A 115343-nucleotide genomic window follows, 5' to 3' on the forward strand; every position below is an offset into this window, starting at 1 on the left:
TGGCGTGACGGATTTTGAGGCTATCGACATGACTGGCAGCACAGACCTGAGCGCATCGGCTCCGGCAGCCGACAGCGAGCCTCCGACGGCGAGGGAATTGCGCCACGCGTTCGCGGGCTTCGCCACCGGCATCACGGTGGTCGCCGCGCTCGTCGACGGACGCCCGACCGGTATGCCAGCGAACTCGTTCAACTCGATTTCCCTGGACCCGCCACTGGCCGCACTCAGTTTCGCGCGTACCTCGACGACCTGGCCACTCCTACGCCACGCACCACAATGGGGCATCAGCGTGCTCGGCGAACACCACAAAGCCGACCTCGCACGACTCTCGCGTCCCGCAGCCGAAAGGTTCGACGGAGTCTCCTGGGTCGCCAACCATGGAGCAGTGTTCCTGGAACACGCCACAACAACTTTCCGGGTCGGCGTCGCGGCTGAAGTCGACGCCGGGGACCACGTGCTCACACTGCTGCGCATCCACGCTCTCCGCCGCTCGACCGACGACGGGCCATTGATCTTCTACGACAACCGCCTGCACGGTCTAAGACCCCGACAGTCATGATCACTGCCGTTACCGCGGTTTACATCGCCGATGGCCATCGGCACCGCGCTCACCGCACTCGCGGACCATCTCAGCGCGCACGACCTGGTCCTGGAGATACTCCCCGGCCCGCTGCCCGGCCTCTACGACCCGGCCGGCTCCGGCTGGATGTTATTCGCGTTCTTCGCCGCGATGGGCGAGACCGGGCGCGAGAACATCCGCGAGGGCACCCTCGAAGGCCTTCGACGCCGCAGCCCGCAAGGGCAACACGGCTTCCCGGCCTCGCTGGTCAGGCCGGTGTGCTCGGCGTACGCGATGAGCAGCCCGAAAGAGGGTACGGATGCGACCGGTCGACCGACGGCGGGGTCCGCACGTGGCACCATCGCGGGGAAGCCGCGAACGGCGGCACCTGATCCATCGAGAACCGCCCGTGTGTACATGTCGGATGAGCGGCGCCCATCACGAGTACAGGACCGGCCGCCGCCGTCGGCACCGCAATCCCACCTTCCAGCGCACGATGAAGGACTCATGATGACCGCCACTGCGCACGAAGTCGCCGAAAAACTCAACCGCGCCTTCGACGAACCGTCCATGACGATGGCGATCCTGCTGGCTGACGTCATTCCCGCGCTCGCGGAGTTCGATCAAGAGGCCACCACCGCTGCGGACCCGGACAGCTATCTTGACCGGATCGTTCTGTTCGACGGCAGCATCATTCTTTACGACAGCCGCACCGAACGCTGGGCCGTCAGCAGCACCGAAGAGGTTGCCGCGTCCGACCAGCGGCGCCTGACCTCACTCTGAACTCCGACCGGGCGGGTAACCGCCTGGGCGCCGGAACTGGCCCGCACCATCACACGCACCTGCGGGTCGCAGCTGTGCAAACCCTTTGCGGAGGGCAGCCCGGCGAGGTGTCGCGACGGGTTCGACGCTAAACCGGAACAGGGACACAGGCGCCAAGAAATCTATGGTGAACCCACTAGACTTTCTTGGCGGAACGGGTTAATGTTTCTCTCGTTGACAGCAGAGATCGTTGAAGACGCAGACGTAGCAGGCCGAGCGTCAAGCAGGGCCCGGATCGTTCGTGGCTCGCTCGGCACCGCACTGGAGTGCGCTACCGCACCCCAGAAACAATGCAGTGGCACGACAAGACCTTGACGTAGTTCCAGGTCAGGGCATGTTCAGGCAGGGCCGATGCAGTTTTCGGGGTTCTGCCTGATGCAAGAGATCTGGCGAACGTGTGCGGGGCCATGAAGTTGGCGTGGGGCTCCGACACCGGCAGATGGCACGACAGCAGTTCAGGTAATGGAAGCAGAGGAAAGGGAGGGTTCAGCACCGTTGGATCGCCCGCCAGTCAGGACGCAATTCCCGGTTCTGGGGGTGGACACCGCAGTCTCCATCGAACGTGAGGTGGTCTCCGGTCACGCTTATGCGATCCTCGCACCGCCAGCCGCTGAAGTCCGCGGCCGGTGTGGATACGACAAGCCGATGAACCTATCGGTAGATGGTGTAGTAAACCCGTAACCCTGGGCCCCGGCGCTTCCGCGCCGGGGCCCTCGTCATGGAGGTACCTGTATGGCCCAACCGGATGACATGCTCGATGACGAGGATTACCCCGCCTACACGATGGGTCGGGCCGCGGAGATCACCGGCGCCTCGCCGGACTTCCTGCGCCGACTCGACGAGGCGAAACTGATCACCCCGTTCCGGTCCGCCGGCGGGCACCGTCGCTACTCCCGCTACCAGTTACGTCTGGCCGCACGAGCTCGGGAGATGGTCGACCACGGCACCGCCCTGGAAGCCGCCTGCCGGATCATCATCCTCGAAGACCAGCTCGACGACGCGTTCCGGCACCATCAGAGCCACCAGCGCCGACGGCACGTGGACGCTGCCTGACCCATCGCCCTGCGGTCCTTCTCCAACATGAGAGAGACCGTCTTGTCGCGCCTGCTCTCGCAGGACTGCACCGTGCGCCAAACGGACCACTACCGCGCGTCTGCTTCGCAACGGACGCCTCGGGCACCTGGCCGTATGGGCGAAACGATCACCGCCGCGGTCCGTTCGGTCGAGCTACGCTGGCACCGCTGGATTGCTTCTCGTCGTTGAGGTGCTGTCCAGAGGATCTGAAGTCGTTGACCGGATCATCAAAAAGGCTGAATACGCCGCAGCCCGGATACCGCGCTACTGGATCGTCGAACGCGACAACAGCACCGCGGTGCGCCAATACGCGTTGAACACCGATACGGGCGGCTATCAGCTCAGTCCGGCCGAAAAGCGATCGCTTGATCACCTCCTGACCGGCGTTCCGGACATCTCCCGACCCGGCGAACGCCTGGATGGACAGAGACACACGCGAGCGGTCGTGGGTAGATCGATGGGCGATCGAATGTCACGCCGTGGCGTCTTTTGGCGATTGATCGAATGCCGCACCCGATCATGGTCCGTACCGTCGAATGCCTGGCTAACCGGGCCCCTGCCGGCCTGCATCGGCGCGGGAGCCGCCGAGTTCGACGTAGAGTGACGTGATCACGTGGTGATCCGGTGGTGATCGGATGTCGGCGACCATTTCAGCACGGGCGCGACTAAATCAGTACGGTCGATTGGACGACGCCGGTCCGAGCGGCCCATGAACCACGCACTCGGCCAGTACCTGCGGAAACTTAAGCCTATTCTGACCTGTCACAACGCCTTTGGTGAGGCCTCGCGGGACGGTGGTCACGGAGTGTACTCGCGACCACTAGTCGTCTGACTATGAGTCAGAAGGTTTGGGGTTCGAGTCCCTTCGGGCGCACAAAATATTAAGGCCGTGACCTGCGGAAACAAAGGTCACGGCTTTTTTTGTGAGCTGGGCTTTCTTGAGCGCGAGCCGGCCGTAACCTTCGCCAAGTCCGACTACGGTGAGTTACCGCGGTTGCTGGTGAAAGGCTCGCGCTCGGCGGGTCTTCAAGCGTCGTCGAGCACCTGCTCAGACGGTGATCACCCAGGAGGCGGGTGGCGGCCCAGTCGGCGACCGCGGGCAATTCGGAGCCACGGGGATGTCGGCCACCACCATGCCGGTGGTCAGCAGCGGCACTTGGGCCACGATGTCGCCCTGCGGTGAGATGACGCTGGTCGGGCCGTAGGCGATGCGATCTTCGCGGGTGCCGGTGACGTCGGAGGACACCAGCCACATGCCGGTTTCGCGGGCCCGTTCGGCGCGCATGCTGTGGTGCAGGTTCTTGAACCTGGTCGCGGCCGGACGGCGCATCATGTTCTGCGCCGCGACCAGCAGCAGCGTTGCTCCCTGCGCTGCGACCCGGGCGGCCGGCTCGGGGAACTGGGTATCCGAGCAGATGTTGATGCCGTATCGCACGCTGTGCAGCACGAAGGTTGGGTAGTCCTCGCCTGGGGTGAACACCGTCTCGCCGGGCATGAGCCGGGTTTTGCGGTAGCAGTCGACGAGCCGGCCGTGGTCGATGACGACAGCGGTGTTGAAGTAGCGGCCGTTGTGGGCTTCGATGACGCCGAAAATCAGGATCGGCTCGATCGGTGCAAGGCAGCGCAACACCGCAGCGAACTCTGGCGAATCCAGCCCGATTGCGTACCGGCGGACGTGCTCTTCGTCGGCGAGGTAGCCCTGAAAGAAGCATTCCGGGAACAGCAGCAGATCCGCGCTGCGTCCGCACCCTTGGGCTGCGAAGTGCTTGATGCAGTCGAGCGCGCCCCGGGATCGCCCAGAATCTCCGGCGTCTGGCAGGCGCCCACGCGGACCGCGTCTGCAGGTCTATCGCTTAGTTCCATCATGGCTCAAGCGCGGCTTCGTCCTGGCCGTCGAGGACGATCCTGCCGTCCACGCTCGCCGTCAAACGTCCAGCGTTGATCTCCGTGACCCGCCGAACCGCCAACAGCGTGTTCGGCCGGGAGCGGAGCATCAACTTCTGCAGATTCCGGATCCGCTTGTGGTCCTGCACCTGCGCCGCCGTGAAGATCTTTTGACGCAGACGCCGTACGTGATCCTCACAGCCGCGCCAGTCGATCGCGTGTGAGTCGAGGACGTCCTCCGGTCCGTTCACCACCACGGCCGAAGCCACACTGGTGTCCAACTTGTCCTCCGGTTCCAGCCTCGCCGTCATCGTCTCTTTCACGGTCTCACCTGACCGCGTCAGCCTGCGAGCACGCGCCCGGGACTACACCACCGACATCACGCCGGTCCTCCTAACTGCGAGTCCACTCGCAAAGTGCAACTTCGTGTCGCAACGGCAGATAGGTAAAGCCGCCGGTTCCGGCCGCTGTACCCCCGACGAGTCGCCGTGCCGAGCTCATTCGTTGATCTCCCGTGGACCTTGAAAGGGCGGCACGGTGCGAGTTATCAGAAGGATCATCGTAGCGGCGGTAGTAGTGACGGCCCTCGTCATCGCTTTCCTCGTGCGGGCCGACAATGAGACCGGCGCGGTCGTCACCGCCGTCGCAGGTCTGGTGCTTGCAGCCGCCTCCACGCTAATCGACCTGGTCGCATATCTGCGGTCGGCCGGGACTCCAGTAGGCTTGCCCGAGCAAGCGGACGCCCTGGCCGCAGCCGCGGAAAGGCAGTGGGCGCAGGAGGCCGACGCCCGCGGGCTCAGCGACGGCGACGTGCTGCCACTGTCCTGGAGGCGGCGCGACGACGACCTGCCGGCATCTCCGGGAGCCGTGGCCCGGCGCGACGCCGGCGGGCGGCTGGTCGGCGACTTCGACTCGGTCATCAGGGAACTGGCGACCGGTTTCCACACGATTCCCGGCCGCCGAATGGTTTTGCTGGGCGAGCCGGGCGCCGGTAAAACGGTGGTCGGTCTCATGCTCACCCTGGGACTTCTTAAAGTGCGCGCGGCTGGCGGACCTGTCCCGTTCTTCCTTAGCATCTCCAGCTGGGATCCGGTCGTGCAGTCGATGGACGATTGGCTCATCCGGTCGATCGCTGAGTCCTACTATGGCGGGAATCAGGAGACCGCGCGCCGGCTCTTGCAAAGCGGGATGATCGTGCCGATCCTCGACGGCCTTGACGAGATTCCGGACTCCTCCCGACGGCACGCGATCGGCGAGATCAACCGTGCGGTACGCCATTCCCGTCCGGTCGTCGTCACGTGCCGCCTCAATGAGTACCGCGAGCTGATCGTCGACGGTTCGCCGACCTTGAGCCAGGCTCCGGTCCTCGCGGTGCAGCCGATTACCCTCGACGATCTGATCAGGTATTACGCACAGCTGCGATGGCCGCCCGGCGTCTCCTGGTCGCGAGTGTTCCAGCGGATGGGGGACGAGCCGGACGGCGCGCTGGCGACTGCCTTTTCGACACCGCTGATCATCTCGCTAGCTCGCTTGATCATGACGCAAGGCGGGGAAACGCCGGATGATCTCCTTGACGATCCGTCGCTGGAGAGCAGGCACTCGCTCGAGAACTGGCTGACTTCAAAAACGGTGCAGGCGGCGTACACATCCCGCGAGCAGCCGACCCCCCGCGAGCGCCGCCGGCGGTCACGCGCGGAACGGCACCTGGGCTACCTGGCCCAACACATGCACGCCCAACGGGAACGCGAGCTGACCTGGTGGCTGCTAAGCGACCGGGTGCTCCCGCCGTGGTTCTCGCCGATTCTGGGCCTAGCCGGCGGGCTCGTCTCGATGGTGACCGTCGTCGCGGCGTACGCGCTCCTCGTCCGTGGATCGGCCACCCCGGCCGGGGTGCTCGTCTTCGCCGCGGCGGTCGGCCTGGTCTTCGCGATTTTGCTGACCACCGCCTGGTCGATGACCGGCAAAAGACCACCCCGGCAACTGTTGTTGCGATCGCACGACGCCGGTCGGCGGTGGCGGGCAGGCTTCCGGTCCGGCGCCGTGGCCGTGCTGCTGCCGGCCGGCGCGCTCCTCGTCACGTTCGTGCTCTTCATCAGCATCGGTGACACATGGTCGTTCGAGAACCTGCTGAACCTGACGCGCGCCTTGGTGACGTTGACCGCCGTCGGGGTGACGAGCGGCGTCGTCACCGGGGTGTTGCGGAGCATTGAAGGAGCGCACGACGAGGCCTGGACAGCTGATCCGCCCGAACTCCTCCGGCGAGACCGCCGGTCGTCGCTGGTCTGCTCAGTCCTGGGCGGGCTGCTCTTCGGCGGCCTGATGGCCCCGTTCGCGGTCTTGGGGCTCTGGGTGGGTGGCGTGGGGCTGGGCCTGCTCTCACGATGGCCGGGCTGGCCGGGTGGGCCCGACGTGCACGCCGTCTTTGACGCCACCTACTTCGAGGTGGCCACCCGGTACTTCCGGACTCCCCAGCTCGCCGTCGCCGCCTTATTCGTGCTGCCGGGCGTTGGGTTCGCCATCCTGATCCTGATCACCCGCTGCTGGCCGCGGTTCGTCGTCACCTGCGCGGTGCTCGCGGCGGCCGGCCGGTTGCCCCTCAACTTGTCCGCGTTCCTTGATGACGCGTACCGACGCGGTGTGCTCCGCCGGTCCGGCGGCTTGTATCAGTTCCGGCATGGCCGCCTGCAGGAACATCTGGCCCTAGGCCGGGCCGCGAATCGGCGTCCGCTCGAAGGGGACGGAGTCCAGGTCAAGAGCGCGAGAAGGACCAGGGCCGCCTACGCCCTCACGGCCGTTCTCGTGCTACTCGCCAGCCTGTCGGCGGTCATGCTGCCGCGCAGCAATTCACTGCTTACCCTCCGGGGCCAGTACGCGAAGGGGCCGTACGACGTCACGTTCAGTCCCAGCGGTGCGCTGGTCGCGCTGCGCAGCGAGCGGGACCCGCTGGTCCATGTTTTCGACATCACCAACGGCGAGTCGAAAGGCACGTTTCCTGGCCACTTGAGTCAGGGCGAGGACGCCAGCATTGCCTTCTCCCCGACCGACGGAGCCATCGCTGTCACCCACCGGACCGACAGTACGAATCGGGGGGTCACCATTTGGGACCTGGCGTCCGGGACTCGCAAAGTCGAACTACCGCTCAGGGACGGTCGTTACATCGACACGCGAGCGAAGTTCAGCGCAGACGGCACCACGGTCGCGATCTTTGGTCCTCGGGCGCGAGGCCAAGCCCAACCGACCATGACGCTGTGGGATCTTCCGGCCGGCAGGCCGGCGCTGGAGGTGCCCTACGATCATCTCAGCCCACTGAGGATGAGTCCGGATCGCTCGACTTTCATGAGCTTCCGGGCCGGGCTCTACGTCTTGCGACGGATGTCCGATGGTCGCGGAATCGCCGCGCTGGGCAGGGTCGACCCAGATTCCCCGAGCCATTTCAGCTCGGATGGAAAACGACTGTTCGTCAACTCGTCGGGTCAGGTCGTGCTCTGGAACACCCAAACGGGGGTCGCTATTTTCCGGAGCCGGACGGCGTATTTCGCCCAACTCAACGGAACAGCCTTCTTCAGCGCGGACTCCCGGACCGCCGTCGTCGTAGACGGCCTCGACGCCAAAATCCTCGACGCCACGGACGGCCACACGCTCCAGCGACTCCGGCTTGCGGACATTGAAAATGTGGCTATCAGCACTGACGGATTTTTGACCGCCCTGGTCGCCGAGGACGGTCGACTCCTGACGCTGGAGCGCACGGGTCGAACACGCCGCTATGCCGGCCTCCCTCGGGCCGACCCTGAAAAGATCGCGAGACTGCCCTTGGGCGGGAGGTTCTTGGTGGCCACCGCGAGCGGCGGCAGCGACGCCAGAGCCTTCGTGGTCAAAGTCTTCGACACCCGCGACGGCCGGCTGCTGTGGTCGGAGACCGGTGTCGGAGTCGAGTCGTTCAACGGAGCTGACGACGACTATGCCGGCACGTCCTACCCGCCGGAGCCGGCCGACGACACCTCCGCGACCATTGCCCTGCGGACCGGCCGCAAGACGATCGAGTTCCGGCGTCTGGCGGACGGCGGCCGGACGTTTGAAATTCTGAACCCCGACCTTGTCGCCACTTCCGAGGTTGAGCTGCCGTGCTGCACGTTCATGACCGACCGGCTTGTCGTGCGGCGAGACCTCGCACCCGCCGAGCACACTCTCACCGTCTACGACACGACGTCCGGTCGCACTGTCGCGAGGATCACCGACGTCACGGGCGAACCCCTCATCGTTGCCGGCAAGATCGTATCGGCCGGGAGCGACCATGTCATCCGGGTCCGCAACCTGCTCAACGGCAAGGTCCTGGCGACTTTGCGCGGTCACACCGACGGCATCGAGTCGCTGGAAATGACGCCGGACGGCAAGCACCTGGCCAGCAGTTCGCGCGATGGCAGCGTACGCATCTGGGCCATTCCGTGAATGAGGTTATTCAAGGCCACCTTGACCGGCGCATAGCCGGAGGTCAGCTAGTGCCAGCGTCAGTCCGCGCTCACATCACCGAAAGCAGCCGAGAAAGCCAAGAGAGGCCATGATCCTGTTTACTGATCTGGCCGATGAGAGTGTGTGATGAGTCCGAAGTCTCCGTCGCGGGAAAGCCCGCAGGCATCTGCCTAATGCGCCTTCCGCACCTGCGGGACCTGCCTGGTCGGGTCGCCTATCCCTCGCCGCTCCGGTCGCTGCGCTCCTCAGCCCAGGCGACGGCGGCCCGGGACTGCGAGGTAGGTCAGGACGGCGAGCACGCGGCGGTGCCCGCCGTCGGTCATGGCCAGGCCCAGCTTGCCGAAAATGGCGTTGATGTGCTTGTGCACGGCGTTCGCGGTGATGAACAGACGGCCGGCAATCTCGGTGTTGTCGCGGCCCTCGGCCATCAGCGCGAGCACCTCGCGCTCCCGGGGGGTCAGCGTGGAGACGGGGTCGTCGCTTGCCCGGGTCAGTAGCTGGGCGATGACCTCGGGGTCGAAGGCGGTGCCGCCGCCGGCTACCCGGCGTAGCGCTTCGATGAACTCGTCGATGCGGCTGACCCGGTCCTTGAGCAGGTAGCCGATGCCGCGCGGGGCGCCGGCGAGCAGCTGGGTGGCGTACTCCCGCTCGACGTACTGGGAGAACACCATCACCGGGAGGTCCGGGTGGCGGCGCCGGGCCTCGATGGAGGCCCGGATGCCCTCGTCGCGGAATGTCGGTGGTAGCCGGACGTCGACGACGGTCACGTCGGGGCGGTGCTCGTCGACCGCGTCGAGGAACGAGTCGGCGTCGGTGACGGTCGCGACCACTGTGAAGCCGTTGGTGCTGAGCATCAGCTCCAATCCACCGGACAGGAACTCATTGTCCTCGGCGATCACCGCTCGGAGCACGGCACCTCCAGCGTGATCTCGGTCGGCCCGCCCATCGGGCTGCGCACGGTGAGCGTGCCGTCGAGCGCGCCGGCCCGTCGGCGGATGCCGGCGAGGCCGGTTCCGCGCGCTTCGTCCGCCCCGCCGGCGCCGTCGTCGGTCACCGTCACCGTCAACAGATCGCCGTGACGAGACGCGCGGACGCCCAGCCGAGTTGCGCGACTGTGCCGGGTAGCGTTGCTCAGCGCCTCGGTGACCGCGAAGTATGCCACCGTCTCCACCGCCGCGGGAACCCGGCCGAGGTTACTGACGTCGACGGTGGCCGGTAGGCCGCTGCTAGCCGCGACAGCGACGAGCGCGCCGGCCAGGCCTCGGTCGGCCAGGATCGGCGGGTAGGTGGTGCGGATCACCGTGCGCAGCTCGACCATCGCCTCTTCGGTGCCCTGGTGTGCCTCGGCGACCAGCCGGTTCACCAGGTCGGGGTCGCCGGCAGCCTGCCGTGCCACCGCGAGGCGCATCGCCACCGCGACGAGCCGGGCCTGCGCGCCATCGTGCAGGTCCCGTTCGATGCGGCGTAATTCGGCGCCATGCGCGTCGAGCACGTCAGCCCGGGTGCGGGTGAGATCGGCGACCCGGCCGGCCAGCCGCTCCGCCTCCGACGGCGTCAGCGCCCAGCGGGTGACCCGGGCATGGGCGCCGGCCAGCGCGGGGAACGCCCCGTAGGTCACCGCCGCGAGCACCGCGAACTGCACGGCGCCCAGCCCGATCGCGGTCGCCCACCCGGCGACCGGCACCTCGACGAACAGCGTGACCGGCTCATCGACCGGGAACGCCCACCAGAGCGTCATGGCGACTACGGCGGTTGCCAGGTTGCCGACGACCAGCAGGGCGAGAAGTCCCAGAGGCAGGCCGGTGGTGAGGTGGACGGTCAGCCACAGCAGGTGCCGGCGGAGCCGCACCGGGTGCCACCGCCGGCCGCCGGCCAGCCGCAGGTGCCACCGGGCCCACCGCTCGCGCACGCCGGGCAGACACAGCAGCGGCAAGCCGGGCAGCGACACCACCGCCGTGCCGAGGATTGTCAGCAGGTAGGCCGTGGCCCGCCGACGCGTCATGACCACATCTGTACCTGAACCGATCATCGGCCCGCACTACAGCCAGCTGTAGCCCTCGGTACGGTAGCCAGCGGTATGGGGCGCGGCGCCGCATGTTCCTAGGTTTCCAGGCATGAAACTCGTACGAATCGCAGTGACAACGGTCGCGCTGGTCGCCGGAGTCGGCGTCACCGTTGACGCGCACGCCGGCTCGGGTCGGCAGACCGACCTCAACCGTCTCCGTCGTGACACCGCAGCCGTGCACGCCCTGGGCCTGCCGGGAGTGCAGGCACGTCTTGTTCTCCCGGGCGGGCGCGCGGTCGTCGCGACCGCCGGCGTCGCCGACCTGGGCACCGGTCGCCGGGTGCCACCGAACGGGCGGGCCCGCATCGCCAGCACCGGCAAGGCCTTCATCGCGACGGTGGTGTTGCAGCTGGTGGCTGAGGGACGGATGGGCCTCGACGACCCGGTGGAGAAGTGGCTGCCGAGCGTGATCCGCGGCAACGGCAACGACGGCCGCGCCATTACGGTCCGGCACCTGCTTCAGCACACCAGTGGTCTGCACGACGACGTGCCTGACTTCGCCACCGCCGTCGACTACTACAAGCACCGGTACGACGTGTACACGCCAGCCCAACTGCTCGCGCGGACCTTGCGACACACGCCCGACTTCGCCTCGGGCACTGCGTGGCGGTACTCAAACGTGGGCTACATCGTGGCCGAGATGGTGATCGACAAGGTCACCGGACGCCCGTGGCACGAGGAAGTGCGACGGCGCGTCGTCGACCGGGCCGGTATGCGAGACACGACGTGGCCCGGCAACCTGCCGACACTGCCTGATCCACATGCACGCGGCTATCACGAGTTCGGTGCCGGCGAGCTGACCGACGTCACCGAGCAGGTCATCGTCGACGGTGGTGCCGCGTTCATCTCGACCACCGCAGACGTCAACCGCTTCTTCCGAGCGCTGCTCGGTGGCCGGCTGCTGCGCCCGGCGCAGCTCGCCGAGATGACCCGCACGATGCCACTCGGGCCAGAGTTCGAGGAGCTGCTGCCGGGGGCCAGATACGGGCTGGGCCTGTTCGAGCGGCCACTGCCGTGCGGTGGCACCTACTGGAGTCACCCGGGCGGCGGCAGCGGCTACACCAGCGACAACGGCGTCACCCGCGACGGCCGTCGCAGCGTGGCGGTGTCGGTGTCGGGTACCCGGCCGAACCTCGCCCTGCAGCACCAGCGAGCCACTGATGCGGTCGTCGAGAACGCGCTGTGCGGGCCGCGCGGCATCTGAGTACCGCTCCCGGTTGGCGTGCGGGGCGGTCAGTTGGCCAGGCGGGCGAGCACGACACGCTACTGGCCGACCTCGAGGGGATCGAGGGCGGCGACGGCAGCGACCGGCTGACTGGCCAAGTCGGGTACGACTCGCTGATCGGCGGCCCCGGCAACGACACCCTGCGCGGCCTGGGCGGCAATGACTACCTCGACGGCGCGTACGGCCAGGACCGGTTTGAAGGCGGCGACGGCAACGACACGCTGTTCGGTGAGGCGGGCGACGACTGGCTGGACACCGGCGGCAGCCTCAGCACGGAGACGGACCACCTGGACGGCGGCGACAACGCCACCGTGACGGGGGACAACTGCTACGCGAGCGCGGCCGACGTCACGGCGAACTGCGAGTACGCCGAGCAGTACTGGCCCGGCCCGGTGCCGGGCGGGATCCGCTGACGGGAAGAAAAAGGGCCGCAGGCTGACCCAGTACTCGGCTGCCGGTTGGGGTGTCAGGGAGCGGGCGTCGCCTACACCAATTGGTGTAGGCGGTACTCGATTGGCGTCGATCAAGGTGACATCCGCGGGACGACGCCGCACAGGCCGGGTTTCCATAGCGTCGGAGCATCCCCGATTGAGGAGGCTCCATGTTCAGCACTGACCCGGCCGATACCTCGTCGCCATCTCGTGGATCGCAGTCGATCCAGCCGGCTACGACGCCGCGTACCGGCCGCCGGATCGCCGTCGACGGCGTCTTAGGCGGGTTGGTCCTGCCGCTTATCGGCTTCGCCGTGGCCGACTTGATCAACCCGGGTTGGAGTCCGGCCGAGTCGATGATCAGCCACTATGTCCACGCTCCGCACGGTGGGTGGTTGGTTCCGCTCGGCACGCTGAGCATCGCCGTCGCCTCCGGGACGCTGACATGGCTGGCTGCCGCGTACACCCGGGGTGGCCGCGCCGGTCTGGCGCTGCTCGGTGTCTGGACCGCCGGCCTGTTGGTCGCCGGCGTGTTTCCCACCGACCCGCCCGGCCAGTGGGACCAACCGCCGACCATGGCCGGCACGTTGCACGGGGTCGCCGCGTTGCTCGCTTTCACGGCATTGCCCGCGGCCGCGGTCGTGCTCAGCCGGGTGTGGCGCAGGGATCCCGGGTGGCGTCCGGTCGCCGGTGGACTGGCTGTTGCGGCGGCACTGTCGGTAGCCGCTTTCGTACCATTTATTGTCACGTTTTTCGATGTAATGGGCGGCCCGTCCTTGGCGGTCGGAGCGTGGCCGACCGTCACCGGTCTCGCCGAGCGAGTCATGGTGTGGGCCCACGTCGCCTGGCTCGTCGTCGCGGCGGTCGGGCTACGGCCTCGGCAAGCACCGCGAGCGGCTCCGGCCGTCTCGCGTCCCTCCAATGTGTAATGACGATCACGCGTGCCGTACTAATTTCCCATGCGGCAGCTATCCGCCCCATTGCTGCCAGGGCGGCGACGCGGTATTCCCATTCCTCGTCGATTGTCACCCCACCAGACACATGCCCCTAATCCCCAAGTAAACGGCACTCCCGCCGGACCGAGCCACCGCGAAAGCGGTGCCGCAACAAGGGGTGACGGCGGCAAATCCGACCTGTTCGCAGGTGATCTAGTGTCGATTCCATCGACGTCGGCGCGTCGCGGCTCGCCGCGGCCCTTGCGCCGATTAACGGCAGGGAGAAGCATTGACGCCGGACAACATCAATTCGCCAGATCCCGACAGCGGCGAGGCCGCTCGGCGATCGAGATCTGCGCTGCCCGTAGGCAATCAGTTCGCCACGTCGGTGCCCGTTATCTACTGATGTGAAATACCGTATCCGCTTCCGGACAACAATGGGGAATTCATCGCGGTGTTGGCATTTGCTCGTCACCCGCCGATTCCTCCGCAGCCTCCAGACCGCAGCGCCGACGTCGTCGCGGGTCCGCATCGCGCGGGCCGGAAGGAGACCTTCATGTCCAACGCTCAGGCCGAGGGGACCGGCCTCGCCCAGACGAACCGCCCGTTGAGCCGCCGTGGGTTGCTGCGCTCCAGCGCTCTGGTGGCCGCGGCCGCCGGAGCCGCGGGTACCGTGGCCACGCCTGCCCAGGCCGCTCCCGCCGCCGGATCCGCATCCGGCGGCCGCCGCCGGGTTCCGGCCGACCGGATCAGCATCCAGCTGTACACCGTGCGTGACATCCTTACTGCCGACCCCGCCGGCACCGTCGCCACGCTCGCGCGCATCGGTTACACCCGGGTCGAGACCGCCGGCACCGCCGGGCTCACACCGGCCGCCTTCCGTGCGCTGCTCGACGCCAACGGGATCCGCGCAACCTCGGGGCACTTCGGCATCCCGCAGCCGTTCGACGCGACCGCGTGGCGAGCGACGCTCGCCGACGCACGCACGCTCGGCTGCCATTACGTCGTGCACCCGTTCTTCGGCGTCGACGCGAACGGCCCGATCCGCGACGTCACGGTCTGGCGCCAGTTCGCGCAGGACCTGAACAAGGCGGGCCGGATCGCCCGCGACGCGGGATTCGACTTCGGCTACCACAACCACCACTTCGAGTTCCTGCCGTTGTCCGATGGCTCCGGGCGGCGCCCGTTCGACGTTCTGACCGCGGTCGCCGATCCGCGCCTGGTGCATCTGGAGCTCGACCTGTACTGGTCGTGGCGTGGAACCGCCGACCCGGTCGACGTGATTCGCGCTCACCCGGGTCGGGTCCGGCAGTTCCACTGCAAGGACATGAACATCGACAGCGGCTTCGCCGACCTCGGGACGGGTCTGATCGACTTCCGCCGGATCTTCGCGCAGTCCGACGTGGCCGGGGTCAAGGAGTACATCGTCGAACGCGACGACGCCGGCACCGGCGACCGCGTACCCGCACAGGCGCTGGACACGGCGGCCGTCGGCTACCAGTTCCTGCGGGACATCCGGTTCTGAGAGGCGTTGATCATGGCCAACCGGAGAACCGTGCGTAAGTGCACCACCGCGGCCGTCCTGCTCGCGTCGTTCAGCGGGCTGGCCGGCCTGACGTCGCTGCCGGCCGCCGCGCAGCCGGGTCACGACCCTGTACCCGTACCCGCCGACCAGTCGGCGTTCCAGAAGGTGACGCTGAACGACCGGCCGGGCGAGCCGATGAGCCTCGCCGTGCTGCCCGACCTGCGGGTCCTGCACACCGCCCGCACCGGGCAGGTGCGGATCAACGTCCCGCGCACCGGGCTGAACCCGCTCGCTATGGACGTACCCATCTACCAGCACGACGAGGAAGGCCTGCAGGGCGTCGCGATCGACCCGGACTTCGCCCGCAACCACTGGGTCTACCTCTACTACTCGCCGCCCGGCAACACGCCCGTCGACGACCCGGCCACCCCGGATGTGAACGAGGGTGACGCGCCCACCACCGGCACCCAGGCAGACTGGGACCGGTTCAAGGGCGCGCTGCGGCTGTCCCGTTTCAAGCTGCGCGGCAACACCCTCGACCTCAGCAGCGAGCAGCAGATCATCGACGTGCCGGTTGACCGGGGCATCTGCTGCCACGTCGGCGGCCAGATCGATTTCGACAGCAAGGGAAATCTGTACCTGTCGACCGGTGACGACACCAACCCGTTCGAGTCCGACGGCTATGCACCGCTGGACGACCGGGCGGGCCGCAACCCCGCGTTCGACGCGCGCCGCAGCGCCGGCAACACCAACGACCTGCGCGGCAAGCTGCTGCGGATCAAGGTGAAGCCGGGCGGTGGGTACACCGTCCCGCGCGGCAACCTGTTCGCTCCCGGCACACCCCGGACCCGGCCCGAGATCTACGCGATGGGCCTGCGCAACCCGTTCCGGTTCGACGTCGACACCAAGACCGACCGGGTCTACATGGCCGACTACTCACCGGACGCCAACATGCCGAACCCGGAACGCGGCCCGGCCGGACACGGCCGGTGGATGGTCATCGACAAGCCGGGCAACTTCGGCTGGCCGTACTGCGTCACCCCGAGCATCGCCTACCGCGACTACGACTTCGCCACCGAGACTGCGGGACCGGCCTTCAACTGTGCCGCGCCGGTGAACGACTCGCGGTACAACACCGGCCGGCGGGTACTGCCGCCGGTGCGGCAGCCGCAGGTCTACTACTCCTACGAGCTGTCCCCGCTCTTCCCCGAGCTGGAAACCGGCGGCATCGGTCCGATGGCCGGGCCGGCGTACGACTACTCCCCGCGGAGCCGGTCACGGTTCAAGTGGCCGCAGGCGTTCGAGGGCAAACCGCTGTTCTACGAGTGGACCCGCGACTACATCAAGGCGTTCACGCTGACCCGCGGTCAGGTCACCACGATCGCGGACGTCGCGCCGGGCGTCGTGTTCGACAACCCGATGGACATGGAGTTCGGGCCGGACGGGGCGCTCTACGTGCTGGAGTACGGCACCGGCTACTTCGCCGAACTGCCGGCGGCCCAGCTCGCCCGGGTCGACTGGACCCGCGGCAACCGCACCCCGGTCCCGGTCGTAACGTCCAACATCGACAACGGGCTGGCACCCCTGACCGTGCAATTCAGCAGCGCGGGTACGGCAGACCCTGACGGCGACGCCCTGAGCTACGCCTGGGACCTCGACGCCGACGGCCGGGTGGACTCGCGGGCGCTGAACCCGTCGTTCACCTACACCGCGAACGGCGTCTACGAGGCGACGCTCAACGTCACCGACTCCACCGGCCGCCGGGCCGCCGCGTCGGTGCGCATCGTCATCGGCAACACGGTCCCGGTGGTGACACTCACCGCCGAGCCAGCGGGCGGCACGTTCCAGTTCGGCGACGTGGTCACCTTCACGGTCACCATCACCGACGACGCGCCGATCGACTGCTCACGAGTCTCGGTCGCCTACATCCTCGGACATGACGAGCACGGGCATCCGCTCAGCTCCACGGCCGGCTGCTCGGGCACGATCCAGACGTTCGTCGACACCGGGCACGCCGGTGCCAGCAACCTGCGTGGGGTCTTCGTCGCCAGCTACACCGACGCGCCGGAGGGCGGGCTGCCGCCGCTCAGCGGGTCGGACGAGGTCGTACTGACACCCACCGCGTGACGCACGGGTGACAGCGAGGCGCCGCCCGGCATCGGGCGGCGCCTCCGGAAGGCATCCGAGAGGAGATGCTCCGATGGCACGCCTTCCTCGATCCGGGATCATCGGCGCCGGGTTCATCGGTGAGGTGCACGCGCGGGCCGTGCGGGCGGCCGGCGGTGTGGTCGCCGCCGTCGCGGAACGCGATGGCAAGCAGGCCACCCCAGCGGCCGCCCGGTTGCTGGCGCAGCGGGCGGCGGCGTCCGCGCAGGACCTGATCGAGGCCGACGATGTCGATGTCGTGCACATCTGTACGCCCAACCACCTGCACGTTCCGCTCGCCGAACGCGCGATCGCCGCCGGCAAGCACGTGATCTGCGAGAAGCCGCTGGCCACCGATGTGGCATCCGGCCGCGCGCTTGCCCGCCTCGCTGCCTCGGCTCCGCTGGTCACAGCGGTGCCGTTCGTGTACCGGTTCTACCCCACCGTCCGAGACGCCCGCGGGCGGGTGCGCCGCGGTGACGCCGGACCCCTGCGCCTGCTGCACGGCTCCTACCTGCAGGACTGGCTGTCGCGTCCGGAGGACCACAACTGGCGGCTCGACGCGGCGCTCGGTGGCGGCTCGCGCGCCTTCGGTGACATCGGCGTGCACTGGTGTGATGTCGTCGAGTTCGCCAGCGGTCACCGCATCACCCGCCTGGTGGCGTGCCTGACGACCGTCCCGCGCACCACCGGCCGGCCTGCCTCGGACACCGAGGACGCCGCGACGGTGCTGTTCGAGACCGATCAGGGTGCGATCGGATCGGTCGTGGTCAGCCAGGTGTCGCCGGGACGCAAGAACCGGCTGTGGTTCTCCCTCGACGGCACGCAGTCCTCGCTGCAGTTCGATCAGGAACTGCCCGATTCACTGTGGGTGGGCGGCCGCGAGCAGAACACGGTCGTGCCTCGCGGCGCCGAGTCCTCGACCGGCGACGCCGCCCCCTTCAACATCATCCCGGTCGGCCACCCGCAGGGTTACCTCGATTGCTTCACCGCCTTCGTCGCCGACGTCTACGCCGCGACCGCGGGCGACGAGCCGGACGGGCTGCCCACCTTCGACGACGGCCTGCGTGCCGCCGTCGTGACCGACGCCGTCCTGACCTCTGCCGCGCACGGCGGCTGGGTGGAGGTACCCGCAGAATCTCAGCCGCCGACACCAGCCGAGTAGCGCGCACTGAGGACGCCACTCCATCTGAGGAAGGCACCAGCGCATGACGGCCTCACCAACTCAGCCCATCGGCCCGATCGGTACGGCGACACGGCTGAAGCTCTCCTTGATGATGTTCCTGCAGTTCTTCGTCTGGGGTGCCTGGTTCGTGACCATGGGCACGTACCTCGACACCAGCCTGACGGCGTCCGGCAGCCAGATCAGCCTCGCCTACCTGACCCAATCGCTCGGAGCGATCGCCGCACCGTTCATCATCGGGCTCATCGCCGACCAGTTCTTCTCCGCCCAGAAGGTGCTCGCCATCCTGCACCTCGCCGGCGCCGCGATGCTGTTCTGGGCGTCCACGACGTCGACCTTCGCGACGTTCTTCCCGGTGATCCTCGGCTACATGATCCTTTACATGCCGACGCTGGCCCTGGTGAACTCCGTGTCGTTCCGCCAGATGACCAATCCGGAGAAGCAGTTCCCGGCGGTGCGGGTGCTCGGCACCATCGGATGGATCGTCGCCGGTGTGATCATCGGCTGGTTGGCCTGGGAGCGCGACGGGCACCTCAGCCAGACCTTCCGGATGGCCGCCGCCGCGTCGCTGATCCTCGGCGTCTTCAGCTTCCTGCTTCCCGCGACCCCACCGATCCGGCGAGGCGGAAAGACGACGGTCCGCGACATTCTCGGGCTCGATGCGCTCGCGCTGCTGAAGAACCGTTCCTACCTGGTGTTCTTCCTGTCCTCCATCGCGATCTGCATCCCGCTCGCGTTCTACTACAACTTCACCAACCTGTTCCTCAACGAGCAGGACGTGCGGTCCGCGGCGGCGGTGCAGTCGCTCGGACAGGCCTCCGAAGTGCTGTTCCTGCTGCTCATGCCGTTCCTGTTGATGCGCCTCGGCGTGAAGTACACGCTGGCCATCGGCATGGGTGCATGGGCGTTGCGCTATGTCTTCTTCGCCTACGGCGACGCCGACGGGCGGTACTGGATGCTCATCCTGGGCATCCTGTTGCACGGGATCTGCTACGACTTCTTCTTCGTCGCCGGGCAGATCTACACCGACAAATTCGCCGGCGAGCGGATCCGCAGCGCGGCCCAGGGAATGATCACCCTGGCGACGTACGGCGTCGGCATCCTGATCGGCTCGCTCGTGGCCGGCCCTATCGTCGATCGGTTCGCCACCGCCGACGCGCACGACTGGACCCAGATCTGGATCATTCCGGCGGTCATCGCTGCCATCGTGATGGTGCTGTTCCTGATCCTGTTCAAGGATCAGCGCGTCGAACGCACGACGATGCTGGACGCCTCACGCACGACGCTCGAGGCCCCTGGAACGGCGATCCCACGGGAGGACGACCGCTAGCCGGTGCACCCGGCAGGACCGGGACGAGCTCCGGGAATCGGTGTTGGCGTTGCTCACGGTGTGACACGAAAACGGGAGATGAACCGGTCTCATGTCCTCATAGGATCTCCATATCAGCAGCTAGGGACGGGGATCCAATGTTCAGCATGAGCCGTAAGAAGCTGGCCGCGATCGGTATCGCAGCCGCCGCCACGACTGCGTTCTTCGCCTCGCCGGCGCAGGCCGCCTCGGCTGCCAAGGCCGAAATCGTGGGGAAGAGCAGTACTGCCGTCCGGTTCACCGCGGCTGCCGGTCAGGCCAACTCGCTGACCATCACGATCTCCGGCCGGACGATCACTTTGAACGACAAGGTCGCCATCAAGGCCGGCAAGGGCTGCAAAGCGGTCAAGGGCGACAAGACCAAGGTCAAGTGCACCACTGCGAAGAAGCCGACCAGACTCAACGTCGCACTCGGTGACAAGAACGACTTCCTCCAGAGCTACGCGTCGGTCCCCCTGACCGCCAACGGCGGTTCCGGCAACGACACCGTCTTCGGCGGAAGCGGCAAAGACATCCTCAACGGCGGCGACGGCATGGACGACGTGCAGGGCGGTTCCGGCAACGACACCCTCCGCGGCGGCCGTGGCGACGACCATGTCGAAGGCGGTTCGGGCAAGGACAAGCTGTACGGCGAGGCCGGTCACGACGACCTGATCGGCGGCGACCTCGACGGCGAGATGTCCGACAGTGGCGACACCATCTACGGTGGCGCGGGTAACGACTTCCTGCTCGGCGGCTACGGCAACGACACCCTCTACGGCAACGCCGGCGACGACAATCTGCTCGGCGGCGCGGGCAAGGACAAGCTGATCGGCGGCCCCGGCAACGACACCAGCACCCAGTAGTACCGCCGGTCCAGAAACACGATCCGCGCTCTGTCCAAGAACTGCGGGGTCTTAGGCAGTGACGCGGGCAGTGTTTACGCACTCGGCGACGTCCAGTACCAGCAGCAGCCGGCCTTCGGTCTTGTAGGCGCCGGTGACCAGCGTCCGTGACGGGCCGGTCAGTGTTGCCGGCGGCTCCTCGAACAACTGCGCGTCCAGGTTGGCGACCTGCCCGATCCGGTCGACCAACAGGCTGACCGGCTCACCGGCGTACTGCACGATCACGTTCATCACCAGGCCGGACATGTCCCGGCGCGGTAGCCCGAACTGCACACGCAGGTCCACCGCGGCGATCACCTGCCCGCGCAGGTTGAACAGTCCACCGACCGCGGTGGGCGCCATCGGCACCGGCGTGTACTCGCTGTACGACAGCACCTCCTGCACAGCGCCCACGTCCACGCCGAAGAACTGGCCGGCGACCTCGAAGGTGACGAACTGGCGACTGGACATGCACAACTCCCGGGGTCAGGACCGCCGGAGGAACATGCCACGGCGGATCACCAGGGTTATCGGGAATCGAGTTTCCGAACCAAGGACTCCGACGTGATCAATCTGCGGGAGGGTCATCTTGGTGTCGGCAGGGTCTGCCAGGGCTGACATCCGCTCCTCGCCGGCGATCACAGCGCTTCCTTGAAGAAGTTCGGTGAGTGCGTCCTGCTCACGGTGGGACCGGAAGTCGTGCGATCAGCCGAGCCGGACAGCCCATTCGGCCCGGTCTCACGACCCTTGGGGCCAGAGTGGCATCGGTGATGTCGAGCTCCTGGTGGAGGCCCCTATTCTCGCGAGTCGAGAGTTTCACATAGGGGGCGCGGAGCCGCATGGCCGACGAGATCAAGTACGAGTACACGACCGCGCGGGCAGTTCGCGGCACCGACAGCATGGTGATCTCGAAGATGCAGAAGGACGGCTGGGAGTTCGTAGACCAGACCCCGGGCATGCTTCGGTCCACTCTTAACTTCCGTCGGCCGAAGAAGCCGGTGCCGTGGCGCTTGATCGGCGCCGGGGCCGCCGTCCTAGCGGTCCTGGCCATCGCCGGCGGCGTCGCCTCTGCGTTCAGCGATGGAAGTGCGAGCGGCGAGGGTGAGGCCAAGGTCGATTTAGCGACGACAACGGCCGCCGCGAGCGAGGAGCCTTCCACCAGGCCCACGCCATCGGCACGCGAGTCGCCTGCCAGCAAGGTGATCACGGCTCGGAACAATCCGGAGTTCGCGGCGCTGCTGAAGGCGGACTCCTGCGACGACGTGAACGGGGAATTCGCGACCAAGTACGCGGGCCGGACCGTCACGTTCAACGGCTCGATCGTGAACATGGCGTCGTACGGTGACGACGACACCCGCTACGACCTGCTCGTGGGCCCGGGCGACAAGGGACCGAGAACGACGGTCGGCCCGAACTTCACGTTCGAGAACGTCAATGTATTCGACCTGAATCTCACGGGTGAGAAGATCCCCGACACCGTCGGCGAAGGCGACAAGTTCCGCTTTGTTGCTGAGGTTCTCGAGTTCAAGACGAACCAATGCCTCCTCTACCTCGACCCGGTGTCAACGGAAGTCCGGTAGTAGAGAGAGCAACCGGCGCCCGGCCTCGATCAGTGCGTTGGCGAAGGCGTGGTCCTTTTCGCGGCCGGCTACCAGTGTGGAGACCACGCAGCCGACTATGAGCCGGGGGCGCTACCGCGATTCCCGCATTCGTGCCACGAGCGGAATTCGGTGAGTTGCTGCCTGGTCTTCATTCGTATAGGTCGTCACAGTGGGTGAAGCGACCGTGACACAATGGGAGCGAGCGCACGTGGACGAGGCCGTGTCGATCCGCCATCAGGCGGAGCCGTATTCATCGCTGCCGTCAGTTTCCACTTCGACGGCGGCCCTGCGCGGGTAGCGAGCGTAGAGTGGTCGGTGGACCGATTCGTCCATTCGAGGGCCCAACCATTGCGGGTCATGATCTCGAAGGCTGGCGGGCGACGAAGTTCGGCGAGGCGATGACCGGCAGCGCTGTGAGCCGGGCCATCGTGTCCGCGGTCAACACGCACAGCAACCGTCACCCCCCTCGCAGCCTTGCGAAGTGTCGGCCCGGCCTTGGAGAATTACGTGACCTTTGCATTGTCAACGCAGCCGACGCCCACCCCGGCACCGTTGCGCCAGCACCCCAAGACCCTCCGGGAAAAGGGAGCGGCAAGTTTCCACGCCGCTCTCGCCGTAGCCCTGACCGCGGGGCTGGAGGACGCGCTCCAAGCCGGAGACCACCCGCGGGCGATCAGCTTCATCAACCGCGGCTTTGCGGAGGGGAGCCCGCAACTGGGCTGCGACCTGCTCTGCCGGGCTATCGAGAGCGTCGGGACCGCCCGGACGTGGACCGTGCAACTCGCGCCCCTCACCCACGTACGGCAGAGGTCGGCGCTGTAAGAACAGGCGTATTGCTACTGGCCCGTTGAGGGCCCGGACGGCTCATCTTGCCGGGTCCGGCTCGCCCCCGCTGATGCGTGCTCGTTGACCGGCGTGGAGATGACCGGCGTGGGGATGGCCGGGATTCGCGTGGCCGCCCGCTCCAGGGCGCCGGTTTGTGGTGCGAACCAGCGCTCGTGGAGGCGGTGCAGGGGTGCCGGTGCCCACCAGTTCCACTCGCCGAGCAGGCTCATCAGGGCCGGTAGAAGCAGGCCGCGGACGACCGTGACGTCGAGGAGCAGGGCTACCGCCATCGCGAAGCCGATCTCCTTGACCGCGATCAGGTCGCCGAGCAGGAAGCCGAGGAACACCACGCCGATGCACAGGGCGGCGGCGGTGACCACCGGGCCGGACTTCTCGATGCCGATGCGGACGGCTCGGTTGCCGGCCGAGGTGGAGGGGTGGGTGGGGTCGCGCCGGTCCCACTCCTCCTTGATCCGGGCCAGCAGGAACACCTCGTAGTCCATCGAGAGCCCGAAGATGAACACGAACAGCAGGACGGGCGTTGTGACGTCGATCGCGCCCCACGAGTCGAAGCCGAGCAGCGTGTCGCCGATGCCCCACTGGAACACGACGACCAGCAAGCCGAGTGTGGCCAGCAGGGTGAGGGCGTTCATCAGCAGCGCCTTGACCGGTATCACCAGCGAGCCGGTCAGCACGAAGAGCAGCACCGCGGTGGACAGCATGACGACCAGCAGGGCGATCGGGAACCGGCCGGCCACCGAGTCGCGGTAGTCGACCAGTTCCGCGGCGGCGCCGCCGACGAGTACCGGGAACGGCGGGTCGAGCGCCCGGATGGCGCGTACGACGTCGCGGGAGGTCTGGCCGGCGGTCTCACCCTCCGGTGTCACGTCGATGACGGCCGCCGGCGCGGCGATGTCGGGGCGCGGTTGCACCCGCAGCACACCGTCCAGGGTGTTGAGCGCGTTCATGAAGTCGCGGGCGGAGGGGGCCGCGTCGACGACTACGACGATCGGGTCTGCCTGGCCGCCGTTGAAGTCGCGCTGCACCGCCTCCTGGAGCTTGCGGGCCTCGGCCGAGGCGGGCAGGGCGTGGGCGCCGGAGTTCTCGAGGTTGACCGCGAGCAGGAACGGCAGCGACAGCACGAGCAGAGCGGCCGTGACGGCGAGCGCGACCGGCCCCGGACGGCCCTGCGCGAATACGGCGAGGCGCGCGAGCAGGCCCGGACCGGGTTCGGCGCGGCGGGGCAGCGCGTCCGCGACCGCGCGGCGGGACGCGAGGATCCGGGTGGAGTCGCGGCGGGGCAGCGCGTCCGCGACCGCACGGCGGAACGAGAGGATCCGGGTGGAGTCGCGGGGACCCGGGATGCGGCGGTGCGCGACGGCGATCAGGGCGGGCACGGCGGTCAGGCCGGCCACGGTGGCCAGCAGCACCGCTACCGCTCCACCGAGTGCCATCGCGCCGAGCAGCGGTTCGGCGAACGCGGACAGGCCGAACATCGAAGCGGCCACGGCGAGCCCGGAGATCAGTACGGTGCGGCCGGCGGTCGCGGTGGTACGGGCGACCAGGTCCGCGATCGGAGTGCCGGGATCGGCGTCGCGCTCCTCGCGGAACCGGGCCAGCACCAGCAGCGCGTAGTCGACGGCGAGCCCGATGCCGAGCAGGGTGACCACGTTGACGGTGAACTGGCTGACCCCGGTGAGCGCGGTCAGTCCGAGCAGTCCGAGCAGCGTGACCGACACGGTGGCCAGCGCGGCGGCGAGCGGGATCATGCCGGCCACGAAACCGCCGAGGATCAGCACCAGCACGACCAGCAGGACGACGACCGCGACCGATTCGCCGATAGCCGCGTCCGCCATCGCCTCGTCGGCGAACGCGCGTTCCGCCAACTTCTCGCCGCCGACCAGCACCTCGGGTGCGTCGATACCGTGCAGCGCGTCGGCGACCGCGTCCTCGACCTGCTCGCGGCGGTCGTCCGGCAAGCCTTGATCCAGCTCGACCCGGATCAACGAACGCCGGTTGTCGGCGCCGATCCGCCCGCCCGGCGCGCCGTACAGGTCCTCGACCTCCGTGACGCCGTCCATGTCGCGGATCTCGCCGGTGACCGCTGCGACGTCGGCGACAAGCGCCTGGTCGAACACGTCGCGCCCACCGACGACGGCGACCACCACCGGGCCCTCGGGCTGCAACTGGCCGACCCGCCGGTCCGCGAGCTGCGACTCGGCGTCCGGCCGCAGGCTGCCGGTGGTGGTGAGCCGGTCGAAGACCTGGCCGCCCAGGACCAGCCCGGCGACGACCAGGACGAGCCAGGCGCCGAGAATCGGCCACCGCCGGCGGGCACACGAACGGCCGAGCGCACTGAGCATCACCGGGGCATGCAAGCACCCTCGCGTGTGGAACGCCAGTCACCTATCGACGTGCATCCCCCGGACGTACGGCCAGTTCTGACCGGTCGGCGGGCGGTCGAGTCGGACAGCCGACGGCCGGGGAAGCAGCCGTCTACTTAGGATTTGCGGATCCGGGGTGGCTCGGGATTCCGCGACGGGGGAGGGAATGCCCGTGCTTCGGCGTACTTTCAGTGTGTTTGTTGCCATGGTGACCGTGTTCGTGATGTCGTCGTTCGTCGGCTCGCCACCGGCGACCGCGGTGGCGCTGCCGAGCGGTTTCCAGGAGCAGATCGTCTTCAGCGGCCTCAGCTCGCCGGTCGATCTGGAGTTCGCGCCGGACGGGCGCATCTTCGTCGCCGAGAAGGGCGGCCGGATCAAGGTCTTCGACGACCTGGCCGACACGACCCCGACAGTGTTCGCCGATCTGTCGGCCAACGTGCACAACCAGTGGGACCGGGGCCTGCTCGGCATGGTGCTGGCGCCGAACTTCCCCGCCAACCCGTACGTCTACGTGCTGTACACCTACGACGCGCCGCCCGGCCGGACCGCCCCGGTCTGGAACGACGTGTGTGCCAACGCGAACGACGGGCGCTGCGTGGTCACCGGCCGGCTCTCCCGGCTGCAGGCCGCCGGCAACACGATGACCGGCAGCGAGCAGGTGCTGCTGCACGACTGGTGCCAGCAGTTCCCGAGCCACTCCATCGGTGACATCACCTTCGGTGCCGACGGGATGCTCTACGTCGCCGCCGGTGACGGCGCGAGCTTCAGCGCTGTCGACTACGGCCAGTTCCCCTCCGGGGCGCCGACCAACCCGTGCGCCGACCCGGCCAGTGAGGGCGGGGCGCTGCGAGCGCAGGACATCCGTACCCCGGCCGACGAGACCCAGTTGGACGGCACGCTGCTGCGGCTCGACCCGGTTACCGGGGCGGCGGCGGCCGGCAACCCGAACATCGGTTCCACCGACCCGAACACCCGCCGGATCGTCGCCAACGGCCTGCGCAACCCGTACCGGATCACCATGCGGCCGGGCACCAACGAGACCTGGATCTCCGACACCGGGTGGACCACCTGGGAAGAGGTCAACCGGGTGGTCGATCCCACCGCTGGCGTGACCAACTTCGGCTGGCCGTGCTGGGAGGGCAACGCCAGGCAGCCGGGGTACGACAGCGCCAACCTGCCGATCTGCGAAAGCCTCTACACCGAGCCGGCGGGTACGCACACCGCGCCGTTCGTCGCGTGGAACCACGCCGGCAAGCTCGTCCCCGGTGAGGCCTGCCCGAGCGGCAGCTCGTCGTCGACAGGCGTGGCGTTCTACCCGACAGCCGGTGGTCCCTACCCGGCCGCGTACAACGGCGCGGTCTTCTTCGCCGACTACTCGCGCCGGTGCATCTGGGCGTCGTTGCCGTCCACGCCCGGTGGCCTGCCCAACGCGGCCAACCTGCAGACGTTCGTCTCCGACGCCGCCAGCCCGGTCGACCTCGAGGTCGGCCCCGGTGGCGAGCTCTACTACGCCGACCTGGGCGGCACCATCCGCCGGGTGCGCTACTTCCCGGGCAACCAGCCGCCGAGCGCGGTCATCGACGCGTCGCCGACGCAGGGCCCGGCGCCGCTGACCGTGACGTTCAACGGCACCGGCTCCACCGATCCCGATCCGGCCGACGAGGGTCGCCTGCGCTACGCCTGGGACTTCACCAGCGACGGGGTGACCGACTCCACCTCGCCGACGGCGTCGTTCACCTACAACACGGCCGGCTCGTACACGGCGCGGCTCACGGTGACCGACACGCTGAACGCGACACACACCAGCACGATCAGCATCACGCCGGGCAACGAGGCGCCGACCGCGGTGATCGACACCCCGGGCGTGGGAACGACCTGGAAGGTCGGCGACACGATCGGCTTCACCGGCCACGCCACCGACCCGCAGCAGGGCACCCTTCCCGCGTCCCGCCTCAACTGGGACCTGGTCATGCACCACTGCTCCGCGCCGGAGAACTGCCACGAGCACGCGATCCGCAGCTGGACCGGCGTGGCCTCCGGGTCGTTCGAGGCGCCCGACCACGAGTTCCCGTCCTATCTGGAGCTCAAGTTGGTGGCCACCGACCAGGAGGGCCTGACGCACGTCGTGACGCGCCGGCTGGACCCGAAGACGGCAGACCTGACCTTCAACTCGGTGCCGTCCGGACTCCAGCTCACCGTCGGCTCATCGTCGGGAACAACGCCGTTCACGCGTACGGTGATCCAGGGCTCGACCAACTCGGTGTCCGCGCCGTCGCAGGGGTCCTCGACGTTCGCGTCGTGGTCCGACGGTGGGGCGCAGACCCACGTCATCACCGCGCCCACGGCGGCGACCACCTACACCGCGACCTACACGACCGCACCGGCGCCGCAGCGGATCGGCTACACCCAGGCCGGGACGTCGCTGGACGCCGGCGCCGCGAACCACATGAACGGCTCGCGGTTCGTCACCGGGTCCGCCCCGGCGACGGTCACCTCCATGTCGGTGTACATGAAGGCCGTGCTTGCGGCGCCGAACAACCAATACCAGCTCGCCGTCTACGCCGACGCGAACGGTTCGCCCGGCGCCCGGGTGGCCACCAGCTCGTCGGGCACGCTGACCGCCAACTCGTGGAACACCCTGCCGATCACCGCGGCGCTGGACGCCGGCACTGCGTATTGGCTGATGTACAACAGCAACGGCGACAACAACATGAGCTACGACACCGGTACGGCCGACCAGGGCGCATGGAGCGGCTCCACGCCGTTCGGCACCTGGCCGGCGACGTTCGGCACGTCCAGCCGGTGGAACGCGAAGTTCTCCATCTACGCGACCACGGGCGCGGACACCGGCGCGCCGACGGTGGCCTCGACCACCCCGGCCGGAGGCGCCGGCGGAGTGGCACTGAACGCACCGATCACCGTCCGGTTCAGCGAGGGCATGGCGGCGGGCACGATCACGCCGGCGAACCTGGAACTCCGCGGCCCGGGCGGCACGCTGGTCAACCGGACCGTCGCCTACGACGCGGCCACCCAAACGGCGACGATCACCCCAGCCGCGGCGCTGGCCGCCTCGACCCAGTACACGGTGACCGTCCGGACGGGCGTGACCGACGCGGCGGGCAACGCGCTCGCGGCCAACCACCAATTCTCCTTCAGTACGACCGACCCGAGCGCCCCGCGGTTCGGATACGACCAGGTGGGCGGCTCGCTGGACTCCGGCGCCATGAACTTCATGAACGGCTCGCGGTTCGTCAACGGCGCCACCGCGCTCACGGTCAGCCAGATCTCCGTACACCTCAAGACGGTGCAGACCGCGCCGGCCAACCAGTACCAGGTGGCGATATTCACCGACGTCGACGGCTCGCCGGGCACGCTCGTGGCGTCGAGCACCTCCGGCACCCTGACCGCCAACTCGTGGAACAGCCGGCCGGTCAGCGCCTCGCTGGCGCCGAACACGGCGTACTGGCTCATGTACAACACCAACGGCGACAACAACATGAGCTTCGACAGCGGCAGCGCCAACCAGGGCGCCTGGAGCCAGGCGCGGGCATTCGGCACGTGGCCGTCCTCGTTCGGCACGTCCACCCGCTGGAGCGCGAAGTACTCGATCTACGCCTCGTAGGTCGAAGCCGGTGGTGCTGCCGAGAAAATCTATGCCGTAGAGACTAGACATTCTTGGCGAGGCTGATAGTGTTTCTCTCGTTGACAACAGAAGTCGTTGAAGACGCAGACGAACCAAGCCGAATCAGGCAAGCCGAGCGTCAAGCAGGGCCCGGATCTCTCGTGGCTCGCTCGGCACCGCGGTGAGACAGCATCACCGCACGTAGTTGAGCAAGGTATGTGCACGACAAGACCTTGACGTAATTCCAGGTCAGGGCAGACGCAGGCAGGGCTGATGCAAGTTCGGGGCCCGGCTTGATGCAAAAGTTTGCCGTACGTGTGCGGGGCCGTGAAGTTTGCGTGGGGCTCCGACACCGGCAGGTAGTAGGACAGCAGTACAGAAATTAGGAAGCAGAGGAAAGGGAGGGCCGAGCACCGTTGGATCGCCCGCCACCAGGACGGAAACTCGAGTTCTGAGGGGTGGACACCGCAGTCTCCATCGAACGTGAGGTGGTCTCCGGTCACGCTTATGCGATCCTCGCACCGCAAGCCGCGAATGGTGGCAGGTGCGGAAAAGGCAAGCCGACGAACCTGTCGGTAGATGGTGTTGTAAACCCGTAACCCTGGGCCCCGGCGCTTCCGTGCCGGGGCCCTCGTCATGGAGAGGTGTATGGATGGCCCAACCCGACGACATGCTCGACGACGAGAACTATCCCGCCTACACGATGGGCCGCGCCGCGGAGATCACCGGCGCCTCGCAGGACTTCCTGCGCCGGCTCGACGAGGCGAAACTGATCTTCCCGTTCCGCTCCGCCGGCGGGCATCGGCGTTACTCCCGGTACCAGTTGCGCCTCGCCGCGCGGGCTCGGGAGATGGTCGGCCAGGGCATCGCTCTCGAAGCCGCCTGCCGGATCATCATCCTTGAGGATCAACTCGAACAGGCCCTCCAACACCAACACCAGCACCAGCACCAACGGCACACGGACGCTGCCTGACCTCGGTCCTTCTCCACCGTGAGAGGGACCGTTTCTCGTACCCGGGTCCCTCCTCGGCCGGGTGACTTCGGGGGCTCTGAGGCTTCCGGGGGGTATTGGCGAGGCCATGGGCATGATGACTGGCTGCTGGTGGCGTCGCGGTGCCGCCGCCCTTGTGCTGACCCTGCCGTTGTCGGCGGTGGCCGGATGTGATCAGCGGTCCTCGATCGCGGCCGAGCCCGCCGGGGGTTTCGCGGCCGGGCCGGACCCGAGCGGTCGTCAGGCCTGCGCGGAGTTCGAGTCGGGCTGGCGGCGGGCCACCGACACGCCGGCGCGGTTGCAGCTGGCCGACCGGGTGGAGCGGTGGGCGCGGCGCAGCGACAGCGCGGCGATATCGGCGAGTGCCACGGCGATGGGACGCAGCGCCGACGGCGGCGACCAGGCGTGGCGCACCGCGACGGCGGACCTGCTGCAAACCTGCCGCCAGTCGGGAACCAGCACCCGCGAGCCGGGAAGCAGCACCCACCGGCCGGGAGACGGCACCGCGCGCCCCAGACTTCCGGTCACCGGTTGAGGCCCACCCCCGCGGCCTGTTCGAGCAATGGTCGAGTCCGACCTGGGTAGGGCTGTGCGGAAGCGAAGCGCGTCAGGCGTTGAGGTAGGTCAGGACCGCACGGACCCGCCGGTGTGCGTCGTCCGCGGGTGGGAGGTCGAGTTTGGCGAAGATGTTGGTGATGTGCTTCTCGACAGAGACCGGGGCCAGGACCAGCGCCGCGCAGATGGCCGAGTTGGACAGACCCTGCGCCATCAGTCCGAGCACCTCCCGCTCGCGTGGCGTGAGGCCGCCGATCCCGTGATTGCGACTGTTACGGGTGAACAACTGCCGCACCACCTCGGGGTCCATGACGGTGCCGCCGGCGGCAACCCGTTCGACGGCGTCGAGGAAGTCGTCGAGGGCTGTCACGCGGTCCTTGAGCAGGTAGCCGACGCTGCCCCCGCCGTCGGCGAGCAACTCCGCGGCATAGGCGCGTTCGACGTACTGCGAGACGATGAGCACCCTGGTGGACGGGTCGGCGGCACGCAGGTGCAGCGCGGCCCGCAGGCCCTCGTCGCGGAAACCCGGCGGCAGCCGTACGTCGACGATCGACAGGTCGGGCCGGTGCTCGGTGACCGCGGCGATCAACGCGTCCGCGGAGTCGACGGCGGCGACGACGGTGTGACCGGTATCGGTCAGCAGCCGCACCATGCCTTCACGCAGCAGGAGCAGGTCTTCGGCGATCACGATGCGCATGGCAGCTCCGTATGCAGGACGGTCGGCCCGCCGGCCGGACTGGTGAGGGTGAGCCGGCCGTCGAGGGCCTCGACCCGGCGGCGTAAACCGTCGATGCCCGAGCCGGCCGGGTCGGCGCCGCCCCGGCCGTCGTCGGTGAGTGTGACTCGGACGCTGCCACCCGCGCGGACGATGTCGACGACACACGTGGTGGCGTCGGCATGCTTGCCGGCGTTGGCGAGGCCCTCAGCCACGACGAAGTACGCCGCCGACTCGACCGCGGCGGGGTAGCGCGCGTCCGGGTCACCGTTGAGCTCGACGGTGAGCGCGCTGTCCCCGGCCAGGGCGGCGAGCGCGGCGTACAGTCCGCGGTCGGTGAGGATCGGCGGGTGGATTCCCCGAACCAGGCGGCGCAGTTCGGCGAGCGCGTCGTCGAGTTGCCGGCGGGCCGACTCGACGTCGTCGCGGGCGTTGCTGCCGTCGCCGGTGCGTAGCTTGCGCGCGGCCAGGGCGAGCGTCATGCCGGCGGCGACGATCCGGGCCTGCGCCCCGTCGTGCAGGTCGCGCTCGATGCGGCGAAGTTCGGCGGCCTGCGCGTCGACTACCCGCTCCCTGGTCCTGGACAGCCGTACCGTCTGCTCGACCAGCCGGCTGTGTTCGCCCGGTGCGAGCAGGGCTCCGGCCAGCCGGGTCTGGCCAGTGGCGAGCCGGCGTAACACCCAGGCGACCACCGGCGCGAGCGCGAGCCCGATCGCTATCAGGCCGAACCGGCCCGGCACGGTCGTCATCAGCGGCCGGACCGGGAACGGCGCGTGCGGGTTGGGTACCGCCCACGCCCATGCGGGGGCGGTGATCGCGCCGAGGTCGACGACGGTGACGACGATCGCTGTGATGCCACCGGCCAGGCCGAGCGGGAACATGAGCACCAGCCATGCCAGGTCCCGCCAGGTGGCCGGCTGTGCGGCGATCGCGGTGACCCGGCGACCCGGTGCATCGGCCGGTACGGGCACGTACGGCGACGGGATCGGCGTTCCGGTCACCCAGCCGGCACGCCGGCGTTCGGCACCGGCGAACGTCCGGGTCACCCAGGCGGCCCCCAGAAAGGCGGGGCCGCCGAGATGGGTGAGCGCGAGCAGGGTGACGGAGACGGTGGCGGCGAGGCTCCACAGCAGCCCGGCGAGACCGACGACCGGACCGGTGACGAGATAGGCCAGTGCCCGCAGCGTCACCATGATCCGCTTCATCGTGGGGAATGCTAGCCGCGCCGGTCGCAGGCTCGGCGTCAACCGGTCCGTCACTGGTCAGATTTCCACGGCGAGGCCACGACGGCGTACCAGCAGCCGGGCCGGCAGCGTGCCGGCGACCAGACCGAGCGCCGCCACGCTGCCGGCCATCGCCACATATGTGCCCGGGTCCACGACGAGCCGCAGGATCCCGTCCTGTGCCGTGCTGAACGCGCCCACGACGACACCCGTGACCGCGGCGCCGAGCAGCAACCCGGTCCCGACCGTGATCACTGCCTCCCGGGCGGCGAGCCGGTGCAGTTGCCCACTTGTCGCGCCGGCCAGCCGCAGGTCGGCGTACTCGCGGCGGCGGCCGGAGGTGGCGATGGCGAACGTGTTCACCACGGCGATCGCGGTGAAGCCGAGCGAGATGGCCACCATCAGCTCCCAGGCTCCCTGCTGGTTCGACGCGTCACCGGCGGCGGCAGCGGCCGTGGCCGGCGCGACCCGAAGCGCCGGCCAGTCCGCGTGGATGCGGTCCGCGACGTCACCGGTGTACCGCAGCGCCACCGTGCCGACGAGGCCTCTCGGGTCGTGCGCGGCGACAAGAGCAGCGGGGAGCACGAGGTCGCCGAAGCCGCGAGCCCGCTCGTACACCGCTGTGAACCGGAGCTTCGCCTGATGCCCGTCGGCCAGCCACAGCGGGACCTCGTCGCCCAGCCGCCAGCCGTACTGCTCGGCCACGTAGGCGCCGGCAGCGAACGTGCCCGTGCTGCCGAGCACTCCGTCGGACACGGCCAGGTCGAGCGCGGGATCGGTGCCGCTGGTGAGCAGGCCCTGCGCCGCATAATCCTCCGGCTTGCCGCCCTGCACGACGATCACCCGGGTCGGCAGCGTCGCGGCGGCACCCGTCACGCCCGGCAGTGCGGCGATCCGCTGTGCGGTGGCCAGCGGCATCCCGCCGTCCGCGGTCACCTGCGCTGTCGCCGGTGCCGTACGGGCCACCTGCTCATCACCGGTCAGCTCGGTCAGCAGGGAGCTGTTGAGCAGCATCGTGGCGTTGACGGCGAACATCAGCACCAGCGGCACGGCGACCGCTGCCACCCGCCGGCTCTCCGTCCGGGTGATCAGCCCGGCCAGCCCGAACGGCCGGGAGATCAGCGTGGTCAGCAGCCGGGTCAGCGCCGGGCCGACCGCCGCGATCGCGCACAGCAGCAGCGCGGAGGACACGAAGCTCATGCCCATACCGAGAGGCCCGTCCAACGGTACGAAGATGAGTAGCCCGGCCGCGCCCGCCGCCGTCACCAGCGCGATGACCGTACGGACCGCGATGCCCCCGCCAGGCGCCGCGGCGGTCTCAGCGAGCGCCTGGGCCGGCGCGATCCGGACCGCCCTGCGTCCGGCGATCCGCGCCGCGACGAACGTGACCAGCAACCCGGCCAGCCCGGCCAGCAGCAGTACCGGCACGTTGAGCGCCACGGTGAACTGGGCCGGCACCGCGCCGAGGGTCTGGAACCGGGCGGCCACCAGCTCGGCGAAGACCACGCCCAGCGGGGCGGCCGGCACCGCGGCGACGGCGGCGAGCACAACGCTCTCCAGGCCGAGCAGGCGACGCAGCCGGCCCGGGGTCGCACCGATCGTCCGGAGCAGCGCCAGCTCACGCAACCGCTGCCGCACGCTGAGCGTGACCGTGCCGGTCAGCACGAACACCGCGGCGAACGAGGTGATGCCGATGACGAATCCGAAGATCGAGATCGGCCCGATGTAGTCCGGCAGCGCACCGGGCAGGTCGGCCCGCACCCGGTCGGCGCCGGCGTGCACGGCCGCGCCACCAGAACGCTCGCGGACCGCCGTGACCAGCGCCGTGATATCGGCACCGGGTGCTGTCACGAGGCCCACGGCGGTCGGACCGCCGAGACCCGAGACGGCAGGCACCTCGTCGTCGCCCAGGAACAACGCACCCTGGGCCGGCAGCCCGGAACGGCCGGGTGGGGCCGCGACGCCGCTCACCCGTACCTGATGTGTGCCTGTCCGAGTCGTGAGGACCAGCGCCTCACCGACGTCGAGCCCAGCACGAGTGGCCAGGTCCGCGTCCACCACGACCTCGCCGCGGCCCGGCTCACGACCATCGTCCAGGGAGTACGGCGTGAGCGCCGCCGACGACCAGCCGTGCCCGATCACCGGCGCGTCGTCCGCGGCGCGCACGGGCCGTCCCGTGGCGTCGGTGACCTGAACGGCGAACGCCGCGTCCGCGATCACCAGGGTGACACCGGGAAGCGTGCGCAGGCGGCCGGCGAGGTCGGCCGGCAGCGTTCCCGCGCCGCTGAGCCGCTCCGTCTTGACCTTCCGTTTGACCTTGTCCTTGCCGTCCTTCTTGTCCTTGACGGTGACCGTCTCCACGGTCACCTCGCGCTCGCCGGAGACGACGACGGCGGCTGCGGCGAACCGGTCCGCCGGCGGTTTCGCGGTGAGCACCGAGTACAGCAGCAGACCTCCGCCGCCCAGCAGCGCGATCGCGAGCAGCGAGGCGAGGAAAGTGCCGGCGTACGCACCGCGGTGCCGGCGCAGCGTGCCCAGGGCCAGGCGCATCATCGGGCGCTCACCGCCATCATCTGCGCCGCGACCTTCTCCGCCGACGGCGACGACAGCTCGCTGACGACCCGGCCGTCGGCCAGGAACACGACCCGGTCGGCCCACGCGGCTGCCGCGGGGTCGTGGGTCACCATGACGATGGTGGTACCGAGGTCGTCGACGGCCTCCCGCAGCAGTCCGAGCACCTCGCGGCCGGTGGAGAGGTCGAGGGCACCGGTCGGTTCGTCCGCGAAGATGACCTCCGGGCGGGCGGCCAGCGCTCGGGCGAGAGCGACCCGCTGCCGCTGACCGCCGGAGAGCCGGCCGGGGTGATCGTTCTCCCGCGCGGTCAGCCCGACCCGGCGCATCACCTCCCGCGCCCAGGCCTTGTCCGGCCGGACCCCGGCGAGCCGCTGCGGCAGGAGCACGTTGTGCCAGACCGACAGCGATTCGAGCAGGTTGTACGACTGGAACACGAACCCGACCCGTCGGCGCCGCGCCTCGGTCAGCCGCGGCTCACGCAGCCCGGTGATCTCCTGACCGGCAAGCATCACCCGTCCGCTGTCCGGCCGGTCCAGCCCCGCCGCGCACTGGAGCAGTGTCGATTTTCCCGAGCCGGAGGGGCCCATCACCGCGTTGAAGGAGCCCGCCCCGAACGCCACCGACACCGAGTCGAGCGCTCGCACGCCGGCGCCCGGATATGTCTTCACCAGGTCGATCACGTCGACCACCGCTGCATTTCCCATGAGGACCAGCGTTGTGGATCACGCCTCGCCGGAACACACGGTGAGCCATGGTCTCCAGGGGTAGGGCAGGCCCTACCCCTGGGCGAGGCGGCCGGTGCCGGATCACGCCGGAGCCCTCGTCATGGGAGGGATGTCTATGCCCCGAGCCGACATGTTCGGTGACGATGACTACCCCGCCTACACGACGGGCCGCGCCGCGGAGATCACCGGCGCATCGCGCGGGAACCCGGATCAGCTCAGGAGATGGGCGGCTTTCTCGATGATCGCTGACGCGGTGAACGGCTTTTCGATGAGGTGTACGTCGCGGTCGAGAGTGCCTTTTGCCGCGAGGACGGGGCGGGCGTAACCGGAGATGTACAGGACTCTGAGCTCAGGCCTGATGCGGCGCACCGCGTCAGCGACCTCGTTGCCGCGCATTTTCGGCATCACGACATCGGTGACGAGCAGATGTATGTCGCCGTCGTGGTCCGCGGCAAGGGCAAGCGCTTCCGCGCCGTCAGCAGCGGTGACCACGTGATAGCCGTGGCGCGTGAAGATTCGTTCCAGGACCTCGCGGAGTGCCGGCTCGTCCTCCACGACAAGAACGGTCTGCCCGGTGCTGATGTGATCGAACCGGGGGGCCTGCGCAACGGGTTCAGCGATCTCGTCGGTGACCGGCAGCATGATCGTGAACGTCGTACCGAAACCCGGCTGTGAATCGATGGTGATCACGCCGCCGGCCTTGGTCACGATGCCGTGCACGGTGGCCAGCCCGAGGCCGGTTCCGGCGCCGTCACGCTTGGTCGTGTAGAACGGTTCGAAGACGCGTTCGATGACGTCGGCCGTCATTCCGGTGCCGGTGTCGCCGACCCTCAAGCGAACATAACGGCCCTGTTGCAGGAGCGATCCGTCCGGAATGGGTTCGGCATCGATACGGACGTTCGCGGTGTCGATGCTCAGCGTCCCGCCGCCCTTCATGGCGTCGCGTGCGTTGACTGCCAGGTTGACCAGAACCTGTTCGATCTGGCCGGCGTCGGCGAGCACCGACCACAGGCCGGCTTCCAGGTCGGTGTGCAGAACGACATCCTCGCTGATGGTCCGGTCGAGCAGATGCGTGATGTCGGTGACCACGTCATTCAGATCGAGCACTCGTGGTTTGATCACCTCGCGCCGGGCGAAGGCCAGCAGCTGGTGGGTCAGAGTGGCGGCGCGTTCGGCCGCACGCTGAATCTGCCCGACGTCGCGTCCCGCCTCCGCGAGCGATGTGGGTGGCGGGACGGTGGCAAGCTCCTCGGCGACGAAGCTGGCGTAGTTCAGAATCACCGCGAGAAGGTTGTTGAAATCGTGAGCCACTCCGCCGGCGAGTTGTCCCAGCACCTCCAAGCGCTGACTCTGGTGGAGCCTGGCCTCCAGATCATGCTTCACGCGCCGGGTCGAGTCCTGCTCGCCGTCCACCCGCGCCTGGAAACGGTTCGCGGCGTCCTCGGCTTGCCGGCGTTCCCTGTCCACCAGCCCCTCGAACCGTTCCTGGGCGCGCCGGGCCTGGTCAAGTGACTCGTGGACGTAGGTCTCGAAGCGTTCCTCCGCGTTGTGTGCATCAGTCCGCTGCTCGTCGACCCTCGCCTCGAAACTGTCATGCGCCTGCTGCAGTTCCGCGTCCACCCGGTATGACGAGGGCGGGGCACCCGGCGTGCGAACCCGGGCTCGCACGCGGTCAGCGGCATCCTGATTCGTCGCCCTCTCGCGGTCGACGCCGGCCTCGAAACGTTCGCGCGCCTGATCGGCCTGCTCCCGTGTCTCGTCCACGTGAACGTCGAATTGGTCCGAGGCGTAAGCGGCTTCGTCCCGCAGGCACTCCATGCGAATCTCGAAGCGGTCGCGGGCTTCGTCCAACTCGCTGAACCAGCGGGTCGCGTTGATCGCGCCGATCACCGTTCCATCCTGGTCGACGAAGGGTGAGATCGTCGACAACACCGTGATGACGGCACCGTCCTGGCGGACTCGACGGGTGCGATGGCGCTCGACCTCCTCGCCGGCCATGATGCAGCGCAGGATGGCCGCCTCATCCCGCCGCAGCTCAGGCGGGATGATCACTTCCCAATTGCGGTTCAGGACCTCCACGGGTGAGTAGCCGTAGAGATCGGTCGCAGCCGGGCTCCAGCTACGGATCATGCCGTTTCCGTCGAGTCCGACGATCGCATCATGCGACGGCTCCACGCTGACAGCGGGCCGTGTCTGCGTGCCGCTCGCCGCCAGCCCTCCCGTATCACTCGCCATATCATCCACCGCCCCCGCTAGGCAGATCGCTCGTGGAACGAAGCGGTCGACGCCCCCAGGCGCGACACGCGGGTAGGTCACCCAGAGCGTTGTTCGACGCTACTGCGATCACCGTACAACCTTCGCTTAATGGACAGGTCAAAGCTGCGAATGCTGTTCCCGTGCGACCTCGGGCCTCTTGGTGAACAGCGCCGGAGAGTTGGTACCGATGGCGGGGGCGAGCGGTGGGAGCGGTCAGTGCCGGTCAGTGCCGGTGGAAGTCATCGCGAATCCATCCCGTCGGCAGGTGCGCCGGAGGGCGGTGTGCAGTGCCGCAGCACGCTCCATCCGAGCATCCCGTCGACCTCGGTGAGTCTGTCACCGACGGTGACGCCTCGCTCGGTGATGTGGCAGGTGTGGATGCCGTTGTCATGGCTGCTGTTGCGCATCTTCAGGACGTTGAGGAGCCGGCCTATCTCGGCGCAGTGTTCGGCGTAGCGGATCTGGATCACGTTGTGGAACAGGAACATGAGCCCGACCAAGGGCTCTTCCATCGGCCCGAAGGTTCTTGTCTCGCTGGACACCCACAGCGAGGAGCCGGCGGCACGGACGACACCGAGAAGACTGCGCAGGTAGGCGGGGAACCGCTCAGCCTCGCGGGCGGCATGAGCCATTTCGGCCAGACTGTCGATCACAATCCGATTGGTCCTGCCCTCGGCGAGCCGGTGACGGATCACTGCCGCCACGACGTCGAGCTCCAGCCTGCCGACCGGCACATGCGAGATCACCAATTGGCCGCTGTCGCGGGCGGCTGCGAAGTCCCAGCCGAAATTGCCGGCCATGTCGACCAACTGATCGACAGTGTCCTGGAAGGTGATGAACAGGCAACGCTCTCCGCGGGCCAGGCCCTCGGCGAGGAAGTTGAGGCAGCCGATGGTCTTACCCACGCCGGAGGGCCCGAGGACCAGGGTGGCGTCGGCGTGCGGTATCCCGCCGCCCATCAACGCGTCCAGGCCGGGGAGCCCGGACGGAACCAGCCCGCCGTTCGGCGGCACGTCATCGGGCAGAAACGATTCGACTCGTGGATACACCTCGAAGCCGTTAGCAGTGATCTGCACCGTGTGTGCGCCGCTGAGATGTGTGGTGCCACGCATCTTGACCACCCGCAGGGTGCGCCGGTCGACGGGCTCGCGGGACTGCTGCGACAGATGCACGATCCCGTCGGCCACGGCGAACTCGACCCCCGTCTGCATCTCCTCGGCGGTGTACTCGCCCAGGAGCAGCAGCACGGCACCGCTATGTGCCACCCGGCTCGTCAGGTCGTAGAGCGCCATCCGCAGAGTGCCGCCATCGACGAAGTCCCGCAGCATCTTGGTGCTGTCGATGACGATGAGGACCGGTTCGTCATCGAGGGATTTACGGACCACCTCGTCGATCATCGGCGCGAGGAGGTCGACGGCGGTATCGCGCAGCAGGTCACCCAGGTGCACGTATTCAACCCTGGATCCCAGCGCTCCGGGCTCGAAGAACGGGAACCCGCGCAGGTGCTCGACAAGTTTGGAGTGGGGTTCCGAAAGGGTCGTGTAGTAGACGGCCTTGTGCTCGGCGGTGGCCTTGGCGAAACAGATCTGTTGCGCGAGGATCGTCTTGCCCGACCCGGGTGGCCCGGCAAGAACCACCGTCGACCCCGGTAGCAGGCCACCACCGAGGATCATGTCCAGGTCCGCCAGCCCGGTCGACAGTCGTTTCACCGCCCCTCACGTCCCTTCCGGAGCAGGCCTTCGGCCAGCATGAGCAGTTCGGCACGCTGATAGGGCTTGGCCAGAGCGGCATCGGCGTCAACCGCCAGCTGCCAGTCCCCGCTGACCGCCAGGATCGGAATGGCAGCGGTCGCGGGGTCGGCGTGCAGCCGGCGAATGAGTTCGACGCCGCCCATCACCGGCATCATCATGTCGGTCACGACCAGATCCGGGGGCGACTCGTCAACCGAGGTCAGAGCTGCGGCACCGTCACCGGCCTCAACGACGTCGTGCCCTGCCCGGATGAGAATGCGCCGCAGTATGAACCGGAGATCCGGCTCATCATCGACCACCAGAATCCTGCCCACCGAAGCCCATCCACTCGCCAGGGCAAAGCCTCCACGGACTTCCCCCAACCAGAATAAACTCTATGAAAAATTACAAATGGGAAACTGCTTCCTTGGTCCCGGCTGCGCAGGCCCAGGTGAACTCTTCGGCGGGGCGGGTCACCTCCCTTCGCCATTCCCCATGAGGAATTGTCATGCGCTACAACCGTTCCTTCATCATCGCGGCAGCTCCCGCCGTTACCGCTCCGCTCGCGGCTTGCAGCAGGGGCGAGGCCATGGCCACCGCGCCGGCGGCGGCTGAATTACCATCTGCGTATCGCGGAAGTCGCGCTTCGGGGCCGGTAGCGAGACGGCCGGTCTCGAACAGCACAAGGAGACATCGATGACCGACCCCACCGCGGACGACGGATCGGAAGCGGAAACCGAGGAGTCGCCGGAGCCCTTCGCCAACCGGGCGGCGCGCCGGGCGAAGGGTAAGACGAAGGGCAAGCCTGCTCTCGGCACCACGGGGCAGCAGCACGGACGTTCCAGCAACGTGCAGAGCCCCCGCCAGTACGGGAACCGGCGAAGCGGCTGACCGGTTCGACGATCACGACCCCGTGGGTGCAGCCCGCGGGGTCGTGATCGTTTCCAGCTGCACGAATACGCCGGTGAAAACATCCAAGGGGACGCGGTGGTGAACATCAGGAGCGGGGGACCGCTGTCACGACGACGTTGTCGCGGTAGTGCCTGGTCTCGGGGTCGAACGGCCCTCCGCAGGTGATCAGCGTGAGCTGGACGGCGCCGTCACGGGCGAAGTACCGCTCCACCGGGATCGCCGTCTTGCGGAACCGTTCCCGGGCCACCACCTCGAACGCTCGGCTCTGCCCGCCGGGACCGGTCAGCGTCACCTCGTCGCCGGCCTCCAGCGAGCCGAGCCGGAAGAACGCGCCCTTGCCCTCGTCGGCGCTGTCCACGTGCCCGGCGATGACGATCGAGCCGGCCGAGGCGGTGTAGCCGGGCCCGAACCGGTACCAGCCGACCCGGTCGACGCTCGGCGGGACGGCGAAGTCACCGGTGGCCGGGTCGATGCCGACCGCGTCGACGGCCGCGTCCAGGTCGAGCCCGGGGATGCGCAGCTTCACCGGTGCGCTGTCGCCGTCCTCCTCCGCCGGGGGCCGGCCGTCGGTGACAGGTATGCGGGCCGGGGCGGGCGCCGAGGAGGCCGGCGTGGTCACCGGCGGCGCACCGAAGTCGCCGGCGGGCTGCGACCGGCAGGCGACAACCGTGGAGGTCGTGGTCAGGGCGACACCGAGGACGACGACGAGCAGGGCACGCCCCGGCTTACGCCGGGGCGTGCCACCGCGAGAACGGATGCTCATCGACGCGCGGTTGCCAGCCGGGTGAGGCCGAACAGGGCGAGCAGGATGCCGATCGCGCCCACGCCGTACCAGCCGGGTGCGACGGCCCGGTCGGCCTGGCCGCCGTTGCCGCTGGGCACGCTGCCCGGAGCGGAGTGCAGCCCGTTGATGGTCTGCGCCACGATGTCGAGGGTCTTCTCCTCGGCCGAGCCCACCGCGTACACGATGGTGGCGGTGCCCTCCTTCAGGTTGAGGTCGGCAGGGCCGAGCACCCGGGTGTCGGTACCCGCCAGCACCACGTCGGCGGCGACGGTTCCGGCGTCCACGTCCGCCTTGGCTTCTTTGGGGTTGGTCAGGCCCTCGAAGACGGGCTCTCCGCCGGCGCGGACGTCGACCGCCGGTGCGGCGGCGGTGTGCCGCACGATCAGCCGGGCCTTGCCCGCGGCGAGCTTGGTGGTGTCGTTGGCGAACGGCGTGATCACGGGCTTGCCGTCCTCGCCCAGGTGCGCCACCAGGCTCAGGTTCGCGTCGCCCGGCACCTCGGCGTTGTCGACTTTCAGCAGCGCGTCGCCGATGGCGTCGCCGGGCTTGGTGAGCGCCAGGTCGTACTGGCCGGCCGGCAGGCTCAGCGGGCCGGCGATCTTGCCGGGCTCGAAGTCGCTGAGGGTCTTCTCCCCGTTGACATAGACGTCGACCGGCTGGCCGGGAATGCCGTGCACCACTGTCACCTGCGAGTTCGCCTTCGCATAGGCGGGTGACGTGGCGAGCGCGCCGGTGGTGCCGAGGGCGATCAGGGTGATCGCGCCGACCGCGGCCGCGCGGTGAAGGTGCAGGATGCGCATCGAATCTCCTCGGAGGGTGTCGGTGTGCACGGTCCTTCGACAGGGCTCCGGGAAATGGATGCGGCATCGGATGTGAGCAATGTCCTGCATCCATAACGAGGGCCTTGGACGAATAACCGAGATGGCCCCGAACAGCCGGGAAAAACTTCCAGAATTGGCTGCATCCATCGCGTCCGTTCCGGGCGAAGTACGGGTTGGTGGCAGCGGAGCCACCATCCCTTCACCGGAAAGGACGTCCGAAGATGAGGTTCACCCGAGTCGCCGCCGTGGCCACCGCCGCCATCGTCGCCTCCGCCCTCACCGCCGCGCCGGCCGCCGCGCACGGTAAGAAGCCGTTGAAGACCAAGTCGCTGGCCGCGGTGCTGACCGCGGACAAGAGCGGCTTCGACCGCAACGGTCACGACTTCGACATCCTGACCGCGGCGGTGCAGGCCGTGCTGAAGGCCAAGCCGTCCAGCCCGGTCGGTGTGCTCGCCGACGGCAAGACCGCGCTCACCGCGTTCATCCCGAACGACCTCGCGTTCCGCAGGCTGGTCGCGGACATCCAGCACACCAAGCGGCTGCCGGGTGAGAAGAAGGCGTTCACGGCGGTGGCCGGCCTCGGCATCGACACCGTCGAGTCGGTCCTGCTCTACCACGTCGTGCCGGGCGCCACCATCACCAAGAAGGCGGCGCTGAAGTCCGACAACGCGAAACTGGCGACGGCCGCCGGATCGAAGATCAAGGTCAATGTGTACGGCCCGCGCTGGCACAAGCGGATCTCGGTGATCGACGCCGACCGCAGCGACCGCAACCCGCGCATCAACCGGTTCGACATCAACAAGGGCAACCGCCAGATCGCGCACGGCATCGACCGCGTTCTGCGCCCGATCAACCTCCCCTGATCAACTGTCCGCTGGAGAATGGCCGTGGCCCGCGTATCTGCGGGTCACGGCCACTCTGTCTGCACATGGTCGCCGAGCACTCCGCGCGAATGGCGCAACGCTGTCCGGGGAGCGTGCATGAACAGGGCTTCGGCAGGGCAGTCACGCGGTGACGGTCCGGCCGGGTGGCTCCCGGCGGGCGACCGCGGCCTGCATCGGGAGTACACATGGCATGGACACGGACGGTTCGGGAACGCGCCCGGGCCAGGCTGACTGAGGCGGCCAGCCGCAACGCGCCGCCGCCGTTCACCGCCGGGCCGGACCTGGGGAACGGTACGCCGCCGGTCGTGGTGGTCGGCCCCCGGCAGGACAGTGAGGTTCTGCCCCTGGCAGTGCGTACGGCCGGTGCGTGGGCATGGCGCTTCATCCTGTTCGTGGTCGCCGCCTACCTGTTCCTGCGGGTCGTCGGCCTGCTCCGGGTGGTGATCATCCCGGTGCTGGTGGCGGTGCTGCTCGCCGCGCTGTTCCAGCCCGCCTGCGCTGCCCTGATGCGCCGCGGCGTGAACCGCTCGCTCTCCGCCGGGATGGTCCTGGTCGCCGCGCTGGTACTGGTCTTCGGCGGCCTCGGTCTGATCATCCGGACCTTCATCAGTGAGCTCGACAACCTCTCGGCGCAGGTCGGCGACGGTCTTCAGGAGATTCAGACCTGGCTCGCGCAGAGCCCGCTGCACGTTACCGACCGGCAGCTCGACCAGTACGTCGACCAGGCCCGGGCGGCCATCACCGAGAACCAGGGCGCGGTGACCTCCGGTGCGCTGAGCACCGCGACGACCGTCGGTGAGCTGCTCACCGGGTTCTTCCTGGTGCTGTTCACGCTCTTCTTCTTCCTCCGCGACGGCGGCCCGATCTGGTCGTTCCTGTGCCGGCTGCTGCCCCGTGAGGCGCGGCTGCCCACCGCGCGCGCCGGCCACTACGCATGGCACACGCTGGTCTCCTACGTGCACGCCACAGTGCTTGTGGCCTTCGTCGACGCGCTCGGTATCGGGATCGGCCTGGTCATCCTGGGCATACCACTGGCGTTGCCGCTGGCTGCCCTGGTCTTCCTCGGCGCCTTCATCCCGGTGATCGGTGCCACCGTCGCCGGCGCGGCCGCCATCCTGGTGGCCCTGGTCACCAACGGGCCGGTGAGCGCGCTGATCGTGCTGGCCATCGTGATCGGCGTGCAGCAGCTCGAGGGACACGTCCTGCAGCCGCTGATCATGGGCCGGGCGGTGGCGCTGCACCCGCTCGCCGTGATCCTGGCGATCGCGGCCGGCATCGTGCTGGCCGGCATCGTCGGCGGCCTGATCGCGGTGCCGCTGCTGGCCGTCGCGAACACCGCGATCCGCTATCTGCTCGACCACCCCGAGGGTGAGCCCACGCCGGATCGGCAGCCGCCCGGCACCGAGCCGACCGATGACGATCAGGCCGAGGTGGAGGACCGGGTGGAGGACGCGCAGCGCGAGGCCGACCCGGCGAACCCGCCGCCGGTCAGTACCTCGGTGCGACCCTCCGCAGGATGAAGCGGGGATGAACTGAGGTTCCGGAACCCCGGCGGCCCGCCGGGGTGACGTGGATCACAGCTGCTCAAACCGCTGCACGCTGACCTGGGACATCGAATGATCCGACTGCCTTAAGTGCATGTTCATCGATGTCTTTGTGCCACCGCGGCGCTCCGATGACGGGGTTGCGAGCCGGACCGTCCACCGTGGATGATCAGCCCGCTTGTGATCCATTGAGTCGATCGGGGGAACGAGAAATGGGCATGAAGATCAAAGTACGAGGGGTGACCGTCGGCGCTCTGGCGGCGGCCGCTGTGGTGTCCACACTCGCCATGGGGCAGCCGGCCATGGCCGCCGACGCGTACATCTACCGCGGTGACCTGGCGCCGTGTCCCAGCGGCTACACCTGCCTGCACGACGACAGCGAGCAGCAGTTCGCCGGCGTGGGTTTCTACAACGACACGTGGAACTTCGCCACGATCCCGTCGGCGTACCGCTTCATCAACAACACCGCCACCTCCGGTAAGAACAGCACGAGCGGCAGCAACGTCACCAAGCTCTACGACGTGGCGGGCGGCTCGGGCGCTGCGCGGTGCATGCGCGCGGGTGCGCAGTACGCGCAGTTCAACAGCGCCATCAACAACAAGGCCTCGGCGCTCGTCTGGGCGTCCAGCTGCGGATCAGTCACAGCGATGTGAGCCGTGACGCCGTGCCGCGCACGTCGCGGCACGGCGTGGTTCCCAACGGACCTGATGGCCGGGTGACGCGCTCGCGACGGATCTGATCGCCGGGTGATGCGTTCACTGCGGAGTGGATGGCAGGAATAGATGATCTTGCAAAAGAACCGGTAATGCGCAAAAAACGGGGATATGTGCTGGCCGGCGGGCTTGCGCTCGCCATCGTGGCGACCTCGGTGGCCTTCGCCCTGACGAGCGGAGGTGACGAGGAGACGCCGCCGCGGCAGCTCGAGCTGGCCGGTGCGCCGGGCCCGGGCGTCGGTGACGAGGCGATGCTCGGCTGGGCCGAGACAGTCCTGGCCGGTCAATGCATGGTGGCGCGCGACTTTCCGTTCGCGGTCGCGGCGCCGGAGGGCGCCGAGGCCACGCCACAGGAGCGGCTGGCCGAGATGTACGGCACCACTGACGTCGCCGTCGCGCGGGAGCGGGGATACGGCATCGGCCCGCGCTTTCGCCGGCCACAGCCACAGGCGGACGACGCGAACCGCCGATACATAACGGCCATGACACCCGAGGAGAACCGCACCTACTCGCTCGCCTACTTCGGCGACGACAAGGACATGGTCCGGGTGGAGGACGCCGCCACGGGAACCGTCCAGTACAGCGCGACCGGCTGCCTGGCCGATGCCCGCCGCTACCTCTACGGCGACCTTCAGCAGTGGGCGAGCCTCGACACGTGGGCCCTGTCGCTCGACAACCGGGCCTACGCGACAGTCACCGCGTCCGCCGACTACCGCCGCCGCCTGGCCACCTGGCAGAAGTGCATGGACCGGGCGGGAGTGCCGGCGCAGAGCCCGGCCGCCTCCCGCGAGCGGATCGCCGGGCTGGTCCGCGAACAGGGCGCGGAACAGGCGGAGACGACGGCGGCCGTGGCCGAAGCCGGGTGCAACGGCAGCTCCGGACTGACGTCCGCGAGCATCACCGCGCATCGCGCCGAACTCGATCGGGTGCTCGCCGCCGAGAAGGCGAACTACACCGGTTACCGCGAGATGCGCCGCACCGCGCTCGCCAAGGCGAAGAGCCTGCAGTCCGACCCCTACCGCCGCCCGTAACAGCAGGGGCGGCACGGCGGCACACCACTGAAGAACGGAACCATCATGTCTACTCGTCCTCGCCACTTCGGCCTGGTAACCGCCGGGCTGTTGCTGACCCTGGCCGCGTGCTCCGGCGGCGACAACCCGGGCGCCGCGGGAGCCACCGGCGACACCCCGGCCGCCGGGGCTGCCAGCGGTGCCGCGACCGGTGCGGCTCAGCCGGCCGGGCAGGGGCCGGCGGCGGTCCTCAACGAGGCGATCGCAATCGACCCCAAGGTGCGCGACGTGGTCAAACGCCTGAGCGAGGAGTGCCTGCGCGGACAGGGCGTGACCGAGATACCGCCTCGCAAGCCGGAGAAGAGCTTCGGCTCACCGGCCGTGCAGTTCTCGCCGACCGAGGAGGAAGCCAAGGAGGTCGGGTACGGCTACTCGGAAACCTCCGGGGAGGACGAGGAGGACGAGTTCACCTTCTCCTCGCCGGCCGCCGAGCAGCGCTACATCAAGGCGCTGAGCGGCGACGGCGGCGAGGAGCTCGGCGGGTGCACCAAGGAGGCACGCGTCAAGGTCTACGGCGCGGTGTCCGGGCCCCGGAGCCCGGTGACGGAGATCGGCGAGTCGGCGCAGCGGGCGTACGGAAGCGATCGTGACGTGAAGGCCAAGCTCAAGTCCTGGCGCGACTGTCTCGCCAAGGCCGGCCACCCCGGTCTGGTCGATCCCGAGGACGCGTTGCGTTACGCGCAGTACTTCCACTACCCGGTGGGTTCGCGCCCGGGTGGTGTGGTGCCCGAGGGCGGTCCCTGGCCGCGCAAGACCGCACGTCAGAAAGAGATCACCTTCGCGCTCGCCGACGCCGGATGCGCCGACAGCACCGGACTGCGTGATGCGCAGCAGAAGGCCTGGGACAAGGCGCTCGGTGATGCCGTGGACGAGCGATCGGCCCAGGTCTTCGGCTACATCGACGCGATGAAGGCCGCCCTGGAACGCGGCCAGCGCGAACTGAAGGGCTGAGTCTCCGGTCTCTTCGACCGGTGTGTGACACCGATCCAGGAAGGAATCCCCATGGGATCTCGTAACAGGCTGCGTGGTGCCGTCGGCGCCGCGTTCGCCACCGTCGCGGTGGCCGCGACCCTCGCCGGTGCCCAGCCGGCCAGTGCCGCGCCGGCGTACTACTCGGTGGGCGAGTACGACAACTGCAACTCCGGCTACACCTGTCTCTGGTACTCCAACGCGAAGCAGGGCGCGGGCGTCGGGTTCTACAACGACGCGTGGAACTTCGCCACGATTCCCAGCAGCTACACGTTCATCAACAACCAGAGTGGTTCCGGCCAGAACCGCACGAGCGGCAGCAACGTGACCAAGCTGTACAACACCGCGGGTGGCTCCGGCACGGCCCGGTGCCTGCGGGCCGGACAGTACGACAGCGATTTCCAGAACGACAGCTTCTACCACGTGGCGTCCGCCCTGGTGTGGGCGTCCAGCTGCGGATCCGTGACGGTCTTCCGCTGATCCGAGCCCGGGTGGGCCGCGGTGATCCGCGGCTCGCCCGGGACCGGCTATCGTCTCGAATCTCCACGCTGGACAATACGACCGCCCCCCTCAGCAGTAGAACGGACTGGCAGCATGCCTCCTCGTCGCATCGTGAGCGCGCGCAAGGCGGTCGTGGCGCTGCTCGTGGTCTGCTTCGTGCTGGCCTCGGGCTGGGCGTGGTATGCCGCCGCGCAGGTGCGTACCCCCGCACAGCAGGCACAACAGGCCACACCACCGGCGCCGTCCCTGGTCACCGCCCCGGTCGAGGAGGGGCCACTCGTCGACATGCTGGAGCTGGAGGGTGTGGTGAGCCGCAGCTCGCTGCTGACGATCAGCGGCGGCGAGGCAAGCGAGGGCGTGCTCAAGCAGGTCATCACCGAGGTGCCGGTCAAGGCGGGCGGGCGGATCCGCAACGGTCAGGTGATCGCCGAGGTCTCCGGGCGGCCGGTGATCGCGCTGTCCGGGGCCTTCCCCGCCTATCGGGACCTGAGCGCGGGAGCCACCGGGCCGGATGTCAGGCAACTGCAGAAGGCACTGCGTTCGCGGTACGGCACACCGGTCACCGGCAAGCTGGATTCGCGTACCCAATCCGATGTCCGGCGGCTCTACCGGGCGAACGGTTACGAACTGGCCGAGGCGGCACCGCCCGCAGCCGAACCCGAGCCCGAGCCCTCCGCCTCACCCACCACGACGAGCCCCGGCTTCGTGTTGCCGGCCGGTGAGCTCGCGTTCGTACCGCGCCTGCCGGCGACCGTGGGTTCGGTGCCGGCGAAGGTCGGCGGCAACGGTGCCGGCGCCCTTCTCACGGTGGCCAGCGGCGCGTGGCGGCTGCAGGTGGCGCTCACCGAGGAGACGGAACGCAAGGTCGAGGAGGCCCAGGACACCGCCGACTTCGCGCTCGCCGGCCTGGACGACGTGTCGGTCGAGTTCCTCCGGCTGACCGGCAAGGCCGACGGCGAGGGCCCGCGCAGCGCCGTGTTCGCGCTGGACGGCGACACCGGCCTGCGGCTCGGCGCCACGATGCGGTTGCGGATGGAGACCAAGCGCAGCCCGGAGGACGCCGTGGTGGTGCCGGCCTCGGCGCTGTGGACGAGCGCCGACGGGACGGTGTCGGTGTCGGTCGCGGGCGAGAACGGGGCCAGGACCGACGTGGCGGTGACGGTCAGGACGACCGCCGAGGGACGGGTCGCGGTGACCGCCGACGACGGCGCCCTGCGGGTCGGAGACCGGGTCGTCGTCGCCGAGCGGGACGCGCAGACCACCGGTGGATGAGGACCGGACCACCCTGCTCGAACTCACGGACGTGGTGAAGAGCTTCCCCGGCCCGCCGGAGGTGAGCGTGCTGCGCGGTGTCACGCTGCGCGTGCTCGGCGGCGAGATGGTCGCGGTGGCGGGTGCCTCGGGATCGGGCAAGTCGACCCTGCTCAACATCATGGGACTGCTCGACGAGCCGACCGGTGGGGAGCTCTCCATCAGCGGGGTGCCGACGGCCGCCATGCGCGACCGGGACCGGGTGCGGCTGCGGGCGGTCCGGATCGGCTTCGTGTTCCAGTCGTTCCACCTGGTCCCGTACCTGGACGTGGTGCAGAACGTGATCCTGCCGCTGGTGCATCAGGGACGGAGTCGCGGCTCGCGGCGGGAGGCAGCGGTGCGGGCACTGGAGCGGGTCGGTCTCGGCCACCGCCTCGGCGCCCGGCCGGGCACCCTCTCCGGCGGTGAGCAGCAGCGGGTGGCGATCGCCCGGGCGGTGGTGCACGAGCCCGCGCTGCTGCTCTGCGACGAGCCGACCGGGAACCTCGACGGGGAGAACACCGCATCGGTGCTGGCGCTGCTGCGCGGGCTGGTGGGACCGGACCGGGCGGTGGTGGTGGTGACCCACGAGGCCGAGGTGGTGGACCGGGCGGACCGGGTGATCCGGATGCGGGACGGCCGTGCGACCTGACCGAATCCGTACACCGATCCTCGACGTCCTCCTGCAGGCCTGGCACGCGGTCGCGGGCCGGCGCACCCGGTCGGTGCTGACCGCCGCCGGCATCGGGCTCGGCATCGCGGCCACCGTCGCGACCATCGGCATCAGCGGCGCCGCCGGGGACGCGATCTCGGCACGCTTCGACGCGGTACGCGCCACGGCGCTCACGGCCACCTACACCGACGCCCGGCAACGGCCCCGGCCCGCGGTCGCCGAGTCGATCCGCCGCCTCAACGGTGTGCGGGAGGCGGGCCTGCTCTGCCCCGCCGACCAGGAGGCGAGCCTCTCCGGGGTGGCATCGGGTGAGGCGGTGGAACGCGTCAACGTGATCGCGGCCCAGCCGTCCGCGCTGCGTGCCCTGGGAGTCTCGATCGCCACCGGCCGGGAGCACGACGAGGGGCACGAGAGTCGCGGTGATCGCGTCGCACTGCTGGACACGGTGGCCGCCGAGGCGCTCCACCTGACTCGGCTCGACGGCAGTCCGGTGGTGTTCCTGGACGGGCAGGCGTACCCGGTGATCGGGGTCTTCGAAGCGCCGGAGGCGCATCCCGAGCTGACCAACGCCGCGGTGCTGCCCTACCGGGCCTGCTCGGAGGGCTGGCAGGTGTTCGGGCCGGCGGCGGCCCAGGTGCGTACCGATCTCGGTGCGGCCGACCAGGTCGGCGCGTCGCTGCGGGTCGCCCTGCGCCCGGAGAAGCCGGACGGTGTGGAGGTGGCGATCCCCGCTGACCTGCGCTCGTTCCGGACCGGCGTGGAGGAGGAGACCCGTGCGCTCTTCCTGGGCCTCGCCGTGGTGTCGCTGGTCATCGGGGCCCTGGGGGTCAGCAACACCACGCTGGTCTCGGTCATGGAACGCCGGCCGGAGATCGGCCTGCGCCGGGCGGTCGGCGCGGGCCGGATGGCCATCGCCGGGCAGTTCCTGGTGGAGAGCGCGGTCCTGGGCGTGGCCGGTGGGATCGCCGGCACCGTGATCGGCCTGGACGTGACGGCAGTGGTGTGCCTGGTCAAGGACTGGCTCGTGATGCCGGACCCGCTGCTGCTGGTGGCCGGGCCGGCCGGCGGGCTGCTGGTCGGGATGCTCGCCGGCGTCTACCCGGCGATCTCCGCGGCCAGGGTCCTACCTGCGCGAACCCTGCGAGGCTGAGAGCGGCTCAGCCGTTCTTGTTGACGAGAGTCGGGTTGTCCACCAGATAGGGGGCGACCCGGTCCTCAGCCACCGCGGTGAAGAACGTGTCCACACCCGGGCCGAACTTCTCACCGAGGTAGCTCTTGCCCTCGAACAGGCCACCGCCGGGCAGCTTGATCGTCGTCATGTCGTCGACGTTCATGCCCTTGAGAGCCAGCGCCCAGTCGATCGGGGTGTGCCCGCCGCCGGCGAAGGTCAGCGACTCACCGGCCGCGTTCAGGATCTTGGTCAGCTTGCCGACGTCGGTGATGACGTCCTTGCTCATCGCTTCCTTGGCCATCGCCTTGATGAACTGCTGCTGGTGCCGCTGCCGGTCGTAGTCGCTCATGTTGTCGCCGTAGCGCTGCCGGACGTAGTCCAGCGCTTCCCAGGGCTGGAGCCGCACCGACTTGCTGCTCTTCGGGTAGAACTTCTGCGGACCGGTGTACGGGTGGTCGCAGTTGGAGTTGTTGCGGTTGGCCGGGCACCGCGACAGCCGGGGACGCTGCTTGCCGTTCGGCTGGAGGTGCTCCGACTTCACATCCATGTCGATCACCATCGAGACGCCGCCCATGGCCTCGACGATCTTCTTGAAGCCGCCGAAGTTGATGATGGCCGCGGCGTCGAACTTCTTGATCCCGGTGACGTTGCGGACGGTCTTGGAGAGCAGCTGGAAGCCGTTCACCACGTCGATCTTGCCGTTGACCTGGCTGCCCAGCGCCATCGCGGAGTTGATTTTCCCGGAGTGCGCGCGCACACCGGACTTCGCGTCGGCCGGGATGTCCACGTAGAGGTCGCGGGGGATGGAGAAGAGGTAGGCGGTGCTCATGTCGGCCGGGATGTGCGCGACGACGATCGAGTCGGACAGCGGCGGGGTCGTCGACTTCCGCGGGTCGATGCCGACGAGCAGGATCGTGAGTGGGCCCTTGATGTCCTTCTTCGCCGGGCCGGCCTGCGCGGCGCCGGTTTCGAGCAGGCTGTTGTCGGTGATACCGCCGGTGTACTTGGCGACAAGGGCCTGCCCGGTGGCGAGAGTGCCGCCGCTGACGACCGTGATCACGAGGCCGAAGGCGGCACTGAGCCGTGCCCACAGCGGTGCGCGGCGCTTCGCAGACTTAGCCACCCTGTCTCCACCCATCTCCGGCGACGAACACTGCGCCGGCAAGGAGAGCCGGCAAGGCGAGCCGGGCAAGCAAGCCGGCAAGGAACACGAATAATCGCACGGCCGCGCCAGACCCCGGAAAATCCGGGATCGGCCGAGCAACCGTGCCACCTTAGATCCAGACCGTTCCATGGTCACAACGGGGAAAAGGGCCGGTTGGTTCAACGGCGGCTTTCCGCCGGATATGCGGTGGCTCCCACGGAGAGATCTTCGTCACCCCGGAGATCGATAAGGACAACGCGACGGACCCGTCTCGTTCTATGATGCCGCGAAGCTCGAGAGGGAGTCGTCCGATGTGGTCGTACCGGATAGGAATCACCCTGCTCGCCACCGTCTCGGTCGGCGCGCTGTCCACTCCCGCGCTGGCGGCCACCACCGGCGCCGCCTCGGTCTCCGGCACGACGGTGTCCTTCAGCGCCGCCGCCGGCCGGGTCAACAGCGTGGTCGTCACGCGATCCGGGCGGGTCGTCACGATCAACGACCGGGTGGCGGTGCGGGCCGGTAAGGGCTGCAAGAAGGTCAAGGGCGACAAGACCAAGGTCCGCTGTACGACGTCGCGCACGCCGGGCCTGATCCGTGTCTCGCTCGCCGACTTCAACGACTCCCTCGTCAACAGGACCAACGTGCGGACCCGGGTGTACGGCGGCACCGGCAACGACCGGATCACCGGCGGTTCCGCCGCCGACGTGCTGTACGGCGACGCCGGCACCGACAAGATCTGGGGCGGAGCGGGCAACGACACCGCCGCCGGTGGAGACGGCAACGACACGATCGACGGTGGCACCGGCAACGACACCCTCCACGGCGGCACCGGCCACGACGGGATCTACGGTCACGCGGGCAACGACGTCATCCGCGGGGACATCGGCTACGACTACGTCGACGCGGGCGCGGGTGACGACACGGTCGACGGCGGAGCCGGCAACGACCGGGTGATCGGCGGACCGGGCGGCGACCGGCTCTACGGCCGGGACGGCGCCGACAGCCTCGACGGTGACGACTACGTCGAGGGCAACGACGGCAACGACCACCTCGAGGGCGGCAACGGCAACGACACCCTCGCGGCTCAGGGCGGGAACGACTTCCTGACCGGTGAGGCCGGTGACGACGAGGCGTGGGGTGGACCGGGTAACGACACCATCCACGGCGGAGCGGGGACCAACCGCTTCAGCGGCGGCCTCGGCAACGACCGGATGTACGGCGGAACCGGCCACGACCGCTTCCACGAGGACGAGCCGGTCAAGTCCGGTCAGGCCGACGCGGACGTGATGGCCGGTGGTGGCGGCGGCGGGGACATGGTCTCGTACGCGAACCGGCCCCTGCCGATCACCGCCGACGCCGACGGTGTGAGCCGCGACGACGGCCAGGCCGGCGAGGGCGACACGATCGGTGCCGGCATCCGCGAGATCCACGGCGGCGACGGCAGCGACAAGCTCTACGCCGTGGCGAGCGGATCCTCGCTGGTCGGCGGCCCCGGCGACGACACGCTTGTCGGCGCGGAGGGCGACGACGCCCTCCACGGTGGGCCGGGCCGCGACAACCTCGACGGCAAGGCGGGCAACGATCACCTCGCCGGCGACGACTACTACCTGCCGATCGCGGCGGACGTCGTGACCGGTGGCCCCGGCCGGGACCTGGTCGACTACCGCGGATACAACCGGCCGGTCGTGGTCGATCTCGACGGTGAGGCCGGCGACGACGGTGCCGCTGGTGAGCGGGACACCGTGGGCGCCGACGTCGAAGATTTCATGGGTACCGAACACGCGGACAAGATCACCGGCAACGACGCGGACAACAGGATCGAGGGGTACGGCGGCGCGGACTTGATCCGCGGTTCCGGCGGCAACGACGATCTGTACGGCGGGGCCGGCGGCTCGCTCTACGGCGATGCCGGTGACGACACGCTCTGGGGCCACTACGCGGGCGAGGCGAAGATGTTCCTCGACGGCGGCAGCGGCGGCGAGTCGGCGGGTGACCTCTGCATCATGGAACAGAGCGACCCGGACGACTGGGTCAACTGCGAACGCTTCTGGTGAGCGCCGCGACCGCCCCCGGCGCACCCTGCCCGATCAGGTCGAGGACCGCGGCGACGACCTCGGAGGGTGGCGTGCGCGGGTCGGTGGTCACGGTCATGGCGCGTACGCCGAAGTCCGTCGCCGGTCCGGCAAGACCACCGGTGTAGGTGATCAGGCCGGAGCTCTCCGGCGCCACGTTGACGATCGCGCCGCCGCCGCGTTGCCGCATGGGTTCGAGCACCAGGTGGCTCAGGAGCATTCCGGCGGTCACCTCCAGTGCCACGCCGGGAAGGCAGTTCACCAGGACGGCGGGCCCTCCCCACTCCGTGGAGACGGTCACGATGCGTTCCAGGTCACGGGGGTCACGCACGTCCGCGGCCAGGGCGAGAGCGGGTACGCCGTACGCCTGCATCTGGGTCGCACAAGCCTCCGCGCTGCCGCCGTCGCTGTCGACCGCGAGAATCCCGTAGCCGGAGGCCGCAAGGCCGAGGGCTGTCGCCCGGCCCAGCCCGGCGCCCGCCCCGGTGACGATGGCGACCTGCCGCTGATCCGCAATGGGCTGGGGCACACGGCCCGGCGAGTAATAGGCGGGCGCCGCCAGCACCCGCTCCGGGCGCGACCGCCGAAATGCCACCACCCCCACCGCCACCACGATCACCAGAAGGATCAGCCCGAGGTTGCCTACCAGCCGGTTCGCCAGCTCGGCCGGCGGCCCGCCCGGCAACCCGAGATCCACATCCGGCAGCCGGATCATGCTGGTGATCACCGCAACCAGAGCCGTCACCGCCGCGACAGCCATCCGGCAGACCAGCGGGCGGGGCTTCCGGACGAGCCCGCCCAGCCCGAACCCCGCGGTGAACACCACCGACAGCACAACAGCCCGGTACCACGGAGCGACCTCGGGCACCGCCGCCTCCGCCGCCAGCACCAGCAACGCCACCTCGACGATCAGACTCGGCCCGAACGCGGCGAGCGCCCCCGCGCCCACGAGTTGCAGAGGCCCGCGACGCACCTCGGAAACAGGCGTGGACGTCTTCCGGGACTCGGCGACGGCTCCGATCAGGACGATCAGGCTGACGATGCCGAGAATACCGAGGAACACGCCCTCCCAGGTCGTGTCGACCCACCCCTGCAGGACCGTGGCCAGCACCGACGTGAGGGCGAACACGATCGCCGCGTATCCGGCGAAGAAGAGGGGACCGCGGATGTTCGCGGCGTCGAAGGACCGCCGTGAGCCGACCAGATAGGCGATGACAGCGACACCGGCCGACAGGCCGATCCACGCCGACAGCCCGAGGAGATGCAACGCCACGACGACGGCGGCCCATCCGATCATGTCGATCTTCCCTTCACCTCAACGTGGTTCGGTGAAAGGTGTTCGGAGCCCGGGTGGCCGCGGATGGCGACAGCCACGAGGCCGACACAAAGGTATACCTATCCTAAGTGCATGCTGCTGCGGCTTTCCGATGTGTCCGTACGCCATGAGGTGTACGACGAGACCGGCGCCGCCGACTACGGCGTGGCCCGGCCGAGGGGTGTCTCTGCGGAGCTCCGGCCCGGCGAGGTGGTGCTGCTGCTGGGCCCGTCCGGCTGCGGCAAGTCGACGCTCACCCTGACCGTGAACGGTCTCATCCCGCACGTCATCGGCTCGCACATGGACGGTGCCGTCGAGGTCAGGGGCGTCGACACCCGCGACACGACAGTGCCGCACCTGGCCCGGGACGTCGCCATGGTCTTCCAGGACCCGGACTCCCAGATCATCACCGCCTCGGTCCTCGACGAGGTCTGTTTCGGTCCGGAGAACCTGCGGGTTCCCGCCGCCGAGGTGCTGGCCCGGGCCGAGGACGCGCTGCGCCGCGTCGGTCTGTGGGAACGTCGCGAGGCCGATCCTGATCACCTCTCCGGTGGTGGCCGGCAGCGCCTCGCCATCGCCTGCGCCCTCGCCCTGCGGACATCGCTGCTGGTCCTCGACGAGCCCACCGCGAACCTCGGTCCGGCCGGCGTCGAGGACGTCTACCAGGTGCTTCGCGAGATCGCCGGTCGTGGTGACCGCGCCGTCCTGCTCGTCGAGCACAACCTCGACGCCGCCATCGACTTCGTCGACCGGGTGATCGTTCTGGACGCGGCGGGCGAGGTGGTGCTCGACGGCCCGGCCCGCTCGACGATCGTCGATCATGTCGATCAGCTGGTCACGCTGGGCGTCTGGCTCCCGGTCGCGGCGCTGGCCGCGCTGCGGCTCCGCGAGGCCGGCATCCGCCTCGATCCGTTGCCGCTCACGCCCCGCGAACTGGCCGCCGCCCTGGACGCGGTGCCCGCTCTTCCCGCGCCGGTCACGACCGTTTCAGATCAACCCCAAACGTCAAATGCCGAGGTACGCCTGAAGCACCTCACCGTCCGCCACGGACCGAGCGTCGTCCTGCGGGACGTGGACCTCACCATCGGCGCCGGTGAGTTCGTCGCCATCGTGGGCTCGAACGGTGCCGGCAAGACGACCCTCGCCCAGGCCATCGCCGGTGTGGTGCCCGCCTCCCGGGGTGCTGTCACGGTTGCCGGACTCGACCCCGCGCGCGCCGATCCGCGGGTCCTGGCCGGGCGGGTCGGCTTCGTCTTCCAGAACCCCGAGCACCAGTTCATCACCGGCAGGGTCGAGGACGAGCTCGCGTACGGGCTACGCGTACGCAAGGTCGCCGAGGCCGAGATCACCACCCGCGTCGACGACCTGCTCGACCGCCTCGGCCTGCGGGAACTCCGTACCGTGCACCCGTTCCTGCTCTCCGGCGGCCAGAAGCGCCGTCTCTCCGTCGGCGCCGCCCTGGTCACCCGCCCGCAGGTGCTCGTGCTGGACGAGCCCACCTTCGGCCAGGACCGCGAACGTGCCGCCGAGCTGCTGGACCTCCTCGCCGCCCTGCACCGCGCCGGCACCACTGTCGTCGTCGTCAGCCACGACATGCACCTGGTCGCCGAGCACACCACGCGGGTCCTCGTGCTGGCCGGCGGCCGGGTGATCGCCGATGGACCGCCGCACGAGGTCTACGCCGACACCGACCTGCTCGCGGCGGCCGATCTGCGGTCACCGCCGATCGCGCAGGCGGTCCGTGCGATGACCAACCACCCGGGCTGGCACGGTCTCACCCGGCTCGCCGACCTGCCGGTGCGCGACGAGGCCCTGGAGTCGGCGCCGTGATCGACGCATCGGTTCTCGACCTGCGCTCCTACAACCCGGTGGTCAAGGTCCTCGCGCCGGTTCCCGCCATGATCGTGCTGATCGGCACCCGGGACCTGGCGACGCCGGCCCTGTTCGCGCTGGTCGCGCTCGTCATGCTGCTGGCCGGCGGCCGGCTGACCGGACGAACCCTGTTCTGGGCGATCGCCGGTCCGCCCCTGCTGGTGGCGGTGATGACCGTGTCGTTCGGCGTCTGGACCGATCCGGCCCGGGTCGACGACACCACCGCCCTGCTGGAGATCGGCCCGTTCACGCTCTGGTCCGGTGCGCTGCTCACCGGCCTGGCGACCGGGCTGCGGGTGACGTCGGTGATGCTCCTCGCGCTGATCGCGGGCCTGACGACCGAGGGGGCCGACCTGGTGCGCTCGATGATCTCCCATCTGCGGATGCCGTACCGGATCGGTTATGCGGGGCTCGCGGCGATGCGGTTCGTGCCCCGGTTCGGTAAGGACCTGGAGATCATCCGGCTGGCGCACCGGGTGCGGGGCGTCGACGGTGGCCGCGGGCCGGTGGCCGCCGTGCGCCGGTACGGCGGATACAGCGTGCCGCTGCTGGCCGGGGCCATCCGGCACGGTGACCGGGTGTCGCTGGCGATGGAGGCGCGGGGCTTCGGCGCGTATCCGAGCCGTACCGAACGCCACCGGGTTCCGCTGCGGGCCCGCGACGCCGTCCTGGCCGTCTGGTTCCTCGCCGTCTGCCTGCTCGTGCCCCTCGTCGCTGTCCCACACCTCTCTGGAGCCCTCGGATGAAGAACCTGACCACCCGCTTCCTCATGGCCTGTGCGGCGATCGGCGCCGCGACCGGCGTGCTGCTGCTTCCGGCCAACTTCGTGGCCGCCGCCGTCGCACCGACCGTGCCGCTCGCCTACGCCACGTTCCTCGGTGTGTGGCTCCTCGGCCCGGTCGTCGCGATGGCCGTCCTGCGCCGGCCCGGTGCCGCGGTGCTGACCATGCTCATCGCCGGCATCATCAACATCCCGACGCCGGCCGGGCCGAGCGCGATCGTCACCAACCTCATGGTCGGTGTCGCGCTGGAGCTGGGCTTCCTGGTGACCCGCTACCGGATCTGGCGCCCGTGGCTCTTCTACGTGACGGCGCTGGCCTTCGAGACGTTCTACGCGATCACCGCGTACGCCTACTTCAACATCGACGACATGGCGATCGCGGTGCGGGTGGTGTTCTTTGCCCTGATGGCGGCCAGTGCCGTCGTCTTCACCTGGCTCGGCCTGGTCGTCGCCGACCGGCTGACCGCCACCGGGGTCGCCCGCGGTATCGCGCCGTCCCGGCGTGTGGCGACCGTCGAAAACTGAGAACGGCGGCGGGGCGGATCCGCCCCGCCGCCATCAGATCAGCAGCGGCCGAGATCCTGCCACTGCTCGGTCCAGCCGGGTTCCGAACCCTGGGTCCAGTACCTGGCCTTCCACAGGTGCACGCCCTGCCCGGACTTCGGGCCGGACGGGTCGCCGTACCTGCTCTTCTCGTGCTTCACCACGTTGCCCCCGGTGTAGACGCTGCCGAACTGCCAGTTCGGCGCGCTGGAGCAATCGCCGGCCGGCGGTGTCGACACCGACGGCGAGGGTGAGGGTGAGGACGGCGACGGTGAGGTCGGCGTCGGGTTGGCGCACGGCCCCGAGGCGGCGACCGTGTCGTGGAACGCGGTGCCCGACGACCGGTACGACGACGTCTGCGCGCCGACCTGTCCCGGGCTGAGCACCTGGTTCTTGGCGAACAGCACCCAGTCCACCTGCTCGATGTAGGTGGACAGCCCGCCGGTGTGTGTGGCGGTGTCGATGAACCACAGGTTCCAGTTGATGGTCATCGTCTGGCGCGGGAAGAACTTGCCGCCGTGGTCACCGACCTGCACGCCGTCGATGTAGTAGACGACGTGACCGTTGGCCACCTGTGCGACCAAGTCGTGCCAGCCGTCCAGGCTGGACCGCTGCTCGGAGTGCAGGTTGTCGGCGTACCAGGGTTCGGCCCGGTAGGTGTACCAGGTGGTCTGGTAGTTGATCGGCCCGGTCTCGCCCCAGCCGCCGTTCGGCAGGTATTCGGAGATGTCCAGCTCGCTGTAGGTGGGGTCCATGTCCCCGTTGAGCGGGCTGATCGTGAAGAACGTCTGGTTGATGTGGTCGCCGTCGTTGCCGCTGATCGGTGCGTCGGTGAACCGGACCCGGCTGGCGTAGGTGCCCTCGAGATAGCGCTTCTGCGTGGAGTAGAGCTCGGCGTGCTTCGTACCGGCGGCGGTGCCGTCGGTGGAGGCGGTCAGCTGCATGACCTTCTGCCCGCCGGAGGTGGGGAAGGTGACCGACGACGGCGACCAGTTGGCACCCGGCACGCCGGGTCCGCCCTGGTAGCTGCGCGGGGTCCAGCCGTTGGCGGTCAGCGACGGGTCCGACGACGAGGCGTAGTTGAAGTCGTCGAACAGGTAGCCGCAGTCGGCGGCGGAAGCGGTGCCGGCGTTGACGGCGACCGCGCCGGCAGCCGCCAGGAATGTCACCGCCACACCACTGAATAGACGTTTGTAAATGGACACGGACAGACTCCTCCCTGGGGAAGGGGATAAAGGAGTGTTACCGGACCGCGCCGGCGGTCATTCCGGCGCGGATGTGCCTCTGAAACGCGACGTAGGCGACGAGCACCGGCAGCATGGCGATGGTCAAGCCGGCGAACAGACCGCTCCAGTCGCTGCGGTACCCCTGGCTGACCGACAGGGCGGCCAGACCCTGCGCCAGGACGTACCGGTCCGGGTCGGGATTGAGGACCAGCGGGAGCAGATACTGGTTCCAGAGCCCGAGGAAATTGAAGATGCCGACCGCCACCAGACCGGGGCGGGCCAGCGGGAGCATGACGCGGAAGAAGACCGCGGCGTGCGAGCAACCGTCGAGGATCGCCGCTTCCGCGACCTCGTTGGGCAGATTACGGAAAAAGGCGTGCAGGAAGAAAACCGTGAAGGGTACGGCGTAAGCCGTATAGACGAGGATGAGTCCCGGATAGGTGCCGAGGAGTCCGAGTTGCTGCACCACGAAGAAGAGCGGCACGAGCGCCAGGAACACCGGGAAGAACATCGCCGCGACGAACGTGTAATAGATCAGCCGGTTGCCCCGGAACTGATACCTGGCCAGGGCGTAGGCCACGAGTGAACCCAGCAGCATGGTCAGCACCAGCGCGGCACCGACGACGATCACGCTGTTCAGGAAGTACCTGCCGATGTTCGCCGCGGTCCAGGCCCGGACCCAGTTCTCGAAATGCGGCTCGGCCGGCGGCGCCCACGGGTGGTTGAGGATCTCGTCATCGGTCTTCAATGAGCTGACCACCGCCCAGAGCAGCGGCAACGCGGTGACCACGGCCCAGGCGAACATGGCGAGGTGCGGTAGTGGATTCGGCCGGCTCCGCGGAGGGACGGCCTCCTCCGATTGCAACGGCGGACGTTCCAGCAGCGCGGTCATGCCATCTCCACCTGTTCACGACGGCCCCAGCGCAGCGCGAAGACCGCGAGAGTCAGCGCGGCGAAGAACAGCGCCACCCCCATCGCCGTGGCGTAACCGAACTTCCCGTAGGTGAAGGCGGTCCGATAGAGCGACAGCCCGACCACCTCGGTCGCGCCGTCCGGCCCGCCCGGGCCGACCGTCATCACCTGGACCAGCACGAACCCGTCCAGCGCCGCGATGCCGAGATAGACGAACGCCACCTGGACGCTCTCCCGGACCAGCGGCAGCGTGACACCGCGGAACGTGGACCACTTGCCGGCACCGTCCAGCACCGCGGCCTCGAACAGCTCCTTCGGGATGCCGTCGATCGCCGCGCTGAACAGCACCACGTAGAAACCGACGGACGACCAGACGATGACCGCCATCACCGAGATCAGCGCCAGCGACGGCTCGGCCAGCCAGCTGCGGGCCGCGCCGTCCAGCCCGATCGCCCGCAGGCCCGAGTTGAGCAGGCCGGTGTTCGGGTTGTAGACGAAGCCCCAGAGCACCGCGATGATCACCAGCGAAAGCATCTGCGGGAAGAAATAAACGATCTGGTACGCGGACGCGCCGCGGATCGGCCGCCGGCCCTGAAGCATGCTCGCCAGGAACAGGGCCAGCGCGATCGTGGCGGCCGGTACGACGACCAGCATCACCGCGTTGTTGCGTACCGCGTCCAGGAAGAGCGAGTCGCCGCCGAGGCGGACGAAGTTGTCCGCCCCGACGTAGTGCGCCTCGCCGGCCACCCCGGTCCAGTCCGTCAGCGACAGGTAGAACGCCTGCGCGTACGGCGAGAGCACGAAGACGACGTGCAGCAGCAGCGCCGGCACCAGCGCGGCGAGCAGGAACCGCCACCGGCCGTGTCGCATCAGCGTGTGTACTTCTTGACGGTGGAGTCCTTGGCCAGAGCGTCGGACGCCTTCTGGATCCGGGTCGACCAGTCCGCGACGCTGATCCGGCGGTTGACGAGTTCCCCCGTGGCATCGTCGATCGCCTTGGCCAGGGGCGCGTACCACGTACGGAATCGGTAGTTGAAAGCGTTGCTGCCCGCGGCCGTGACCGCCTCGCCCACCGAGCTCAGCCCACTGGAGAGCGTGAGCCCCTCGGTGGCGCCCGCCACCGACGGCAGCGTGCTGTTGGCCTGCGCGAACGCCGTCGCCGATTCCTTCGAGAAGAGAATCCGCAGGTACTCCAGCCCACCCGCGACGTTCTTCGCCTTCGACGGCACGAGGTAGGACTCGCTGCTCGCGGCCTGCACCGCGGTGACCGGCAGCTTGTCGGCGCTCGACGCCGACGGCACCGTGCCCATGACCATGTCGAAGCCCGCCGGTGCGACGCCCTTCTGCTCGCTCTCCAGCCAGGAACCGCACGGGATGAACGCGGCCTTCTTCTGGCACCAGGCGGCCTGCGCCTCGGTGTGCGACAGCGCCTCCGAGCCGGACAGGAGATAGCCCTTGCCGGCCAGCTCGGCGAACGCCTCGGCGGCCTGGGTCAGTCCCGGCTGCTTCCAGGCGTCCGGCGCGAGGTTGTCGACCGCCTTGACCAGGTCCAGGCCACCGATCTTGGCGGCCAGGGTGAGCAGCGGGTCGTTGATGTACTCCGGGTATTTGCCCTGGTAGGTCCAGGGTGCGATGCCGGCCTTCTTGATCGTCTCGCAGAGTGTGAGCATTTCCGCCCAGCTCTTCGGGTACGCCCAGCCGCGCTCGGCGAAGAGCGACTTGGAGTACCAGACGCCCCAGACGGTGTAGGTGAAGTTCAACGTCACCGTGCTGCCGTCGAACGTGCCGTCCTCGATCACGCCGGGCAGCAGCGTGTCGCGTACCTTCTTGCCGGGCTGGTCGAAGGCCGGCGCGTCGAGCAGTTCGGCCAGGTCGCTGACCTGCTTCGCGCCCACGAGCGTGGCGATGTCGAGGCGGCCCGCGCCGGTGTTGTCCACCACGTCCGGCGGGTCGTTCGACACGAAGCGGGGCTGGATGGCCTCGCCGACCTTCTGCAGTCCCTTGTGGTCGATCTTGGCGGCCGGGTACTTCTCGGTGTACTTCTGCTCCGCCTTGATCGCGTACTCGTCGCCGTACCCGCCCTTGAAGACGACGACCTCGAGAGGCGCGTCGGGCTTGACCCCCAGGGGGTTGTCGGCGCTCTTGGCGCCACCGGCGGTCGCGGCCGGCGCCTCGTCGTCGGAGGCCGTCACGCACGCGCCGAGCAGGGGTGCGCTCACCGCGGCGATTCCGGCCGTTCTGAGCAGGGTTCTCCGCGTGGAGTACGGTCTGGGAAGGGATTCAGGGTTCATCTACGGCTCTCATTTCCCTATGCGGTACGCCGGATGCGCCCGGCGTACCGCGCCTCGAGTTCTGCGTTGTGTTCCTTGCCGCCGGGCACGTTGTCCGACAGATAGACCGGCGGGGTGACCCCCGCCGCGAGCAGACGAGCGACCACCTCGGTGACGATCTGCTGGGCCAGCAGCGCCGCGGTGATCGAGGAGACGGCACCGACAGCGCCACCGCCGGGCAGCGCCAGGGTCGCGTCTCCGTAGGGCGCCCCGTTGTCCAGCACGACGTCGGCGATGTCGCCGAGCTTGCGGCCGCTCGGATGGCGCGACGCCACCCCGGCCGAGTGCTCCGCCGACGTGATCGCGATCAGCGGGTGGCCGCGCTCCTTGACCAGCAGCGCCATCTCCACGACGGCACCGTTGATGCCGGAGTTGGAGGCGATGACGAACGCGTCGTCGGGCTTGACCGGTGCGAGTTGGTAAAGCTTGTGGGCGATCTCCGGGTTGCGCTCGACGGTCGGGTCGGCGAGCGCCTCGAGGGGCTCACCGCCGTAGAGGACGATGTCGCGCAGGGCGATCCGGTTCGTGGGGACGAGGCCGCCGGCCCGTCCGGCGATCTCCATGGCCAGGGCTTCGGAGTGGCCGCAGCCGAAGGCCTGGATCACGCCGCCGTTGCGGACGGTCTCGGTCAGGAGGTCGGCCGCGCGATCCTTCTCGGCCTGCTGGCCGCGGCCGATCCGGCTGACCACCTCTTCGATGCGGTGCAGATAGTCCCCGCTGGTGAGGCTCACAGTGTTCCTTTCTCCGGCCGGCGCGTTCGCGGCCTGGTGCTTCACGGTTTGTCCCGGTCCGGGCGGCGTTTGCGGGTCGGCATCTTCTCCGGGAGCCGGTGCGCGTCCACGGCGCGGACGGTCAGCTCCAGGGCCTCGGCGGTGCGCTCGTAGGTGCGCTGTGCCACCGCGACGTAGATCAGGTCCAGGACGAGCAGCTGTGAGTGCAGGGCGGAGAGCGCAGCCAGCCGGAACGTCGTCTCCAGCACGCTCGTCGTGAAGACGACGTCGGCGACCTCGGCGAGCGGCGAGCGGTTGAAGCTGGTCACCGCGACGGTGAGCGCGCCGTGGTCGGCCGCCTCGGCGAGCGTCTCTATCACCTCGCGGGTCCGGCCGGAGTGCGACAGCCCGATCGCGACGTCGCCCGGCAGCAGCAGCGCGGCGTTGGTCAGCGCGGTGTGGCTGTCCTGCCGGTGCCAGACCGGCACCCGGATCCGCTCCAGCCGGAACGCCATCTCGCGCGCCGCGGTGCCGCTGCTCCCGAAGCCGAACAGCTCGACCCGCTGCGCGCCGGCGATCGCCGCGGACACCCGATCGATCGCGGTCACGTCCAGCCCGGCGGCGGTGCTCTGGATCGCCCGGGTGTCCGCCGCGGCGACCACACCGAGCACCTGCTCCAGCGAATCCTCCGGGGTGATGTCCCCGCTGATGTCGGTCTCCCAGCGGGCCTGCTCGGCCCGCCCGGTCTCGGTGGCGACGGCGACACGAAGGCTCGCGTAGCCCTTGAAGCCCAGCGTGCGGCTGAACCGGGTGACCGTCGCCGTCGACGTCCCGGAGCGCTCCGCGAGATCCACGATGCTGGCGTGGGCCGCGGTCTCCGGGTCGGCCAGGATCGCCTCCGCGATCCGGCTCAGCGCTTCCGGCATCTGCGGTCCCTCGATGCGCAGCCGCCCCAGCAGCCCGCCACTCTCACCCGTCATCGGTGGTCATCCTTTTCATCAGTTACCTATGCCGATGAAAATTACGACCGTCTTCGCGCCTAGTCAACAATGAATTTCTGTGTTTCGATCTCGCCATGGATCTCGTGGTGGGTGTGGACGCCGGCGGGACGACCTCCCGGGCGGTGGTCGCCACCCTGGCCGGAGCGGTCGTTGGCCGTGGCCGGGCCGGACCCGGCAACCTGTTCGCCGCCGGTCCGAGCGCGGCTGCCTCGATCGCGGACGCGCTGCGCCAAGCGTTGTCCGGTGTGGACCCGCGGGCGGTGGCCGGTGGGGTGCTGGGCCTGGCGGGCAGCGGGGTCTGTGCTGATCCGGCGATCACGGCGGCGCTCGGTGCCGCCTGGGAGTCGGCCGGGTTGAACTGCCCTCGGACTGTTGTGGGTGACGCGATCACCGCCTTCGCGGGCGGGACCAGTGCGCCGTCCGGTGCGGTGGTCATTGCCGGGACCGGTGCGGTGGCGGCGCGCATCGAGAACCATTCGATCGTGCGGGTGGCGGATGGGCTCGGCTGGCTCCTCGGTGACGAGGGGTCAGGTCACTGGCTCGGTATGCGGGCTCTGCGTGCGGCCGTTCACTCGTGGCCGTCGCCGTTCGCCGCGGTGGTGGCTGAGCAGACGGGGGTCGGCGACCGTGATCAGTTGATCCTTTGGGCTCAGGGGTTGCCGCATGCGCGGATCGCCGCTCTTGCGCCGGTGGTCTGCCATCTGGCCCGTGCGGGTGATCCTCACGCGGCCACCATCGTCAGTGAAGCGGTGCGCGCGCTCACGGCCACCCTCGACGCCGTCAGTCCGGGTGGTGTCGTGGTCTTGGCCGGTGGTCTCCTCACTGCTGAGACGCCGGTGCGGGACGGTCTGCTCGCGGTGCTCAACCAGCGCGGATATCCGGTGCTGACCAGCGGCGATCCCGCTGCGGCGGCTGCCTGGCTGGCCGTCCGCGAGTTGCCGGGCACCGATGCTGAGACCGCACACACCGCCCTGCTTGCTGCCGCCTAACGCCCGCCGCCGGCCCGTTGCCTTCAGCCCTGCTTGCTGACGCCCGACGCCCGCCGCCGCCCCCCGGATGCTGATCGGCTCGGCACGGGAGCGGGTATCTTCGGCGAATGAGAACGGTGACCAGGCAGTTCGCCCTTCTGCGGGCGGATCTTGACGGTGCCGTCTGCCCGGTCCCCGAGGAGATCGCCGAGGTGCTGCGCGGGCGGGAGTCCGTTCCTGTCGTGCTGGAGCACCGGGTCCAGGGCCTCACGGCGACCAGGGAGGTCTTCGAGGCGCCACTGGGTCAGCACGTCGGGTGGCAGTTCAGCGGGATCACCTGGCCGGAGGACATCCAGCCGGGAGTGCTTGTCACCCTCTCCTGGCGTGCCGCGAAGGACGAGGTGCTGATCAGAACCGCCGTGCTCGACGAGCCGATGGGAGTCGACGGCGTCGAGTATTTCCATGAGTACGACGCCAGGGCCGTCACCCGCGAGTTCGATCCGGGCCGGTCGAACCGGGGTCAGGTGCTGAGCGTGGTGCGCCGGCAGGGCCGGGTCTTCGACGACGGCAGTGCGGTGTTCCCCGAGGCGGACCTCGCCGCGAGAGCCGGGCTCGGCCGAGGCGCCAAGGGAAAGTTCCTGCTGGTCAACGCCGTCGACCAGCTGATCCGGGAGGGCTTCGTGACCCGGGTGACCGGCAGTGTCGACGCGGACGGGCAGCCGTCCTATCCGGCGGTGGCCGGCGAGGAACCCGTCGAGATGCTCTTCTACGCACCGCTTGTCGAGCCACTACCGCACGCGAGTGACCGTCGCGACCACTGGGTGAGCGGCTTCATCCGCAAGCTGCCGCCCGGCGCCCAGCCCTCGGAGAAGCAGCTCGCCGCGCACCGCCGGGCGGTGGAGAACGAGCAACTCGCCGAGGACTCCCTGGCCCCCGGTTACACCTTCGTCAAAAAGCACCATCGGAACGGCTGATCTCCACCTCTGCCGGGCTCGGCGCTGGCTGGCCCTCGTCGCGGGCCAGGAACAGCAATCCGCTGCAGAGCACAAGGAGCCCAGCGACGGCCACGATCGCCGCGATGATCCACAGTGGGCGGCGGCTCGGTCGTGCGGCGGAAACAACCGATGTCGCGCCGGGCGCAAACGGCGCGGCGGGTGTGACCGGAGGCGGGCCCGGCATCTCGACATCCTCGGCGGCAGCCTGGGCGATGATTGACGGATCGCCGAGCCGCTCGAGGATCTCGAGGACGTTGTGCTCGGTCTCGTCCGGCAGCTCGGCACGGTCGGACGCGATGTGCTCGCGGAGGTCGCGGATCAGCTCGTCGCGCCGCTCCGGCGGCAGCCCCGCCGTCGCCCGCGACACCTCGGCCAGATAGTCCTTGACCAGCGAATCGTTGTGATCGGTCATCACTGCTCCGTTCCCAGGATCCGGTCCACACCAGAGCGGAAGGACGTCCACTGCACCCGGAACGTGTCCAGGGCGACCCTGCCCGCCGGTGTCAGCGAGTAATAGCGGCGCGGGGGGCCGTTCGTCGACTCACGCCAGTCGCTGGCGATCCGCCCGGCTCGGCGCAGGCGGGAGAGCAACGGGTACATCGCGCCCTCGCTGGTGGTCAGCTGCAACTCGGAGCTGACCCGCCGGACCAGCTCCATGCTGTACATCTCCCGCTCGACGAGCAGGCCGAGAACGCAGTACTCCAGGGTGCCGCGCAGCAGCGCGGTGGTGGACGGCTCGTCACTCACGTCACGCATAGTACCTTGCACTGCAAGGGTGAAGAAAACGTCAGGCGGGACCTGACAAATCAAGATCGTCAGGCGTAGCCTGACGCGCATGTCGAACCGTGACGATGTGTGGACCCAGATTGACGCCGACTCGCCCTACACCGACGACGCCCGTGCTCGGGTGGTGCTCGCCTCGATCGCGCGCGAGCTCTCCGACCACACCCGGTCGTTCGTCACCGCCGACGGCCGTCCGCAGGTCACCATGGTCGAGGAGGCGTCACGAGCGGTAGCCAACGCGGAGCGGATGCTCGCCGCGGCCGTCGTCACGTGCCGCGCGGCGGGCATCTCCTGGAAGGACATCGGGGAGTCACTGGGAGTGACGAAGCAGACGGTCCAGGGCCGCTTTACCGGTGCCGTCGAGCAGTGGGAGTACGCCCTGGCCCGCCCCGAGCGGCTGCCGCACGGCGCGAAGTTCACCGCCGCCGTCGCCGCCGAACTCGACGGCTGGGCCGTCCGGCACCGCGAGTCGCACCAGTTCGTCTCGCGCGAGCACCCGAACGCCCCCCTCTCCGGAGGCCTGCGCCGGATGGGCCCGTTCGAGGAGCAGCTCGACATCAGCAGCCGCCGCCGGCGCCTCCTGGAGGAACACATCTTCCCCGCCGCCCAGCTGGCCCCCCTCTACGACCGCGAGGCTGTCCTGCACGACCGCCTGGCCGGCGCCGGTGTCGACGCCGCCAACAACCGGGCCGCCGCGGACAAGGCGCGCGCCCGTGCCGAGGAATGCCGCGAGCACCTGGCCAAGGAATACCCGCCCCTGACGATCGAGACGGCCGCCGGCCCGCGCATCGCCGCGACCTGGGAGACGAACGTCGGCAAATACCGCTGCCCGGTCTGCCCCACCCTCAGCAGCACCACGGCCGATGCGATCCGGCACGCCCAGATCGGACACGAACTCCCGGTCCCCCCGAGCCGCTGACCCGTCCGCTTCGCCTGACCATGGTCGCCCTGTTTCCGGTTTGTTCCCCCGGAAACGGGCGCGCGTCGGAGTCAACCTCTGGACATCGTCCCCACCTGATGACGACCATGAACAGGACACCGAGGTCGTGCCGGATCTTCATCGCTCCGCTGATCAGGAAGGACGAGCCGACATGACCGGATTCGCCGCCCGCATCCGTCGCGCCACCATGGTCGAGCATCGCGAAGCCGAGAACAGAACGTTCATCTCACGCCTGATGGCCGGCAAAGTCCCCCTGGCCGGTTTCGCCGCACTGACCGCCCAGTATTTGGTGATCTACACCGAACTGGAAGCGGCCGCCGCAGTGATGCGCGACAACGAGGCAGCCGCACCCTTCGCCGATCCGGCCCTGTCCCGGGTGCCCTCCCTGGAGTCGGACCTGGCCAACCTCTACGGCCCCGACTGGCGCTCCACCGTTCCCACCCTCGCCTCCACGCAGCGTTATGCCGAGCGGCTCCGCTCCTTCTGCCACACCTCGCCCGGCCACTTCGTAGCCCACCACTACGTCCGCTACCTGGGCGACCTCAGCGGCGGCCAGCTGATCGGCCGAACCCTGTCCGAGAAGTACGGCCTGGACCGCTCCGCAACCTCCTTCTACCGTTTCGACCAGATCCCAGATCCCCGCGCCTATAAGACGGCCTACCGCGCGAAGCTCGACACCTTGGCTCTCCCCGAGCCCGAACTGACCGCCGCCGTAGCCGAAGCCCAGCTCGCCTTCACCCTCAACGGCGCCATCTTCCAAGAACTCGGCACCGCCCACCCCCACGACCTGGCCCCCGCCGCCTGACCCCACCCTCAGCTGGCCTTGAGCGGCGCCCCAACGGCCGCGAGGCACCCCTGGGCGCCAGCCGCGTGTCTCGGCTGGCGTTGAGCGGTGTCGAATTGCCCGCGAGGCACCTCTGAGGGCCAGCCGCGTGTTTCGGCTGGCGTTGAGCGGTGTCGAATTGCCCGCGAGGCACCTCTGAGGGCCAGCCGCGTGTCTCGGCTGGCGTTGAGCGGTGTCGAAATGGCCGTGAAGCACCTCTGAGGGCCAGCCGTGCGCTTCGGCTGGCTTCAGGAGGTGAGGGCGGTCAGATCTTGGAGGAGTTCGGAGGCGGCGATCGGGTCGAGGCGGCTCAGGGGGAGGCGGCCCTTGCTGTTACGGGACCAGCGGGTGCTGGTGCCGTCGTGGAGGTAAATCTCGGTGAGTTTCTGGTCGGGGAAGTGGTCCAGGCCGCCGATGGCGATGCCGGGCTCGAGTTCGATGGCGATCTCCAGGCCGGGGGCGAGGTGGAGTTCCATGCGGTTCTGCATGCCGGCGTCCTGGGGGGCCTCGCGTTGCCAGCCGTGGCGTTCGAGGCCGATGACCTTGGTGGTGGGGAGGGTGATGTTTTCGAAGCGGGTCAGCCGGTCGCCTGTTTTCTCCTGCGGGGTGAGAGCGAAGACGGGGCGGGCCAGCTGCGGGAACGGCTGGAGGATCTCGTAGTCGGCGAAGAGTTCGGCCCAGCGGGGCACGGTGTCGCCGAGGTGGAGCGGGTGTGCGACGCCGACGATCGCATCGTCCGGGAGGGTGGTGGTTTCGTCGTCCACCGTGGAGAGCGAACGGTCCTCGGCAACCCGGAAGCTGCCGGTCACCGCGGCAGAGTCGTAGGTGGACCAGACCAGGCGGCGGACCACGTGCCACAGCAGCGGGTGGGCGACGAAGAGCTGCCGGAACTCCGCGCCGGTCCAGCGGCGGCCGGTCACCATGGCGCGTTCCAGGCGGCGGACCTGGTCGGTGGCGACCGTGCGGACGTCCTTCTTCAGGGCGGTGAACTGTTTGTAGGCCGCGGCGGCGAGTTCGGCGTTGTCGCGGGCGCCCGGCTTGGGCAGGGCCTTGAGTTGCTTGCCGGTGCTGTCGGTGACGTAGGGCCGGAGCTGCTCGTCGAAGCCGACGACGAACTGGCGGGGGCCGTAGTCGAGGTGGAGGCTGCCGTCGGGTGCGAGGCCGAAGTCGGGGACCAGGCGGTCGGCGAGTTGGTCGGCGCTGAGCCCGAGGGTGGCAGCGACCTCGGTCATCTTCAGCTCTGCCGCTGACTTGAGCCCCTTGAACTTGGCTCGCTGGGCGATGCTGTGCAGGTGCATGAGGGCGACGTCGCTGCCGATCGCGGCGAGGATCTCGACGCCGGTGACAGCCCTGGCGTGGCCGCCCTCGCCGGGCCAGGCCAGGATCAGCGGGGTGAGGCGGCGGACGGTCTCGTCGTCCCCGAGCAGACCCAGCGCGGCGAGGGCCCAGTTTTCCTTGGCGTCGGTGCCGGAGGACTGCCAGCGTTGGAAGACGGCCCAGGCGAACTCGGCGAGGTCGGCCGGTTCGCAGAGTTGCCTGACGATTTCCAGGCCGGCCCACGGCTCGTCGAGCTTGGAGATCGACAGGATGGTGAGCACGTGGCCGACCGCGTCGGTGGGAAGGGCACCTGAACCGTCCCGCAGGTGCACCGGCGGCAGAGCGGCCGGAACCGCCCAGGCGGGAGTGGGTGGCATCTTGGCCGGCAGCACGGTGAGCGGATCGGTGGCCAGCAGGGACGCGATCGCCGCCGCGGCGACCGGACCATACGGCTGGGCGGCCTCGGTGGCCGCGGACGCGGGCAGGGTCAACAGGGCCTGTTCGGCCTGGCGGCGGCCGGTGCCGGCTTTGCCGAGGGCGGGCGGCACCAGGGCCCGGGCCGCCTCGGCGGGATGCCGCTGGAACCACGTGGTGGCGACGCGGCGCAGGTTTTTGCGCCGGATCAGCCAGTCGGTCATCAGGAGGGCGATTTCCGGTGACGCGAACGGCAGGAGCAGCGTGGCCAGGTCGGGCAGAGCGCGCTGCGCCATGGTGAGGACCGCCGGCAGCGCGTCGAGTTCGAACCGGGCCGCGACGACCCGCATCCACAGCTCGGCCCGCCACGTCTCGTTGAGGCGCCAGTGGGGGAGGAGCGGACGGGCCAGCTCCTCGGGAGCGTCGGCGAAGAACTCGAACGCCTCGAACCACTTCTCCGTGCCGGCGGTGATCGACGCGGCGATGCTCGGCCAGTCGCGGTCACCATCGCTGTACCGCGGGAAGGACGTGGTGCGCCACGCCTCGCGCTCGGCCGGCAGCCAGCTCACTGTCGCCGGATCGGAGCAGACCAGGTCAGGGACCACGACGGGCTTGACCGGAGTGGGGCGGTGCAGCCACGGCGGGTCGGTCAGCAGCGGTGGCAACGCGGACGCGGGAGCGACGGTCATCGATGCAGTGTCCTGGATGATCCGCTCCACGCGTGCGGCGGCCTCGGGGCTCAGCTCGGGCAGGATCTGTGCGGCCGGCTCGCGATGGGTCAGCACGAGGCCGGGGAGCAGGTCGAGGGCCGAGGTGCCTTCCGCGAGGATCCGCAGGGCGCGGGCGGGATCGAACTCGGCCGCCTTGAGCAGGGCGGCCGAGACGTGTTTGCCGTCGGCGCGCTCGGCGAGCCCGCGCACGGCCTCGTCGCTGGGGAGCGCGGCGAGGATCGAGAGCAGGCGCTGCCTGAGCTCGGTGGTGCCGGCGGACTCGTCGAGCCAGTGCAGCAGCGCCGGAACCGCGGCCGTGCCGACGCCGTCGACGAGCGTGGTCAGCATCGCCATCGAGTTGATCACCAGGTAGGCGTGGGCGACCGGCATGAGAGCCGCCACCTGTGCCCCGGTGCCGGCGGCGGCGAGCAGGACGGCCGCGCGGTAGGCGTCGTTGTCGGCGACGGCGGACGCGACATCCTGCTCGACCCACTCCCGCTCGGTCGGCACGAGCGCCGAGACGGCGAAACTGGCATAGCGATGGGTATCGCGATAGGGCGTCAGAGCGGCAATCACCTGCGCGAACTCGTCATCCGGGACGGTCGCCAGCGCCTCGCGCACCCGCAGCATGATCTCGGCCGGGACGTCGAGGAGCCAGGCGTTGCGAGCCTCGTCCGGGCGCATGGGACGGATCCCGTAACGGGTGTCGGGGCCCGAATATCGGTGGAAGTCGTCGATGATCGTCATCGTCATGACGGTGACCGCCGCCTCGGCTGCGAAGCGCACACCCCGCTCGGCGATCCACACGTCGGCGAAGGCGGAGGCTCTGCCCCGGTCGTGGTGGCCGCCCGCCATCGTCGCGGCCGCGGCACCCGCGCCGAACGGTGTGGCGGCGGGGTCGCCGTCGAGCCACTGCCGCGCGGCGATGCGGGTGGGCTCGCTGGTGGTGGGCGCGGCGAGGATCGTCTGCGGCCGGCGGCGCTGGATGAGCTCGTCGACGGTCTGACGAGCTTTCGGCCCGGGCGTGAACCGCGGCACCCCCACACTGTCGCGCCGGGCGACGCGATGCCGATTCCAGGCCGAGGGGAAGACGAAGTCACCATCCATGCCCCGAGACGCTAGCCCCGCCGTACGACAAAATCGGGCTGTTCGGCCCGCCCAAGATCTGGGATCATCCGGCAATGTCGGACAACACACGACAACATCGCCTGACCGCCATGCGCGCCTGCGACCGGCTACTTTCCGGCGCCCGCCCGGCAACGATGCGCGAGCGCCTGGCAAAAATGCACGACCAGCTGGCAACGCCGCGCAAGGAGCTGGCAACAACGGACGAGACGGACGACCTCCCGGACTTCTACGGCGACGGCCCGGTATCCACCCTCGAAACCCGGATCGCCGACCTCCTCGGCACGCAAACCGCCGTCTTCTTCCCCACCGGCACCATGGCCCAGCAGGTGGCCCTCCGCTACGGCGCCGACCTGACCGGCCGCCGATCCGTCGCACTGCACCCACTGGGACACCAGGAAGTGCATGAGAGGCATGCGTACGCCGACCTGACCGGCCTGCGCGGCGTCCACTCCACCGCGGCACCCCGCAACCCCACAGCCGCCGACATAGCCGCACTCGACGAGCCGGTAGGCACCGTCGTGATCGAGTTACCGCTCCGCGACGCCGGTTTCGTCCTGCCGGTCTGGGACGAGCTGACCGACGTCTGCGCGGCAGCTCGGGCCTCCGGAGCCCGTGTCCATTTCGACGGTGCACGGATCTGGGAGTCCACCCCGTACCTCGGAAAGTCACTGCGCCAGGTCGCGGCTCTGGCCGACAGCACGTACGTCTCGCTCTATAAATCGATCGACGGCGTCAGCGGCGCCGCACTCGCCGGTACCACCGATCTGGCCGCGTTCGCTCGTGCCTGGCGGCACCGATACGGCGGCAACGTGTTCCAGCAGTGGCCCGCAGCCCTGGTGGCAATGACCGGTCTTGATCGCGAATTGCCCCGGCTCCCCGGCTACGTGGCCCACGCCCGCACGATCGCCACCGCTCTGGCCGCCCTACCTGGCGCCCGCGTGTATCCGGATCCACCGCACACCCATCAGTTCCGCCTCTACCTGCCCTTCCCAGCTCAAACGCTCGACGCCGCCGCGCTCGCGCTCGCGGAGCAGGAGAAGATCTGGTTCGTCGGCGGCTGGCGCGACTCGGGCGTCCCCGGCATCGCGATGACCGAGGTGACAGCAGCGGCCGCGGCCCTGGAGTGGACCGCTGCGGACGTGACCGAAATAGGTCAACGGTTCCTGGCACGGGTCACCGAGGGGTCCTAGGCTCAGCCGTGTGAGTACCTGGCTGGCCACTGTCACCTTCCCGGACGGGACCGTGCGATACGCGCAGTACAGCACCGTCGTCGAGGCGGTCTGCGAAGGTCTCCATCCCGAGGTGTGCCGGCCCGGTGAGACGTTGCCGAGCGGAAACGTCTGCTATCGCGCGGAGGCCGTCGGCGAGCGTCTGCCGTCGTTCCCGTCGGCACCGCTGTCCACGATCGACGAACTGGTTCCGGTGCGGGTCGAGCGGGAGCCCGACGACGACACCTGGCACGCGCTGTACTGCCCGAGCCGTGCCCAGCTGGTGGGGCCACTCTCCGTCCACCACCGGTATCTCCTTCAGGAGGAGATCGGCCTCGTCCGCGACGAGAACGGGGTCCGCCACCTGCGCGAATGGCCCAGCGAGGAAGCGAATTGCGGCCGCCGGATGACAGGCGAGGCGATGGAGGACGGCGCCCAGCCGACAGACGATGAAGCGGACGATGAAGCGGACGATGAAGCGGACGATGAAGCGGACGGTGAAGATGAGCATGGTGGCCGACGGGCAGGCGACCTGTTCGCGGAGTGGGACGCCCCCGACCTCTGCCGCCCCTGCCTTCTGGCCTGGCTCACCAAGCCTGACCCCACCGTTCCCCCAGCTCCAGCCATACCCGAACCAGCGACAAGGCGGGAATGGTGGCGATTTCGCAAATAGCGCCCCTTGTCGGGAGCATGGTCGGCAGCCTACGCTGCCAGCAGCAGGAAAGCGCTTTCCTCACCACGCTCGGAGGAGTTCCACATGGCAGCGCGCAGATCGATCGGCATCGTCATCAATGGGGTGACCGGTCGGATGGGCTATCGGCAGCACCTGGTCCGGTCGCTGCTCGCGATCCGCGAGCAGGGTGGCGTACCGCTCGCGGGGGGCGGGCACATCTGGCCTGAGCTGGTCCTGGTCGGCCGTGACCCGGACAAGCTCGCCGCCATCGCCGCCCAGCACGGGCTCACCGAGTGGACCACCGACCTGGACGCGGCGCTGGCCCGCCCCGATGTCGAGATCTACTTCGACGCGCAGGTGACCGCGCAGCGGGAGAAGGCGATCCGGCAGGCGATCGCCGCCGGCAAGCACGTCTACACCGAGAAGCCGCTCGCGGAGAGCTCCGCGGCCGCCGAGGAGCTGGCCGAGCTGGCCACCGCGGCGGGGGTTCGCAACGGTGTGGTGCAGGACAAGCTGTTCCTGCCGGGCCTGCGCAAGCTGAAGCGGCTGATCGATGGCGGCTTCTTCGGGCAGATCCTCTCGGTCCGCGGCGAGTTCGGTTACTGGGTTTTCGAGGGTGACTGGCAGGTCGCCCAGCGGCCGTCGTGGAACTACCGGCTCGCCGACGGCGGCGGCATCGTGATGGACATGTTCCCGCACTGGAACTACGTGCTGGAGGAGCTGTTCGGTGCGGTCCGCTCGGTGCAGGCCACCACGGCCACGCACATCACGAAGCGGGTGGACGAGCGCGGCGAGGAGTATGACGCCGACGCCGACGACGCGGCGTACGCGATCTTTGAACTCGAGGGTGGCATCGTCGCCCAGCTGAACTCCTCCTGGACCGTGCGGGTGAACCGGGACGAGCTTGTCGAGTTCCAGGTCGACGGCACCGAGGGCAGTGCCGTCGCCGGCCTGCGCGGCTGCAAGATCCAGCACCGGGCGACCACGCCGAAGCCGGTGTGGAACCCGGACCTGCCGCTCACCGGCGCCTCGTTCCGCGACCAGTGGACCGAGGTGCCCGACAACGACGAGTTCGACAACGGCTTCAAGGTGCAGTGGGAGGCGTTCCTGCGGCACGTCGTCGCCGGCGAGGCGTTCCACTGGGACTTCGGGTCCGGCGCCCGGGGCGTCCGCCTGGCCGAGGCCGGCCTGGAGTCCGCCCGCGACGGCCGGCGCGTCGAGCTGGGAAACGCCTGACATGGCCGAGGTGAATCTGCCGGGCGGGCGGAGGCTGACCCTCTCGGCCAGGGAGCCGTGGGCCAGGCCGGAAAGCCCCGCGACCAGCCGGATCGCGTATGCCGCGGCGCACGTCGTCGCTGATCCGCGCGCGGAGAACTCGCCCGGCGCGCCGGCGGTCCTCGACTGGGAGGCGACCCTCGCCTTCCGGCATCACCTCTGGTCGCACGGGTTCGGTGTCGCCGAGGCGATGGACACCGCGCAGCGCGGCATGGGTCTTGACTACACCGCGACCCGCGAGCTCATCCGCCGGAGTTCGGCGGAGGCGGCGGCCGCGGGCGGGCGCATCGTGGCGGGTGTCGCCACCGATCAGCTGCCTCCGGGCCAGGCGACATTGGATCAAGTGCGTCTTGCGTACGCCGAACAGCTCGCCGATGTCGCCCAGGCCGGCGCCGCACCGGTGCTGATGTGCAGCCGCCACCTGGCGGCCACCGCCCGCGACGCCGACGACTACCTCGGCATCTACCGTGAGCTGCTCGAACAGTCCGACAAGCCGGTCGTCCTGCACTGGCTCGGCACCGCCTTCGACCCCGCGCTCGAGGGTTACTGGGGTTCGTCCGACGTGGACAAGGCCACCGAGACCGTGCTGGAGCTGATCAACAGCAACCCGGCGAAGGTCGACGGCATCAAGGTCTCGCTGCTGGACGCCGGTCACGAGATCGGGCTGCGCCGCCGGCTGCCGGCCGGGGTACGCCTCTACACCGGTGACGACTTCAACTATCCGGAGCTGATCCGGGGCGACGAGCAGGGCTACTCGGACGCGCTGCTGGGCATCTTCGCGGCGATCGCACCGGCCGCCGCGGCAGCGCTGGCCGCGCTGGACCGGGGTGACCTGGCGGAGTACGACCGGATCTTCGCGCCGACCGTGCCGCTGTCCCGGCACATCTTCACGGCACCGACCTTCTACTACAAGACCGGCATCGTGTTCCTGGCCTGGCTAGCCGGGCACCAGGAGCACTTCACCATGGTCGGCGGTCTCCAGTCCGGCCGGTCGGTGCCGCACTTCGCGAAGCTGATCGAGCTCGCCGACGCCGCGGCGCTGCTGCCCGACCCGGAGCTGGCAGCACGCCGGGCGAACAAGTTCTTTGAGGTGATGGCGGGATGAACCGGTTCTCCTTCAACCAGATCACGGCGAAGCACTGGGCCCTGCCCGAGCTCGTCGAGGGCCTGACCAGCGCCGGTGTCAGCCAGGTCGCGCTCTGGCGCGAGCCGGTCGCCGAGTACGGCCTGGAGCGCTCCGCCGCCCTGGTCCGCGACGCCGGCCTCACCGTGACGACCCTCTGCCGCAGCGGCTTCTTCCAGGCACCGGACTGGTTCGACGACAACCGCCGGGCCGTCGACGAGGCCGCCGCTCTCGGCACCAACGTGCTGGTCCTGGTCTCTGGCGGCCTTCCCGAGGGGTCGAAGGACATCGCCGGAGCGCGGCAGCACGTCGCCGACGCGATCGCCCAGCTGGTGCCGTACGCGGCTGCCGCTGGGGTGACGCTGGCGATCGAGCCGCTGCACCCGATGTACGCCGCCGACCGCTGCGTGATCAGCACCTGGGACCAGGCGATGGCGATCGCCGAGCAGCACCCGGTCGGGCACGTCGGTGTCACCGTCGACACCTACCACCTGTGGTGGGACGACACCGCGCTCGACAAGATCGCGCGGGCCGGCGAGCGGATCGCGATCTACCAGCTCGCCGACTGGATCACCCCGCTGCCGGCCGGGGTCCTCACCGGGCGCGGCCTTCCCGGTGACGGCTGCGTCGACATGCGGGCCTTCCACACCGCCGTGGAGAACGCCGGCTACACCGGTCCGATCGAGGTCGAGATCATGAACGAGGAGCTCTGGCAGCGTCCCGGGCCGGAGATCCTCGCCGCCGCCATCGCCGGATACCGGGCGATCTAGCAGCTCCGAGACCGGCCGGCGCGGTCAACGGCGATCACGCGTACCGGTCTCGGTAAGCCGGCCGGTTTCAGGGCCGCCGCCATGCCGTCAAGCGGAACTGGAGCCGGCCGGCGTCGGCGAACGAGGGGCAGCCGGATCAGGCGGTGGCACCCTATGATCATGTCCCGTGCGGCATCTGGCCGCCGGATCCTTGGGGAGGATCCACATGCGACGCTCCTCGCGTCTGGGCATGATAACCATCGCCACCGTCTCCTCCGGCTTTCTTCTGGCCGCACCCGCGCAGGCCGCCACCACCGGCGTGGCCACGGCGGGCGTGAGCACGGTGCAATACAAGGCGGCGACCGCCAAGCAGAACAGGGTCGTCGTCACCCGCTCCGGCAACACCGTCACGATCGACGACCGGGTCGCGATCAAGGCCGGTAAGGGCTGCAAGAAGGTCAAGGGTGACAAGACCAGGGTCAAGTGCCGGACGTCCAAGGCACCGGCCCGGCTGAAGGTCTACACGTACGACCGGAACGACTCGATCCGCAACAGCACGAGCCTGCCGATCCACGCGGACGGCGGCACCGGGAACGACACCATCGTCGGCGGATCGGGTAAGGACGCCCTGCACGGCTGGACCGGTTCCGACCGGATCTGGGGTGGCGGCGGCGAGGACCACATCTGGGGCTGGACCGGCACGAACACGATCTACGGCGGTGCCGCCAAGGACACCATCCACGGCGGCGACAACGTGGACCGGATCTTCGGCGAGGGCGGCAAGGACGAGATCTTCGGTGCCGGCGGCAACGACCACATCGACGGCGGCGCCGAGCGCGACTGGCTGATCGGTGAGGACGGCAACGACTCCATCTGGGGCGGCACCGGCGACGACTACATCGACGGCAGCTGGGGCGACGACGTCATCTCCGGCGGCGACGGCCTCGACGAGCTGCACGGCGACGACGGCAGCGACCGTGTTTACGGCGGCGCGGACAGCGACTGGATCTACGCCCACGCCATCAACGGCAACGCCAAGGGCGCGGACTACTACTCCGGCGGTGCCGGACACGACACCGTGACCTATGCCTCGTACTACGACGCGGCGATCACCGCGGACGCGGACGGTGTCAAGGGCGACGACGGTGCGGCCGGCGAGCACGACACGATCGCCACCGACGTCGAGAGCCTCCGCGGCGGTGACGGTGACGACAAGCTGTACGGCCGGCCCGGCGACGACGACCTCACCGGTGGACCGGGCAACGACTCGATCTACGGCAACGGCGGTGAGGACACACTCTGGGGCGACGAGGGTGACGACCTGCTGGACGGTGTCACGAACGACAGCGCGTACGACCAGATCGACGGCGGCGAGGGCACGGACAAGTGCCTTCGCGACGAGCTGGACGTCGACCAGCGCTGCGAGAGCTAGGGCTGCGAGAGCCTAGGGCTGACGCGAGCGGAGCTCCACCAGGAGCCCGTCGCGATCGGTGAGAACAGCGCCCAGGATGCGCCGGCCTGCCGCGAGCAGGTCGGCGACATCCGGGGTGCTCAGCGCATACATCACCAGCGCACCGTCCCGGAACGAGCTCACGATCCCGGCGCGGCGCAGCACCGCCAGCTGCTGTGACAGGTTCGAGGCTTCCACGTCGATCTCGGCGAGCAGGTCGCGTACCGGTTTCGGGCCGTCCTGCAGCAGCTCCAGCACCCGGATCCGGACCGGGTGGCCCAGCGTGCGAAACATCTCGGCCTTCGCCTGGTACAGCGGCACTGACACGACGCGTCCCTCCGCCTGGACCGATGGCTCTACCGCATCTCCAACGCGAGAGGTGCGAAGTGGTTGTGGCAGATGAGCACTTTCGGAGTTGCAGAAATCCGCAACTGACCGGCTTGACGTAACGAAGCTCTCACGGCGTCGTCTGTCCGAACCGGACTCGATGTGCGACCCGATCCGCCGGGTGTCGGACACGATTCGGCAAGACCGCACAGAAGCCGTGGAGGGACCGTAATGCCGGACATGGACGTAGCTCTCAAGGACGCGATGCAGATCGACGGCGCCATCGGCGTCGCTCTCGTGGACCGTTCGAGCGGAATGGCACTGGGCATCGCCGGCGGCGGCCGGGACTTCGACCTCACCGTGGCGGCGGCCGCGAACACCGAGGTTATCCGGGCGAAGCTGCGCACCATGGAGATGCTCAACCTGCACGAGAACGTCGAGGACATCCTGGTCACCCTCGACAGCCAATATCACCTGCTCCGGCCCCTGACCGGCCGGTCCGGGCAGGGCCTGTTCCTCTACCTCGCGCTGAACAAGGACCGGGCGAACCTCGCGCTCGCCCGGCACCAACTCAAGCGCATCGAGGCAGGCCTCGATATCTAGAGCCGTGGGTACGCGCTCCGCGACGGGTCATCCCGATGATCCGGCCGCGGCGTGACCGGGGTGAAGAAGGATGTGCTCGGAGCCGGGTCGCGTACCGGGTCTCCGTCGAGGATCTCGGTCATCCGGCGGACCGTCGGGTCACCCTCGTCGGCCACGTAGTCGTGTTCGCGCGTACCGTCGCGGCCGTCGGGGATGCCCAGCGACCGGAACAGCGGCGTGGTCAGGAACGTGACGATCAGGTTCACCGCCAGCGCGACGATCCCGACGTAGATGCTCGCGTCGCTGTTGATGCCGATGGTCTCCAGCGGCCAGGCCGATCCGCCGAAGTGCTCGCGCACCACGGTCCGGCCGTCGGCTCCGCCGAACTTGGGCACCTGGTAGAGCATCACCATGCCGACGAGCAGGCCGGAGCCGATCCCGGTGGCGAGCGCCCAGCGGTGGAACCAGTTGGTGTAGAGGCCGAGCGCCACCGCCGGCAGCGTCTGCATGATCACCACGCCGCCGATGAGCTGAAGGTCGATCGCGAACTGGGTGTTGAGCAGCAGGATCACGAGCAGGGCACCGAACTTCACGGTCAGCGAGACGGTCTTGCTGACGTACGTCTCCTCCTTGGCGGAGGCGCCCGGCCGGATGTACTCCCGGTAGATGTCGCGGGTGAACAGGTTGGCCGCCGCGATCGACATGATCGCGGCCGGCACCATGGCGCCCACGCCGATCGCGGCGAAGACCATCCCGGCGGTCCAGGCGGGTGCGTTCTGGCTGAACCACTGGGGCACGACAGTGTTGCTGTTACCGCCGATCGCCTGGGTGTTGCTGTAGATCGCCGCGAACCCGACGAGCATCAGGATGCCGAGGGTCAGCGTGTAGATCGGTAGTACGGCCAGGTTGCGCCGCAGCGTGCCCCGGTTCCGTGACGCCAGCACGCCGGTGAGCGTGTGCGGGTAGAGGAAGAGCGCGACCGCCGAGCCGAGCGCCAGCGTCACGTAGTTGAGCTGGCTCTGCGGCGCGAGCAGCAGCCCGTCGTCGACACGCGGGGTCGCCGTGAACTTCTCCTGCGCCAGCCGGAACACCGGTTCCCAGCCGCCCGGCATCATCGACACGATCATCACCACGGACAGCACCGACCAGAGCACCAGGGCGTCCTTGACGATCGACACCAGCGCCGGCCCGCGCAGCCCGGAGCTGAACGTGTAGACCGCGAGCACCAGGAACGCGACGGTCAGCGGCCAGCCCTTGGGCAGGCCCATCACCTCGAAGACCGCCTCGATGCCGATGAGTTGCAGAGCGATGTACGGCATCGTGGCGACGATTCCCAGCACCGCGACGATCGTGCCGAGTTCCCGGGAGCCGAACCGGGCCCGCACGAACTCGGCAGGCGTGACGAAACCGTGCACGTGGCAGACCGACCAGAACCGCGCCAGCACCACGAAGAGCATCGGGTAGACGATCACCAGGAACGGCACCGGGAAGAAGCCGGCGGCTCCCAGCCCGTACACCAGGGTGGGCACCGCGACGAACGTGTAGGCCGTGTAGACATCGCCGCTGAGCAGGAAGAACGTCACCCAGTTGCCGAACGCCCGGCCGCCGAGTCCCCACTCCTCAAGGCTGTGGATGTCGTTCGGCCGGCGCCACCGCGCGGCCGAGAAACCCATCACCGCGACCACGCCGAAGATCAGCACGAAGACGGTGAGCTGCACCGCCTGGTCGTCCATGGCCGGCACGTCAGCGCACCCTCGTGTGGACGAAGGCGATGACACCGCTGGCCAGGAACGCGAACCCGAGCTGGCACCAGTAGAAGAACGGCAGCCCGAGGAACGCCGGTTCGATGCGGTTGTAGAGGGCCGGCACCAGCGGCAGGACGATCGGGATCAGCAGCAGCCAGTGGTAGGGGTTGGAGTCCGGGCGGCGGAAGAAGCCGCTCAGGGTCCGGCGCTGCGGCATCTCGTCGTAGAGAGCCGCGTGCCGGGGACGGGAGATCGGCATGGTCCGCGGTATCTCGGAACGCGGCGGCCATTCCGACGGTGGGCTCTGCAATGAGGAGTGCCAGTCGGGTGATCCGTATCGCCTGTCCGCCATGGCAGCCTCCGGAGGGTGATCAAGTGTCCACCGGGCGCAATGCTCGCAGGTGATCTAGATCACGATCATCATCCGTTCGGGGGATGGCTGATCATCCTTTCATTCACTTCTGTCTATCGTTAGGACGGTTGGTGGTTCGCCATGCACACTGGTCTACGTGCTTGCTCCGCCGATGCCCGAGATCGGCACCGCGATGATGATCCAGCAGTGGCGGCAGCTGACGTTCCTGCACTGGCGCTATCCCGTCGACGCGGTGCGACCCCTGCTCCCCGCGGAACTCACCCCGCACACCATCGACGGTGACGTCTGGGTGGGGCTGATCCCCTTCCTGATGTGCGAGGTGCGGCCGCCCGGGATTCCCGAGCTGCCGTGGCTCTCCCGCTTTCCGGAGACCAACCTGCGCACCTACGTCACCGGCCCCGACGGCGGCACCGGCATCTGGTTCTTCTCGCTCGACGCCGCCCGGCTGCCGGCCGTCGCCGCCGCCCGCGCCGGGCTCAACCTGCCCTACCGCTGGGCCAGGATGTCGCTGCGCGATGACGGCGACACGATGACCTACCGGGGCGTCCGTCGTTACGAGCCGCGCGGTGCCGGTTACCGCATCAGCGTGCGACGCGGCGCCGAGCACGCCGAGACCGAGCTCAGCCCGCTCGACCACTTCCTCACCACCCGGCATCGGCTCTACACCGTGAAGCTCGGCCGTCTGGTCACTGTGGACGTGTGGCATCCACCCTGGCCACTGCACCGCGCCGAGGTGGTCGACCTGCGGGAGGACCTCACCGTCGCGGCCGGACTGCCCCGGCCGCACGGTGCGCCACTCGTGCACTGGTCACCGGGCGTGCGCACGAGGATCGGCATGCCCCGCATTCTCAGATGAACTCCGCGGCCAGCATCCCGAACTGCAGCTCGTTGCTCCACTCGCCCTTGAACATCTCGTTCTCCACCAGCCGCGCCTCCTGGCGCATGCCGAGCCGCAGTGCCACTTTCGCCGACGCCTGGTTGCGCTCGTCGACCCGGGCCACGATCCGGTGCAGGCCCAGCTCACGGAAGCCGAGCCCGAGCAGTGCCCGCGCCGCCTCGGTGGCATAACCCTGACCGGCGAACTCCGGGTTGAACACATAGCCGATCTCACCACCGCTGTGCTCCCGGCTGTGCCACATCAGCACCACGTCGCCGACCAGCTCACCGGTGTCGCGGCGCTCGACCCCGAGCAGCAGGCCCTGCCCCTCGTCGGTCAGCTCGCGGACGGCCCAGCGCCCCTCGATCCGCTCGATGATGCTTTCGCGCGTCATGGGCTCGAACGGCACGTAACGGCACACGTCGGGCAGGCCCCGATAAGCCAGCAGGGCGTCGGCGTCGTCCAGCGTCACCGGGCGCAGAGCGAGCCGTTCGGTCAGGACGGGGAAGGTCGGTCGCAACACAGGCACGCGCCGATAGTGCCATCCCGCCGCTCTTTTCGCACACCCGTTCGAGTTATCCACACCCTGTGTGCAACCCCTGTGGATGGTCGCTCCAGGCGGTCTCCGCACGCTTTTCTTTTTGTACGCCTTTTCGCACAGTCACGCCGGCTCCACGCGACCTGACTGCCGGGTACAGACCGTGCCGCGCCTGCCGGGCGTGAGTGGGTGGTCCCGGTCGGAACGCGGGTCAGATGCGGTGGTCGCCGGCGCTCGTGTGCCGGTTGACCAGCAGCCAGGCGCCCGGCAACAGGGCGGCGGCCAGACCCGTCTTGAGGATGTCGCCGATGACGTAGGGCGCGAGGCCGTTGGCCAGGGCCGACGCCAGATCCATGCCGGTCGCGAAGGCGAGCCAGGGAACGCCGATCAGGTAGATCAGCCCGTTGCCCGCGGCCATCAGCGTGATCGTGAGGCCCGGCCGGCGGTCCGCGCCGAGGGCTGCGAGCTGGCCGGTCAGGGCCGCCGCGACGATGAAGCCGACCAGGTAGCCCGCGGTGGCGGTGGGCCAGCCCGACTCGCCGCCGGCGAACCAGGGGACACCGAGGGCGCCCGCCACCGCGTACAGCAGCATGCCGGCCGCGCCCCGGCTCGCGCCCAGGGTGGCGGCGGCCAGCAGGACGGCGAAGGTCTGTCCGGTGATCGGCACGGGTGATCCGGGGACCGGGATGGCGATCTGCGCGGCCGCGCCGACGGCTGCCGCGGCGCCAACGGTGAGGACCACGTCGCGCACCGCGGAACGGCCCCAGACGTCGGCGAGCACACCTGTGGGGCGGCCGGGAACCATCGTGCTGAGTACGCCGTCGGTCACCGCACACCCCTTCTGTTCACGTAGGACGAACCCTAGGGTCCGCTGATCGGTAGCGGCAGAGGTCAGCCGGGAAATGTGATGCTCATGTGATCGTTAACAGAAACCGGGACCGGAGGCATCCGCCCCCAGTCCCGGTCCATGATCAGAGAGTGAGCGTCCAGGTGTTGATGTAGCCGGTGTCGTTGCGGTAGGTGTCCTGCACCTTGAGGCGCCAGGTGCCGTTCGCCGCCTCGCTGGACAGGTTGGTGGTGTACGTCGCGTTGACGTTGTCAGCGCTGTCGGAGGTCGACACGGGCTTCAGGTTGTAGGTGCTCCCGTCCGGCGCGACCAGGTCGACCCGGAGGTCACCCCGGAACGTGTGGACGATGTTCACCGCGACCTTGGAGGTCGACGAGGCGTTGCGGGCACAGCCGCTGATCGCGATGTCGCTGTAGACCGCGGCACCCAGGTCCGGGATGGACACGTCGGTGGCGTTGGTCGCCGTGCAGCCCGCCGGCGGGTTGCTCGGTGAGCTGGTCGGCGACACGGTGGGCGACGTGGTCGAACCCGAGCAGGTCGGGTCGGCCGACTGGGCCGGCATGCTGACCGCGTCCCAGGCCGCCTTGACCGTGTTGAAGACCGTGCAGTTGTTCGGGTACAGGTTCTTCGCCGCGGTCAGCGTCCAGGTGCGGTACTTGACGTACGACGAGCTCGACGTCTTCATCAGCATCGCGTTGTACATGACCTTCATCGCGGTCTGGATGCCGACACCGGTGATCGCGCCGGAGCCGCTGCACCGGGTGCTGGCCGGCTGGCCGTTCGTCGGGTTGGTGCCCTCGGCGAGCAGGTAGAACCAGTGGTTGCCGGGACCGGCCGCGGCGTGCACCTCGTCGCTCGGCGTGCTGCTGGAGTAGCAGTTGTCGTCCCCGGCGAGCGACGGGTTGTACATGTAGCGGATCGGGCCGCTGCCGACCAGGTTGACCTCTTCGCCGACCTGGTAGTCGGGGGCGTCGCTGGGGTTGTTCGCGAACCACTCGGTGGCCGCGCCGATGGTGTCGGCGACGAACTCCTGGGTGTTGCCGCGAGAGATGCCGCCCGGCGTGGTGTCGTCGACGCCGTGACCCAGCTCGTGGCCGACCACGTCGGCCGAGCTGATCCACTGGCCGGCGGTGTTCTTGCCGATCTGGATCTGGGTGCCGTCGTAGTAGGCGTTCTGCTGGTTGAGGCCGACCCGGATCGGCCAGCCGCCGCCGCTGCCGTTGAAGCCGTTGCGGCCGAGCCAGCTGCTCAGCATCGCCTTCTGCTTCTGTGCGGTGTAGAAGGCGTCGACACAGCCGGTCTCCCGGTTGGTGCCGGTGCCGTTGCCCCACGCGTTGTCGGTGCCGCTGAAGACCGTGTTGTTCGCCGCGTCCTGGCAGCTCAGGGTCGTCATCGACGGGTCACGCAGGCTGTAGGTCGAGCCCGAGAGGGTGGTGTCCAGGCTGACCGCACCGTTGATCCAGCCGGTGCCGGTGCCCGCCACGTCCATCACGTTCTCGTAGGTGCGCAGCACCGCGCCGGTGAGGGCGTCGACGTCGACGGTGAGCCGGCTGATGCCCTCCTCGCTGGTGCCCTTGATGGTGGACTCCCACGCCAGGCGCGGGGTGCCGGTCGTGCTCTCCACGACGAGCCGGGTGCCCTCGACCTCCTTGACGGTCTTGAGCTCGGCCTTGGCGATGGGGAGCGACTCGGCCGCGGTCAGCTTCGGGGTTACCGAGAGCGAACCGAGCGGCCGGGACTGGGCGACCGACGTGTACTTCGTCTGCCCGGCGTTGTCGGTGACGACGACGAAGTCTCCGCCGATCACCGGGAGGCCTTTGTAGACCCGGTCGTAGGGGACGTACTGGAGGTTCTCGGAAGAGATCACCGGGTGTTGCACGAACGCCTCGTCGGCGCTGGCGAGCAGCACCGCTGGGCGGTCGGCCACGAGCGCCGACGCGGAGTCCGCGGCCGCGGCGGCTGCCGCGGCGGGGGATACCGGCTGGGCGGTCGCCGGTCCGGCGACCGCCACCATGGCCGACGCCACCGCGGTTGCGGCAGTCACGGCGATGACGACAGGGGTACGGGATTTCACGCGCATACTCCTTTCCCGTCCGTGGGGTGCCGGACGGGCCTCAACCGTCCATGGACGGTAGGTCACACCGGGGTGACTTGAGGTGAGACGTTATGCATCGATGGACGTCACCGAATCGGGGAAAACCCTTGCGGTGCCCGGCGGAGTGCGGGTGGTCAGCCGCCGATCTCGTTGACCTCGACCAGCGGAGCGTCGTTCCACCACTGCGCGTGAACGATGAAGCTGCGCGCTGTCGAGGTGAAATACACCACCAGGTTCGTGTCCGATCCCTGCTTCTGCACGCTGTAACCGTCCGCCGGAGTGGCGGTGACCAGCGTGACGATGCCGCGGCTGGTCATCTTGATGACCGCCTGGCCGCCGTCGCAGCGGAACGTCCGCACGTAGGTCTTCACGCCGTCGTCACCGGTGGTGACGGTCCAGCCGTTTTCGGTGGTGGTCGGCGGCGTGGTGGTCGCCGGTGCCGTGGTGGCCGGGGCGGTGGTGGCGCCGGTGGGTGGTTTCGACGACGGCTTCCGAGATGTCTTCGACGGTGAGGGACTGTCCGTCCCGGGATCCTCGTCGGTCGGCTCGGGGCGCTCCGGTACGGCCGGCGGCGGCGTGGGCGAGCTGGTCGTGGTGACGGCGACCTCGGCACCCGGCAGCTGACCGAGCTCCGGCAGCGCCTCTTCACCGGCGCGAGCGGCGTTCAGCACGGGCGAGAGCGCGAACGAGGAGAGCACGATGCTCGTGGCTGTGGCCACACACCACCCGGCTATCGGCAGCCACCTGGAAGATCGCACGCGGCCATCCTCTCACCTGGCCCTATTGTGTGCGCCATGGCGTTGATCCTGTTGGTCGAGGACGACCGCATCATCACGGCTGCCCTGACCCGTGCGCTGACCGACGCCGGGCACGTCGTGCGCCCGGTCGGTCAGGCCGCCCATGCGTTGCGCATCGTCTCTCAGGAGCGGCCGGACCTGGTCATTCTCGATCTCGGGCTGCCTGACATCGACGGCACCGACGCGCTGCGGATGATGCGCACGGTGTCCGACGTGCCGGTGATCGTGGCCACCGCGCGGCGGTCCGAGGCGGACATCATCGCGTTGCTGCAGGCCGGTGCCGACGACTACGTGACGAAACCGTTCTCCGGCGGGCACATCCTGGCGCGAATCTCCGCGGTGCTGCGCCGGGCGCGGGTCACCACCGAGCAGCAGCCGAACACCATCACCGTGGGTGAGCTGGTGATCATGCCGAGGCAGCGGCGGGTGGAGCTGCGGGGCGAGCCGTTGCAGCTCACCCGGCGCGAGTTCGACGTCCTCGCGTACCTGGCGGAGCGGGTGGGTCAGGTGATCAGCCGCCGGGAGCTGATGAACCAGGTCTGGCAGCAGGCCCGCATCGGCGAGGAACAGACGATCGACGTGCACATCTCCTGGCTGCGCCGCAAGCTCGGCGAGACGGCCGCGAAACCTCGTTTCCTGCACACCGTCCGGGGAGTCGGCGTCATGATGGTCGATCCGCAGTGAGGTGGGCCCTCAACCGCCTGGCGCTGGCGATCACGTCGATGGTGGCCCTGGCGTTCCTCGTGCCGCTGGCGTTCGCGACCCGGCAGATCGCCTACGACCGGGCCATCTCCGAGGCCCGGCAGCAGGCGACGGCGATGGTGACCGTGCTGGGCGTCGACAGCGACCTGGTGGAGCTGACGAACGCGGTGGCCAGCACCGCGGCCGGCAGTGCCGGGCAACTCGCCGTGCACCTGCCCGAGCTCGCGCCGATCGGCACCTCGCACCTCACCACCGGCCAGGTCCAGCGTGCTCTTTCCGAGCGCCGCTCGGCGACCGCCGAGGCACCGGGGGGAATCGCGTATCTGCAGCCCACGGTGATGAGCGATGGCCGTACCGTCGTGGTTGAGGTCTTCGTCCCGCAGGAGGAGACCCGCCGCGGTGTGCTGACCGCCTGGCTGGCCCTCAGCGGTCTCGCGGTCGTCCTGGTCGGTGGTTCGACGTTGCTCGCCGATCGGCTCGGCAGCCAGCTGGTCCGATCCACCCGCCAGCTCGCGGCGGCGACGCGCCGGCTCGGCGGCGGCGAGCTGAACGAGCGCATCACCCCGACCGGGCCGCGCGAGCTGCGCGACGCGGCCCGGGACTTCAACACCATGGCCGACGACCTGCGCCGGCTTCTGGACCGCGAGCGCGAGCTCGCCGCCGATCTTTCACACCGATTGCGTACGCCGCTGACCGGCCTGCGCCTGGACGTGGAGGCGATGCCGCCCGGCCCGATCGCCGAGCGGATGCAGCAGGCCTGTGACCTGCTCGACGAGGAACTCGAAGCGATCATCAACGGTGCCCGGCTGGGCAGCATCGAATCCCGGGGCACCGAGCAGTGCGACCTGGTCGAGGTGCTCGCCGACCGGCTGGCCTTCTGGTCGGTGCTGGCCGAGGACCAGGAACGGCCCTGGGAGGTGGTCGGCGGCAACGAGCCGGTGATGGTGCCGATGCCGGCCAGCGAGGTGATCCTGGTCGTGGACGCGCTGCTGGGCAACGTCTTCTCGCACACCCCCGACGGCACGGCGTTCCGGGTCCTGGTCTCCGGGAGCGGACTGCTCGTCGACGACGCCGGCCCCGGTATCGCCGATCCGGCGAGCGCCGTGCGGCGCGGGTTCAGCGGTGCCGGATCGACGGGTCTGGGCCTGGACATCGTGCGCCGGGCCGCGGAGACCGTTCGCGGGCAGCTCGTCATCGACCGCAGCCCGCTCGGCGGTGCCCGGATCGGTTTCCTGCTCCACGCCGCGCCCGAGCCTCCCGAGCAGCCACGACGCACCCGCCGCGCATTTTCGTAAGGTTTTCGGTGCCTTTAAGGCTCCGTTATGGAAGCTCCGTTTAACGTTCCGGCCGTACCAGCCAGGACGACATGTATGGAGCTGACATGCGCAGGAAGATCGCCTACCCGCTGGCTACCCTCGGGATGGTCGCATCGAGCTTGGCCGTCGCGTCGTCGCCCGCCCTGGCGCACGGCTACGTGTCCTCCCCGCCGAGCCGCCAGGCGCAGTGCGCCGCCGGCGCGGTGGCGAACTGTGGTGCCATCCAGTTCGAGCCGCAGAGTGTCGAGGCCCCGAAGGGCTCCACCCAGTGCAACGGGGGGAACGCCAACTTCTCGGTGCTCAACGACAACTCCCGCAACTGGCCCGCGACGAGCGTCGGCAGCTCGGTCACCTTCAACTGGGTGCTGACCGCCCGGCACCGGACCGCCACCTGGGTGTACTCGATCGGCGGCAAGCAGATCGCGTCGTTCAACGACAACAACGCGATCCCCAACGCGACCGTCTCGCACAAGGTCGACGTCAGCGGCTTCTCCGGCCGGCAGACCGTGCTCGCGGTGTGGAACATCGGTGACACGATCAACGCCTTCTACAGCTGCGTGGACCTGAACATCGGCGGTGGTGGCGGTTCGACGCCGACCACGGCGCCGACGACGGCCGCTCCGACCACGCCGCCCACCAAGGCTCCGACGGCCGCTCCGACCACGGCACCGACCACTGTCGCGCCGACCCGCACCGCGACGACGGCACCGACCAGCACCTCGAAGCCGGCGAACGGCAAGGAGTGGGCGCCGGGTGTGGCGTACCGGGTCGACGACGTGGTGACCTACGAGGGCGTCTCCTACAAGTGCCGCCAGGGGCACAGCTCGATCCGCAGCTGGGAGCCCTCCATCTGGACGCTCGCCCTCTGGCTGCCGCTGTGAAGCCGGCCGCCGCTGTGAAGCCGGCCGCCGCTGTGAAGCCGGCCGCTGCTGTGAAGCCGGCTGCTGTGAAGCCGGCTGCTGTTAAGCGCTGGGTAGCGCTCGCCCTGGCCGCCCCGCTCCTGCTCGGAGCATGCGGCACCGACACGGGCAAGGACGCCGCGGCCCCGGCCGCCGGGACGGCGCAGACGCAGAACGTCAAGAACGTGTCCGAGATCAGCGCCGGATCGACGTTCAACGACACCGACGTGATGTTCCTGCAGATGCTGGTGGACAACCAGGAGCAGGGCCTCGAGATGGTGGAGATCGCCGCCGAGCGCGCGCAGCGCCCGGAGGTCGTCGACTTCGCGAAGGCCGTACAGGCCACGCAGAACGACGAGATCTCGATGATGAAGAACTGGCTCACCGAGTGGGGCAAGCCGACGAAGGTGGACGAGCGGGTCAGCCTGCACGCCGATCACGGCGGCATGCCGAGCACCGGTGACCAGGAGATCGAGGCGCTGCGCACGGTCGGTAAGGGTAAGTTCGAGACCGCCTTCCTCAACCTCTTCCTGGCGCACCAGCACAACGCTGTCGAGATGGCCGGGCTGGAACTGGACAAGGGCGGCAACGAGCTGGCCAAGTCGTACGCGGAGCGGGTCAAGCAGTCCCGCTCCGACCAGGTGCAGCAGATGCTGAAGCTTCTCAACGGCTGATCGTCCCAGCCCGAACAGAGCGACCCGCGTGGGGAACCGCGGGTCGCTCTGTTCGTCGTATGGGCAGAATGGGTGGCTTGCCCGGATTACGTTACGTGCGTCGGAACTCTCTCGGAGGCGCACGTGCACGCTTTGGCCCGTACATCCGCAGTGGCTCTTTCCATGGCACTCGCTGCCGGCGCGGCAGCGACGCCGGCCGCCGCCACGCCCGCGTCGCTCTGGGACCACCCCGGCTACGACGCGGAGGACAGCTACTACAACCCGGCAGAATCGGTGGTCAACGCCGGCAGCATCGGCCGGCTCACCCGGAAGTGGTCGGTCAACCTGCGCAAGAGCGACGAGAGTTGCTCCGGGCCGTCCGCACCGGTGGTCGCCGGTGGGCGGATCTTCGCCAGCGACCACCTCGGCATCTCCACCTATGGCGCGGCCGACGGGAAGCTGAACTGGCGCTACGACTGGCCCGACATGATGGACAACGACACGCCCGTGATGGCTGTCAGCGACGGCCTGCTGATCGCCGCGAACGGTGACTGCAACTCACAGAGCGACCCGGACGGGCAGCTCACCGCCCTGGACGTCGCCACCGGCAAGATGCGCTGGGGCCTCGGATCGGACATGCCGATCAACTCCGTGGTGGTGGACAAGGGCGTCGTGGTGATCTCCGGCTGGTCGCAGTCGGACGAGGACGCCGTCGTCGCCTACCGCGCGAGTGACGGGAAGATGCTGTGGCACAAACCGCGGTACGCGACCACCGGCGTCTCGGCCAACGGTGTCCTGCTGATCCACAAGACCGACGGCTACGGCGTACCGGCGGGGGAGACGGCGGCAGTGGACATCGGCGGTGGCGCCACCCGGTGGACGCGCAAGGGTGCCTGGCCGGCGCAGGCGGCGAGCCCGCGCGCTGATCGGTTCTATGTCACCGCCGGCGGCCGGTCGCCCGCTGATCGCAGCCTGGTCGCGCTCGACGCCGCCACCGGAGCGGTCGTCTGGACCGCCGCGGGCAAGGCGAGCGAGCTGATCGCGGCCGACGGGCGCCGGGTCTACCGTGCCGAGGGGCGCGCCGTCGAGGCCCTGGACGCCGGCAACGGCCAACGGCTGTGGATCACCCAGCTGAACACCGATGTCGTGCAGCCGGTCCGGGCCGGTGGGCTTCTGTACGCGGGCGGCGCGGTCCTGAACGCGTCCGACGGTACGGTGGCCGGCTCGGTGTTCGGTGGCCGTGTCGTGGTCACCGGCGGGCGGATCCACCAGGTGATTGGCAGTGTCCTGGTGGCGTATGCGCCCTGATCAGGGCGCACCGATCAGCGCTTCCAGGTGCGGGTGGTCAGGTAACGGATGTTGCCGACCTTGTCCCGGGCGCGGAGCTGCACCTTGATCGTCTTGCCGTACTTGCTGGTCTTCACGGAGAAGGCGTATGCCGACTTCCAGTCCCACTGAGCGAGCTTGCCGTTGATCCACAGCTCGACCCGGTAGACACCCGACGCGTCGCTCGCCGTCGCCTTGATCTTGACGGTGCCCTTGACCTTGGCCTTGTTCTTCGGGCCGGACTTCCAGGTCAGCGTGGGAGCCAGGTTGTCGGCGACCAGGTTGCGGTTGAGGGTGCCGACGTTGCCGGCCCGGTCGGACACCTTCCACTGCAGCTTGACCGTGCGGTTGAGGGTGCCGCTCGCATACCGGACGGCGTACGGGGCGGTGGTGTCGGTGCCGATGAGGCGGCCGTCGGCGAACAGCTGGGCGTTGGTGATCCCGGAGCCGCCGGCGTCGGTGACCTTGTCGGCGGTCACCGTGACGGTGCCCCGGAACCGGGCCATGTAGCCCGGGGTCACCACGCCGATGACCGGGCGGGCGGTGTCGACCTTCGTCACGGCGCGGTCGGCACGGATCTCGCCGAAGGCCAGCCACCTGTCCTCGGCGGCCGGTGCGGTCGCGGTGGTGGTCAGCGCGTTCTCGAGGGTCCACTGGTTGGCCGCCGCGGTGCGCGACTTGATCAGGCCCGCGACGCCCGAAGCGAGAGCCGTGCTGAACGAGGTGCCGCAGACCGGCTGGGTGCCCCCGGTCGAGGTCGAGGCGGTGGCACAGTACGGCGCGGCCAGGTCCACCCAGCTCGCCCCGAAGTTGGAGCCCTCGTGGCGCTTGCCGGCCGGGTCGGTGCCCGCGACGGCCAGGACACCGGAGTTGGCGGCCGGGAAGTACTTGAGGTTGCCGCGGTCGTCGTTGCCGGCACTCGCCAGGACGATGGCGCCCCTGCTCCGGGCGTAGTCGATCGCGGTCTGCAGAAGGGCACTGGAGTCCGGGTTGTTCGTCTGGTCCGGCGCGCCGAAGGACAGGTTGATGATCCGGGCGCCCTTGTCGGCGGCGTAGGTGATGCCCTCGGCGATTTCGACGGCGAACGTGGTGCCGTGACTGTCAACCGCCTTGACCGGCAGGATCTTGCAGGCCGGGCAGGCGGCCTTGACCAGGGAGGCGACCGAGGTGCCGTGGCTCGCTTTGTTGTCGTCGCGGGCGTCGGCCGGGTCGGGGGCGTTCTCGATCACGTTGGCGCCGGGCAGGACCGAGCCGGTGAGATCGCCGACCGGGGTGACGCCGGTGTCGACGACCGCGATGGTGACCGGGCTCCACGTGGTGGCGGTCTTGAGGGCGGCGGGGACGGCCAACTGGGCGAGGGCGTCGGTGACCGTCGGGGTGGGTTCGTCGGCGGGCGCTTCCTCGGCTGGAGTCTCCTCCGCGGGCGTGACGTCCTCTTCGGACGGCTCATCTTCTTCTGCCGGGTCGGTGGTCGGCTCGGCCAGGACCGTCATGCGGCGGTCCAACTGGACGAAGTCCACACCCTCCTGGTTGCGCAGCTTCGCGGCGATCCGGGACGCCTCGTCCTCCGGGACCTCCACGGTGCGCGCGCCGAGCTTCTCCAGCTGCGTCGAGCCCTCGAGGTCGTAGCCGTCGTCGGTGAGACGTTCGACCGTGTCGCTCTGATCCGCTGACTCGAGGCCGACGATCAGGCGTACGTCAGGATCTGTCCCGGCCAGGGCCGGAAGGGTGACGCCCGCACCGGCCAGGGCCACCGCGGTGAACAGGGCGATCTTCATCCTCTGCCGGGACCGGCCCGGCCGGGCGTGCTTGCTCATCGGGCTGTCTCCACCTGGATCTCGGCAAGGCCCACGTTGGCGGTGGTCGCGCTGACCTTGGTCACGGTGAAGGTCATCCCGGTGACGGTTCGCTTTCCGAAGGTGATGGTCTGTGCGCCGCCGTTGTTCGGCAGTGCGGGCACGGTGACCGTGCTGCCGTCGCTGAACGTCAGCGTGCCGCCGGTGATCTGGTCGTTGCCGTTGGGCCGGTCGTGCAGGACGACCTTGTTGATGCTCTGCGGCTTGTCCCAGGCGAGCTTCAGCCAGCTGCCGGCCTTACCGCCGGTGGTCGCCCACTCGCGGTTCGTGCCGATGCCCGTGCCGACCGTGTAGCCGTCGACGGCCCGGATCGCCTGCTGGCTGGAGTTGGTGTTCTGCGACGAGGCGGTCACCGTGGCCCGGGGCGCGACGGTTGTCGCGAACGCCTGGAGCTCGGCGAGGCCGACGTTGCGGGAGGTCGCGCTGACCTTGGTGGCGGTGAACTTGAAGCTCCACAGCCGCTTCGGCGGGAACGAGACGACCTTGCCCTCGCCGTTGTTCGGCAGCGCCCCGACATTGATCTTGGTGCCGTCGCTGAACGACAGGACGCCCGCGGTGATCTGGTCGTTGGCGTTCGGCCGGTCGTAGAGCACGACGCTGTCGATGGTCTGCGCGTTGCGCCAGATCCCGTAGATCCAGCTGCCGGCCTTGCCCTTGACCGTGGACCACTCGTCGGCCGAGGAGATCGGCGAACCCTTCGTCGAACCGTTGACGGCCTTCGCCACCGACTGGCCGGCCGCGGTGTTCTGCGACGAGACGGAGAGCGTGGCGAGCGGTGCGATGTTCTGGACACCGCCCTGCTCGGCCGCGTTCCGGTAGCGGCGGAACGAGCGGATGTCGTACGCGCCGTTGCGGCAGGCGCCGGTGGTCTGGCAGACCTTCGAGTCGTGTTTCGCGTACGCCATGAACACGTCGAGCTTGTGGTTCTCGACCGTGTAGAAGACGTTGCTCGGCAGGTCCGCCACGGCGTATGCCATGTAGGCGCTGATCCGGTGTGGAGTCTTGTACTGCCGGTGCGCGTCGAAGGCCAGGAACGCCGTGGTCCGGTGGTCACTGTGCTCGGCGCCGCGGTTCTTCTCCGAGTAGTCCAGGGTCTGGATGAAGTCCGGCTGGAACGTCCGCATGACGTCGGCGAGCAGCTCGATCAGGCCGGCCTTGGTGTACGTGTTGGCACCGTCCACCGAGTGGATCTCGGCCAGCTTGCCCTGGTAGAGCTCGTCGAGGCTCTCGCCGTTGTTGGCCGGCCAGCCCCCACCGCCGCCGTCCGGTGCGCGCAGGTGAACCAGCGCCACGTCGGAGCGGTCGGCCAGCGACTCGTACCGGACGTCGTACTTGCCGAACTTGACGGTTTTGGTGTTCCACTCGTCGTCGGCGTCGGCCATCATCGCGTACGCCGCCCGCGGGCCCTTCTCGCGCTCCCGCCAGTAGCCCTCGCCGGCGCCGGCGTCGCCGGCGGTGACGAAAACGGTGAGCGTGCACCGGTTGGCGTCGATGTCCCGCTGAATGTCCGGGTTCATGAACAGCAGGTCGTCGTCCTGGTGCGCGACGACGTTCAGCACCCGGCCACGAGAGCAGCCCGAACTGTCCAGCACATCGGCACTGGCCTGCATGGTCACCACGGTCGCGCCCAGCAGGGCAAGCACACCGGTGATCGTCCCGCCCCAGCGCCTCTGCCTGGCAGATGTCGTTTTGCCCAGCATTAAGCCACCCCCGTGATCCTCTGGACGCGGGAACGATACCCATGAACGTCAAATCGGCGCGAGTCCTAAATGGGCCTTGTGAAATAGACTGTTAACTCTTTACAGGCTGTTGAACCTCGCGTAGGGACGCTACCGTTCCGGCCTTCTTTCCGATTCGCCCCGTTTCAAGCGCGTGGCCGGCGGCTGCAACCGTCCCGGTTGCTGTTCCGGTGTTCCGGTCCGTCAGCCCGAAGTCGATCAGGTGACCTGCCCGAAGGGGAAAACGGCGCCGAGAGCCGGCGTCACTTTCCCGTAGGGAGTGCCGCCACCATGGCTCCGATGTTCGCGCCGCTGCGAGAGCGCAACTACCGCCTGTGGGCGGCCGCTGACCTCATCTCCGTGAGCGGCACCTGGATGCAGGTGCTGGCGCTGAACTGGCTGATCCTCTCCGCCACCGGATCAGCCACGGCCATGGGCGCTGTCGTCATGCTGCAGTCGCTGCCCGTACTCCTGCTCGGCAGCTGGGGCGGCGCCCTCGCCGACCGGATCCCCGCCCGCCCCATGCTGATCGCCTGCCAGGCGATCCGGGCCATGCTGGCACTCGCCCTGATCCTGCCGTCGAACAACTGGCTCATCTACGGTGTGGCTCTGGTCTCCGGCGTGATCAGCTCGTTCGAGGGCCCGGTCCTCGGCCGCTTCGGCTCCTCCCTGGTCCCCCGCGAGTCCCTCGGCTCGGCACTCGCCCTCGGCTCCGTGCTCAGCTCGGCCGGCCGCATCGGCGGCATGGCCCTCGGCGGCGTCCTGATCGGCATCACCGGCCCGGCGATCCTCTTCCTGATCAACGCCGTCTCCTACCTCGCCGTGATCTTCTCGCTGCTAGCCATGCGCACCGGCGAGATGCGCACCCTGGCAGTCGCCGACCCCACCGACGGCGGCATCATGGCCGGCCTGCGCTACCTGATCCGCCAGCCGGTCGTACTGATCGTGCTGGCCCTGTCCTTCGTCCTGGGCTCCCTGGGCCGCAACTACCAGGTGTCGATGGCCGCGATGGTGGCCGGCCCGTTGGAGGGCTCGTCCGGTTCCTACGGCCTGCTCTCCACCGCCTTCGCGGTCGGCGCGGTGGCCGGCGGCCTGCTCCTGGCCGGCAGCGGTCGATCCACCCTGCGGGTCCTGCTCGGCACGGGCTTCCTGATCAGCGTCCTGCAGCTCTGCTCCGGCCTGGCCCCCAATGTTCTGGGCTTCGCCGCCCTGATCCTGCCGATCGCGGCCGGCGCAGTCGTCTTCGACACGGTGGTGTCGACGCGCATCCAGCTGGACACGTGCGAGCGGATGCGCGGCCGCGTGCTGGCGACGGTGGGCATCGTGTCGTCTCTGTCGGGGATCGTGGGGGCGCCGGCGGTCGGGTGGATGTGCGACACGGTGGGTGCCCGGGGTGCGCTGGTTCTGGCCGGTGCGGTGACGACGGTGGCGGCTGTTATGGGGGCGGTGGCCCTGGTGCGGGTGAAGGGGCGCTCGCTGAACTGGTCGTTCCTATGGGGACGCCCGGCGACACAGCCCGCTTAACGCGATTGTCAAGGACTACTGTCTCCCCGCGATCACGGCGGGGAGGCAGTAGTCTTTCCGGACGCTCGGAGCCATTGGCTCCCCAGCTCCTAGGCGGGAGGCGTCCTAGTCATGGCTGTCATCGTTTCGTTCTTCCCCTCCAAAGACGGCAAAGGGGGTATCCACCGGACCGAGGTTGATTGCGGTTGGCAAGTGATCGACCACCATGGCGGTTCGTACCTTCAGCTGAGCACCTACGGATCCGACCAGCGAAAGTCGGAGAAGAAGGTTAGTCAGACCATCCAGATTGACCGCGCACAGGCAGCAGAGCTGCTCAACATCATTGGCCGGGCCTTTCCTGGACTCCAGGCCGCCCGGGCTGAATAAGCACGCGGAGTACGACACTCGGGTCGTGTTCAACCCGCATGCGGCGGAAGTACGCGACGGGCTATCCGTGCGGGCACATAGGGAACCTTGGTTTGGTAGCTGCTGCATCGGCAGCTGACGGGGTTCCCATTGCGATTGTCTTCGCTACGGGACAACTACCCATGATTGCGGGGTAGGCGCGCAGTTTGAGGTTATGTGCGCGTTTAGGAACGTCATAGGCCTTGTAGCCGCACACGTAACTCCAACGTGTGCGGCTACCCACGCTGGGGTCGGGTGGTGCTGTGCGAGAGGCGGGGCGGCGGGCCGGTGACCACCCAGTCACAGCCCGGCGGGCGCCGGATGGCCTGGAGCCGGCAATGTGATCGCGTGTGACGGCGGTACCTCTGCGTGTCCCGTACGAAAAAGGAAGAGTGAGTGGCGCACGCAGCCGGGCCCGCGCGGATTCCAGCCACTCCGGGTTGGTGTCTTGCCGGTTCGATAGCGTGAAACCGCACGCCAACCGACCCACTCGAGGGGAACACGTGGAGCTCCTGCACTCCGGCAAGGTCCGGGACGTCTACGCCGACGGCGATGACCTCCTCCTGGTCACTTCCGACCGGATCTCGATCTACGACGTCATCCTGCCCACGCCGATCCCGGACAAGGGCAAGATCCTCACCCAGCTGTCCCTCTGGTGGTTCGACCAGCTCGCCGACGTCGTCCCCAACCACGTCATCTCCGCCACCGACGTGCCGTCCGAGTGGTCGGGCCGGGCCATCCGGTGCCGCCGGCTGGAGATGGTCATGGTGGAGTGCATCGCGCGGGGTTACCTGGCCGGTTCCGGTCTTGTGGACTACGAGCGGGAGCGGAAGGTTTCCGGCATCGAGCTTCCGCCGGGTCTGATCGAGTCGTCGAAGTTGCCGGAGCCGATCTTCACGCCGAGCACGAAGGAGCCGGTCGGGGGTGGGCATGATCGGCCGCTCACGTTCGAGGACGTGGTGGAGAGCCAGGGCAAGGAGCTTGCCGAGGAGTTGCGCCGGGTCACGCTCGAGGTCTATCGGAGGGGCTCGGAGATCGCGGCAGGCAAGGGCATCATCATTGCGGACACCAAGATCGAGTTGGGGTACGCGGGTGGGCAGCTGACGATCGGAGACGAGGTGCTGACGCCGGACTCGTCACGGTTCTGGAGTGCCGACGAGTGGCGGCCGGGCAGTGTGCCGCGTTACCTGGACAAGCAGTTCCTGCGGGACTGGTCCACGGGGCTCACCGGCTGGGACCGGACCCCGCCGGGGCCGGAGATCCCGGAAGAGGTGGTCGAGGCCACCCGAAACCGCTACATCGAGGTCTACGAGCGGCTTACCGGCGACCGCTGGAGATAAGGCGGGAGATCAACCGAGCGGCGCAGGGGGCCCGCCGGCAGTGACTCGCGCCGCGGCGGCCGTCCAGCGCTGCCGCTTGCGGAGCAGGTGCGTTCCGTAACCAGCGGCCAGCACGGCTTCGAAGAAACCGGTCCACCCGCCGAGCACGATGCAGATCGGTCCGATCGCCCACAACGCGACTGCCAGGACGGCCCACCACCGTGGTGGGCGTCCGAGGCGGTTGATCCGCTGTGCGAATGACACGTCGTCGATCAGCAGTTGTGCGATCACGCCGCGGAAGGCCTGGTCTTCTCGGGGTTCGAGCACGGCACGCCCACCTGACTTTCGTGGAGTCGGTGCCCGGCGCGTACCCCTGGATTGTGGCGGTGAAACGAGCGCGGGCGGCAACGTGCCTACGATCAAGCTGTGGATTACGGGCACCCTCTGCGGTTCGGCACCTTTCTGACTCCTTCCAACGCCGACCCGGACGCCGTGGTCGCCCGGGCCCGCCTCAGCGAGGAACTCGGATACGACCTGGTCACCTTCCAGGATCATCCCTATCAGCCCGGTTTCTTGGACACCTGGACGCTGCTGAGCTGGGTGGCGGCGCGGACCGAGCGGATCGAGCTGGCGGGCAACGTGCTGAACGTGCCGATGCGCCCGGCTCCGGTGCTGGCCCGGGCGGCGGCGAGCCTGGATCTGCTTTCCGGCGGGCGGGTGGCGCTGGGTCTCGGCGCCGGCGGGTTCTGGGACGCGATGGAGGCGATGAGCGTCCCGCGGCGTACCCCTGGTGAGTCTGTCGATCAGCTCTCCGAGGCGATCGATGTGATCCGCGAGCTGTGGCGCACCGGCGAGCGCGGCGGGGTGCGTTACGGCGGCGACTACTTCCGGCTGACCGGGGCGAAGCGTGGCCCGGCGCCGGCGCACTCGGTGCCGATCTGGGTCGGTGCCTACGGGCCGCGGATGCTGCGGCTGGTCGGTGCGAAGGCGGATGGCTGGCTGCCGTCGCTCTCCTATCTGAAGCCGGGCGCGCTCGAGGCCGGCAACGCCACGATCGACAAGGCCGCGCTGGCCGCCGACCGGGATCCGCGTGAGATCCGGCGGCTGCTGAACGTCTTCGGTGATCCGGCGAAGACCGCTGATCAGTGGGTCGAGGAGTTGATCCCGTTCGCTCTGGAGCACGGGATCGGCACGTTCATCCTGGGTTCCGACGATCCGCACGAGTTGGAGCTTTTCGCGACCGGGGTGATCCCGGCGGTCCGTGAGGCCGTTGCGCGGGCGCGGTCCGCCGACGGTGTCGCCACCGGTCCGGTCCGGCCGTTGGCCGCCCTCGCCAAACGGCGCGACGGCATCGACTACGACGGGCTTCCGGCGGCACTCACGGCCGTTGCGATCGAGCCGGGAGATTTCTCGTACGACCGTGTGCGCTCTACCTATCTCCGAGGCGGAACACCCGGGCTGGTGCTGCAGCCGGGAAACGTCGACGAGGTGGTGGCCGCCGTGGCGTTCGCGGTTGACCAGGAGGTGCCGCTGGCGGTACGCAGTGGCGGGCACGGGATCAGCGGCCGCTCGACGAACGACGGCGGCATCGTCATCGACCTGTCCCGCTTGACCGCGATCGACGTGCTCTCCGAGGCCGACCGCCTGGTACGCGTCGAAGCGGGCGCCCGCTGGAAAGACGTCGCCGCCGCCCTCGCCCCGCACGGCTGGGCGCTGAGCAGCGGCGACTACGGCGGTGTCGGTGTCGGCGGCCTGGCCACCGCGGGCGGCGTCGGCTGGCTGGCCCGGGAGCACGGCCTCACGATCGACCGGATGCGCGCGGCCGAGCTGGTCCTCGCCGACGGCACCCGGATCCGCGCCACCGCCGACGAGAACCCGGACCTGTTCTGGGCGGTACGCGGTGCCGGTGCGAACTTCGGCGTGGTGACGGCGTTCGAGTTCCAGGTCGACGAGGTCGGCTCGGTCGGCTTCGGCCAGTTCGTGCTCGACGCGGCGGACGGTGCCGGGCTGCTGGAGCGGTGGGGTGCCGTCATGGAGGAGGCGCCACGGGACGTCACCACCAACCTGATCATGGGGCCGCCCCGGCGCGGGCGATCGCTGGCACAGATCTACGGCGTGGTGGACTCGGCCGAGCCGGACACCATCATCGACCGGTTCACGCCGGTCGCCGGGGTCGCTCCACTCCTCGATCAGCAGGTGCAGCTCGTCTCGTACGCCGAAGTGATGAACGTGCCGGACGCGCCGCACGACGGCCAGGGTGAACCTGCCGTGCGGTCCGGTCTGATCGACCACCTGACGCCGGAGTTCTGCACAGCCGCGGAGCGGCTCATCTCCTCGGGCACTGCCTACTTCTTCCAGATCCGCTCGGTCGGCGGCGCGGTCGCGGACGTGCCCGCCGAGGCGACGGCATACGCCCATCGCGAGGCGAACTTCTCGGTGGTGGCGTTCGGAGGCTCGAAGGCGCGCCTGGATGCGGCCTGGGACGAGCTGGCACCCTACTTCCGGGGGCTGTATCTCTCCTTCGAGACCGATCAGCGCCCGGAGCGGATCGGCGAGGCGTGGCCGCCGGCGACGCTGGACCGGTTACGTCAGCTGAAGCGCCGTTACGACCCGAATAACCTGTTCCGCGACAACTTCAACATCGCGCCTGAATAGAAGCGGTCTTCAAGGGCCCGTGCCTATGTAGATCAGCGAGCGGGTCAGTGACGGCCGGGAGGGTCAGTGACGGCCGGCTGCGGCCGGGGTTTCGTGCCATGAGTGCACACCCGCCGGGCAGGCGCCGCAGGTGAGCTGCTCACCGCAGGTGGGGCACCAGTCGTTGGTGCGTCGCAGGTACCACCCGATGGCGACGCCCGCGAACAGGCTCAACAGGCCGACGACGGCGGCGACGGTGACGGCCCCGGTCATACGAGGGGGCTCCGTCGCACCAGGTGGAGCCCGCGGTTGTCGAGTGCGGGGTCGCTGTCGGTGCGGGAGGTCACATAGGGAGCCGTGAAGGTGTCGACGCCGGTGCCCCGGTTGCTGCCCGGGCGGTAGGTCACTGTGACCGCGCGTGGGGAGGACGCCTCGATGATTCCGGCACGCCAGCCGTTCCGATAGACCCACACCGGATCTGCCGGACGGTAGCTCTCGGCCGGCGCCACGTCCGCGGGATCTCGCTGCGGTGGGGTGACGGTCGGCGTGGACGCCATCCAGTTCGACATGTGGTGCCTCCTAGAGGCAGGCGTCGGGGGGACAACAGGCAGCGCCCAACTGAACGCATCGTCCGAGCAGCCGAACTTTTCGGCACGCTGTGTTAGCAGTCGGTACGTGTCTGTCAGCTATCATGCTCGTCATCAAGTGCGTTCGCAAGGCCGTCTGCACGTGCATCCGGCGCGCGCAAACGCTCAAAGCTTTCGACCGAGCTGGTTTCGATGTGCACGATCTCCGCTCTAGGATGCGTAAGGCTGCATCGGGCAGTCACATGGCAGCGACGAGGAGTCAGGTGAGCGCGGGTTCGCAGGAGGAGGCACCGGGCGGCGGCCCTACCGTGCTGCGTATCCTGCTCGGCTCCCAGCTTCGGAAGCTGCGGGAGACGAGAGGGATCACCCGTGAGGCCGCGGGTTACGAGATTCGCGCCTCCGGTTCGAAGATCAGCCGGATGGAGCTGGGCCGGGTCAGCTTCAAGGAACGCGACGTCGCGGACCTCTTGACCATGTATGGCGTGGCCGACGACGACGAGCGTGAGGCGCTCATCGGTCTGGCGCGGCAGGCCAACAACCCGGGCTGGTGGCATCACTTCAGCGATGTCCTTCCCGGCTGGTTCCAGTCGTACCTGGGCTTGGAAGCGGCGGCGACGCTGATCCGGACCTATGAGATCCAGTTCGTTCCCGGCCTCCTCCAGACGCCGGAGTACGCACGTGCCGTGATCATGCTGGGCCACGCCGGCGCCAGCGCCGAGGAGATCAACCGGCGAGTCGAGGTTCGCAAGCACCGGCAGGCGATTCTCACCCGTCCGGGTGCGCCTCAGCTGTGGGCGGTCATCGACGAGGCCGTGCTGCGCCGCCCGATCGGCGGCGTCGACGTGATGCGCCAGCAGATCGAGTCGCTGATCGAGGCTTCGAAACTGCCGAGCGTCCGGCTGCAGATCATCCCGTTCCACGCCGGTGGGCACGCGGCCGCCGGCGGTCCGTTCGCGATCCTGCGGTTCCCGGAGCCGGAGCTGCCGGACGTGGTCTATGTCGAGCAGCTCACCAGTGCGATCTATCTGGACAAGCGCGAGGACGTCGACCACTACGCGATGGCCATGGAGCGTGTCTGCATCGACGCTGAGCCGCCGAACCACACTCCGGAGATCCTCGGCAAGCTGTTGCACGAGGTTGGTCGTCCCGCCTGATAGGTGGGAGGGGTCCGGTCGCAGGCGGAACTGCGCCGCACGCTGGAACGCCGGCGACCGGACCGGTTCAATGAGTTCTAGGCGACCAGGTTGTCGAAGTCCCCGTCGCGGACGCCGCCCAGGAAGGCCACGATCTCGGCCCGGGTGTAGATGAGCGCTGCACCCTCTGGGTCCCGGGAGTTGCGCACGGCGACGTCGCCGCTGGGCAGGACGGCGCACTCCACGCAGTTGCCGCTCGGGTTGCTGCGACCGCTCTTCTGCCAGGTCACTCCCTGCAGCTGACCGGCGGGCATGCCGTTGACCACGTAGGCCATTCCAAGCTCCCTTGGTATGCCCTGGATCGCCGATCGATCCAGGATCAGTGTCCACCCGTGCCTAAATAGGGCGGCGATGCAAATGCACGTGCATCTGGCCTTGCGTAGTCACGGGATTCTGAGCATGATAACGCACGTGAGACGCCCAAAGGGGTCACTGACGGTGACATCTTTAGGTGATGGGTCGGTCGCGGAGCGACGTCTGCGGCCTCGGCGCGAGGCTCCCTGGCGGGGGCGTCTGAGCGAGAGGTGACGAGTATGTCGATACCAAACATCGGCCCGGAGCTTCCTGATCCGAGCGACCCCGGTGCGGGCGAAAACCCGCGCCGGGGAAACCCGCCCCTGGTTTACCGGGACGAACCGGTCACCGATGAGGTGATCGCGGCTTCTGCCCGAGCCAAGGCGGTATCGCACCGGTTCGGTGGGGTGAGGTATGCATTGAGCCGGCCTGACGGGGCAAGTTCCCCTAAGCCGCCTGCCGAGGAAGGTGAGTCCGACGCGCGTGATTGACCTCGTTCGGTGCCGTGGGCAGCAGCCCGCCGGCCTCCCTCCGGCGCGCGCCAGGTGGATGGCTTCAGCGCCACGGGTTCGTGACCATGTGTTACGACCGAGTGAGCCGCGCTGGCCGGTGCACGAGTTCGCCGAGTCGGACTACTGCTATGGCGTGGGCCCGATCCGGCTGCGCCTGGTGCGCGTGGATTGGGACAAACCGATACCGCACGAGGACGACACCTGGCTCGGTGTCCGAGCCGTCGTCGTCGATCGGTTCGGACGTGAGGTCGCGGTTCGCGAGATGCTGATCCGGGCGGGGCGCGTGCCCGTCCCGCCGGCGTGCAAGCGCCCGCGCCTCCGGGTGTTGCGAAGCACGCCCGTGTGAACGCCGGGTGGGCGGTTCGGTTCCCCGTGCCAAGCCGCCCACTCGGTCTTACATAAGCAAGAGAGCCTCGCCGGCACGCCGGCGGGGCTCTCTTGGTGAAGGACATGGCCCGAGACCGCAGGTGGCCGAAACGGATCGGCGGCAGAATCGAGGGCCCGGCGATGCGGGAATCAGGGCTTGCGGGCCACTCCGGCCCAGTAATAGGCGGCCTTGGGATCCACGTTCGGGTCGTCCGGGTGCCAGCTGGACACCGGTACGACACCCGGCTCGAGCATCTCCCAGTCACCGAAGAAGCGATTGACCGCCTCCTCCGTCCGGGCGACGAGCGTCATCCCGGCGCCCGTAGCAGCGGCGACCGCCGCCTCCACCTCGGCCGGGTTGAAGTCGGCGGTCGGGTGGGTGATCGCCAGGCAGCTCCCGGACGGCAGGGCGTCGCGCAGCTCGGCCACCTTGCTCCACGGGTCGTCCTGGTCGGCGAGCAGCATGAGGATCGCGATGAGCGTCAGCCCGACCGGCTTCTTGAGGTCGAGCGTGTCGAGCAGTGCCCGGTCGTTGATGATCGAGGCGGGGTCACGCAGGTCGGCGGAGATGTATTCACTGCGGCCCTCGGGGTGGCTGATCATCAGGGCGCGGGCGTGGACCAGCACGATGGGGTCGTTGTCCACATAGACCACCCGGGCGTCCGGGCGGATCTGCTGGGCGACCTCGTGCAGGTTGGGCCGGGTCGGTATGCCGGTGCCGATATCGAGGAACTGGTGGATGCCCTCACGTTCGACCAGATCACGGGCCACCCGGTGGACGAACTTGCGGTTCTCCCCGGCCATGTACCGCATACCGGGGATGGCCTGCATCATCGCCTCGCCGACCGCCCGGTCGACAGCGAAGTTGTCCTTGCCGCCCAGCCAGTAGTCGTAGATCCGGGCGGAGTGCGGCACGTTGATGTTGACACCGGGCGGCGCAACCTCGTTCGCCGGATCGTTACTGCCCTGGACCACGACCGCCTCCTTGCGCCTGCACCCCTTGCCGATCCGCGTCGCCCGTCCGTGCGGGGAGCCCGCCGGGGCGGAGAGCCCGTCCGTGCGGCGACTCGGTCGACCCAGCCTAGCCGCAACTATTGACCGACTTAAGCCCTCGGCGACCGGATCTGGCGGCCCGGTGATCTCCGGAGGTGCCGCAGGTCAGGCGGCCGAGGCGTGCTGGGCGTACCCGCGGAGGCCACCGTGGTGATCCGCGGCTGACACGACGCGATCACGTCCGGCGTGCTTGGCAGCGTACAGACGACTGTCCGCAGTGGACAGGAGGGTGGGCTGGGTAGGGTCGGCGACCTCCGCGACAGTGGCGACGCCGATACTGACGGTGACCGGCAGGCCGCGCGTGAGGGGGAGCCAGTCGTGCCCGCGAACCATGCGGCGGACGTGGTCGAGCAGGCCGGCGGCGCTCGCGACCGAGGTGTCCGGCAGCACGATCAGGAACTCCTCACCACCCAGCCGTGCGACGAAGCCGTCCGGGCAGGCGATCGCGATCTCCCGGGTGAGCAGGTCGGCGACGGAGACCAGCACCTGGTCGCCGACGTTGTGCGAGAGCCGGTCGTTGACCTGCTTGAAGTGGTCCAGGTCGACGAGGGCGATGGTGAGAGCCGGATCCGAGTCGATCAGTCCGGGCAGGCGCTCGTCGACGTGCCGGCGGTTGTGCAGGCCGGTCAGTGGGTCGCGGCGGGCCTGCTCGCGGAAACGCTCCGCCTCCTGCCGGGCCTCGACCGTCTCGAACATCGCCTGGCGGGTACGGGTACGGGCCTCCCGCTGCACCGAGTGCCGGGTCTGGTACGCCCCGAAGAACACCTTGTGCACGGCGAACGCCCGGGCGAAGTCCCCCCTCGCGGCGTGCAGTTCGGCCTGCTCCTCGTGTACGCGTACGAGCAGGTCGCCGAGGTCACGCTCGAGGCAGAGGATCCGCGACGAGTCGAGGCTCGCCTGTGCACCCTCGTACGCGCCGAGACCTCGCTGGGCCCGGGCCAGGGTGAGCAGGTACATCGGCATCGCGTCGGCGTTGTCGTACCGGCCCTCGGCGTACCTGTCGATGCAGAGCCGCATGGTCTGCTCGGCGTCCTCGTACCGCTCGTTCCCGATCTGGATCCAGCCGATGGTGTCGAGGTACGCGGGCTCCAGCAGCTCACCCCGCTCGTCGGCGAGGACCAGGAGGCGTTCGGCCACCTCCTCGGCGCGTGTCTGGTTGCCGGTGTCGAACTCGGTGAACGCGTAGTTGTTGAGCAGGCAGAGCAGGGCCGGCGATCCGGACTCGACGGCCAGCTGTTCGGCCTGGCGGTAGCGAACCCGTGCCGCGTCCATGGAGTCGGCGGCCCACAGGGCGTCGGCCAGCTTGGTGCGGTGCCAGATGTGCATGTGCGTGGTGGAGTCGTCGTCGAGCAGCTCGACCGCGAGTACCGCGTGTTCGAGGGCCTGCTCGGCGTCGCTCAGGTGCTGGTGGATGTTCGACCAGACCAGGTGCGTACGAGCGAGCAGCTGCCGCTCGTCGTGGCTGACCGCCCACTGGTGCACCCGCCAGATCTGAGCCGCGGCGCCGGACACGTCGCCGGAGCGCAGGCGCATGTTCGCCTGGCACAGTTGCGCCCGGGTGACCAGGAGGCCGTCACCGAGGGCCAGTGCGGCGCGCTCGATCTCCAGAGATCGGGTCAGTTCGGCCTCGGCGTCCCAGGACCGCTCGTCCTCGATCGCGAGGAGTGCGGCTGAAAGCGCTTCGGCGTCGATCGCGAGCCCATTCAACGCGGTTCTCCTCTCCGGTGCACGGCCGAAGGATCGACTGAGTGCGGGCCCGGATGAGAGAAAGCGGCGCCCGGATCCGAGAAGATCCGGGCGCCGCGAGAAAGCCCGAGAGAGCAGTGCGGGCTCAGTCGGCGAAGGCGGGTTCCTTGGCCGCCGCCGGTGCCAGGTCGACGGTGCTGCGCAGCTGGGCCGGCTTCATCGCGATCGCCGCGATCACGCCGATCACCGCGATGCCCATGGAGATCAGGAAGATGTGACCGGTGGCGTCGCCGTACGCGGACCGCACCACGTGCTGGATCGGGTCCGGAAGTGCGGCGAGGTTCAGGCTGCTCCCGCCGCTCGTGCTGCCGGCCGGCACACCCATCGCCGTGAGCTGCGAGGTGATCGACTCGGACACCCGCCGGGCCAGGACCGCGCCGAGGACCGAGACACCGATGGTGCCGCCGAGCGACCGGAAGAAGGCGACCGTCGAGCTCGCCGCGCCGATGTCCTTGAGTGACACGGTGTTCTGGACCGCGAGCACCAGGTTCTGCATGGAGAGGCCCACACCGATGCCGACCAGGGCCATCGCGGTTCCGACATACCAGAGCGGGGTGTCGTGGTCGAGGAACGAGAGCCCGGCGAAGCCGATGACCAGGATGATCGTGCCGGCCACGACGTACGGCTTGATTCTGCCGCTCTTGGTGATCGCCCGGCCGGCGATGGTCGACGAGACCAGGACGCCGAACATCATCGGGATCATCAGGAGGCCCGCCTCGGTCGGGCTGTAACCGCGCCCGATCTGGAAGTACTGGCCGAGGAAGACGGCACCGCCGAACATCGCCATGCCGACCGCGAGGCTCCCGATGATCGCCAGGGCGGTGGTGCGTTCACGGACGATCGGCAGCGGGACCACCGGCTCGGAGACCCGGGACTCGACCCAGACCGCGAGGGCGAGCAGCACCGCACCGCCACCGACCATGGCGAAGGTCTGCCAGGAGAGCCAGGCGAAGGCGTCGTCGACGAACGAGATCCAGACCAGGATCACGCTGACGCCGGCGGCGATCAGGGTGGCGCCGAAGTAGTCGATCTTCACGTTGTCCCGGCGCATGACCGGCAGGTGCAGGGTCTTCTGCAGTACGGCGAGGGCGATCACCGCGAACGGCGCGCCGATGAAGAAGCACCAGCGCCAGCCCAGCCACGAGGTGTCCACGATCAGGCCGCCGAGCAGCGGCCCGCCGACGGTGGCGAGGGCCATCACGCCGCCGAGGTAACCGTTGTACCGGCCGCGCTCCCGCGGCGGGATCATCGCGGCGATGGCCACCTGGACCAGTGCCTGGACACCGCCCATGCCGAGGCCCTGGAACGCGCGGGCGGCGATGAGCTGCTCGGTGTTCTGGGTGAAGCCGGCGATCAGTGAGCCGATCACGAAGATCACGATGGAGAGCTGGACCAGCAGCTTCTTGCTGTAGAGGTCGGAGAGCTTGCCCCAGATCGGGGTGGTCGCGGTGGCCGTGAGCAGCGTCGCGGTGACCACCCAGGTGTACTGGGTCTGGCTGCCCTCGAGGTCACCGATGATCCGGGGCAGCGCTGTGGAGACGATGGTGGAACTCGCCATCGCGACGAAGAGCACGAGCAGAAGGCCGGAGAGGGCCTCCAGAATCGCGCGGTGCGACATGGCGCCTGAATCAGCGCGGGTTTCGGTCGGGGCGCTCATCGCGCGGCCTCCAAGCTGGGCGTGGTGTTTTCCTGGTCGATCAGGTCGCGGGCGAAGCGGTGCAGGGCCGCGGCGAACTCGGCGATCTCCTCGGGGCTCCAGTTGTGGAGCGCGGTGGTGAGCCGGTCCTGGTAGTGCTGCTGCACGCTGTCGAGCACCGAGCAACCGTCGTGCGTGAGGTGGAGAGTGATGGCGCGCCCGTCGTCCGGGTCTGCCGAGCGGGCGACCAGCCCGGCGCGGACCAGGGCGGCAACCGTGCGGCTGATCGTTGACGGATCCAGGGCGTGGTCGTTCGCGAGGTCCTTGACGTGGCACGGGCCGGCGCGCTCCCGGTTGCGGATCGCGGCGAGGACGCCCACCGTGCCGACCGGGACCACCGCCGGGTGCCCGGCACGGTTCTGCTTGAGCAGGCGGACGGCCTTGAGGACCTCGTGCATCGCCATCGTCAGCGGGTGTGGTTCCGCGTAATCGTTCATGGCCGCCTCCCAGTGATGCTTGCTGCATACAACTATCTGCCTAAGTTGCTCACTGCGCAAGTTTGCTCAATGGGAACTGAGTCACACGCCGGTAGGCTCAGGTCATGACTGCCCCGACCACCGAGCCGGCCGGCGAGCCCGGCCTTCGTGAGCGGAAGAAGGCGGCCACCCGTCAGGCCCTGCACGAGGCCGCGGTCCGGCTGGCCCTGGAGCTCGGTCCGGACCGGCTCACGGTCGAGGCGATCGCTGACCGGACGGGCGTGTCCCGGCGTACCTTCTCGAACTATTTCGCCAACAAGGAGGACGCCCTCTTCCACGGCGACCGGACGCGTACCCGTTTGTTGATCGAGAAGGTCCGGGCGCGACCGGCGGCAGAGACGCCCTGGGCCGCTCTCAGTGCGGCCGCCGCTGACTTCTACGGCCAGCTCGGTGATCTCAACCCGGAGTGGGTCACGCAGACCCGCCTGCTGCGCAGACATCCGTCGCTGGCGGCGGCGCAGGCACAGACCTTCGCCGTGATGGAGCGCGAGCTGAGTGCGGAGGTCGCGGCCCGGCTGGGTTCCGCCGCAGACCCCTTGGGGGTACGACCCAAGCTGCTCGCCGCCGTGTTCCTGGCGTCCCTTCGCGTCTCACTGACAGTGTGGCTCGAACACCCCACGGAGTCGGCCTATGCCGACGTCGCCCGCCGCGTTCTCGCCGAAGCCGGCCGTGGATTCGAGTGACCGGCCGTGGATCCGAGTGAGATGCCAAACGCGGCTCCGGGAGGGGGCTTCCCGAAGCCGCGTTCGTCGCGGCGGTGGCTACCCCACGCGTACCGCGATCAGGCATGCGAATATTTCAGCGGGTTGCCAGGCCGCCGATGATCAGCGTGAGCTGCCGCCGCCACGCCAGCGGATCGGCGGAGTGCTGTGCCACCCCGGCGTTCGCCATCATCAGAATCGCCAGGTCGTGCCGGGTGAAATCAGAGCGGAGCCGGCCGGCCCGCTGCGCGCGGGCGAGCACGTCCACCGCGCGCTGCTGCGCCATGGTGCGCAGGGCGGCGAGCCGCTCGTCGTCGTCGAAGGCAGTGGTGACGAGCAACTCCGCCAGCCCGCGGTCGGTCGCCTGGAGTTCGCAGACCCGGGTGAGGTAACCGACGAACGCCGCCCACGGGTCGGGGTGCTCGAGCGCCTGGTCGGCGAGGCGGACGGCGGCGTTCATGTGGCCGGCGAACACCTCGGCGATCAGGTGCCGGCGGCTGGGAAAGCGGCGGTACAGGGTGGCGTTGCCGACCCTCGCCCGGCGGGCGATCTCGTCCAGGGACGCGTCGAGGCCCTGCTCGGCGAAGACCGCACGGGCCGCCTCGAGGAGAGCGGCTCGGTTCCGCAGGGCGTCCGCGCGCAGCCGGGTGGCCATGCGCCACAGGATACGGCTTTCCGCCGGAGATCCACTGCCCCGATGCTACGGTCCAAATTGATCTTGAAAGGTGGGGAAATGCGACAGACAGAGATCAGCGTCCCGACAGTGGACGGCGAGGCTGACGCGTACTTCGTGAAGCCGGACGGTCCTCGCCCGGTTCCCGGTCTGGTGATGTTCATGGACGTCTTCGGCCTGCGGCCGCGGATCCGGGAGATGGCCGACCGGGTCGCCGAGCGCGGCTACGCCGTACTCGTGCCCAACCTCTTCTACCGCAGTGCACGCAGCCCCCTGGTTGACCAGGAGGAGCTGACCGATGCCGATCGGCGCAGCGCCGCGTTCGGCAGGCTGGTGCCGATGATCCAGGAGCTCACACCCGAGCGGGTCGCCGCCGACACCGGGGCCTACCTCGACTTCCTGGCCGCTCAGGAGGGTGTCGCGGACGGGCCGGCGGGACTCTTCGGCTACTGCATGGGCGGTCGCAACGCCCTCGTGGCCGCGACCGCTCACCCGGAGCGGGTGGCGGCACTCGCCAGCTTCCACGCCGGCGGTGTGGTCACCGGCCAGCCGGACAGTCCGCATCTGCGGGTCGGCGCGCTCACCGGTGAGGTCTACTTCGCACACGCCGACAACGACGGATCGATGACCCCGGAGAACATCAGTGCTCTGGAGTCCGCCCTGAAGTCAGCCGGTGTCACCTACACCTCCGAGCTCTACGAGGGTGCACCGCACGGCTTCACGATGGCCGACACGGCGATGTTCCACGAGGCCGGTGAGCAGCGGCACTGGCGTGCCCTCTTCGCCCTGCTCGACCGGGCCCTGCCGAGTCGGTCGGCGTAGAGGCTGAGTTGGTGCAGAGGCTCAGTTGGCGTAGAGGCCGGGGAAGTAGCGGTCGATCGCTGTCACGTCGTACACGTGACGGACCTCGGTGATCCGGTTCTCGGCGACGGCGAGGAACTCCACAAGCCGTGCCGTACCGAACGGCCCGGCCAGGTCGTAGATCAGCGCCGCGCCGTCGATCGCGTCGGTGCGCGCCACCACTGTCACCGCGTCCGCGAAGGCGGCGACCCGGTGCAGGACCTGGAGCATCTCCTCGTCGTCGACCGGGGCGTCGAAGTTCCACTCGGTCTCGACGTCCGGGGTCAGCAGCCGCCGTGCCGCGGTCAGGTCGTCGGCGGTCCACGACCGGACCCAGAAATCCACTACATCCACGAACTCAGTCTCTTCTCGTGCGGTTTCACCCTCATGGCGAACGGCCGTCGCCCGGACCGGGCGGCGGCCGTTCGGCGTTCTCAGCCGTTCAGCATCGCATCGGCGCTCACGAAGGTGTAGCCGGCGGCCTTGATGCCGGTGACCAGGTCCTTCAGGTGCTCGGTGCCGAGGTACGGGTGGTAGAAGCAGCTGGCGACACCGTCCCGGACCACCAGGTTGCGCTTGGCCGAGGCGATCAGGTCGGCGGGGAGCCGGACCGGGTGGTTGTTGAACGCGTCCGGCTCGACGTTGCCGATGTTCTCCGGTACGACGGCCGAGCCGTACACGTCGCGCACCGTGTAGGGGAAGAACTGTCCGAACTGGCGGGTGTAGTTGTACTTGGCGCCGGTCAGGACGCCGGGGAAGTAGAGGCCACGGTCGTACCGCTTGCCGAAGAGCGAGTGCGCCGCCTGGTAGTCGGCGGGACTGGCGGCGTAGTGCGGGAACTCGAAGATCTTCGGGGCACCGAGGCCGGTCGCCAGGAAGAGCGCGCCGGCGGTGACCATCCGGCTCGTCGCCCACGCGACCGAGTCGCCGGGCACCGGGCCGTCGTAGATCACGTAGTCCTTCTCGTTGACGTGCGCCGAGTAGAACTCGAAGTCGTTGCCGCTCTTGCCGTCGTACGGGTTGGCCACCGCGTTGAACTGGTGCGTGTAGCCGTGCATGAGCAGGGTGCCGCCCCTGGCCTGCATGTACTTGAGGGCGGCGACCACCTTCGGCTTCGTGACCAGCGTGTAGTCGGCGGCCTTCCCGCCGTTGTCGACGCCCTTCGGGTCCCGGTACCGCGGGTAGACGGCGACGCTGAACGGAACCTTCTGGGCGTACAGGTAGTCGGCGATCGCCTTGAGCTGGTCCGGGTCGGCGTCCGGTCCGACGTCCTCGAGGCGGATCAGCGCGCGGTGGCGTTCCGGGGTGTTGCTCGCGAGGGCGTCGAAGAGCAGGTCGGCGAAGACCAGGTAGCGGTCGTCGTGACCGACGTACGAGAACGGGATCTCGCCGATGTAGGTGATGTTGCCTGAGCGGACCGCCCACGGGAACGTGGTGCCGTCCGCGCGGATCGCGTCGGCCAGCGTGGTGACCTTGCCCTTGTCGCTGATCGGCAGGTTCATGATGCCGGCCTTGTTGTCCGCGCTGCGGCTCAGCTTGCGGCCCTTGTAGCCCACCTCCGCCACGTCGGCCAGGTCGAACGTGCCGCTCGCGAAGCCGTACTTCGCGGCGAAGCCGTCCTTCGCCGCCAGCTGCCAGATGTTGTCGTAGATCCAGATCACCGGCTTGCTGGTGGTCATCACGTCGGTGAGGAACGCGGCCGGCAGCGGCTCGTCGTAGGTGGAGCCGATGTAGATCACCGCGGTGTACGCGTTCAGGTCGCCGGCCTTGTAAGCGGCCACCGGCGCCGCCGTCCAGGAGCCGAAGTGCGAGGCCAGGTTCGCGGTCTGGGTCGCGTAGACCTCGCCGAGCCAGCCGTACTCGCTCGTGGTGTCGTACAGGACCAGGGCCTTCGCGGTGCCACCGCCCGGCGCGGCCTTGCCGGTCTTCAGCGGGCTGGTGGCGGCGGCGACAGCGGTGTTGCTGGCGGCGTCGGCCTCGACGGTGGAGAACCCGACGGCGGTGACCGCGGCGGCCGCACCGCCGACGGCGAGCAGGGAACGGCGGGTGAGCTTCGAGGTACGCATCAGGCAACGGCTCCAGACGTGAGGGCGGAGTTCTGGGCGACGGGCATGGCGTCGGGGAAGGGTGCGAGGCCGAGCAGGGCCGCGGTCGCCTGTGCGGTACGGAGGGCGGCGAGCCCGTCGCCGTACGGGTTGCCGTTCGCGGTCATCGCGTCCCGGCGCACCCGGCTGTCGAGCAGCGCCGACGCCTCCTCGACGATCCGCCCGGTGTCCGAGCCGACCAGCTTGGCGCACCCCGCGTCCAGCGACTCGACCCGCTCGGTGACGTCCCGCAGCACCAGCGCCGGCACCCCGAACGACGGTGCCTCCTCCTGGATCCCGCCCGAGTCGGTGAGCACCAGGTACGCCTCGGACAGCAGCCGGGACAGATCCGGGTAGGGCAGCGGGTCGGTGACCGTCACCCGCTCCACGCCGGCCAGCGCGGTGTCGACCTGAGCGCGGACCGCCGGGTTCGGGTGACTCGGCAGCACCACCTCGATGTCCGGGTACCGCGCGATCAGGTCGGTGACCGCGGTGAGGATCCGGTCCAGCGGCTCACCCCAGGACTCCCGCCGGTGTGCGGTGACCAGGACCAGCCGGTTGGTGCTGCCGGCGCGGGCGGCGGCGACGTCCGGGTTCTCGAACGGCAGCTTCCGGCCGGCCACCGCCAGGGTCGCGTCGACCACGGTGTTCCCGGTGATCAGCACGTCGGCGGGATTGATCTTCTCGTCCAGCAGGTTCATGGCGGCGAGCGGCGTGGGTGCCAGGTGCAGCGAGGCGACCTGGGCGACGAGGCGGCGGTTGCCCTCCTCCGGGAACGGCGACTCCAGGTCACCGGAGCGCAGTCCGGCCTCCAGGTGGACGACCGGGATGCGTCGCCAGAAGGCGGCGAGCGCGCCGGCCAGGCTGGTCGTGGTGTCGCCCTGCACGATCACGGCGGCGGGGGTGCGTACCGACCACAGCTCGTCGAGCTCCCGGACCATCGCGGTGAGCAGCTCGGCCTGGCTGCCGGACTCCCGCTCGACGGTCAGGGTGATGTCCGGCTCCAGCCCGAACGCGGCGAGAGCCTGCGTCACCATGGCCGGGTGCTGACCGCTGGCCAGCAGAACC

The 115343-nt window shown here is 69.0% G+C and carries 104 protein-coding genes and 1 tRNA gene (1 of these 105 running past the window's edge); 58 read left to right on the plus strand and 47 right to left on the minus strand.

What is annotated here, in order from left to right:
* From ACFQV6_RS16210 to ACFQV6_RS16230, 5 genes are all read left to right on the plus strand, one after another.
* Positions 1-559: flavin reductase family protein (locus ACFQV6_RS16210; protein WP_378028309.1), on the plus strand; the 559-nt coding region annotated here is incomplete at its 5' end.
* Positions 560-589: 30 nt separating this feature from the next.
* The gene (locus ACFQV6_RS16215) at positions 590-1342 is read left to right on the plus strand and encodes a hypothetical protein (protein ID WP_378028310.1); all 753 of its coding nucleotides are present in this window, start codon (positions 590-592) and stop codon (positions 1340-1342) included.
* Between the two features lie 771 nt (positions 1343-2113).
* Positions 2114-2434 (plus strand): MerR family transcriptional regulator, encoded by a 321-nt coding sequence (locus tag ACFQV6_RS16220; protein WP_378028311.1) that lies wholly within the window; start codon positions 2114-2116, stop codon positions 2432-2434.
* 193 nt (positions 2435-2627) lie between these two features.
* Positions 2628-3059, plus strand: coding sequence for a Uma2 family endonuclease (locus tag ACFQV6_RS16225; RefSeq protein ID WP_378028312.1), 432 nt, complete (start codon positions 2628-2630; stop codon positions 3057-3059).
* Positions 3060-3241: 182 nt separating this feature from the next.
* A tRNA-His gene (locus ACFQV6_RS16230) sits at positions 3242-3329 on the plus strand.
* A 174-nt stretch (positions 3330-3503) separates the two neighbouring features.
* Here ACFQV6_RS16230 and ACFQV6_RS16235 read toward each other — a convergent pair.
* Entirely contained in the window at positions 3504-4274 is a 771-nt protein-coding gene (locus ACFQV6_RS16235; protein ID WP_378028486.1) for a carbon-nitrogen hydrolase family protein, read from the minus strand.
* Between the two features lie 43 nt (positions 4275-4317).
* Complete coding sequence (locus ACFQV6_RS16240; protein WP_378028313.1) at positions 4318-4608, minus strand: reverse transcriptase N-terminal domain-containing protein; 291 nt, start codon at positions 4606-4608, stop codon at positions 4318-4320.
* Between the two features lie 307 nt (positions 4609-4915).
* On the opposite strand from ACFQV6_RS16240, the gene ACFQV6_RS16245 reads away from it, so the two are divergent.
* A complete protein-coding gene (locus tag ACFQV6_RS16245; RefSeq protein WP_378028314.1) occupies positions 4916-8785 on the plus strand; it encodes a hypothetical protein in 3870 nt (1289 codons plus the stop codon).
* Positions 8786-9051: 266 nt separating this feature from the next.
* Here ACFQV6_RS16245 and ACFQV6_RS16250 read toward each other — a convergent pair whose 3' ends face one another.
* Together ACFQV6_RS16250 and ACFQV6_RS16255 are read right to left on the minus strand one after the other, a co-directional pair.
* Complete coding sequence (locus tag ACFQV6_RS16250) at positions 9052-9660, minus strand: LuxR C-terminal-related transcriptional regulator (protein WP_378028487.1); 609 nt, start codon at positions 9658-9660, stop codon at positions 9052-9054.
* Between the two features lie 41 nt (positions 9661-9701).
* Positions 9702-10808 carry a sensor histidine kinase gene (locus ACFQV6_RS16255; protein WP_378028315.1) on the minus strand — a complete coding sequence of 369 codons (1107 nt, stop codon included), beginning with the start codon at positions 10806-10808 and terminating at the stop codon, positions 9702-9704.
* A 112-nt stretch (positions 10809-10920) separates the two neighbouring features.
* On the opposite strand from ACFQV6_RS16255, the gene ACFQV6_RS16260 reads away from it, so the two are divergent.
* From ACFQV6_RS16260 to ACFQV6_RS16295, 8 genes are all read left to right on the plus strand, one after another.
* Positions 10921-12075, plus strand: a complete 1155-nt coding sequence (locus ACFQV6_RS16260) for a serine hydrolase domain-containing protein (protein WP_378028316.1) — start codon at positions 10921-10923, stop codon at positions 12073-12075.
* Complete coding sequence (locus tag ACFQV6_RS16265) at positions 12054-12509, plus strand: calcium-binding protein (RefSeq protein WP_378028317.1); 456 nt, start codon at positions 12054-12056, stop codon at positions 12507-12509. The genes ACFQV6_RS16260 and ACFQV6_RS16265 overlap by 22 nt, the downstream gene beginning before the upstream one ends.
* A gap of 188 nt (positions 12510-12697) precedes the next feature.
* Complete coding sequence (locus ACFQV6_RS16270) at positions 12698-13456, plus strand: DUF998 domain-containing protein (RefSeq protein ID WP_378028318.1); 759 nt, start codon at positions 12698-12700, stop codon at positions 13454-13456.
* Positions 13457-14018: 562 nt separating this feature from the next.
* A complete protein-coding gene (locus ACFQV6_RS16275; protein WP_378028319.1) occupies positions 14019-14987 on the plus strand; it encodes a sugar phosphate isomerase/epimerase family protein in 969 nt (322 codons plus the stop codon).
* Between the two features lie 12 nt (positions 14988-14999).
* Positions 15000-17114 carry a PQQ-dependent sugar dehydrogenase gene (locus ACFQV6_RS16280; protein WP_378028320.1) on the plus strand — a complete coding sequence of 705 codons (2115 nt, stop codon included), beginning with the start codon at positions 15000-15002 and terminating at the stop codon, positions 17112-17114.
* A gap of 73 nt (positions 17115-17187) precedes the next feature.
* Positions 17188-18297 (plus strand): Gfo/Idh/MocA family protein, encoded by a 1110-nt coding sequence (locus tag ACFQV6_RS16285; protein WP_378028321.1) that lies wholly within the window; start codon positions 17188-17190, stop codon positions 18295-18297.
* Positions 18298-18340: 43 nt separating this feature from the next.
* Positions 18341-19645 (plus strand): nucleoside permease, encoded by a 1305-nt coding sequence (locus ACFQV6_RS16290; RefSeq protein WP_378028322.1) that lies wholly within the window; start codon positions 18341-18343, stop codon positions 19643-19645.
* A gap of 146 nt (positions 19646-19791) precedes the next feature.
* Complete coding sequence (locus tag ACFQV6_RS16295; RefSeq protein WP_378028323.1) at positions 19792-20529, plus strand: calcium-binding protein; 738 nt, start codon at positions 19792-19794, stop codon at positions 20527-20529.
* 51 nt (positions 20530-20580) lie between these two features.
* Here the strand turns inward: ACFQV6_RS16295 and ACFQV6_RS16300 are convergent, their stop codons facing one another.
* On the minus strand, positions 20581-21018 hold the full coding sequence (locus ACFQV6_RS16300) for a chemotaxis protein CheW (RefSeq protein WP_378028324.1): 438 nt from the start codon (positions 21016-21018) through the stop codon (positions 20581-20583).
* Between the two features lie 368 nt (positions 21019-21386).
* On the opposite strand from ACFQV6_RS16300, the gene ACFQV6_RS16305 reads away from it, so the two are divergent.
* Positions 21387-22127 carry a DUF4839 domain-containing protein gene (locus ACFQV6_RS16305; RefSeq protein ID WP_378028325.1) on the plus strand — a complete coding sequence of 247 codons (741 nt, stop codon included), beginning with the start codon at positions 21387-21389 and terminating at the stop codon, positions 22125-22127.
* 528 nt (positions 22128-22655) lie between these two features.
* Positions 22656-22970: a hypothetical protein gene (locus ACFQV6_RS16310; protein ID WP_378028326.1), complete on the plus strand. Its 315-nt coding sequence runs from the start codon at positions 22656-22658 to the stop codon at positions 22968-22970.
* A gap of 14 nt (positions 22971-22984) precedes the next feature.
* On the opposite strand, the gene ACFQV6_RS16315 is transcribed toward ACFQV6_RS16310, so the two are convergent.
* Complete coding sequence (locus tag ACFQV6_RS16315) at positions 22985-25336, minus strand: MMPL family transporter (RefSeq protein ID WP_378028488.1); 2352 nt, start codon at positions 25334-25336, stop codon at positions 22985-22987.
* A 226-nt stretch (positions 25337-25562) separates the two neighbouring features.
* Here ACFQV6_RS16315 and ACFQV6_RS16320 point away from each other — a divergent pair, with 226 nt between their 5' ends.
* From ACFQV6_RS16320 to ACFQV6_RS16330, 3 genes are all read left to right on the plus strand, one after another.
* Positions 25563-28979, plus strand: coding sequence for a PQQ-dependent sugar dehydrogenase (locus ACFQV6_RS16320; RefSeq protein WP_378028327.1), 3417 nt, complete (start codon positions 25563-25565; stop codon positions 28977-28979).
* A gap of 652 nt (positions 28980-29631) precedes the next feature.
* The gene (locus ACFQV6_RS16325) at positions 29632-29952 is read left to right on the plus strand and encodes a MerR family transcriptional regulator (protein ID WP_378028328.1); all 321 of its coding nucleotides are present in this window, start codon (positions 29632-29634) and stop codon (positions 29950-29952) included.
* A gap of 106 nt (positions 29953-30058) precedes the next feature.
* Positions 30059-30505 carry a hypothetical protein gene (locus tag ACFQV6_RS16330; protein ID WP_378028329.1) on the plus strand — a complete coding sequence of 149 codons (447 nt, stop codon included), beginning with the start codon at positions 30059-30061 and terminating at the stop codon, positions 30503-30505.
* Positions 30506-30577: 72 nt separating this feature from the next.
* Here ACFQV6_RS16330 and ACFQV6_RS16335 read toward each other — a convergent pair whose 3' ends face one another.
* The 7 genes from ACFQV6_RS16335 to ACFQV6_RS16365 all read right to left on the minus strand — a co-directional run bounded on the left by ACFQV6_RS16335 (position 30578) and on the right by ACFQV6_RS16365 (position 40083).
* The gene (locus ACFQV6_RS16335; protein WP_378028330.1) at positions 30578-31222 is read right to left on the minus strand and encodes a response regulator; all 645 of its coding nucleotides are present in this window, start codon (positions 31220-31222) and stop codon (positions 30578-30580) included.
* Positions 31210-32445, minus strand: a complete 1236-nt coding sequence (locus ACFQV6_RS16340) for a sensor histidine kinase (RefSeq protein ID WP_378028331.1) — start codon at positions 32443-32445, stop codon at positions 31210-31212. The genes ACFQV6_RS16335 and ACFQV6_RS16340 overlap by 13 nt, the downstream gene beginning before the upstream one ends.
* A 57-nt stretch (positions 32446-32502) precedes the next feature.
* Positions 32503-35016: an ABC transporter permease gene (locus ACFQV6_RS16345; RefSeq protein ID WP_378028332.1), complete on the minus strand. Its 2514-nt coding sequence runs from the start codon at positions 35014-35016 to the stop codon at positions 32503-32505.
* Positions 35013-35741, minus strand: coding sequence for an ABC transporter ATP-binding protein (locus ACFQV6_RS16350; protein ID WP_378028333.1), 729 nt, complete (start codon positions 35739-35741; stop codon positions 35013-35015). The genes ACFQV6_RS16345 and ACFQV6_RS16350 overlap by 4 nt, the downstream gene beginning before the upstream one ends.
* A gap of 231 nt (positions 35742-35972) precedes the next feature.
* A complete protein-coding gene (locus tag ACFQV6_RS16355) occupies positions 35973-37997 on the minus strand; it encodes an ATP-binding protein (RefSeq protein WP_378028334.1) in 2025 nt (674 codons plus the stop codon).
* A gap of 260 nt (positions 37998-38257) precedes the next feature.
* Entirely contained in the window at positions 38258-39727 is a 1470-nt protein-coding gene (locus tag ACFQV6_RS16360; RefSeq protein ID WP_378028335.1) for an RAD55 family ATPase, read from the minus strand.
* Positions 39724-40083: a response regulator gene (locus ACFQV6_RS16365; protein WP_378028489.1), complete on the minus strand. Its 360-nt coding sequence runs from the start codon at positions 40081-40083 to the stop codon at positions 39724-39726. The genes ACFQV6_RS16360 and ACFQV6_RS16365 overlap by 4 nt, the downstream gene beginning before the upstream one ends.
* 361 nt (positions 40084-40444) lie before the next feature.
* On the opposite strand from ACFQV6_RS16365, the gene ACFQV6_RS16370 reads away from it, so the two are divergent.
* A complete protein-coding gene (locus ACFQV6_RS16370) occupies positions 40445-40639 on the plus strand; it encodes a hypothetical protein (RefSeq protein ID WP_378028336.1) in 195 nt (64 codons plus the stop codon).
* Positions 40640-40745: 106 nt separating this feature from the next.
* On the opposite strand, the gene ACFQV6_RS16375 is transcribed toward ACFQV6_RS16370, so the two are convergent.
* Positions 40746-41423, minus strand: coding sequence for a class F sortase (locus ACFQV6_RS16375; protein WP_378028337.1), 678 nt, complete (start codon positions 41421-41423; stop codon positions 40746-40748).
* On the minus strand, positions 41420-42244 hold the full coding sequence (locus ACFQV6_RS16380) for a DUF4397 domain-containing protein (RefSeq protein ID WP_378028338.1): 825 nt from the start codon (positions 42242-42244) through the stop codon (positions 41420-41422). The genes ACFQV6_RS16375 and ACFQV6_RS16380 overlap by 4 nt, the downstream gene beginning before the upstream one ends.
* A 242-nt stretch (positions 42245-42486) precedes the next feature.
* Between ACFQV6_RS16380 and ACFQV6_RS16385 the strand changes: the two genes are divergently transcribed.
* The 9 genes from ACFQV6_RS16385 (at position 42487) to ACFQV6_RS16425 (ending at position 51059) form a co-directional block, all read left to right on the plus strand.
* Positions 42487-43128: a fasciclin domain-containing protein gene (locus ACFQV6_RS16385; RefSeq protein ID WP_378028339.1), complete on the plus strand. Its 642-nt coding sequence runs from the start codon at positions 42487-42489 to the stop codon at positions 43126-43128.
* Between the two features lie 206 nt (positions 43129-43334).
* Entirely contained in the window at positions 43335-44669 is a 1335-nt protein-coding gene (locus tag ACFQV6_RS16390) for an AI-2E family transporter (RefSeq protein ID WP_378028340.1), read from the plus strand.
* Between the two features lie 242 nt (positions 44670-44911).
* A complete protein-coding gene (locus tag ACFQV6_RS16395) occupies positions 44912-45346 on the plus strand; it encodes a hypothetical protein (RefSeq protein WP_378028341.1) in 435 nt (144 codons plus the stop codon).
* 152 nt (positions 45347-45498) lie between these two features.
* Positions 45499-46437 carry a hypothetical protein gene (locus ACFQV6_RS16400; RefSeq protein ID WP_378028342.1) on the plus strand — a complete coding sequence of 313 codons (939 nt, stop codon included), beginning with the start codon at positions 45499-45501 and terminating at the stop codon, positions 46435-46437.
* Positions 46438-46482: 45 nt separating this feature from the next.
* Positions 46483-47427 carry a hypothetical protein gene (locus tag ACFQV6_RS16405; RefSeq protein ID WP_378028343.1) on the plus strand — a complete coding sequence of 315 codons (945 nt, stop codon included), beginning with the start codon at positions 46483-46485 and terminating at the stop codon, positions 47425-47427.
* Positions 47428-47478: 51 nt separating this feature from the next.
* Positions 47479-47925 carry a hypothetical protein gene (locus tag ACFQV6_RS16410; protein ID WP_378028344.1) on the plus strand — a complete coding sequence of 149 codons (447 nt, stop codon included), beginning with the start codon at positions 47479-47481 and terminating at the stop codon, positions 47923-47925.
* A gap of 132 nt (positions 47926-48057) precedes the next feature.
* Complete coding sequence (locus ACFQV6_RS16415; protein WP_378028345.1) at positions 48058-49218, plus strand: hypothetical protein; 1161 nt, start codon at positions 48058-48060, stop codon at positions 49216-49218.
* Complete coding sequence (locus ACFQV6_RS16420; RefSeq protein WP_378028346.1) at positions 49211-49888, plus strand: ABC transporter ATP-binding protein; 678 nt, start codon at positions 49211-49213, stop codon at positions 49886-49888. Before ACFQV6_RS16415 ends, ACFQV6_RS16420 begins: the two co-directional genes overlap by 8 nt.
* Positions 49878-51059: an ABC transporter permease gene (locus tag ACFQV6_RS16425; RefSeq protein ID WP_378028347.1), complete on the plus strand. Its 1182-nt coding sequence runs from the start codon at positions 49878-49880 to the stop codon at positions 51057-51059. Before ACFQV6_RS16420 ends, ACFQV6_RS16425 begins: the two co-directional genes overlap by 11 nt.
* 7 nt (positions 51060-51066) lie before the next feature.
* Here ACFQV6_RS16425 and ACFQV6_RS16430 read toward each other — a convergent pair whose 3' ends face one another.
* Complete coding sequence (locus ACFQV6_RS16430) at positions 51067-52218, minus strand: LCP family protein (RefSeq protein WP_378028348.1); 1152 nt, start codon at positions 52216-52218, stop codon at positions 51067-51069.
* Between the two features lie 317 nt (positions 52219-52535).
* On the opposite strand from ACFQV6_RS16430, the gene ACFQV6_RS16435 reads away from it, so the two are divergent.
* On the plus strand, positions 52536-54278 hold the full coding sequence (locus ACFQV6_RS16435; protein WP_378028349.1) for a calcium-binding protein: 1743 nt from the start codon (positions 52536-52538) through the stop codon (positions 54276-54278).
* On the opposite strand, the gene ACFQV6_RS16440 is transcribed toward ACFQV6_RS16435, so the two are convergent.
* Positions 54256-55593 (minus strand): SDR family NAD(P)-dependent oxidoreductase, encoded by a 1338-nt coding sequence (locus ACFQV6_RS16440; protein ID WP_378028350.1) that lies wholly within the window; start codon positions 55591-55593, stop codon positions 54256-54258. The genes ACFQV6_RS16435 and ACFQV6_RS16440 overlap by 23 nt on opposite strands.
* A 111-nt stretch (positions 55594-55704) precedes the next feature.
* Between ACFQV6_RS16440 and ACFQV6_RS16445 the strand changes: the two genes are divergently transcribed.
* Genes ACFQV6_RS16445 through ACFQV6_RS16455 form a run of 3 tightly spaced genes read left to right on the plus strand, consistent with a single transcriptional unit; the run spans position 55705 to position 58789 of the window.
* Positions 55705-57441, plus strand: coding sequence for an ABC transporter ATP-binding protein (locus ACFQV6_RS16445; protein WP_378028351.1), 1737 nt, complete (start codon positions 55705-55707; stop codon positions 57439-57441).
* Complete coding sequence (locus tag ACFQV6_RS16450; protein ID WP_378028352.1) at positions 57438-58229, plus strand: energy-coupling factor transporter transmembrane component T; 792 nt, start codon at positions 57438-57440, stop codon at positions 58227-58229. The genes ACFQV6_RS16445 and ACFQV6_RS16450 overlap by 4 nt, the downstream gene beginning before the upstream one ends.
* Entirely contained in the window at positions 58226-58789 is a 564-nt protein-coding gene (locus ACFQV6_RS16455) for an ECF transporter S component (RefSeq protein WP_378028353.1), read from the plus strand. The genes ACFQV6_RS16450 and ACFQV6_RS16455 overlap by 4 nt, the downstream gene beginning before the upstream one ends.
* Positions 58790-58827: 38 nt before the next feature.
* Here the strand turns inward: ACFQV6_RS16455 and ACFQV6_RS16460 are convergent, their stop codons facing one another.
* The 6 genes from ACFQV6_RS16460 to ACFQV6_RS16485 all read right to left on the minus strand — a co-directional run bounded on the left by ACFQV6_RS16460 (position 58828) and on the right by ACFQV6_RS16485 (position 64965).
* Positions 58828-59976, minus strand: a complete 1149-nt coding sequence (locus tag ACFQV6_RS16460; protein WP_378028354.1) for a glycosyl hydrolase — start codon at positions 59974-59976, stop codon at positions 58828-58830.
* A 73-nt stretch (positions 59977-60049) separates the two neighbouring features.
* Positions 60050-60925, minus strand: coding sequence for a carbohydrate ABC transporter permease (locus ACFQV6_RS16465; RefSeq protein WP_378028355.1), 876 nt, complete (start codon positions 60923-60925; stop codon positions 60050-60052).
* Positions 60922-61815: a carbohydrate ABC transporter permease gene (locus ACFQV6_RS16470; protein WP_378028356.1), complete on the minus strand. Its 894-nt coding sequence runs from the start codon at positions 61813-61815 to the stop codon at positions 60922-60924. Before ACFQV6_RS16470 ends, ACFQV6_RS16465 begins: the two co-directional genes overlap by 4 nt.
* Positions 61815-63164, minus strand: coding sequence for an N-acetylglucosamine/diacetylchitobiose ABC transporter substrate-binding protein (gene ngcE, locus ACFQV6_RS16475; RefSeq protein ID WP_378028357.1), 1350 nt, complete (start codon positions 63162-63164; stop codon positions 61815-61817). Before ngcE ends, ACFQV6_RS16470 begins: the two co-directional genes overlap by 1 nt.
* 89 nt (positions 63165-63253) lie before the next feature.
* Positions 63254-63982: a sugar isomerase domain-containing protein gene (locus tag ACFQV6_RS16480; RefSeq protein WP_378028490.1), complete on the minus strand. Its 729-nt coding sequence runs from the start codon at positions 63980-63982 to the stop codon at positions 63254-63256.
* 65 nt (positions 63983-64047) lie between these two features.
* Positions 64048-64965, minus strand: a complete 918-nt coding sequence (locus ACFQV6_RS16485; RefSeq protein WP_378028358.1) for a MurR/RpiR family transcriptional regulator — start codon at positions 64963-64965, stop codon at positions 64048-64050.
* A gap of 95 nt (positions 64966-65060) precedes the next feature.
* Here ACFQV6_RS16485 and ACFQV6_RS16490 point away from each other — a divergent pair, with 95 nt between their 5' ends.
* Positions 65061-65975, plus strand: a complete 915-nt coding sequence (locus ACFQV6_RS16490; RefSeq protein WP_378028359.1) for an N-acetylglucosamine kinase — start codon at positions 65061-65063, stop codon at positions 65973-65975.
* A 107-nt stretch (positions 65976-66082) separates the two neighbouring features.
* The gene (locus ACFQV6_RS16495; protein WP_378028360.1) at positions 66083-66928 is read left to right on the plus strand and encodes a hypothetical protein; all 846 of its coding nucleotides are present in this window, start codon (positions 66083-66085) and stop codon (positions 66926-66928) included.
* Here the strand turns inward: ACFQV6_RS16495 and ACFQV6_RS16500 are convergent.
* Both ACFQV6_RS16500 and ACFQV6_RS16505 read right to left on the minus strand, forming a co-directional pair.
* Complete coding sequence (locus ACFQV6_RS16500) at positions 66903-67361, minus strand: hypothetical protein (protein WP_378028361.1); 459 nt, start codon at positions 67359-67361, stop codon at positions 66903-66905. The genes ACFQV6_RS16495 and ACFQV6_RS16500 overlap by 26 nt on opposite strands.
* Complete coding sequence (locus tag ACFQV6_RS16505; protein WP_378028362.1) at positions 67361-67705, minus strand: PadR family transcriptional regulator; 345 nt, start codon at positions 67703-67705, stop codon at positions 67361-67363. The genes ACFQV6_RS16500 and ACFQV6_RS16505 overlap by 1 nt, the downstream gene beginning before the upstream one ends.
* 79 nt (positions 67706-67784) lie before the next feature.
* On the opposite strand from ACFQV6_RS16505, the gene ACFQV6_RS16510 reads away from it, so the two are divergent.
* Positions 67785-68651 carry a hypothetical protein gene (locus ACFQV6_RS16510; protein WP_378028363.1) on the plus strand — a complete coding sequence of 289 codons (867 nt, stop codon included), beginning with the start codon at positions 67785-67787 and terminating at the stop codon, positions 68649-68651.
* Between the two features lie 172 nt (positions 68652-68823).
* Complete coding sequence (locus ACFQV6_RS16515; RefSeq protein WP_378028364.1) at positions 68824-69477, plus strand: heme oxygenase (biliverdin-producing); 654 nt, start codon at positions 68824-68826, stop codon at positions 69475-69477.
* Between the two features lie 266 nt (positions 69478-69743).
* Here ACFQV6_RS16515 and ACFQV6_RS16520 read toward each other — a convergent pair whose 3' ends face one another.
* Positions 69744-73043, minus strand: a complete 3300-nt coding sequence (locus ACFQV6_RS16520) for a DUF4132 domain-containing protein (protein ID WP_378028365.1) — start codon at positions 73041-73043, stop codon at positions 69744-69746.
* Positions 73044-73117: 74 nt separating this feature from the next.
* Between ACFQV6_RS16520 and ACFQV6_RS16525 the strand changes: the two genes are divergently transcribed.
* From ACFQV6_RS16525 to ACFQV6_RS16550, 6 genes are all read left to right on the plus strand, one after another.
* Positions 73118-74254, plus strand: coding sequence for a threonine aldolase family protein (locus ACFQV6_RS16525; RefSeq protein ID WP_378028366.1), 1137 nt, complete (start codon positions 73118-73120; stop codon positions 74252-74254).
* A gap of 10 nt (positions 74255-74264) precedes the next feature.
* Positions 74265-74945, plus strand: coding sequence for a hypothetical protein (locus ACFQV6_RS16530; RefSeq protein WP_378028367.1), 681 nt, complete (start codon positions 74265-74267; stop codon positions 74943-74945).
* Positions 74946-75029: 84 nt separating this feature from the next.
* Positions 75030-76181: a Gfo/Idh/MocA family protein gene (locus ACFQV6_RS16535; protein WP_378028368.1), complete on the plus strand. Its 1152-nt coding sequence runs from the start codon at positions 75030-75032 to the stop codon at positions 76179-76181.
* A gap of 1 nt (position 76182) precedes the next feature.
* On the plus strand, positions 76183-77325 hold the full coding sequence (locus ACFQV6_RS16540; RefSeq protein WP_378028369.1) for a dihydrodipicolinate synthase family protein: 1143 nt from the start codon (positions 76183-76185) through the stop codon (positions 77323-77325).
* Complete coding sequence (locus tag ACFQV6_RS16545) at positions 77322-78113, plus strand: sugar phosphate isomerase/epimerase family protein (protein WP_378028370.1); 792 nt, start codon at positions 77322-77324, stop codon at positions 78111-78113. Before ACFQV6_RS16540 ends, ACFQV6_RS16545 begins: the two co-directional genes overlap by 4 nt.
* A gap of 205 nt (positions 78114-78318) precedes the next feature.
* The gene (locus ACFQV6_RS16550; RefSeq protein WP_378028371.1) at positions 78319-79524 is read left to right on the plus strand and encodes a calcium-binding protein; all 1206 of its coding nucleotides are present in this window, start codon (positions 78319-78321) and stop codon (positions 79522-79524) included.
* A 12-nt stretch (positions 79525-79536) separates the two neighbouring features.
* On the opposite strand, the gene ACFQV6_RS16555 is transcribed toward ACFQV6_RS16550, so the two are convergent.
* Entirely contained in the window at positions 79537-79869 is a 333-nt protein-coding gene (locus tag ACFQV6_RS16555) for an ArsR/SmtB family transcription factor (protein ID WP_378028372.1), read from the minus strand.
* 231 nt (positions 79870-80100) lie between these two features.
* On the opposite strand from ACFQV6_RS16555, the gene ACFQV6_RS16560 reads away from it, so the two are divergent.
* Positions 80101-80472, plus strand: coding sequence for a hypothetical protein (locus tag ACFQV6_RS16560; RefSeq protein ID WP_378028373.1), 372 nt, complete (start codon positions 80101-80103; stop codon positions 80470-80472).
* Here the strand turns inward: ACFQV6_RS16560 and ACFQV6_RS16565 are convergent.
* Positions 80469-82184, minus strand: a complete 1716-nt coding sequence (locus tag ACFQV6_RS16565) for a sodium:solute symporter (RefSeq protein WP_378028491.1) — start codon at positions 82182-82184, stop codon at positions 80469-80471. The two genes, ACFQV6_RS16560 and ACFQV6_RS16565, sit on opposite strands and share 4 nt — an antisense overlap.
* Positions 82185-82194: 10 nt before the next feature.
* The gene (locus ACFQV6_RS16570; RefSeq protein WP_378028374.1) at positions 82195-82455 is read right to left on the minus strand and encodes a DUF3311 domain-containing protein; all 261 of its coding nucleotides are present in this window, start codon (positions 82453-82455) and stop codon (positions 82195-82197) included.
* A gap of 250 nt (positions 82456-82705) precedes the next feature.
* Between ACFQV6_RS16570 and ACFQV6_RS16575 the strand changes: the two genes are divergently transcribed.
* Positions 82706-83425 (plus strand): YqjF family protein, encoded by a 720-nt coding sequence (locus tag ACFQV6_RS16575; protein ID WP_378028375.1) that lies wholly within the window; start codon positions 82706-82708, stop codon positions 83423-83425.
* Here ACFQV6_RS16575 and ACFQV6_RS16580 read toward each other — a convergent pair.
* The 4 genes from ACFQV6_RS16580 to ACFQV6_RS16595 form a co-directional block, all read right to left on the minus strand.
* Complete coding sequence (locus ACFQV6_RS16580; protein ID WP_378028376.1) at positions 83418-83975, minus strand: GNAT family N-acetyltransferase; 558 nt, start codon at positions 83973-83975, stop codon at positions 83418-83420. The two genes, ACFQV6_RS16575 and ACFQV6_RS16580, sit on opposite strands and share 8 nt — an antisense overlap.
* A gap of 220 nt (positions 83976-84195) precedes the next feature.
* A complete protein-coding gene (locus ACFQV6_RS16585; protein ID WP_378028492.1) occupies positions 84196-84789 on the minus strand; it encodes a biotin transporter BioY in 594 nt (197 codons plus the stop codon).
* 166 nt (positions 84790-84955) lie between these two features.
* Positions 84956-86905: a M4 family metallopeptidase gene (locus ACFQV6_RS16590; RefSeq protein WP_378028377.1), complete on the minus strand. Its 1950-nt coding sequence runs from the start codon at positions 86903-86905 to the stop codon at positions 84956-84958.
* Between the two features lie 155 nt (positions 86906-87060).
* Entirely contained in the window at positions 87061-87684 is a 624-nt protein-coding gene (locus tag ACFQV6_RS16595; RefSeq protein ID WP_378028378.1) for a DNA mismatch repair protein MutL, read from the minus strand.
* A gap of 36 nt (positions 87685-87720) precedes the next feature.
* Here ACFQV6_RS16595 and ACFQV6_RS16600 point away from each other — a divergent pair, with 36 nt between their 5' ends.
* From ACFQV6_RS16600 to ACFQV6_RS16620, 5 genes are all read left to right on the plus strand, one after another.
* Positions 87721-88407 carry a response regulator transcription factor gene (locus ACFQV6_RS16600; protein WP_378028379.1) on the plus strand — a complete coding sequence of 229 codons (687 nt, stop codon included), beginning with the start codon at positions 87721-87723 and terminating at the stop codon, positions 88405-88407.
* Complete coding sequence (locus ACFQV6_RS16605) at positions 88404-89720, plus strand: HAMP domain-containing protein (protein WP_378028380.1); 1317 nt, start codon at positions 88404-88406, stop codon at positions 89718-89720. Before ACFQV6_RS16600 ends, ACFQV6_RS16605 begins: the two co-directional genes overlap by 4 nt.
* 86 nt (positions 89721-89806) lie before the next feature.
* Positions 89807-90622, plus strand: coding sequence for a lytic polysaccharide monooxygenase (locus tag ACFQV6_RS16610; protein ID WP_378028381.1), 816 nt, complete (start codon positions 89807-89809; stop codon positions 90620-90622).
* Positions 90623-90687: 65 nt separating this feature from the next.
* Positions 90688-91314 (plus strand): DUF305 domain-containing protein, encoded by a 627-nt coding sequence (locus ACFQV6_RS16615; RefSeq protein WP_378028382.1) that lies wholly within the window; start codon positions 90688-90690, stop codon positions 91312-91314.
* A gap of 162 nt (positions 91315-91476) precedes the next feature.
* Positions 91477-92601 (plus strand): PQQ-binding-like beta-propeller repeat protein, encoded by a 1125-nt coding sequence (locus tag ACFQV6_RS16620; protein WP_378028383.1) that lies wholly within the window; start codon positions 91477-91479, stop codon positions 92599-92601.
* Between the two features lie 14 nt (positions 92602-92615).
* Here ACFQV6_RS16620 and ACFQV6_RS16625 read toward each other — a convergent pair whose 3' ends face one another.
* Both ACFQV6_RS16625 and ACFQV6_RS16630 read right to left on the minus strand, forming a co-directional pair.
* Positions 92616-94436, minus strand: coding sequence for a S8 family serine peptidase (locus tag ACFQV6_RS16625; protein WP_378028384.1), 1821 nt, complete (start codon positions 94434-94436; stop codon positions 92616-92618).
* Positions 94433-96118: a PIG-L family deacetylase gene (locus ACFQV6_RS16630; protein ID WP_378028385.1), complete on the minus strand. Its 1686-nt coding sequence runs from the start codon at positions 96116-96118 to the stop codon at positions 94433-94435. The genes ACFQV6_RS16625 and ACFQV6_RS16630 overlap by 4 nt, the downstream gene beginning before the upstream one ends.
* A 366-nt stretch (positions 96119-96484) precedes the next feature.
* Between ACFQV6_RS16630 and ACFQV6_RS16635 the strand changes: the two genes are divergently transcribed.
* The 3 genes from ACFQV6_RS16635 (at position 96485) to ACFQV6_RS16645 (ending at position 99441) form a co-directional block, all read left to right on the plus strand.
* Entirely contained in the window at positions 96485-97717 is a 1233-nt protein-coding gene (locus tag ACFQV6_RS16635; protein WP_378028386.1) for an MFS transporter, read from the plus strand.
* 111 nt (positions 97718-97828) lie between these two features.
* Entirely contained in the window at positions 97829-98083 is a 255-nt protein-coding gene (locus ACFQV6_RS16640; RefSeq protein WP_378028387.1) for a hypothetical protein, read from the plus strand.
* 521 nt (positions 98084-98604) lie between these two features.
* Positions 98605-99441, plus strand: a complete 837-nt coding sequence (locus ACFQV6_RS16645; RefSeq protein ID WP_378028388.1) for a phosphoribosylaminoimidazolesuccinocarboxamide synthase — start codon at positions 98605-98607, stop codon at positions 99439-99441.
* Positions 99442-99450: 9 nt separating this feature from the next.
* Here the strand turns inward: ACFQV6_RS16645 and ACFQV6_RS16650 are convergent, their stop codons facing one another.
* The gene (locus ACFQV6_RS16650; RefSeq protein ID WP_378028389.1) at positions 99451-99747 is read right to left on the minus strand and encodes a DUF3040 domain-containing protein; all 297 of its coding nucleotides are present in this window, start codon (positions 99745-99747) and stop codon (positions 99451-99453) included.
* A gap of 99 nt (positions 99748-99846) precedes the next feature.
* Between ACFQV6_RS16650 and ACFQV6_RS16655 the strand changes: the two genes are divergently transcribed.
* Positions 99847-102075, plus strand: coding sequence for an LLM class flavin-dependent oxidoreductase (locus tag ACFQV6_RS16655; RefSeq protein WP_378028390.1), 2229 nt, complete (start codon positions 99847-99849; stop codon positions 102073-102075).
* 63 nt (positions 102076-102138) lie between these two features.
* Here the strand turns inward: ACFQV6_RS16655 and ACFQV6_RS16660 are convergent, their stop codons facing one another.
* Both ACFQV6_RS16660 and ACFQV6_RS16665 read right to left on the minus strand, forming a co-directional pair.
* Positions 102139-102327: a hypothetical protein gene (locus ACFQV6_RS16660; RefSeq protein ID WP_378028391.1), complete on the minus strand. Its 189-nt coding sequence runs from the start codon at positions 102325-102327 to the stop codon at positions 102139-102141.
* Positions 102324-102623, minus strand: coding sequence for a hypothetical protein (locus ACFQV6_RS16665; protein ID WP_378028392.1), 300 nt, complete (start codon positions 102621-102623; stop codon positions 102324-102326). The genes ACFQV6_RS16660 and ACFQV6_RS16665 overlap by 4 nt, the downstream gene beginning before the upstream one ends.
* Positions 102624-102883: 260 nt before the next feature.
* Between ACFQV6_RS16665 and ACFQV6_RS16670 the strand changes: the two genes are divergently transcribed.
* Positions 102884-103795, plus strand: coding sequence for a helix-turn-helix domain-containing protein (locus tag ACFQV6_RS16670; RefSeq protein ID WP_378028493.1), 912 nt, complete (start codon positions 102884-102886; stop codon positions 103793-103795).
* 77 nt (positions 103796-103872) lie between these two features.
* Here the strand turns inward: ACFQV6_RS16670 and ACFQV6_RS16675 are convergent, their stop codons facing one another.
* Positions 103873-104109: a DUF397 domain-containing protein gene (locus ACFQV6_RS16675; RefSeq protein ID WP_378028393.1), complete on the minus strand. Its 237-nt coding sequence runs from the start codon at positions 104107-104109 to the stop codon at positions 103873-103875.
* Between the two features lie 628 nt (positions 104110-104737).
* Here ACFQV6_RS16675 and ACFQV6_RS16680 point away from each other — a divergent pair.
* The gene (locus tag ACFQV6_RS16680; RefSeq protein WP_378028394.1) at positions 104738-104986 is read left to right on the plus strand and encodes a hypothetical protein; all 249 of its coding nucleotides are present in this window, start codon (positions 104738-104740) and stop codon (positions 104984-104986) included.
* A gap of 170 nt (positions 104987-105156) precedes the next feature.
* Here the strand turns inward: ACFQV6_RS16680 and ACFQV6_RS16685 are convergent, their stop codons facing one another.
* From ACFQV6_RS16685 to ACFQV6_RS16700, 4 genes are all read right to left on the minus strand, one after another.
* A complete protein-coding gene (locus ACFQV6_RS16685; RefSeq protein ID WP_378028395.1) occupies positions 105157-105981 on the minus strand; it encodes an SAM-dependent methyltransferase in 825 nt (274 codons plus the stop codon).
* 183 nt (positions 105982-106164) lie between these two features.
* Positions 106165-107766, minus strand: coding sequence for a diguanylate cyclase (locus tag ACFQV6_RS16690; RefSeq protein WP_378028396.1), 1602 nt, complete (start codon positions 107764-107766; stop codon positions 106165-106167).
* Positions 107767-107890: 124 nt separating this feature from the next.
* Entirely contained in the window at positions 107891-109462 is a 1572-nt protein-coding gene (locus tag ACFQV6_RS16695; protein ID WP_378028397.1) for an MDR family MFS transporter, read from the minus strand.
* On the minus strand, positions 109459-109938 hold the full coding sequence (locus ACFQV6_RS16700) for a MarR family winged helix-turn-helix transcriptional regulator (protein ID WP_378028398.1): 480 nt from the start codon (positions 109936-109938) through the stop codon (positions 109459-109461). Before ACFQV6_RS16700 ends, ACFQV6_RS16695 begins: the two co-directional genes overlap by 4 nt.
* A 104-nt stretch (positions 109939-110042) precedes the next feature.
* Between ACFQV6_RS16700 and ACFQV6_RS16705 the strand changes: the two genes are divergently transcribed.
* Entirely contained in the window at positions 110043-110660 is a 618-nt protein-coding gene (locus ACFQV6_RS16705) for a TetR/AcrR family transcriptional regulator (protein ID WP_378028399.1), read from the plus strand.
* Positions 110661-110775: 115 nt separating this feature from the next.
* On the opposite strand, the gene ACFQV6_RS16710 is transcribed toward ACFQV6_RS16705, so the two are convergent.
* Positions 110776-111333, minus strand: a complete 558-nt coding sequence (locus ACFQV6_RS16710; RefSeq protein ID WP_378028400.1) for a TetR/AcrR family transcriptional regulator — start codon at positions 111331-111333, stop codon at positions 110776-110778.
* Positions 111334-111411: 78 nt separating this feature from the next.
* Here ACFQV6_RS16710 and ACFQV6_RS16715 point away from each other — a divergent pair, with 78 nt between their 5' ends.
* A complete protein-coding gene (locus ACFQV6_RS16715) occupies positions 111412-112173 on the plus strand; it encodes a dienelactone hydrolase family protein (RefSeq protein ID WP_378028401.1) in 762 nt (253 codons plus the stop codon).
* Positions 112174-112194: 21 nt separating this feature from the next.
* Here the strand turns inward: ACFQV6_RS16715 and ACFQV6_RS16720 are convergent, their stop codons facing one another.
* From ACFQV6_RS16720 to wecB, 3 genes are all read right to left on the minus strand, one after another.
* Positions 112195-112545: a hypothetical protein gene (locus tag ACFQV6_RS16720; RefSeq protein ID WP_378028402.1), complete on the minus strand. Its 351-nt coding sequence runs from the start codon at positions 112543-112545 to the stop codon at positions 112195-112197.
* Between the two features lie 80 nt (positions 112546-112625).
* Positions 112626-114257 carry a DUF2334 domain-containing protein gene (locus ACFQV6_RS16725; RefSeq protein ID WP_378028403.1) on the minus strand — a complete coding sequence of 544 codons (1632 nt, stop codon included), beginning with the start codon at positions 114255-114257 and terminating at the stop codon, positions 112626-112628.
* Positions 114257-115343 carry the 3' portion of a non-hydrolyzing UDP-N-acetylglucosamine 2-epimerase gene (wecB, locus tag ACFQV6_RS16730; protein WP_378028404.1) on the minus strand. 101 nt of this gene lie beyond the right edge of the window, so only the last 1087 of its 1188 coding nucleotides appear in the window; the start codon falls outside the window, past its right edge; its stop codon occupies positions 114257-114259. The genes ACFQV6_RS16725 and wecB overlap by 1 nt, the downstream gene beginning before the upstream one ends.

This window comes from Actinoplanes sp. GCM10030250 (assembly GCF_042666575.1).
Taxonomy (GTDB): domain Bacteria; phylum Actinomycetota; class Actinomycetes; order Mycobacteriales; family Micromonosporaceae; genus Actinoplanes.

Coding starts and splice junctions, on each gene's coding strand:
- ACFQV6_RS16520 (WP_378028365.1), bottom strand. CDS start 73,043: ATGGATGGTGACTTCGTCTTCCCCTCGGCCTGGAATCGGCATCGCGTC.
- ACFQV6_RS16275 (WP_378028319.1), top strand. CDS start 14,019: ATGTCCAACGCTCAGGCCGAGGGGACCGGCCTCGCCCAGACGAACCGC.
- ACFQV6_RS16315 (WP_378028488.1), bottom strand. CDS start 25,336: ATGCTCAGTGCGCTCGGCCGTTCGTGTGCCCGCCGGCGGTGGCCGATT.
- ACFQV6_RS16660 (WP_378028391.1), bottom strand. CDS start 102,327: ATGACCGGGGCCGTCACCGTCGCCGCCGTCGTCGGCCTGTTGAGCCTG.
- ACFQV6_RS16305 (WP_378028325.1), top strand. CDS start 21,387: ATGGCCGACGAGATCAAGTACGAGTACACGACCGCGCGGGCAGTTCGC.
- ACFQV6_RS16445 (WP_378028351.1), top strand. CDS start 55,705: ATGCTGCTGCGGCTTTCCGATGTGTCCGTACGCCATGAGGTGTACGAC.
- ACFQV6_RS16510 (WP_378028363.1), top strand. CDS start 67,785: ATGTCGAACCGTGACGATGTGTGGACCCAGATTGACGCCGACTCGCCC.
- ACFQV6_RS16300 (WP_378028324.1), bottom strand. CDS start 21,018: ATGTCCAGTCGCCAGTTCGTCACCTTCGAGGTCGCCGGCCAGTTCTTC.
- ACFQV6_RS16525 (WP_378028366.1), top strand. CDS start 73,118: ATGTCGGACAACACACGACAACATCGCCTGACCGCCATGCGCGCCTGC.
- ACFQV6_RS16355 (WP_378028334.1), bottom strand. CDS start 37,997: ATGGCGAGTGATACGGGAGGGCTGGCGGCGAGCGGCACGCAGACACGG.
- ACFQV6_RS16430 (WP_378028348.1), bottom strand. CDS start 52,218: ATGGGTGGAGACAGGGTGGCTAAGTCTGCGAAGCGCCGCGCACCGCTG.
- ACFQV6_RS16405 (WP_378028343.1), top strand. CDS start 46,483: ATGTCTACTCGTCCTCGCCACTTCGGCCTGGTAACCGCCGGGCTGTTG.
- ACFQV6_RS16435 (WP_378028349.1), top strand. CDS start 52,536: ATGTGGTCGTACCGGATAGGAATCACCCTGCTCGCCACCGTCTCGGTC.
- ACFQV6_RS16250 (WP_378028487.1), bottom strand. CDS start 9,660: ATGCTCAGCACCAACGGCTTCACAGTGGTCGCGACCGTCACCGACGCC.
- ACFQV6_RS16470 (WP_378028356.1), bottom strand. CDS start 61,815: ATGCGACACGGCCGGTGGCGGTTCCTGCTCGCCGCGCTGGTGCCGGCG.
- ACFQV6_RS16280 (WP_378028320.1), top strand. CDS start 15,000: ATGGCCAACCGGAGAACCGTGCGTAAGTGCACCACCGCGGCCGTCCTG.
- ACFQV6_RS16270 (WP_378028318.1), top strand. CDS start 12,698: ATGTTCAGCACTGACCCGGCCGATACCTCGTCGCCATCTCGTGGATCG.
- ACFQV6_RS16505 (WP_378028362.1), bottom strand. CDS start 67,705: ATGCGTGACGTGAGTGACGAGCCGTCCACCACCGCGCTGCTGCGCGGC.
- ACFQV6_RS16610 (WP_378028381.1), top strand. CDS start 89,807: ATGCGCAGGAAGATCGCCTACCCGCTGGCTACCCTCGGGATGGTCGCA.
- ACFQV6_RS16705 (WP_378028399.1), top strand. CDS start 110,043: ATGACTGCCCCGACCACCGAGCCGGCCGGCGAGCCCGGCCTTCGTGAG.
- ACFQV6_RS16675 (WP_378028393.1), bottom strand. CDS start 104,109: ATGGCCTACGTGGTCAACGGCATGCCCGCCGGTCAGCTGCAGGGAGTG.
- ACFQV6_RS16540 (WP_378028369.1), top strand. CDS start 76,183: ATGGCCGAGGTGAATCTGCCGGGCGGGCGGAGGCTGACCCTCTCGGCC.
- ACFQV6_RS16600 (WP_378028379.1), top strand. CDS start 87,721: ATGGCGTTGATCCTGTTGGTCGAGGACGACCGCATCATCACGGCTGCC.
- ACFQV6_RS16515 (WP_378028364.1), top strand. CDS start 68,824: ATGACCGGATTCGCCGCCCGCATCCGTCGCGCCACCATGGTCGAGCAT.
- ACFQV6_RS16565 (WP_378028491.1), bottom strand. CDS start 82,184: ATGGACGACCAGGCGGTGCAGCTCACCGTCTTCGTGCTGATCTTCGGC.
- ACFQV6_RS16255 (WP_378028315.1), bottom strand. CDS start 10,808: ATGACGCGTCGGCGGGCCACGGCCTACCTGCTGACAATCCTCGGCACG.
- ACFQV6_RS16400 (WP_378028342.1), top strand. CDS start 45,499: ATGCGCAAAAAACGGGGATATGTGCTGGCCGGCGGGCTTGCGCTCGCC.
- ACFQV6_RS16465 (WP_378028355.1), bottom strand. CDS start 60,925: ATGACCGCGCTGCTGGAACGTCCGCCGTTGCAATCGGAGGAGGCCGTC.
- ACFQV6_RS16370 (WP_378028336.1), top strand. CDS start 40,445: ATGACCGACCCCACCGCGGACGACGGATCGGAAGCGGAAACCGAGGAG.
- ACFQV6_RS16335 (WP_378028330.1), bottom strand. CDS start 31,222: ATGCGCATCGTGATCGCCGAAGACCTGCTCCTGCTGCGTGAAGGCATG.
- ACFQV6_RS16500 (WP_378028361.1), bottom strand. CDS start 67,361: ATGACCGATCACAACGATTCGCTGGTCAAGGACTATCTGGCCGAGGTG.
- ACFQV6_RS16380 (WP_378028338.1), bottom strand. CDS start 42,244: ATGCGCATCCTGCACCTTCACCGCGCGGCCGCGGTCGGCGCGATCACC.
- ACFQV6_RS16345 (WP_378028332.1), bottom strand. CDS start 35,016: ATGATGCGCCTGGCCCTGGGCACGCTGCGCCGGCACCGCGGTGCGTAC.
- ACFQV6_RS16340 (WP_378028331.1), bottom strand. CDS start 32,445: ATGAAGCGGATCATGGTGACGCTGCGGGCACTGGCCTATCTCGTCACC.
- ACFQV6_RS16620 (WP_378028383.1), top strand. CDS start 91,477: ATGGCACTCGCTGCCGGCGCGGCAGCGACGCCGGCCGCCGCCACGCCC.
- ACFQV6_RS16410 (WP_378028344.1), top strand. CDS start 47,479: ATGGGATCTCGTAACAGGCTGCGTGGTGCCGTCGGCGCCGCGTTCGCC.
- ACFQV6_RS16295 (WP_378028323.1), top strand. CDS start 19,792: ATGAGCCGTAAGAAGCTGGCCGCGATCGGTATCGCAGCCGCCGCCACG.
- ACFQV6_RS16390 (WP_378028340.1), top strand. CDS start 43,335: ATGGCATGGACACGGACGGTTCGGGAACGCGCCCGGGCCAGGCTGACT.
- ACFQV6_RS16440 (WP_378028350.1), bottom strand. CDS start 55,593: ATGATCGGATGGGCCGCCGTCGTCGTGGCGTTGCATCTCCTCGGGCTG.
- ACFQV6_RS16700 (WP_378028398.1), bottom strand. CDS start 109,938: ATGAACGATTACGCGGAACCACACCCGCTGACGATGGCGATGCACGAG.
- ACFQV6_RS16560 (WP_378028373.1), top strand. CDS start 80,101: ATGCCGGACATGGACGTAGCTCTCAAGGACGCGATGCAGATCGACGGC.
- ACFQV6_RS16385 (WP_378028339.1), top strand. CDS start 42,487: ATGAGGTTCACCCGAGTCGCCGCCGTGGCCACCGCCGCCATCGTCGCC.
- ACFQV6_RS16495 (WP_378028360.1), top strand. CDS start 66,083: ATGAGAACGGTGACCAGGCAGTTCGCCCTTCTGCGGGCGGATCTTGAC.
- ACFQV6_RS16290 (WP_378028322.1), top strand. CDS start 18,341: ATGACGGCCTCACCAACTCAGCCCATCGGCCCGATCGGTACGGCGACA.
- ACFQV6_RS16670 (WP_378028493.1), top strand. CDS start 102,884: ATGGCAGCGACGAGGAGTCAGGTGAGCGCGGGTTCGCAGGAGGAGGCA.
- ACFQV6_RS16640 (WP_378028387.1), top strand. CDS start 97,829: ATGGCTGTCATCGTTTCGTTCTTCCCCTCCAAAGACGGCAAAGGGGGT.
- ACFQV6_RS16325 (WP_378028328.1), top strand. CDS start 29,632: ATGGCCCAACCCGACGACATGCTCGACGACGAGAACTATCCCGCCTAC.
- ACFQV6_RS16455 (WP_378028353.1), top strand. CDS start 58,226: ATGAAGAACCTGACCACCCGCTTCCTCATGGCCTGTGCGGCGATCGGC.
- ACFQV6_RS16535 (WP_378028368.1), top strand. CDS start 75,030: ATGGCAGCGCGCAGATCGATCGGCATCGTCATCAATGGGGTGACCGGT.
- ACFQV6_RS16635 (WP_378028386.1), top strand. CDS start 96,485: ATGGCTCCGATGTTCGCGCCGCTGCGAGAGCGCAACTACCGCCTGTGG.
- ACFQV6_RS16665 (WP_378028392.1), bottom strand. CDS start 102,623: ATGTCGAACTGGATGGCGTCCACGCCGACCGTCACCCCACCGCAGCGA.
- ACFQV6_RS16220 (WP_378028311.1), top strand. CDS start 2,114: ATGGCCCAACCGGATGACATGCTCGATGACGAGGATTACCCCGCCTAC.
- ACFQV6_RS16725 (WP_378028403.1), bottom strand. CDS start 114,257: ATGCGTACCTCGAAGCTCACCCGCCGTTCCCTGCTCGCCGTCGGCGGT.
- ACFQV6_RS16375 (WP_378028337.1), bottom strand. CDS start 41,423: ATGAGCATCCGTTCTCGCGGTGGCACGCCCCGGCGTAAGCCGGGGCGT.
- ACFQV6_RS16260 (WP_378028316.1), top strand. CDS start 10,921: ATGAAACTCGTACGAATCGCAGTGACAACGGTCGCGCTGGTCGCCGGA.
- ACFQV6_RS16285 (WP_378028321.1), top strand. CDS start 17,188: ATGGCACGCCTTCCTCGATCCGGGATCATCGGCGCCGGGTTCATCGGT.
- ACFQV6_RS16485 (WP_378028358.1), bottom strand. CDS start 64,965: ATGACGGGTGAGAGTGGCGGGCTGCTGGGGCGGCTGCGCATCGAGGGA.
- ACFQV6_RS16695 (WP_378028397.1), bottom strand. CDS start 109,462: ATGAGCGCCCCGACCGAAACCCGCGCTGATTCAGGCGCCATGTCGCAC.
- ACFQV6_RS16550 (WP_378028371.1), top strand. CDS start 78,319: ATGCGACGCTCCTCGCGTCTGGGCATGATAACCATCGCCACCGTCTCC.
- ACFQV6_RS16710 (WP_378028400.1), bottom strand. CDS start 111,333: ATGGCCACCCGGCTGCGCGCGGACGCCCTGCGGAACCGAGCCGCTCTC.
- ACFQV6_RS16215 (WP_378028310.1), top strand. CDS start 590: ATGGCCATCGGCACCGCGCTCACCGCACTCGCGGACCATCTCAGCGCG.
- ACFQV6_RS16715 (WP_378028401.1), top strand. CDS start 111,412: ATGCGACAGACAGAGATCAGCGTCCCGACAGTGGACGGCGAGGCTGAC.
- ACFQV6_RS16330 (WP_378028329.1), top strand. CDS start 30,059: ATGGGCATGATGACTGGCTGCTGGTGGCGTCGCGGTGCCGCCGCCCTT.
- ACFQV6_RS16545 (WP_378028370.1), top strand. CDS start 77,322: ATGAACCGGTTCTCCTTCAACCAGATCACGGCGAAGCACTGGGCCCTG.
- ACFQV6_RS16490 (WP_378028359.1), top strand. CDS start 65,061: ATGGATCTCGTGGTGGGTGTGGACGCCGGCGGGACGACCTCCCGGGCG.
- ACFQV6_RS16585 (WP_378028492.1), bottom strand. CDS start 84,789: ATGGTTCCCGGCCGCCCCACAGGTGTGCTCGCCGACGTCTGGGGCCGT.
- ACFQV6_RS16395 (WP_378028341.1), top strand. CDS start 44,912: ATGAAGATCAAAGTACGAGGGGTGACCGTCGGCGCTCTGGCGGCGGCC.
- ACFQV6_RS16350 (WP_378028333.1), bottom strand. CDS start 35,741: ATGGGAAATGCAGCGGTGGTCGACGTGATCGACCTGGTGAAGACATAT.
- ACFQV6_RS16625 (WP_378028384.1), bottom strand. CDS start 94,436: ATGAGCAAGCACGCCCGGCCGGGCCGGTCCCGGCAGAGGATGAAGATC.
- ACFQV6_RS16570 (WP_378028374.1), bottom strand. CDS start 82,455: ATGCCGATCTCCCGTCCCCGGCACGCGGCTCTCTACGACGAGATGCCG.
- ACFQV6_RS16320 (WP_378028327.1), top strand. CDS start 25,563: ATGGTGACCGTGTTCGTGATGTCGTCGTTCGTCGGCTCGCCACCGGCG.